The sequence below is a fragment of the Bartonella schoenbuchensis R1 genome (assembly GCF_002022685.1).
Lineage (GTDB): Bacteria > Pseudomonadota > Alphaproteobacteria > Rhizobiales > Rhizobiaceae > Bartonella > Bartonella schoenbuchensis.
In genome coordinates this window covers 807,402-922,744 of the sequence record NZ_CP019789.1, presented here as the reverse complement: position 1 = coordinate 922,744, position 115,343 = coordinate 807,402, and the positions used below count along the sequence as shown (strand labels likewise).

The 115,343-nt window shown below is 36.1% G+C and carries 83 protein-coding genes, 5 tRNA genes and 14 pseudogenes (1 of these 102 only partly in view); 39 read left to right on the top strand and 63 right to left on the bottom strand.

Translation table 11 applies throughout. The annotated features are described in order from the left end of the window. Together argS and BscR1v2_RS03940 are read right to left on the bottom strand one after the other, a co-directional pair. On the bottom strand, positions 1-1,281 hold the 5' portion of the coding sequence (argS, locus tag BscR1v2_RS03945; RefSeq protein WP_078689811.1) for an arginine--tRNA ligase. Its footprint begins 477 nt before the window's first position; only the first 1,281 of its 1,758 coding nucleotides appear in the window; its start codon is at positions 1,279-1,281; its stop codon lies beyond the left edge, outside the window. Between the two features lie 30 nt (positions 1,282-1,311). Further along, positions 1,312-2,511, bottom strand: coding sequence for a deoxyguanosinetriphosphate triphosphohydrolase (locus BscR1v2_RS03940; protein WP_078689810.1), 1,200 nt, complete (start codon positions 2,509-2,511; stop codon positions 1,312-1,314). Between the two features lie 107 nt (positions 2,512-2,618). On the opposite strand from BscR1v2_RS03940, the gene BscR1v2_RS03935 reads away from it, so the two are divergent. The 5 genes and pseudogenes from BscR1v2_RS03935 to glmS all read left to right on the top strand — a co-directional run bounded on the left by BscR1v2_RS03935 (position 2,619) and on the right by glmS (position 8,164). Next, positions 2,619-2,942, top strand: a complete 324-nt coding sequence (locus BscR1v2_RS03935; RefSeq protein ID WP_078689809.1) for a HesB/IscA family protein — start codon at positions 2,619-2,621, stop codon at positions 2,940-2,942. A gap of 18 nt (positions 2,943-2,960) precedes the next feature. Continuing rightward, positions 2,961-3,965, top strand: coding sequence for a hypothetical protein (locus BscR1v2_RS03930; protein WP_078689808.1), 1,005 nt, complete (start codon positions 2,961-2,963; stop codon positions 3,963-3,965). A 46-nt stretch (positions 3,966-4,011) separates the two neighbouring features. Then, entirely contained in the window at positions 4,012-4,800 is a 789-nt protein-coding gene (locus BscR1v2_RS03925) for a cytochrome c biogenesis CcdA family protein (RefSeq protein WP_010703834.1), read from the top strand. 14 nt (positions 4,801-4,814) lie between these two features. After that, positions 4,815-6,163: pseudogene (glmU, locus tag BscR1v2_RS03920) on the top strand (bifunctional UDP-N-acetylglucosamine diphosphorylase/glucosamine-1-phosphate N-acetyltransferase GlmU). A gap of 177 nt (positions 6,164-6,340) precedes the next feature. Next, positions 6,341-8,164 (top strand): glutamine--fructose-6-phosphate transaminase (isomerizing), encoded by a 1,824-nt coding sequence (gene glmS / locus BscR1v2_RS03915; RefSeq protein ID WP_078689807.1) that lies wholly within the window; start codon positions 6,341-6,343, stop codon positions 8,162-8,164. 374 nt (positions 8,165-8,538) lie between these two features. Here glmS and recG read toward each other — a convergent pair whose 3' ends face one another. Beyond that, entirely contained in the window at positions 8,539-10,647 is a 2,109-nt protein-coding gene (recG, locus tag BscR1v2_RS03910; RefSeq protein ID WP_078689806.1) for an ATP-dependent DNA helicase RecG, read from the bottom strand. A 338-nt stretch (positions 10,648-10,985) separates the two neighbouring features. Between recG and dnaE the strand changes: the two genes are divergently transcribed. Continuing rightward, positions 10,986-14,474: a DNA polymerase III subunit alpha gene (dnaE, locus tag BscR1v2_RS03905; protein ID WP_078689805.1), complete on the top strand. Its 3,489-nt coding sequence runs from the start codon at positions 10,986-10,988 to the stop codon at positions 14,472-14,474. A gap of 62 nt (positions 14,475-14,536) precedes the next feature. On the opposite strand, the gene BscR1v2_RS03900 is transcribed toward dnaE, so the two are convergent. Then, a complete protein-coding gene (locus tag BscR1v2_RS03900) occupies positions 14,537-15,775 on the bottom strand; it encodes an FAD-binding protein (RefSeq protein ID WP_078690315.1) in 1,239 nt (412 codons plus the stop codon). Positions 15,776-15,802: 27 nt separating this feature from the next. Next, a complete protein-coding gene (locus BscR1v2_RS03895) occupies positions 15,803-16,051 on the bottom strand; it encodes a zinc-finger domain-containing protein (RefSeq protein WP_078689804.1) in 249 nt (82 codons plus the stop codon). A gap of 186 nt (positions 16,052-16,237) precedes the next feature. Here BscR1v2_RS03895 and BscR1v2_RS03890 point away from each other — a divergent pair, with 186 nt between their 5' ends. Further along, on the top strand, positions 16,238-18,418 hold the full coding sequence (locus tag BscR1v2_RS03890) for an RNA degradosome polyphosphate kinase (protein WP_078689803.1): 2,181 nt from the start codon (positions 16,238-16,240) through the stop codon (positions 18,416-18,418). Positions 18,419-18,425: 7 nt separating this feature from the next. Continuing rightward, a pseudogene (gene ppx / locus BscR1v2_RS03885) lies at positions 18,426-19,936 on the top strand (exopolyphosphatase). Between the two features lie 105 nt (positions 19,937-20,041). Here the strand turns inward: ppx and rnd are convergent. Further along, positions 20,042-21,196, bottom strand: a complete 1,155-nt coding sequence (gene rnd, locus BscR1v2_RS03880) for a ribonuclease D (RefSeq protein WP_078689802.1) — start codon at positions 21,194-21,196, stop codon at positions 20,042-20,044. Positions 21,197-21,334: 138 nt separating this feature from the next. Here rnd and aspS point away from each other — a divergent pair, with 138 nt between their 5' ends. Next, on the top strand, positions 21,335-23,125 hold the full coding sequence (gene aspS / locus BscR1v2_RS03875; protein ID WP_078689801.1) for an aspartate--tRNA ligase: 1,791 nt from the start codon (positions 21,335-21,337) through the stop codon (positions 23,123-23,125). A 288-nt stretch (positions 23,126-23,413) separates the two neighbouring features. Next, on the top strand, positions 23,414-25,663 hold the full coding sequence (parC, locus tag BscR1v2_RS03870) for a DNA topoisomerase IV subunit A (RefSeq protein WP_078689800.1): 2,250 nt from the start codon (positions 23,414-23,416) through the stop codon (positions 25,661-25,663). A gap of 117 nt (positions 25,664-25,780) precedes the next feature. Here the strand turns inward: parC and BscR1v2_RS03865 are convergent, their stop codons facing one another. The 10 genes and pseudogenes from BscR1v2_RS03865 to rpe form a co-directional block, all read right to left on the bottom strand. Next, entirely contained in the window at positions 25,781-27,025 is a 1,245-nt protein-coding gene (locus BscR1v2_RS03865; protein WP_078689799.1) for a multidrug effflux MFS transporter, read from the bottom strand. Between the two features lie 76 nt (positions 27,026-27,101). Then, complete coding sequence (grxD, locus tag BscR1v2_RS03860) at positions 27,102-27,434, bottom strand: Grx4 family monothiol glutaredoxin (RefSeq protein WP_078689798.1); 333 nt, start codon at positions 27,432-27,434, stop codon at positions 27,102-27,104. A 100-nt stretch (positions 27,435-27,534) separates the two neighbouring features. Continuing rightward, positions 27,535-27,771 carry a BolA/IbaG family iron-sulfur metabolism protein gene (locus BscR1v2_RS03855; RefSeq protein ID WP_010703820.1) on the bottom strand — a complete coding sequence of 79 codons (237 nt, stop codon included), beginning with the start codon at positions 27,769-27,771 and terminating at the stop codon, positions 27,535-27,537. A gap of 55 nt (positions 27,772-27,826) precedes the next feature. Next, on the bottom strand, positions 27,827-30,037 hold the full coding sequence (purL, locus tag BscR1v2_RS03850; protein ID WP_078689797.1) for a phosphoribosylformylglycinamidine synthase subunit PurL: 2,211 nt from the start codon (positions 30,035-30,037) through the stop codon (positions 27,827-27,829). A gap of 349 nt (positions 30,038-30,386) precedes the next feature. Beyond that, entirely contained in the window at positions 30,387-31,055 is a 669-nt protein-coding gene (gene purQ, locus BscR1v2_RS03840) for a phosphoribosylformylglycinamidine synthase subunit PurQ (RefSeq protein WP_078689795.1), read from the bottom strand. Positions 31,056-31,067: 12 nt separating this feature from the next. Beyond that, positions 31,068-31,307, bottom strand: coding sequence for a phosphoribosylformylglycinamidine synthase subunit PurS (gene purS / locus BscR1v2_RS03835; protein ID WP_078689794.1), 240 nt, complete (start codon positions 31,305-31,307; stop codon positions 31,068-31,070). A gap of 82 nt (positions 31,308-31,389) precedes the next feature. Further along, a pseudogene (gene purC, locus BscR1v2_RS03830) lies at positions 31,390-32,153 on the bottom strand (phosphoribosylaminoimidazolesuccinocarboxamide synthase). 306 nt (positions 32,154-32,459) lie between these two features. Further along, complete coding sequence (locus tag BscR1v2_RS03825; protein WP_078689793.1) at positions 32,460-33,008, bottom strand: RBBP9/YdeN family alpha/beta hydrolase; 549 nt, start codon at positions 33,006-33,008, stop codon at positions 32,460-32,462. Between the two features lie 75 nt (positions 33,009-33,083). Next, positions 33,084-34,385, bottom strand: coding sequence for an adenylosuccinate lyase (gene purB / locus BscR1v2_RS03820; RefSeq protein ID WP_078689792.1), 1,302 nt, complete (start codon positions 34,383-34,385; stop codon positions 33,084-33,086). A 10-nt stretch (positions 34,386-34,395) separates the two neighbouring features. Next, positions 34,396-35,070 (bottom strand): ribulose-phosphate 3-epimerase, encoded by a 675-nt coding sequence (gene rpe, locus BscR1v2_RS03815; protein WP_078689791.1) that lies wholly within the window; start codon positions 35,068-35,070, stop codon positions 34,396-34,398. Positions 35,071-35,225: 155 nt separating this feature from the next. Between rpe and BscR1v2_RS03810 the strand changes: the two genes are divergently transcribed. Both BscR1v2_RS03810 and dksA read left to right on the top strand, forming a co-directional pair. Beyond that, a complete protein-coding gene (locus BscR1v2_RS03810; RefSeq protein WP_078689790.1) occupies positions 35,226-35,759 on the top strand; it encodes a flavin reductase family protein in 534 nt (177 codons plus the stop codon). A gap of 1,177 nt (positions 35,760-36,936) precedes the next feature. Further along, complete coding sequence (dksA, locus tag BscR1v2_RS03805; RefSeq protein WP_010703810.1) at positions 36,937-37,353, top strand: RNA polymerase-binding protein DksA; 417 nt, start codon at positions 36,937-36,939, stop codon at positions 37,351-37,353. Between the two features lie 52 nt (positions 37,354-37,405). On the opposite strand, the gene BscR1v2_RS03800 is transcribed toward dksA, so the two are convergent. Next, entirely contained in the window at positions 37,406-37,945 is a 540-nt protein-coding gene (locus BscR1v2_RS03800; protein WP_078689789.1) for a flagellar biosynthetic protein FliO, read from the bottom strand. 372 nt (positions 37,946-38,317) lie between these two features. Here BscR1v2_RS03800 and BscR1v2_RS08230 point away from each other — a divergent pair, with 372 nt between their 5' ends. From BscR1v2_RS08230 to BscR1v2_RS08550, 3 genes and pseudogenes are all read left to right on the top strand, one after another. Further along, positions 38,318-39,052 (top strand): PAS domain-containing protein, encoded by a 735-nt coding sequence (locus BscR1v2_RS08230; RefSeq protein WP_236828971.1) that lies wholly within the window; start codon positions 38,318-38,320, stop codon positions 39,050-39,052. Positions 39,053-39,090: 38 nt separating this feature from the next. After that, positions 39,091-40,205: pseudogene (locus tag BscR1v2_RS08225) on the top strand (two-component system sensor histidine kinase NtrB); the annotation flags it as partial. 183 nt (positions 40,206-40,388) lie between these two features. Further along, positions 40,389-40,712 (top strand): response regulator, encoded by a 324-nt coding sequence (locus tag BscR1v2_RS08550; RefSeq protein WP_418214940.1) that lies wholly within the window; start codon positions 40,389-40,391, stop codon positions 40,710-40,712. 117 nt (positions 40,713-40,829) lie between these two features. Here BscR1v2_RS08550 and purN read toward each other — a convergent pair whose 3' ends face one another. Both purN and purM read right to left on the bottom strand, forming a co-directional pair. Then, positions 40,830-41,459, bottom strand: coding sequence for a phosphoribosylglycinamide formyltransferase (purN, locus tag BscR1v2_RS03790; RefSeq protein WP_257787973.1), 630 nt, complete (start codon positions 41,457-41,459; stop codon positions 40,830-40,832). Next, positions 41,443-42,524, bottom strand: a pseudogene (purM, locus tag BscR1v2_RS03785) (phosphoribosylformylglycinamidine cyclo-ligase). The gene purN and the pseudogene purM overlap by 17 nt, the downstream one beginning before the upstream one ends. Before the next feature lie 170 nt (positions 42,525-42,694). Here purM and BscR1v2_RS03780 point away from each other — a divergent pair. From BscR1v2_RS03780 to BscR1v2_RS03760, 5 genes and pseudogenes are all read left to right on the top strand, one after another. Then, positions 42,695-43,905, top strand: a pseudogene (locus BscR1v2_RS03780) (AI-2E family transporter). Further along, positions 43,902-44,597 carry a DnaA regulatory inactivator HdaA gene (gene hdaA / locus BscR1v2_RS03775; protein WP_078689788.1) on the top strand — a complete coding sequence of 232 codons (696 nt, stop codon included), beginning with the start codon at positions 43,902-43,904 and terminating at the stop codon, positions 44,595-44,597. The pseudogene BscR1v2_RS03780 and the gene hdaA overlap by 4 nt, the downstream one beginning before the upstream one ends. A 634-nt stretch (positions 44,598-45,231) precedes the next feature. Further along, positions 45,232-45,308 (top strand) — tRNA-Pro (locus BscR1v2_RS03770). Positions 45,309-45,394: 86 nt separating this feature from the next. After that, entirely contained in the window at positions 45,395-45,703 is a 309-nt protein-coding gene (locus tag BscR1v2_RS03765; protein WP_078689787.1) for an ETC complex I subunit, read from the top strand. A 33-nt stretch (positions 45,704-45,736) separates the two neighbouring features. Then, positions 45,737-45,813 (top strand) — tRNA-Arg (locus tag BscR1v2_RS03760). Positions 45,814-46,225: 412 nt separating this feature from the next. Here BscR1v2_RS03760 and pcsA read toward each other — a convergent pair. Then, positions 46,226-47,002: a phosphatidylcholine synthase gene (pcsA, locus tag BscR1v2_RS03755; RefSeq protein ID WP_078689786.1), complete on the bottom strand. Its 777-nt coding sequence runs from the start codon at positions 47,000-47,002 to the stop codon at positions 46,226-46,228. Positions 47,003-47,264: 262 nt separating this feature from the next. On the opposite strand from pcsA, the pseudogene BscR1v2_RS03750 reads away from it, so the two are divergent. The 5 genes and pseudogenes from BscR1v2_RS03750 (at position 47,265) to BscR1v2_RS03730 (ending at position 50,151) form a co-directional block, all read left to right on the top strand. Then, positions 47,265-48,394 (top strand): annotated as a pseudogene (locus BscR1v2_RS03750) (UbiH/UbiF family hydroxylase). A gap of 47 nt (positions 48,395-48,441) precedes the next feature. Beyond that, positions 48,442-48,899 (top strand): annotated as a pseudogene (locus tag BscR1v2_RS03745) (NUDIX hydrolase). Positions 48,900-49,217: 318 nt separating this feature from the next. Next, positions 49,218-49,562: a hypothetical protein gene (locus BscR1v2_RS03740; protein ID WP_078689785.1), complete on the top strand. Its 345-nt coding sequence runs from the start codon at positions 49,218-49,220 to the stop codon at positions 49,560-49,562. Beyond that, positions 49,540-49,860 carry a hypothetical protein gene (locus BscR1v2_RS03735; protein ID WP_078689784.1) on the top strand — a complete coding sequence of 107 codons (321 nt, stop codon included), beginning with the start codon at positions 49,540-49,542 and terminating at the stop codon, positions 49,858-49,860. Before BscR1v2_RS03740 ends, BscR1v2_RS03735 begins: the two co-directional genes overlap by 23 nt. A 201-nt stretch (positions 49,861-50,061) precedes the next feature. Continuing rightward, a tRNA-Ser gene (locus tag BscR1v2_RS03730) sits at positions 50,062-50,151 on the top strand. A 209-nt stretch (positions 50,152-50,360) separates the two neighbouring features. Here the strand turns inward: BscR1v2_RS03730 and BscR1v2_RS03725 are convergent. Then, positions 50,361-51,680, bottom strand: coding sequence for an outer membrane protein (locus tag BscR1v2_RS03725; protein WP_078689783.1), 1,320 nt, complete (start codon positions 51,678-51,680; stop codon positions 50,361-50,363). 435 nt (positions 51,681-52,115) lie between these two features. Between BscR1v2_RS03725 and BscR1v2_RS03720 the strand changes: the two genes are divergently transcribed. Then, a complete protein-coding gene (locus BscR1v2_RS03720; RefSeq protein WP_078689782.1) occupies positions 52,116-52,625 on the top strand; it encodes a superoxide dismutase family protein in 510 nt (169 codons plus the stop codon). A gap of 148 nt (positions 52,626-52,773) precedes the next feature. Here the strand turns inward: BscR1v2_RS03720 and BscR1v2_RS03715 are convergent, their stop codons facing one another. The 6 genes and pseudogenes from BscR1v2_RS03715 to BscR1v2_RS03690 all read right to left on the bottom strand — a co-directional run bounded on the left by BscR1v2_RS03715 (position 52,774) and on the right by BscR1v2_RS03690 (position 59,329). Continuing rightward, on the bottom strand, positions 52,774-53,175 hold the full coding sequence (locus BscR1v2_RS03715; protein ID WP_078689781.1) for an SUF system Fe-S cluster assembly protein: 402 nt from the start codon (positions 53,173-53,175) through the stop codon (positions 52,774-52,776). Further along, complete coding sequence (locus BscR1v2_RS03710) at positions 53,168-54,412, bottom strand: cysteine desulfurase (protein ID WP_078689780.1); 1,245 nt, start codon at positions 54,410-54,412, stop codon at positions 53,168-53,170. Before BscR1v2_RS03710 ends, BscR1v2_RS03715 begins: the two co-directional genes overlap by 8 nt. A 9-nt stretch (positions 54,413-54,421) precedes the next feature. Next, the gene (sufD, locus tag BscR1v2_RS03705; protein ID WP_078689779.1) at positions 54,422-55,690 is read right to left on the bottom strand and encodes a Fe-S cluster assembly protein SufD; all 1,269 of its coding nucleotides are present in this window, start codon (positions 55,688-55,690) and stop codon (positions 54,422-54,424) included. Between the two features lie 11 nt (positions 55,691-55,701). Then, positions 55,702-56,457 carry a Fe-S cluster assembly ATPase SufC gene (gene sufC, locus BscR1v2_RS03700; RefSeq protein ID WP_010703793.1) on the bottom strand — a complete coding sequence of 252 codons (756 nt, stop codon included), beginning with the start codon at positions 56,455-56,457 and terminating at the stop codon, positions 55,702-55,704. 62 nt (positions 56,458-56,519) lie between these two features. Continuing rightward, positions 56,520-58,030, bottom strand: a pseudogene (sufB, locus tag BscR1v2_RS03695) (Fe-S cluster assembly protein SufB). A gap of 153 nt (positions 58,031-58,183) precedes the next feature. Next, positions 58,184-59,329 carry a cysteine desulfurase family protein gene (locus BscR1v2_RS03690; RefSeq protein WP_078689778.1) on the bottom strand — a complete coding sequence of 382 codons (1,146 nt, stop codon included), beginning with the start codon at positions 59,327-59,329 and terminating at the stop codon, positions 58,184-58,186. A 177-nt stretch (positions 59,330-59,506) separates the two neighbouring features. On the opposite strand from BscR1v2_RS03690, the gene BscR1v2_RS03685 reads away from it, so the two are divergent. From BscR1v2_RS03685 to BscR1v2_RS03675, 3 genes are all read left to right on the top strand, one after another. Next, positions 59,507-60,187: an alpha/beta hydrolase gene (locus tag BscR1v2_RS03685; RefSeq protein ID WP_010703790.1), complete on the top strand. Its 681-nt coding sequence runs from the start codon at positions 59,507-59,509 to the stop codon at positions 60,185-60,187. A gap of 294 nt (positions 60,188-60,481) precedes the next feature. Beyond that, positions 60,482-61,735, top strand: a complete 1,254-nt coding sequence (tyrS, locus tag BscR1v2_RS03680) for a tyrosine--tRNA ligase (RefSeq protein ID WP_078689777.1) — start codon at positions 60,482-60,484, stop codon at positions 61,733-61,735. A 206-nt stretch (positions 61,736-61,941) separates the two neighbouring features. Beyond that, positions 61,942-62,415 (top strand): peroxiredoxin, encoded by a 474-nt coding sequence (locus tag BscR1v2_RS03675; RefSeq protein WP_078689776.1) that lies wholly within the window; start codon positions 61,942-61,944, stop codon positions 62,413-62,415. 154 nt (positions 62,416-62,569) lie between these two features. Here the strand turns inward: BscR1v2_RS03675 and prfB are convergent. The 3 genes and pseudogenes from prfB to BscR1v2_RS03660 all read right to left on the bottom strand — a co-directional run bounded on the left by prfB (position 62,570) and on the right by BscR1v2_RS03660 (position 67,718). After that, positions 62,570-63,701 (bottom strand): peptide chain release factor 2 gene (gene prfB / locus BscR1v2_RS03670; protein WP_141638321.1). Its coding sequence is split into 2 segments (ribosomal slippage): positions 62,570-63,631 and positions 63,633-63,701, totalling 1,131 coding nucleotides; the frame shifts between segments, so codons are not numbered across the junction. A 171-nt stretch (positions 63,702-63,872) separates the two neighbouring features. Next, a pseudogene (locus BscR1v2_RS03665) lies at positions 63,873-66,337 on the bottom strand (penicillin-binding protein 1A). Positions 66,338-66,488: 151 nt separating this feature from the next. Further along, positions 66,489-67,718 (bottom strand): N-acetylmuramoyl-L-alanine amidase family protein, encoded by a 1,230-nt coding sequence (locus BscR1v2_RS03660; RefSeq protein WP_078689774.1) that lies wholly within the window; start codon positions 67,716-67,718, stop codon positions 66,489-66,491. 630 nt (positions 67,719-68,348) lie between these two features. Here BscR1v2_RS03660 and BscR1v2_RS03655 point away from each other — a divergent pair. After that, complete coding sequence (locus tag BscR1v2_RS03655) at positions 68,349-70,715, top strand: Rne/Rng family ribonuclease (RefSeq protein ID WP_472255909.1); 2,367 nt, start codon at positions 68,349-68,351, stop codon at positions 70,713-70,715. Positions 70,716-70,787: 72 nt separating this feature from the next. Here BscR1v2_RS03655 and BscR1v2_RS08545 read toward each other — a convergent pair whose 3' ends face one another. Both BscR1v2_RS08545 and BscR1v2_RS03650 read right to left on the bottom strand, forming a co-directional pair. Further along, positions 70,788-70,922, bottom strand: a complete 135-nt coding sequence (locus BscR1v2_RS08545; protein WP_257787972.1) for a hypothetical protein — start codon at positions 70,920-70,922, stop codon at positions 70,788-70,790. A 111-nt stretch (positions 70,923-71,033) separates the two neighbouring features. Continuing rightward, the gene (locus tag BscR1v2_RS03650; protein WP_010703783.1) at positions 71,034-71,645 is read right to left on the bottom strand and encodes an invasion associated locus B family protein; all 612 of its coding nucleotides are present in this window, start codon (positions 71,643-71,645) and stop codon (positions 71,034-71,036) included. Between the two features lie 306 nt (positions 71,646-71,951). On the opposite strand from BscR1v2_RS03650, the gene BscR1v2_RS03645 reads away from it, so the two are divergent. After that, a complete protein-coding gene (locus BscR1v2_RS03645) occupies positions 71,952-73,769 on the top strand; it encodes an extracellular solute-binding protein (protein ID WP_078689773.1) in 1,818 nt (605 codons plus the stop codon). Positions 73,770-74,377: 608 nt separating this feature from the next. Here the strand turns inward: BscR1v2_RS03645 and mfd are convergent. From mfd to BscR1v2_RS03535, 22 genes and pseudogenes are all read right to left on the bottom strand, one after another. Next, on the bottom strand, positions 74,378-77,878 hold the full coding sequence (gene mfd / locus BscR1v2_RS03640) for a transcription-repair coupling factor (protein WP_078690313.1): 3,501 nt from the start codon (positions 77,876-77,878) through the stop codon (positions 74,378-74,380). A 5-nt stretch (positions 77,879-77,883) separates the two neighbouring features. Then, the gene (locus BscR1v2_RS03635) at positions 77,884-78,174 is read right to left on the bottom strand and encodes an FAD assembly factor SdhE (protein ID WP_010703780.1); all 291 of its coding nucleotides are present in this window, start codon (positions 78,172-78,174) and stop codon (positions 77,884-77,886) included. A 76-nt stretch (positions 78,175-78,250) separates the two neighbouring features. Next, on the bottom strand, positions 78,251-78,931 hold the full coding sequence (locus tag BscR1v2_RS03630) for an ABC transporter ATP-binding protein (RefSeq protein WP_078689772.1): 681 nt from the start codon (positions 78,929-78,931) through the stop codon (positions 78,251-78,253). Then, positions 78,931-80,199 carry a lipoprotein-releasing ABC transporter permease subunit gene (locus BscR1v2_RS03625; RefSeq protein ID WP_034990123.1) on the bottom strand — a complete coding sequence of 423 codons (1,269 nt, stop codon included), beginning with the start codon at positions 80,197-80,199 and terminating at the stop codon, positions 78,931-78,933. The genes BscR1v2_RS03630 and BscR1v2_RS03625 overlap by 1 nt, the downstream gene beginning before the upstream one ends. A 12-nt stretch (positions 80,200-80,211) precedes the next feature. After that, positions 80,212-81,537, bottom strand: a complete 1,326-nt coding sequence (gene proS, locus BscR1v2_RS03620) for a proline--tRNA ligase (protein ID WP_078690312.1) — start codon at positions 81,535-81,537, stop codon at positions 80,212-80,214. 244 nt (positions 81,538-81,781) lie between these two features. Further along, positions 81,782-83,457: pseudogene (locus BscR1v2_RS03615) on the bottom strand (ribonuclease J). Between the two features lie 52 nt (positions 83,458-83,509). Continuing rightward, a complete protein-coding gene (locus BscR1v2_RS03610) occupies positions 83,510-84,307 on the bottom strand; it encodes a biotin--[acetyl-CoA-carboxylase] ligase (RefSeq protein ID WP_078689771.1) in 798 nt (265 codons plus the stop codon). A 5-nt stretch (positions 84,308-84,312) separates the two neighbouring features. Then, positions 84,313-85,767: an NADH-quinone oxidoreductase subunit NuoN gene (gene nuoN / locus BscR1v2_RS03605; RefSeq protein WP_078689770.1), complete on the bottom strand. Its 1,455-nt coding sequence runs from the start codon at positions 85,765-85,767 to the stop codon at positions 84,313-84,315. Between the two features lie 17 nt (positions 85,768-85,784). After that, on the bottom strand, positions 85,785-87,254 hold the full coding sequence (locus tag BscR1v2_RS03600; protein WP_078689769.1) for an NADH-quinone oxidoreductase subunit M: 1,470 nt from the start codon (positions 87,252-87,254) through the stop codon (positions 85,785-85,787). After that, positions 87,254-89,218: an NADH-quinone oxidoreductase subunit L gene (nuoL, locus tag BscR1v2_RS03595; protein WP_078689768.1), complete on the bottom strand. Its 1,965-nt coding sequence runs from the start codon at positions 89,216-89,218 to the stop codon at positions 87,254-87,256. The genes BscR1v2_RS03600 and nuoL overlap by 1 nt, the downstream gene beginning before the upstream one ends. Positions 89,219-89,224: 6 nt before the next feature. Further along, positions 89,225-89,533 carry an NADH-quinone oxidoreductase subunit NuoK gene (gene nuoK / locus BscR1v2_RS03590; RefSeq protein ID WP_010703771.1) on the bottom strand — a complete coding sequence of 103 codons (309 nt, stop codon included), beginning with the start codon at positions 89,531-89,533 and terminating at the stop codon, positions 89,225-89,227. 13 nt (positions 89,534-89,546) lie between these two features. Beyond that, entirely contained in the window at positions 89,547-90,167 is a 621-nt protein-coding gene (locus tag BscR1v2_RS03585; RefSeq protein ID WP_078689767.1) for an NADH-quinone oxidoreductase subunit J, read from the bottom strand. Positions 90,168-90,264: 97 nt separating this feature from the next. Beyond that, complete coding sequence (nuoI, locus tag BscR1v2_RS03580) at positions 90,265-90,756, bottom strand: NADH-quinone oxidoreductase subunit NuoI (protein WP_010703769.1); 492 nt, start codon at positions 90,754-90,756, stop codon at positions 90,265-90,267. 17 nt (positions 90,757-90,773) lie between these two features. Next, the gene (nuoH, locus tag BscR1v2_RS03575) at positions 90,774-91,820 is read right to left on the bottom strand and encodes an NADH-quinone oxidoreductase subunit NuoH (protein WP_078689766.1); all 1,047 of its coding nucleotides are present in this window, start codon (positions 91,818-91,820) and stop codon (positions 90,774-90,776) included. Positions 91,821-91,843: 23 nt separating this feature from the next. Further along, the gene (gene nuoG / locus BscR1v2_RS03570; RefSeq protein ID WP_078690311.1) at positions 91,844-93,913 is read right to left on the bottom strand and encodes an NADH-quinone oxidoreductase subunit NuoG; all 2,070 of its coding nucleotides are present in this window, start codon (positions 93,911-93,913) and stop codon (positions 91,844-91,846) included. A gap of 64 nt (positions 93,914-93,977) precedes the next feature. Continuing rightward, entirely contained in the window at positions 93,978-95,285 is a 1,308-nt protein-coding gene (gene nuoF, locus BscR1v2_RS03565) for an NADH-quinone oxidoreductase subunit NuoF (RefSeq protein ID WP_078689765.1), read from the bottom strand. A 165-nt stretch (positions 95,286-95,450) separates the two neighbouring features. Next, the gene (nuoE, locus tag BscR1v2_RS03560; protein WP_078689764.1) at positions 95,451-96,104 is read right to left on the bottom strand and encodes an NADH-quinone oxidoreductase subunit NuoE; all 654 of its coding nucleotides are present in this window, start codon (positions 96,102-96,104) and stop codon (positions 95,451-95,453) included. After that, the gene (locus tag BscR1v2_RS03555) at positions 96,104-97,294 is read right to left on the bottom strand and encodes an NADH-quinone oxidoreductase subunit D (RefSeq protein ID WP_078689763.1); all 1,191 of its coding nucleotides are present in this window, start codon (positions 97,292-97,294) and stop codon (positions 96,104-96,106) included. The genes nuoE and BscR1v2_RS03555 overlap by 1 nt, the downstream gene beginning before the upstream one ends. A 181-nt stretch (positions 97,295-97,475) precedes the next feature. After that, a complete protein-coding gene (locus tag BscR1v2_RS03550; protein WP_078689762.1) occupies positions 97,476-98,084 on the bottom strand; it encodes an NADH-quinone oxidoreductase subunit C in 609 nt (202 codons plus the stop codon). Between the two features lie 13 nt (positions 98,085-98,097). Then, entirely contained in the window at positions 98,098-98,679 is a 582-nt protein-coding gene (locus tag BscR1v2_RS03545; protein WP_010703762.1) for a NuoB/complex I 20 kDa subunit family protein, read from the bottom strand. Then, positions 98,670-99,035: an NADH-quinone oxidoreductase subunit A gene (locus BscR1v2_RS03540; protein ID WP_078664058.1), complete on the bottom strand. Its 366-nt coding sequence runs from the start codon at positions 99,033-99,035 to the stop codon at positions 98,670-98,672. The genes BscR1v2_RS03545 and BscR1v2_RS03540 overlap by 10 nt, the downstream gene beginning before the upstream one ends. 310 nt (positions 99,036-99,345) lie before the next feature. Beyond that, positions 99,346-99,422, bottom strand: a tRNA-Asp gene (locus tag BscR1v2_RS03535). A 193-nt stretch (positions 99,423-99,615) separates the two neighbouring features. Between BscR1v2_RS03535 and BscR1v2_RS03530 the strand changes: the two genes are divergently transcribed. Next, a tRNA-Val gene (locus BscR1v2_RS03530) sits at positions 99,616-99,691 on the top strand. Between the two features lie 212 nt (positions 99,692-99,903). Here the strand turns inward: BscR1v2_RS03530 and BscR1v2_RS08215 are convergent. Next, positions 99,904-100,074 (bottom strand): outer membrane protein, encoded by a 171-nt coding sequence (locus tag BscR1v2_RS08215; protein WP_236829017.1) that lies wholly within the window; start codon positions 100,072-100,074, stop codon positions 99,904-99,906. After that, positions 100,074-101,222 carry a porin family protein gene (locus BscR1v2_RS08210; RefSeq protein ID WP_236829016.1) on the bottom strand — a complete coding sequence of 383 codons (1,149 nt, stop codon included), beginning with the start codon at positions 101,220-101,222 and terminating at the stop codon, positions 100,074-100,076. The genes BscR1v2_RS08215 and BscR1v2_RS08210 overlap by 1 nt, the downstream gene beginning before the upstream one ends. Before the next feature lie 653 nt (positions 101,223-101,875). On the opposite strand from BscR1v2_RS08210, the pseudogene BscR1v2_RS03520 reads away from it, so the two are divergent. The 5 genes and pseudogenes from BscR1v2_RS03520 to parE all read left to right on the top strand — a co-directional run. Beyond that, positions 101,876-102,310: pseudogene (locus tag BscR1v2_RS03520) on the top strand (LemA family protein); the annotation flags it as partial. 26 nt (positions 102,311-102,336) lie between these two features. Beyond that, positions 102,337-102,489 (top strand): TPM domain-containing protein, encoded by a 153-nt coding sequence (locus BscR1v2_RS08395; RefSeq protein ID WP_257787982.1) that lies wholly within the window; start codon positions 102,337-102,339, stop codon positions 102,487-102,489. 86 nt (positions 102,490-102,575) lie between these two features. Then, entirely contained in the window at positions 102,576-102,725 is a 150-nt protein-coding gene (locus BscR1v2_RS08390; protein WP_250638028.1) for a TPM domain-containing protein, read from the top strand. Positions 102,726-103,250: 525 nt separating this feature from the next. Then, positions 103,251-103,988, top strand: coding sequence for a lipoyl(octanoyl) transferase LipB (gene lipB / locus BscR1v2_RS03510; protein WP_078689761.1), 738 nt, complete (start codon positions 103,251-103,253; stop codon positions 103,986-103,988). A gap of 95 nt (positions 103,989-104,083) precedes the next feature. Next, positions 104,084-106,161 (top strand): annotated as a pseudogene (gene parE, locus BscR1v2_RS03505) (DNA topoisomerase IV subunit B). 15 nt (positions 106,162-106,176) lie between these two features. Here the strand turns inward: parE and recJ are convergent. Then, positions 106,177-107,958, bottom strand: a complete 1,782-nt coding sequence (gene recJ, locus BscR1v2_RS03500) for a single-stranded-DNA-specific exonuclease RecJ (RefSeq protein WP_078689760.1) — start codon at positions 107,956-107,958, stop codon at positions 106,177-106,179. A gap of 298 nt (positions 107,959-108,256) precedes the next feature. Between recJ and rplM the strand changes: the two genes are divergently transcribed. Together rplM and rpsI are read left to right on the top strand one after the other, a co-directional pair. Beyond that, positions 108,257-108,721 (top strand): 50S ribosomal protein L13, encoded by a 465-nt coding sequence (gene rplM, locus BscR1v2_RS03495; RefSeq protein WP_010703755.1) that lies wholly within the window; start codon positions 108,257-108,259, stop codon positions 108,719-108,721. A gap of 3 nt (positions 108,722-108,724) precedes the next feature. Next, the gene (gene rpsI / locus BscR1v2_RS03490; protein ID WP_010703754.1) at positions 108,725-109,222 is read left to right on the top strand and encodes a 30S ribosomal protein S9; all 498 of its coding nucleotides are present in this window, start codon (positions 108,725-108,727) and stop codon (positions 109,220-109,222) included. Positions 109,223-109,356: 134 nt separating this feature from the next. Here rpsI and BscR1v2_RS03485 read toward each other — a convergent pair whose 3' ends face one another. From BscR1v2_RS03485 to tmk, 6 genes and pseudogenes are all read right to left on the bottom strand, one after another. Next, complete coding sequence (locus tag BscR1v2_RS03485) at positions 109,357-109,722, bottom strand: response regulator (RefSeq protein ID WP_010703753.1); 366 nt, start codon at positions 109,720-109,722, stop codon at positions 109,357-109,359. A 327-nt stretch (positions 109,723-110,049) separates the two neighbouring features. After that, entirely contained in the window at positions 110,050-110,862 is an 813-nt protein-coding gene (locus BscR1v2_RS03480; protein ID WP_078689759.1) for an MBL fold metallo-hydrolase, read from the bottom strand. 4 nt (positions 110,863-110,866) lie between these two features. Further along, positions 110,867-111,640, bottom strand: a complete 774-nt coding sequence (locus tag BscR1v2_RS03475) for a TatD family hydrolase (RefSeq protein ID WP_078690310.1) — start codon at positions 111,638-111,640, stop codon at positions 110,867-110,869. Then, a pseudogene (gene metG, locus BscR1v2_RS03470) lies at positions 111,630-113,188 on the bottom strand (methionine--tRNA ligase). The gene BscR1v2_RS03475 and the pseudogene metG overlap by 11 nt, the downstream one beginning before the upstream one ends. Positions 113,189-113,248: 60 nt before the next feature. After that, positions 113,249-114,304: a DNA polymerase III subunit delta' gene (locus tag BscR1v2_RS03465; protein WP_078689758.1), complete on the bottom strand. Its 1,056-nt coding sequence runs from the start codon at positions 114,302-114,304 to the stop codon at positions 113,249-113,251. Beyond that, positions 114,301-114,945 carry a dTMP kinase gene (tmk, locus tag BscR1v2_RS03460; protein ID WP_078689757.1) on the bottom strand — a complete coding sequence of 215 codons (645 nt, stop codon included), beginning with the start codon at positions 114,943-114,945 and terminating at the stop codon, positions 114,301-114,303. Before tmk ends, BscR1v2_RS03465 begins: the two co-directional genes overlap by 4 nt. Positions 114,946-115,343 lie beyond the last annotated feature (398 nt).

Here is a 115,343-nt window from a genome sequence, read left to right as displayed (position 1 = left end):
AAGCATCATAAAACGCACTGGATCACAACCAACTTCTTCTACAACGTCGCGCAGGGTAACAAACGACCCCTCTCTTTTAGACATACGTACAGGTTGACCATTACGAAAGAGTTTTACTAATTGGCATAAGAAAACAGCCAGTTTGGCTTTATCTCCAGAAATTGCTTTTGCTACTGCTTCTAATCGTTTTACGTATCCAGCGTGATCTGCACCTAGAATATAAATCATCTCGTCAAAATGGCGATTAAATTTATCACGAAAATAAGCAATGTCAGCGGCAAAATAAGTATAAGAACCATTAGATTTAATTAAAACACGGTCTTGATCATCGCCAACATCAGTTGAACGGAACAAGGTTTGCTCATGTGGTTCCCAATCTTCTAAGATTTTCCCCTTTGGTGGAGAGAGTATACCTTTATAGATATAACCATTTAAAGTGAGGTCATTAATTGCATTGCGAATAGCTTGCGCATTATCAGCATAAAGCATTCGTTCGGAAAAAAAAACGTCATGCTGAATGTTCAAAGCAGATAAATCATCGCGAATCATAGCCATCATTGCGTCAATTGCACGTTCTTTTACTATAGATAAAGCTTCAGATTTATCTATAGTAAGTAATTGGTCACCAAATTCTTGAACAAGTGATTGCCCTAATGGTATCAGATACTCACCAGGATACAGCCCTTCTGGAATTTCATTGATTGTTTGCCCAAGTGCTTGGCGGTAGCGCAACAAAACAGAATGCGCTAGTACTTCAACTTGCCCACCAGCATCATTAATGTAATATTCTTTAGTGACATTGTAGCCAACAAATTGAAGCAAATTAGAAAGAACATCTCCAATAACGGCACCTCTGCAATGTCCAACGTGCATTGGACCTGTTGGATTTGCAGAGACATACTCAACATTGACTCGTTTACCCTGTCCTATTTGGCTGCGACCATAGGCTATACCTGCTTCAATCATTGATTTTAATACGTCTTGCCAAAATGATCTTGTTAGTTTGATATTAATAAATCCAGGACCAGCAACATTAATGCATTCAATAGACTGATCATTTTTTAGAAGTTCTATGATTTTTTCTGCGAGTATGCGTGGGTTAAGTCCAACAGATTTTGCAAGCACCATAGCTGCATTGGTTGATAGATGACCGTGCGAAGGATCTCGTGGGGGGTCAACAGTAACTTTTGATAAATCTAAAGTTTCTCTATTTTTTTCTTTTATATCAGATAATTCGATTAATTTTTTAATTTTTTTTTCGAAACTTTTAAAGATATTCATATTCTAATTCCATATTGTATTCGAAATTAATTAAACGAAATCATCTGTATGGTCAAATAGTCGGCGGTATTCACGCAATGCATAGTGGTCTGTCATACCTGATAAAAAATCAGCAATGAGACGTGCCAATTCCTGATTTGTTAAATGAGTTATTTTATTGCACCAGTTTTCAGGCATGAGTTCTGGATTTTTATAATAACAATCAAATAATTTTTGTATAATCTGTTTTGCTGCATTTCGACGTGTGAGGACTTGGTCATGATAGTAAAGATTTTGAAATAAGAAATCTTTTAACTGTTTTTCTTGAATGGCCATTGTGGGAGAAAAGGTAACAATAGTTTGTCCTGCCTGATGAATGTCGTTTACACTTTCAGGTTTTATGAGTGTTAAGTTTTTTTGTGATTGTTCGATAACATCCTCAACCATGACTGTTATTTGTCTGCGTACCAGTTCATAGCCACGCCGAGTTTGGTCAAGCTGTGGGTATTCTTGTTCAATATTGTGTAATAATGAAGCGGTTAACGAAATATTTTCGAATTGATTAATTGTTAAAAAATGTGCGCGTAAACCATCATCAATATCATGAGCATTGTAAGCAATGTCATCGGCAATAGCAGCACATTGCGCTTCTAATCCAGCAAAACAGTCAAGTTCAAGATCTTGTTGTGCATTATATTGCAAAATATCAATAGGGACATTTTTATTGGAAGAATGAGGGCCTAAAAGAGGTCCATTATGTTTCACAAGTCCTTCAAGTGTTTCCCAGGTGAGATTTAATCCATCAAAGTTTGCGTAACGATGTTCAAGCTTTGTAACAATACGTAATGCTTGTGCGTTATGATCAAAACCACCATAAGGTGCCATTGCTTCATTAAGAGCATCTTCCCCTGCATGCCCAAAAGGCGTATGCCCAAAGTCGTGCACAAGAGCGATGGCTTCGGCAAGATCTTCATCAAGATATAATGCACGAGCTAATGTACGCGCGATTTGGGAAACTTCGATCGAATGGGTAAGGCGAGTGCGATAATGATCACTTTCGTCGGCAATAAACACTTGGGTTTTATGTTTAAGACGTCGAAATGCGTTAGAGTGAATAATACGGTCCCTATCTCGTTGAAAAGGTGTACGTATGGTACTTATAGCTTCATTAAATAATCTACTACGGCTTCTTTGTGGATTTGTGCTATATATTGCCCGAGATTGGTAATTGAAATTGGTATTATTATCCATTGCAAGTTATCCATTCTCACCTTAAATTTAAAATCAATTTGTTATTAACAAGCTTTTATCTGTTTAGGATACGCTTTCTCAACGGTTTAATGCAAGGGTGTGTAAAAATGAGTATAAAAATATCAGATTTTGCTGCTAAGCGGATTGCACAGATACTTTCGAGTAAACCCGATAAAATAGCGTTACGAATTTCTGTTGAAGGTGGTGGGTGTTCGGGTTTTTCATATAAATATGATTTAGTTTCTGAAAGTAGAGAAGATGATCTCGTTATAAAAAAAGATGGAGCGGTTATATTAATTGATTCACTCTCTCTTCCTTTCATGAAAGGGGCAGAAGTTGATTTTGTTGACAATCTCATGGAGCAATCTTTTCAAATACATAATCCCAATGCTGCCTCATCATGTGGTTGTGGTGTTAGTTTTTCAATTTAGAATAATGATTCTCTGACATTGCTTCTTGAAAAGATTGTTGCTTTGGTCAACAATGTAGAGATGAGCATATTTACAAAAATATTACGTCAGACTTTATGGTTAGCTATAATACCTGTTTTGTTGGTTTGGAATGATAGTGCATTTTCTGAAGAAAAAGAGCTTCAAAACTATCAACAAGAGCAATCAATAACTTCCATTACACATTCTGAAAATCATGAACAGGAGCATTCTCAGGCTAAACTGACACTCAATGCTCGATTAACTCGTAACAGCGAGAATATTACAAAAGGATTAGTATGGCGTGTTTATACACCTATCTTGGGAATTGATAATAAATTACCATTGATCGCAACTTTTGAGGGTGGCACTGCACATTTTAATTTAGAAGAGGGCAGTTATCTTGTACATGTTTCATTTGGCCATGCAAGTATGGTAGATCAGATAAATTTAAAAAATGGACAAGAGTTCGTCAAAAATTTTAATCTTAATGCTGGTGGTATTGTTTTTAACAGCACACTCCTTAATGGCACGGTTAACGAAAAGGAATTATATTTTACTATCTATAAAGATGCAGAGGAAAATGATGATACGGGCGTGATTTTGTCGAATGTGAAACCTCAATCGATTGTACGCTTAAAAACAGGTCATTATCATGTTGTTTCTCATTATGGTTCGGTTAATGCCATAACACGTTCGGATATCCAAGTGGATGCGGGCAAAATTATTGAGGTAACCTTTCAACATCAAGCAGCTCAGATTGTATTAAAGTTGGTCCGTCAAGAAGGAGGAGAGGCGTTGGCAGATACAAGTTGGTCGATTACTAATGAGTCTGGTGATATTGTTTATGAAGCGGTTGGGGCTTATGTTTCGCTTGTATTGGCTGAAGGTGATTATATTGCGATTGCTAAAAATAAAGATCAAATTTATCAAAAAGTTTTTTCAGTAGTTTCTGGTCGAGATGAAGATGTAAATGTTATAGCAGATACACAAAATATACAGAAATTTGATGAAATGGTGAATTGATTATCATTTGTGAATATAAACTATAATTGAGAATAGGTATAAAATTTTGGTTTTAGAATTTTCAATATTGAGTGTGTTTTTTGCCGGTGCGTTATCTTTTTTATCACCGTGTGTTTTGCCGTTAGTTCCTCCTTATTTGTGCTATATGGCTGGTATTAGTGTTGACGATTTTCGTTCAGAAAAGGAGAATGGAAACACATCTGTACGCTTGGCACTTTTATCTTCTGTTTTTGCTTTTGTGCTTGGGTTTACAACTGTTTTTGTTGCTTTGGGGGCAAGTGCAAGTACAATTGGCAAATTTATTGGTTATTATCGTGATTGGTTTGCTATTGCTGCTGGAATTATTATCATCATTTTTGGTTTAAATTTTTTGCATGTTTTTAAAATTAACTTGTTATCTCGGGAGGCACGTTTTCAGACCCGTAAAATTCCTACTGGGCCTTTGGGAGCTTATGTTATAGGTTTAGCTTTCGCATTTGGTTGGACACCATGTATTGGCCCAATCTTAGGGCCTATTATAACGCTTGCAGGAACAAAAGAAACTGTAGGTGAGGGGGCTATCCTTTTAGGATTTTATTCGTTAGGTCTCGCAGTGCCTTTCGTATTGGCAGCTTTGTTTTCAAGCAGTTTTATGAAGTTTTTGGGAGCTTTTCGTGTTCATTTAGGAAAAGTTGAAAAAATTATTGGTATTTTTCTGGTTATTACAGGTATTTTATTTTTGACGGGTTATATTCAGAACTTTTCATTTTGGCTTTTGGAAAATTATCCTTTACTGAGCAATGTCGAAGCTATCAGTTGGCATGATATTTCTCGTTGGTTTAGCTTTTTTCGTTAATTTTTGTGTGTTTTATGGTTAGAAGTTGTCTTTCTATTGTTCTTGCGGCAGGGGAGGGAACGCGTATGAAGTCGTTTCTCCCCAAGGTGCTTCATAAGGTGGCAGGGTTACCGCTTATATGCCATGTGGTGAAACAAGTAGAATTGGCAGGTTTTTCACAATTAGCAGTTGTCGTGGGCGCTGGTGGAAAAGATGTTACTAAAGTTGTTCAATCATGTGTAAAAGATGTCATGATTTTTGAACAAAAGGAGCGTTTAGGAACTGCTCATGCTGTTTTATCTGCTCGACTAGCTTTACAAAAAGGAATAGATGATGTTCTAATTATCTTTGGTGATACTCCTTTGATCGAACATACTTCATTGACACGGATTCGCGCTCCTCTTGCTATGGGAGCAGATGTTGTTGTGGCTGGTTTTTATGCTCCTGATCCAACGGGATATGGCCGCCTTATCGAAAAAATGGTAAATTTATAGCTATTGTAGAAGAAAAAGATGCAAGTGATGAAGAGAAAAAGAATTCTTTTTGTAATGGCGGAATAATGGCTATTAATGGAAAGCATGCGCTTTCTCTCTTGGATAAAATTAATAATAATAATGCGCAGCAAGAATATTATTTAACAGATATTGTTTCTATTGCATCATGTGAAGGGCTAGATGTTCGAGTCATTGAAGTACCTTTTAATAATGTTATAGGAGTTAATAACTGTTTTGAACTTTCTGAAGTTGATACTTTATGGCAGAAACGTAAAGCATGTGATTTCATGTTATCTGGTGTGACAATATTGAAGCCAGAAAGTGTTTATTTTTCTTATGATACAGAAATTGAACCAGGTGTTCTGATTGAGCCAAATGTTTATTTTGGACCAGGGGTTAAAGTACAATCTGGTGCAGTTATTCGCGCATTTAGTTATTTAGAGGGGGCTTTTGTTGGTGCAGATACACAAATTGGTCCTTATGCACGTTTACGCCCTGGGACAGAGTTAGCACGATCAGTTAAGGTAGGAAATTTTTGTGAGATTAAACAAGCAAAGGTAGGGGAAGCTGCTAAAATTAACCATTTGAGTTATATTGGTGATGCAGAAATTGGCTCACATACTAATATCGGAGCTGGTACGATTACGTGTAATTATGATGGCTTTCATAAATATAAAACTATGATTGATGACAATGTTTTTATTGGATCTAATTCAGCACTTGTTGCTCCATTGATTATAGGAAAAGATTCCTATATCGCTTCAGGAAGTGTTATCACTGAAGATGTTCCTATAAACAGTTTGGCTTTAGGGCGTGCACGGCAGGTAATAAAAGAAAATCGTGCAACAAAATTGCGTACACGTTTATCAATAAACAAACGAAAAAAGTAAATATTTCAATTTCTTTTTTTTGTTTTATGGTGGCTTAAGCAATTATAATAAAAATTTATCCTTTTTTATGATCATAGCATATTCTATTTCATATGGTCGCTTAAAATTTTGAATGGGGTTAGTCTAATTGTTTATGGGACTGTTATAAACTTAAGGGATGTAGATTGGAGCTTTCTAATGTGCGGAATTATCGGAATTGTTGGAAATAAACCTGTTGCATCCTATCTGGTTGATGGTTTGAGACGTCTTGAATACAGGGGTTATGATTCATCTGGTTTAGCAACAGTATTTAATGGGCACCTTCATCGTATTCGAGCCGAAGGTAAGCTGGCTCATTTAGAAGAAAAACTAAAAAACACACCTTTAAAAGGTAATTTGGGAATTGGCCATACACGTTGGGCTACACACGGCGTCCCCGTAGAACGCAATGCTCATCCCCATATGACTGATCGGCTTGCAATTGTGCACAATGGTATTATTGAAAATTTTGTAGAATTGCGAAAAGAACTCGTCGAAGATGGTTATATCTTTGAAACGGAAACTGATACAGAAGTTATTGCTCATTTAATTACTCGTGCGTTAAAAGGTGGTCTTTCTCCGAAGGAAGCAACATACACAAGTTGGAAAAAATTAAAGGGTGCTTTTGCGATTGCTCTTATTTTTGAAGGTGAAGATAATCTGATAATTGCTGTTTGTTCTGGCCCCCCTTTAGCGATTGGCTATGGTAAGGATGAATTTTTTGTAGGGTCAGATGCAATTGCTTTAGCTTCATTTACAAATCGTATAAGCTATATGGAAGATGGGGATTTGGCTGTTCTTACACGTAAAGGGGTAACAATTTATAATGCAGACGATCAGCAGACAGAGCGCCCCATTACAACGTTGTGTGACGGCACTTTGTTTGTCTCCAAAGGTAGTCATCGTCATTTCATGCGCAAAGAAATATTTGAACAACCTGATGTTATTTCTCATAATTTAGCGCGTTATCTTGATCTTGGAAATTATAAAGTTCGCCCACTTAAAAATTCAATTGATTGGAAAAATGTTAACCGATTATTATTTGCAAGTTGTGGAACTGCTTATTATTCAACCTTAGTTGCACGTTATTGGTTTGAAAGTCTTGCTGCTTTAAGTGTTGATAATGATGTGGCTTCTGAATTTCGTTATCGGGAACCACCTATGACAACTGATGCATTGTCGGTATTTGTTTCTCAATCCGGTGAAACAGCAGATACATTAGCATCTTTACGTTACTGTAGGGATTGCGGTGTAAAAACAGCGACAGTTGTAAATGTTGAGCAATCAACAATGGCAAGGGAAGCTGATTTTGTTTTACCAACATTAGCTGGTCCAGAAATTGGTGTTGCTTCAACAAAAGCTTTTATCTGTCAATTATCAACACTTGCTTCAATGGCTTTGTGTGCAGCTAAGCAACGTGGACGCCTTTTAGAAACGGTAGAACAGCGGTTGGTTCAACAGTTAGCAGAGATACCACGAATTTTAAATGAGGTTTTAAAACTTGATAACACAATTGAGCACATTTGTCGTGATTTAGTGAATGCAAAAGGTGTTCTCTATCTTGGGCGTGGTACTTCTTATCCGATTGCTTTGGAGGGAGCACTCAAACTAAAAGAGCTTTCTTATATTCACGCTGAAGGTTATGCAGCGGGTGAATTGAAGCATGGACCGATTGCATTGGTTGATAAAACAATACCAGTTATTGTTATTGCACCTTATGATAAATGGTTTGAAAAAACTTTTTCTAATATGCAAGAAGTGGCAGCCCGCAATGGCCGTATTATTTTGATAACGGATAAAAGAGGAATGGAGGCTACACGTTTTAGTTCTTCATCGACTATTATTTTACCAGAGATTCCAGAATTTATTGCACCTATTATTTATACTTTACCTATTCAGTTAATCGCTTATCACACAGCTGTTTTATTGGGAACAGACGTTGATCAACCTCGTAATTTGGCAAAATCGGTAACAGTCGAATAAAAAATAGTTTTATATCTTTGGGAGGTGTAGAAAATAATTAAAGCTAGAAATTAATATGTAATAAATTAAGGATTGGCATTTATTATTAAAGAAAGCATTTTCTTGTCTAATTGAAGTCTTTTTTACTGTAAAAACAATATTTATCAATTTACTGTTTGAGTTAATAAGGAAGAATAGGATAGTTTTTTTTAAGAGATGTGAGGAAAATAATATATTTGTTTTCTAATAACTTATATAAAATAGAAGTTTTTAAACTCAGATATTCATTTGGTTCATATACAGTTTTTTTGCAAAGCATTCTTGTTAGGGTGATTAAAACTTTTTTTAGCAATAGAATTTTGGATAATTTTGTTCGTAAATACGCTTTTAAAAAATTAGCCTGAACGTAAAAGCTGAATGGCATCATCATGTCTAAAAAGGTAGAGAAGTAAGCGTAAAGCTTGTCCCCGTTCTGAGGAAAGATCAGAATCGTGTTGCAAGAATAAACATGCATCCTTTCTTGCCATTAACAAAAGTTTATGGTGCGCTGTAAGGTTTGCTATGTGGAACTCAGGCATACCAGATTGTCGTGTTCCTAAAAGCTCACCTTCTCCTCGCAAACGCAAGTCTTCTTCAGCAATTTTAAAACCATCTTCTGTGTTACGTATGATATTAAGACGCATTGCAGCTGTTTTTGTAAGGGGAGCTTTATATAGTAAAATACAAGAAGATTTTTTTTCTCCTCGTCCAACGCGTCCACGCAATTGGTGTAATTGTGAAAGACCAAAATGCTCTGCATGTTCGATTATAATAATTGAGGCATCAGGAATATCTACTCCCACTTCAATAACTGTAGTTGCAACTAAAATACATGTTTCTCCAGATTTAAAAGACGCTATTGCTGCATTTTTTTTAGTGGTAGACATTTTTCCATGTATCATACCAACACATGCACCAAATCGTTTATGGAGAATGGCAAAACGGTTTTCAATCGAAGTAAGTTGAAAGTTTTCTGATTCTTCTACCAAGGGACAGATCCAATAAAGTTTTTCTCCTTTTTCTAACGCAACTGCAATTCGCTCTATAAGTTCATCAATCCGCTCTAAAGGGAGAGTTGCTGTAGTGATTGGTTTTCGTCCAATTGGTTTTTCTGTAATTTTTGATACATCCATGTCACCAAAGGCTGTTAACACCAGTGTGCGTGGAATAGGGGTGGCTGTCATCACTAATATGTCAGGTTTATGACCTTTTGCTGTAAGGGCAAGACGTTGATTTACACCAAAACGGTGCTGCTCATCAATAATGGTTAAAGCAAGGTTATTATAAGTAACATTCTTTTGTATCAAGGCGTGGGTGCCGATGATAATAGAGATTTTCCCTGACAATATATCGTTAAGAATATTTACGCGTGATTTCCCTTTTTCTCGTCCAGTTAAAAGAACTGTTTTTAAACCAATTTTTTCAGCAAGAGGAGCAATCATAGTAAAATGTTGTCGTGCAAGCACTTCTGTGGGTGCCATTAGAGCTGACTGACCTGAATTTTCAGCAATTTGTGCCATTGCCATTAGTGCAACTACGGTTTTTCCTGTTCCTACATCACCTTGGAGGAGTCTTAACATAGGTTCAGGTGAAGCTAAATCACTTGCAATATCTTGTATTGCTTGTTTTTGTGCATTTGTCAGTTGAAAAGGTAAAGATTCAAGCAGTTTTTCTGTATAGACACCTGTTGGTGGGCGAGAAGCACCTGAAAGAGATTTTGTTTTTAAACGTACAAGACCAAGAGCTAATTGACCAGCAAGGAGTTCATCATAGGCAAGGCGTTGACGTGCTGCACTTTTTAAAGCCAAATCATTAGGGTCTATCGGTGCATGAATACAATGCAAAGCATCAGAAAAAGAAGGAAATTGTTGCTGTTTTTTAAGATTTTTCTCTATCCATTCTGGCAAAAGAGGAATACGCTCAAGAGCACCTTGCATTGCGCGTTTTAGTGCTCTTGCTGATAGCCCAGCGGTAGAAGGATAGATAGGTTCAATTAGTGGCATCTGGTTTAATTGTTCACTAGGGGCTATATGATCAGGGTGAACTATTGAAAGCTGCCCGTTAAATCGTTCCACTTTACCTGATACAATTACTTTTTTTCCTTCAGGGAGCTGTCTTTCTAGCCAAGAACGTTGAGCGTGAAAAAACACTAAATTTATGCTTCCTGTTTTATCATAACCAATGACACGATAAGGTGATCGGTTGTTACTATTTAGTGGTGGTCGGTGTTGATCAATGATGATTTCAAGAGTAACGATTTTTCCTTCTGGTGCAAAAGCTATATCGGGCCGCATTCTTCGGTCTATAACGGAATGAGGCATCAGTTGAAGCAGGTCAATTATAGTCGGTTCATGTTGTGAGAGATTGGTGTTTAAAACTTTAGCCAGTAAGGGATATACTTTTTGGTTCACTCCTGGAAGAGTGCGGATAGAGGTTGAAAACAGATTAAAGAGGTTTGAATACATAAGGAAATTTAGCCTGCTCTTTTCATTTTTTCTAGTACTTTAGAGGAGCTTTTTGGGGATAAATTACTCAGTTTATGAGAATAAATTGCATTATTTTAAATTTTAAGCCTTGGATAACAAGAATAAAAAATTAAATTAACAAATGTGGTAAGAACAGTGCAAGAAGGGTAGCTAATATCAGTAATATTATATATGATATGAAGAGAATTGGAGTACTTTCCATATATACGATAATGCTAAAATTATAGATTGAATATAGGGGGAACTAGAGTACTTTTTATTATGAAACAAATAATAGTTGCAATTTGGCATTTATGTTGTGATGGGAAATTGTGAAAATGCCAGCAAAAAAAAGCAAAATACTAAACAGTAAAAATTCTCTTCCTCGCTTTATTCATTTGAGGGTTCATTCAGCTTATTCCCTTCTTGAAGGGGCTTTGAAAATCAGGCAAATTATTCAGCATGCAATTTCTGATCATGCACCAGCAATAGCTATTACAGATACGAATAATTTGTTTGGTGCTTTAGAGTTTTCTCAGTATTGTTTTACAGATGGTGTGCAACCTATTATTGGTTGTCAGCTTGCGATTGATTTTGAACATGAAAATTGTGATCCACGTTTAATCAAACCACGCAACCCTTCTGATTTTGCTTCTATTGTTCTGTTTGCTGCTAGCGAAGCAGGCTATGCTCATTTGATTAGCCTTGTTAGTCGCGCTTATCTTGATAAACGTGATACGGATCCTCCTCATATTAAGGCTGATTGGCTGTTATCACAAAATGAAGGAATTATTGCTTTAACTGGGGGGTGGAATGGCCCCATTAATTTGGCTTTAGTAGAAAATAAAAAAGAGCGAGCTGTTGAGCATTTAACTTATTTGAAGCAAATTTTTGGTGATCGTCTTTATGTTGAATTACAACGACATAGTTCTTACGATCGGAAAGTTGAAGCCGCACTTGTTGAATTAGCTTATGAGCATGAAATTCCTCTTGTTGCAACCAATGAAGCTTTTTTTCTGAATAAAGAAGGGTACGAGGCTCATGATGCATTGATGGCCGTGGCAGAGGGGCAGATTGTTTCTAATCCAAATCGCAGGCGTGTGACGCCAGATCATTATTTAAAATCACAAGATGAAATGGTTTCATTATTTTCTGATCTTCCAGAAGCTTTAGAAAATAGCGTTGAAATTGCGTTACGTTGTCATACTTTTGTACCAACTCGAAAACCTATTTTACCCCGTTTTACAGAACGCTCTGTAGATCCAGATTCTGCTTTAGAAGATGAAGCTAAGGAATTATTAAATCAGGCTAAAGTTGGTTTAAAAATGCGCCTTGAAACAATTGGTTTGGCCGAAGGTTATACAGTTGAAGATTATGAACAACGACTGGATTATGAAATTTCAGTTATCACACGTATGCAATTTCCTGGCTATTTTCTTATTGTTTCGGATTTTATAAAATGGGCAAAAGGCCATGGTATTCCTGTCGGCCCAGGGCGTGGTTCTGGCGCTGGTTCACTTGTTGCTTATGCTTTGACTATCACTGATGTTGATCCTTTGCGCTTTTCTCTCTTGTTTGAGCGTTTTCTCAATCCAGATCGTATTTCTATGCCAGATTTTGATATCGATTTTTGTCAAGATCGGCGGGAAGAAGTTATTCAATATGTTCAAGAAAAATATGGTCGTGATCAAGTAGCTCAAATTATTACATTTGGTAAATTACAGGCACGTGCGGTGTTACGTGATGTCGGACGTGTTTTGGAAGTACCTTATCGTCAGGTTGATTATCTTACCAAATTAGTTCCTTCTATGCCTGGCAGTAATATTGAGTTGGCAGTGGCTATTCGAGATGAACCTAAATTTAAGGAAGAAAAGAAAAAGAATCCTGTTATTGGGCGCATGTTGGATATAGCACTTCAGCTTGAGGGGCTTTACCGCCACGCATCAACCCACGCTGCAGGAATTGTTATCGGCGATCGGCCATTGTCAGAGCTTGTACCAATGTATCGCGATCCACGTTCTGATATGCCAGTTACCCAATTTAACATGAAATGCGTTGAGCAAGCTGGTTTGGTAAAATTTGATTTTCTTGGTTTGAAAACGCTGACTGTTTTAAAAATGGCCACGGATTTTGTTGCACGAAAAGGTGTAAAGGTAGATTTGTCGCATATTTCTCTTAATGATGAAACGACTTATACTATGTTAGCGCGTGGTGAAACAGTTGGTGTATTTCAAGTTGAAAGTTCTGGTATGCGTAAGGCGCTTATTGGGATGAAGCCGGACCGCATTGAGGATATTATTGCACTTGTGGCACTTTATCGTCCTGGTCCAATGGAAAATATTCCAACATATAATGCACGCAAACATGGGAAAGAGGAAATTACTTCTATTCATCCTAAAATAGATCATCTGGTTAAAGAGACACAAGGTGTTATTGTTTATCAAGAACAGGTTATGCAAATTGCACAGGTACTTTCTGGTTATTCTCTTGGAGAAGCAGATTTATTACGCCGCGCTATGGGTAAAAAGATCCATAAGGAAATGCAAAAACAGCGTACACGTTTTGTAAGGGGTGCTGTTGATGGTGGTATTGATAAAGATCAAGCTGATATTATTTTCGACCTTTTAGCAAAATTTGCAGATTATGGTTTTAATAAATCGCATGCTGCTGCTTATGCAATTGTTTCATATCAAACAGCTTATATGAAAGCACACCACCCAGTTGAATTTTTAGCTGCCTCCATGACATGTGACATGACAAATACGGATAAGTTGAATGATTTTCGACGTGAGGCATTAAGGCTGGGAATTGAAGTTATTGCACCTTGTGTGCAAACATCGTGTCGTGTTTTTGAAATAGGAGAAAAGTGTATTTATTATTCCCTTGCTGCGATTAAAGGTATTGGGGATTTAGTAGTTGACCATATTGTCGCTTGCCGGGGAGATAAGCCTTTTAAAGATCTGGAAGATTTTTGTGAGCGTATTGATCCTCGTATTGTTAATAAACGTGCGATGGAAAGTTTGATTTATGCAGGTGCTCTTGATTGTTTTCAAGTTGCACGTGAGGTTTTACTGGCAAGTCTTGGAACTCTTAATGCACGCGCTATTCGTATTATTGATAATAATTCTAGTGGGCAGACTGATATATTTGGAATGATGGGTGGGCCGAAAGAGCCTTTGATTTTATCGCAAGCATCTCCGTGGTCTTTGGCTGAAAAACTTCATCACGAATTTCAGGTAATAGGTTTTTATTTTTCTGCTCATCCTTTGGATGAATACCAAACTATTCTTACAAAAAAACGCGTTCAAATTTGGAGTGATTTTTCTGATGCAGTAAAAAAAGGGGCGACTGCTGCTCGGCTTGCTGGAACCATTGTGGCAAAGCAAATTCGCAAAACAAAATCTGGTAAAAAAATGGGGGTTATTCAGTTTTCTGATACAAGTGGGCACTATGAGGCAGTTATATTTTCTGAAGGGCTTTCTATTTACGAGGATATGTTAGAACCGGGAAAATCTTTTATTGTTACAGTAATTGCAGAAGATCGCTCTGAAGGAATTGGTTTACGTATTGAAACTATTCAGTCCTTAGAAAAAGAATCAATACGGGATTGTAAAACAATGCGCCTTTTTATAAAAACAGCAGACATTCTTCCACAAATTGAGCAGTATTTAAAGCCCGGTGGCAATGGAGAGGTGGCATTTATTCTGATTCAAGAAAATGGGGTACGGGAAGTTGAAGTTATGCTTTCAAAGCGATACAAGGTAAATTTACAGGTAGCAAATGCTATAAAAGCAATTCATGGTGTGATTGATGTAGAGTTGAGTTAAATCAACAGTGAAGTGACCTGTTATTTAGAGTGTAGATTTTGTAGTTTTTTACTATACCGTTTTTAAATATTATTTTTTGCCAGATTCATGGCGTCATAACTGTAAAGCCAATCTAGGCTAGATATAATGTTTTCTGATGAACGAATTTTCATTATAAAGTTACGTGCAACTGCTAAAGGACCGGTTGCATGGTAAACTAGTTTATTAAAATCTCCACGTTTTTTTATGGCTGTAACGCGAGGTTTGCGTATTTTTTCATAAAGTGAAATAGCCTCAATGAGTGAAAGGTCACTAATTGAAAGCACTTCTGCTAATGTGGCTGCATCTTCTATCGCCATAGCAGCACCTTGTGCTGCAAAAGGCAAGGCTGCATGCGCACAGTCACCAACAAATACTTGCTGTTTTAAACCTACAAAACGATCATGATTCATTTGAAATAGTGGCCAATAATTCCAAGTGTCAATATGATCAAAGAGTTCGAGGATTTTGGGATTCCAATTACTAAAGAGAGCTTTGAGTTTTTCTTTATCTCCCTTTTGATTCCATTCTTTTTGTGCATTGTCTCCATGAGTGATAGCTACAAAGTTAAAAATTTTTGCAGATTGAATGGGATAGACAACAAGATGATTCTTAGGTCCCATCCAGGCAGTAATTGTCTTTATATTTTGCAATAAAGAACGAAAATTTGGGGGAAGATTTTCAAATGTCGCTGTTGCACGCCAAGCAATTAAGCCACTAAAATCTGCTTTTTCATGGAAAGGGGCAAGTTGGCGTAACTTAGACCAAACACCATCGCACCCGATAAGAAGTGATGTAGAATAAAATTGATGTTGTTGTATTTTAGTTGATTCTTCTGTTTTTATAGTTTCTATATTAATGCTGTGGGTTGTAGTGTGAGTAGATGATACGATATTTTCACCTAGTTTACATGTGATAAGAGGGTTTTTAAGAACAGCATTATATAAAACTTTCTGCAAATCAGCTCGATGAATCGTGATATAAGGGGCTTTCCAACGTTTTTCAGATAAATTGATAAGATCAACATGGAAATGCGTTTTTAACGATATACCGTCTTTTAGCTCAAGAAAATGTGGTTCAAGGCCTAATTCAATTAATTTTTTTAAAACCCCCCAGTGGGCAAGAATGCGCGTTGCATTTGGAGTAAGCTGAATGCCAGCACCTACACTATCGAGTTGTTTACATTTTTCAATAAGAGTACTTGCAATTCCCTTTTGGGCAAGTGCTAAAGCAGAGCTTAAACCAGCAATTCCCGCCCCGATAATGATTGGCGGTTGATCAATGATAGCCATTGTATATTATATTAGAAGTTATAGCGGGTTATCTATATGATATATGCACCCTGTTGGATTTGTTTGATTGAATGACAATGAATGATTATAGCGATAAAGCGTTGAGCAATAGGGGCAAATTTTTTCATCATCTGCTCCCATATCGATAAAAATATGAGGATGGTCGAATGGTTCTGTAGCACCTACACACATGAATTCTTTTACACCAATTTCAATTATTTTATATCCACGGTCATTTTGGAAATGGAGAATATTGTGGTCAGACATTGTGTAAAAGCCTCCAGCTAAATTGTCTGATAAGACATGATTGAGATCAAATATTTTAAATCACACGTTAACTTTATTAGTTTGTAATTGAATACACTATAATGCAAAATGCTTTTTAAGACAATTTGCAAATAAAAATTCTTCCAATTATTTTTAATTAATGTAAAGACAGATTATCTGAGGGATATGAAACAGACAATAACGGATCAGATTGCTACTCAAAATATAACGATGCAAGATCCAGCACGATTTATTAATCGAGAATTTTCGTGGCTAGAATTTAATAATCGTGTGGTAATGGAGGCTGCTAATCCGAAGCATCCTTTATTAGAGCGCCTACGTTTTCTTGCAATTTCAGCAACTAATCTTGATGAGTTTTTTATGGTCCGTGTTGCTGGCCTTGTTGGTCAAATTTGTGCAGGGATTGTAGAATGCAGTGCAGATGGACGAACCCCACAGGAGCAACTTGATTTTATATTAACTGAGATTTCGTATCTGCAAACTAATCAGCAACAGAAATTTTGTGTTTTACGTCATGAATTAAAACAGAATAATATTGAAATTATTCACTCTGATAGCCTTTCAAAAATTGAAAAATTATGGCTTGAAAAGCATTTTTTAAACACGATTCTTCCTATTTTAACGCCTTCATTTATTGATTCTGCTCGCTCTTTTCCATTTATTCCTAATTTAGGGCTCTCTATTGTATTCCAATTGTTGCACCATGTTGATCAACACCCTGTGACGGCATTATTGTGTATGCCAGCTGATTTGAAACGTTTTATTTTACTTCCTCAAGAGAAGAATAGTTTTCGTTTTATCGCGTTTGAAGATGTTATTAGCCTTTTTGTTAGCCATTTATTTCCTGATTATGAAGTTAAAGGAAAAGGTATATTTAGAATTATCCGTGATAGTGATATAGAGGTGGAAGAAGAGGCTGAAGATCTTGTCCACCTTTTTGAAACTGCACTTAAAAGGCGTCGTCGTGGGCAAATCATTCGAATTGAATTTGATGTTAAAATACCTGAAGATTTACGTCAATTTATAACAAGTGAACTTTCAGTTTCTGATAATTGTATCAGTACTTTAAATGGATTGTTGGCACTTGATATGATATCAGAAATTGCTTCTATCCCACGTGATGATTTGAAATTTGTTCCTTATAATCCTCACTTTCCTGAACGTGTTCGCAAACATAATGGTGATTGTTTTACAGCTATTCGTGAAAGTGATATTATTATTCACCATCCTTATGAATCATTTAGTTTTGTTGTGCATTTTTTACGTCAAGCTGCTCAAGACCCTGATGTTGTTGAGATCAAGCAAACTCTTTATCGCACGTCGAAGGATAGCCCGATTATTGGTGCTTTGATTGATGCTGCCAAACAAGGTAAATCAGTAACCGCTTTGGTAGAACTTAAAGCGCGTTTTGATGAAGAGGCGAATATTCGCTGGGCACGTGATCTTGAACATGCGGGTGTTAAAGTTGTTTTTGGTTTTATTGAACTCAAAACACATGCTAAAATGTCTTTAATAATGAGGCGCGAAGAGAATCGTCTTCGCTTTTATGTGCATCTTGGCACAGGCAATTATCATCCAATTACTGCTAAAATTTATACTGATCTTTCTTTTTTTACCACTGATGATGGCATTGGTCATGATATTGCATTACTTTTTGATTATATTACTCAATATAAACAACCAAAAGAAGCAAGGAAAATTGCTTTTTCTCCATTAACATTGCGCAATCGTATTCTTGAACATATCGAAGAGGAAACTGTCAATGCGCAACAGGGGCAACCTGCTACTATTTGGATGAAAGTAAATTCATTGGTTGATCCTAAAATTATTGATGCTTTATATCGCGCTAGTCAAGCTGGTGTACAGATTGATTTGATTGTTCGTAGTATATGTTGTTTAAGACCTGGTATTCCAGGCATTTCGAATAATATTCGTGTAAAATCAATAATAGGGCGGTTTCTTGAACATAGCCGTATTTTTTGTTTCGGTAATGGTGAAGATTTGCCGAGTGAAAATACCATAGTTTATTTTGGTTCAGCCGATATGATGACACGTAATCTTGATCATCGTATTGAAGTGTTGGTTCCGGTTTTTAACAAGGCAGTTCGTCGACAAATTCTTTCACAAATTATGTTGGCTAATATTATTGATAACCAACAAAGCTTTGATATATTGAGCGATGGAACATCAAAACGTATAACACCGTTAAAAGGTGAAAAACTATTTAATGCGCAGGAGTATTTTATGACCAATGCAAGTCTTTCTGAGGGGGGCAAATCTTTTAAATCTTCTGCTTTACGTTTAATGGCGTTGCGTCGGCAGAAAAAAAAGACAGATAAAGACTGAAATATCAATGACATATACAAATGCTCAAGGTCGACTAAAAGGGTGTAAACCCATTGCTGTGGTCGATATTGGTTCAAATTCTGTTCGACTTGTTGTCTATGAAGGTCTTGTACGCTCGCCGACGGTTTTATTTAATGAAAAAATTCTTTGTGGTCTTGGTCAAGGTGTTGCAAAAACTGGCTTTTTAGAAAAAAAATCAACAGAAATGGTATTGCACACATTGAAACGATTTCGTGCACTTTGCCAACAGATTGGTGTAGATGAAATTCATGCTTTAGCAACAGCAGCAGTGCGGGAAGCAAAAAATGGGGTAGCTTTTATTCAGGATGCTGAAAAAATCTTACACAACAGGATATGCGTTCTTTCAGGAAATGAAGAGGCAGTTTATTCAGCTTATGGAGTTATTTCCACCTTTTATCGGCCAAATGGTGTTTCTGGTGATCTTGGTGGTGGAAGTCTTGAGCTTATTAATATCTATGATTCTAACTTAGGTGAAGGGATAACGCTACCATTGGGTAGTTTGCGGTTGCAATATATGTCTAATAACAATATTGCAGCAGCAGCAAAGATTGCTCATGAGAAACTTTATGAAGCTTCTTTTATGCATAAAAGTACACCACATTATTTTTATGCAGTAGGAGGTACGTGGCGTAATCTGGCAAAACTTCATATGGCCGCTAAACATTACTTGTTACCTGTTGTACACGGTTATGAAGTTGATGCACTTGAGATGAAGGATTTTCTGCACCTTGTAGCTAGTGATAATATTGATAATTTGAAAGGTATTTCAGCTATTTCAAAGAATCGTCGTCAACTTTTAGCTTATGGAGCAGTCGTCCTTATTGAACTTATTCAATATATGGGTTTTAAAAAAATAGTTTTTTCTGGGGCTGGGGTTCGTGAAGGTTTTCTCTATTCACAATTATTGCAAGAAGTTCGCATTTCTGATCCTTTAATTGCAGCCTGTCAAGAGATGGCTATTTTACGAGCACGCTCACCAAAGCAGGCAGATGAACTCATTGATTTTACGACAAATGCATTTGAAGCTTTTGGAATTTTAGAAACTGAAGATGAATATCGTTATCGTAAAGCTTCTTGCCTTCTTTCTGATATTGGTTGGCGTATACATCCAGATTATCGAGGTAATGAGGCAGCTAATCAAATAGCGTTAGGATCCTACCCAGGGATTTCTCATGAGGGGCGCATTTATGCTGCATTAGCTATTTTTTTTCGTAATGCGGGGTTATTTGCCGATAAAGAAATTCCAGATGTTCTTAAATTAGCAACTCGTGATATGGTTGAAAAGGCACGTATCCTTGGGGGGTTATGCGTATTGCAAATCTTTTTAGTGCTTTTACTACAGGGATTTTACCTGATCTATCATGGCAGAAAAAACAAGATCACGTTGTATTACATATTCCAATGTGTCATGCTGATTTAATAGGTGAACGGCCTTTGGGACGATTGAAACAATTATCAAAGATAACAAAATTACCTCTGACGTTTGAAATTTCATGATTCTTTTATAGATGAATTAAAAGTCTATTATTTTCTGAAATAACAACACATTCAGATTTATTGTATATTTAATGTGTATCTCTCTATAGAAATATCTTTTGTAAGTTAAAGCTGCTTAATTGTTATTTCTCCATTGTGAAAATAAAATGCTAGCTGGCCTTTTAGCATTTGTTCTGCTTTTTGACCAAATATTTCATAACGCCAACCATTCATAGCAGGGATATCTTCCATTATACCACCATGAGCGATTTTTTCTAAATCATTGGAAGTTGCGATAATCTTAGGAGCAATGTCATTTTCATTTGCAACAAGTTTTAATAATACTTTAAGCAGATCAATTGCAGCAGCTGTTTTATCATGAATAGGATTATGCTTGGGAAGGTCAGGTAAAGAAGCAATATCGACTTCAAAACTTTCGTGGATAGCTTTGATTAATGCTTGTGTTATTGATGGATGATACCCGCTTTTTTTTAGGCTGCGTAAACGTTTTAGTTCAAGTTCATCTTTTGGTTGTTGAATTGCAAGTTCAATAAGGCATTCGTCTTTCATGATATGACGACGTGGAACATTATGCTTGCGTGCTTCACGTTCACGCCAAGCAGCGACTTTTTGTAACACAGCCAGTTCACGAGGGGCTTTAACTTTCCCTTTTACTTTTTTCCATGCGTCTTCTTCTGGTATATCGTAAGTTGTTGGTGTTAAAAGAATCTCAAGTTCATCATCCATCCAATGGGTTCGTTTGTTTTTTTCTAATTTCTTTTTCAATGAAAGATAAACGTCTCTTAAATAAGTTACGTCAGCAAGTGCATAGAGCAATTGTTTTTCAGAGAGGGGGCGGTGGCTCCAGTCTGTAAAGCGAGATGATTTATCAAGATGATGTCCAGTGCAGCGTTGTACAATTTGATCATAGGAGATAGAATCACCAAATCCACAAATTGATCCTGCTATTTGTGTATCAAATAGAGGGTAGGGGATGATTCCCCCGAGATGATAAATAGTTTCTATATCTTGGCGTGCAGCGTGAAAAACTTTAACAATTTTTTCATCTACCATCAGGTCAAAAAATGATTGTAGATCAATATCCGGTACCATTGGGTCAATAAGCATTGTAACATTTGGAGATGCAAGCTGAATCAGGCACAGTTGAGGCCAAAAGGTTGTTTCGCGGATAAATTCAGTATCTACGGTTACAAAATCAGAATTACTCAAAGCGGCAATTGCAATTTCAAGTTCTGTTGTCTGTGTAATAACTTTCATCACCCTATTATAGCATAAGTAGGTTAAAATTGTCTTTTATTGTGTTTTTTTCTAGGTTTTTTTGGGGGTGTCTTGACAAGTAGCTGCCAAAAATCGTTTGTAACGCGTATGAAACAATTTAAAATTTAAAGGCAGAAAACTATGCACCGTTATCGCAGTCATAATTGCGCCGCGCTTCGTAAATGCGATGTAGGAATACAAGTCCGTCTTTCAGGGTGGGTTTATCGTGTTCGTGACCATGGCGGAATTCTTTTTATTGATTTACGAGATCATTTTGGAATCACACAGATTGTTGTTGATCCTCATTCACCTGCTTTTAAAACTGTTGAGAAGGTGCGTGCTGAATCAGTTATTCGTGTGGATGGGGAAGTGCGTGCACGTGCTGATGAGGTTATTAATGCCACTTTGCCAACGGGTGAGGTTGAAGTTTTTGCAAGTGAGGTGGAAATTCTTTCAAAATCTGATGAACTTCCTCTACCGGTTTTTGGCGAACCTGATTACCCAGAAGATATTCGATTGAAATATCGTTTTCTTGATTTGCGTCGAACAACTATGCACAAGAATATAATGCGTCGCACTGAAATTATTGCTTCCATAAGAAAGCACATGCAAAATTGTGCCTTTACAGAATTTACGACGCCACTTTTAACGGCATCGTCCCCAGAAGGGGCACGCGATTTTTTGGTTCCAAGTCGTATACATCAAGGAAAATTTTATGCACTGCCTCAAGCGCCTCAGCAGTATAAACAGTTATTAATGGTTTCTGGTTTTGATCGTTATTTTCAAATAGCTCCATGTTTTAGAGATGAAGATCCACGTGCAGATCGTTTGCCAGGTGAGTTTTATCAATTAGATGTTGAAATGAGTTTTGTTGAGCAAGAAGATGTTCTTGCAACGATGGAGCCTATTATACGTTCTGTTTTTGAAGAGTTTGCCGATGGAAAGTGTGTTACACAAAGTTTCCCTCGTATTTCATACGATGAAGCGATCCAGAAATATGGTTCAGATAAACCTGATTTACGCAATCCAATTATTATGGAAAGTGTTTCTCAACATTTTTATGATTCTGGTTTTAAGGTTTTTGCTCAGATTTTAGCGAATGATAAACATGCGCAGGTATGGGCTATTCCAGCTAAAACAGGGGGAAGCCGTTCTTTTTGTGATCGTATGAATGCATGGGCACAAGGTGAGGGGCAGCCCGGTCTTGGCTATATTTTTTGGCGTCAAGAAAACGGAGTCTTTGAGGGAGCTGGTCCTATCGCTAAAAATATTGGTGAGCAGAGGACTGAAGCTATTCGTGCGCAACTTGGGCTTGAAAGTGGTGATGCTTGCTTTTTTGTTGCAGGAAATCCGAAAAAATTTGCGTCTTTCGCTGGTGCTGCGCGTACACGAGTAGGAGAGGAGTTAGATCTTATCGATCATAAATGTTTTTCTTTAGCATGGATTGTTGATTTCCCATTTTTTGAATGGAATGAGGATGAGAAAAAGCTTGATTTTGCACATAATCCTTTTTCAATGCCTCAAGGTGGAAAAGAGGCTATTGATTGTCAAGATCCTCTCACTATCAAAGCTTTTCAGTATGATCTTGTTTGCAATGGTTATGAGATTGCATCAGGTGGAATTCGTAATCATTCACCAGAAATGATGTTGAAGATTTTTAAGCTTGCAGGTCTTTCTGAAGAGGTAGTCGAAGAACGTTTTGGTGGTCTTTATCGTGCATTTCATTATGGCGCTCCACCTCATGGTGGTATGGCTGCTGGTATTGATCGTATCGTAATGCTTTTGCAAGGTGTGAAAAATTTACGTGAAATTTCTTTATTTCCTATGAATCAACAAGCGCTTGACCTTTTGATGAGTGCTCCATCTGAAGTTTCTGCCCTACAGTTGTCTGATTTAGGAATTCGAATTGTTCGTACTGCCAAAAATGATTGATAAAATTAGTTGTTATTTTGATGCTAAATTTATTAAAGGTTGTATTTTAAAATGCTAAAAATGAGCTTTATGGGGTAATATTTCCACTTTCTCCTATCGGCTGATAAAATAAATAGTAAATATTCTTTTCTAAATTTTCAGTATTAATCTATTTCCTCATTATTTTTTACTCACAATGGTTATTTACATAATATAGTTTTTGTAAAATGTTCAGGTACTAAAAATTTTGCACTTAATAGGCCTTATGGCATACTTATTTTTTATTTTGGAAATTTCTATTCACGTATTATGTCAGTTAAAATGAGTCAGCCTTTTGATAAAGAATGTATTGAGCCAGTAGAATTGTGTTCTGCTTTGCAGGAACGCTATTTGGCCTATGCGCTTTCTACCATTACACACCGTGCATTACCTGATGTACGAGATGGATTAAAACCAGTACATCGGCGTATTATCCATGCGATGCGTTTGTTAAAGCTTAATCCTGGACAGTCTTATGCTAAATGTGCGCGGATTGTGGGTGATGTGATGGGTAAATTTCATCCTCATGGTGATGCGTCTATTTATGATGCATTAGTACGCTTAGCTCAGGATTTTGCTGTTCGTTACCCATTAGTTGATGGGCAGGGCAATTTTGGTAATATTGACGGTGATAATGCCGCAGCCATGCGTTATACAGAAGCACGTATGACTGAAGTTGCAGCATTGTTACTTGAAGGGATTAATGAAGACTCCATTGATTTTCGTTTGACTTATAATGAGGAAGATGAAGAGCCTGTTGTTTTACCAGGTGCTTTTCCTAATCTTTTAGCCAATGGTTCATCAGGTATTGCTGTTGGTATGGCGACATCTATTCCACCACATAATGTTGCTGAATTATGTGATGCGGCATTGCATTTAATTGCTCACCCCAATGCAAACAATGAGGATTTAAATAAGTTTGTACTTGGACCTGATTTTCCAACAGGTGGTATTTTAGTTGAGCCTAAAAAGAGTATTGAAGAATCATATCGTACAGGGCGTGGATTATTTCGGTTGCGTTCACGTTGGCATCAAGAACAAAGTAGCCGTGGTTCTTATGTCATTGTTGTTACTGAAATTCCATATCAAGTACAAAAATCACGTCTTATTGAAAAAACGGCAGAATTATTACTTGCACGGCGCTTGCCAATGCTTGAAGACATTCATGACGAATCTGCAGAAGATATCCGTATTGTCCTTGTTCCCAAAAATCGTACAGTTGATGCTGAGCTCTTAATGGAGTCACTTTTCAAATTGACTGATTTTGAGGTGAGATTTCCTCTTAATCTCAATGTTTTGACTTTAGGTAAAGTACCTAATGTTCTTTCTTTACGTGAAAGTTTACAGCAATGGCTTGAACACCGTAAAGAGGTACTTGTTCGTCGCTCAAGTTATCGACTTAATGAGATTAATCGTCGATTGGAAATTCTTAATGGATATCTTATTGCGTATTTGAATCTTGATAAGGTGATCCAAATTCTTCGTGAAGAAGACGAACCCAAAAAAGAATTAATCGAACATTTTAAATTAACAGATAATCAGGCTGAAGCTATTCTTAATATGCGGTTGCGTTCTTTACGGAAACTTGAAGAGTTTGAAATTCGTAAAGAATTTGAGTCTCTTAAGACTGAAGAAGCACAATTGCAAGCCCTATTAGCCTCCAATATAAAACAGTGGAAAATGATTTCAGATGAAATCACAAAAGTTCGGAAAATTTTTGGGCCTGAAACTATTTTAGGCAAAAGACGTACAACGTTTGAGGATGCCCCAAAGCACGATGTTAATGATATTCAACAAGCAATGATTGAAAGAGAACCGGTAACTATTATTATTTCTGAAAAAGGTTGGATGCGAGCTTTAAAGGGCCATTTGAATGATTACAAAATGCTTTCTTTTAAAGAGGGGGATTGCTTAAAATTAGCATTACCAGCATTTACTACAGATAAAATTGTTGTGGTAAGTACTGGTGGGAAATTTTTTACTATTGGTGCAAATGTTTTGCCTGGAGGAAGAGGGCACGGTGAACCAATTCGTATTTTAGTGGATATGGATGGTGAACACGATATTTTAACAGCCTTTGTACATAATGCGCAAGAAAAGCGGCTTTTGGTTTCAGCTTATGGAAATGGTTTTATTGTTTCTGAAAATGAAGTGATTGCCAATACGCGAAAAGGAAAGCAAATTATGCATGTGAAGTCTCCTGATAAAGTAAAACTTTGCGTTCCGGTAAATGGTGATTATGTCGCAGTGGTTGGAGAAAACCGCAAATTGCTTATCTTTGCCATAGAGCAAATACCAGAAATGAGCCGTGGTAAAGGTGTTCGTTTGCAACGTTACAAAGATGGTGGTGTTGTTGATGCCAAAACCTTTAATTTGTCAGAAGGTTTAAGTTGGCAAGATACAGCTGAACGCAGTTTTAATCGCCAGTCTGATGAGCTTATTGAGTGGATGGGAACACGTGCTGGAGTGGGACGCTTGGTTCCAAAAGGATTCCCAAAATCGGGAAAATTTTCTAATTAATATGATGATAGCATATAAATTTGGCTTAAAGTGCACTAGCAATAGGCTTTAGGCTCTTTTAAATTTATTGGCAATAGTAATTCAAAGGGATTATTACAATCCCTTTGAGAGTTACATCTATTTAGAGTGATGTTTAAAAAGACTTCCACGCTCAGCACATATTACAAGAAAAATAGCGATAAGACTGAGAAAGAAAAATCCTGCCGAATTGGGGATCATTGTTTCATCGAAGCGTTGTGCAATGAAGAAACCAAGACCTGTAGCAATGGATGTTTGAAGAAAACCAGATACAGAAGCTGCTGTTCCAGCAATTTTTCCTAAAGGTTCGAGAGCAAGTGTATTAAAATTAGCCATAATACCACCGCACGTAAACATTAGTATAGAATACAATATCATGTAAAAAGAAAAAGAAATAATACCACCTGTTAAAATTGATGCGATAAACCAGACGCATGAAATGGTACAAAATAGTAGAAGCATACTATGACCGATGCATCGCATTCCAAGACGATGAACAAGTCGAGAATTTAAGAAAGCTGATACTGCTTGAAATGCAGCACTGGCTGCAAAAGCTACAGGGAATAAAATCCCTAAATTATAGATTCCTTCATATATTTGTTGCGATGTGTTAACAGCAATAAAGATACAACCTAACATAATAGAAGTAGCAAGCGTGTAACAAAGTGCAGTCCGGTTGGTAATGACAAGGCATAAACCGTCTTTAATAGAAGAAAAAGAAAGAGAACGTTGTGTATGGAGAGTTTCAGGTAAGCGCAAGTAAATCCAAATCATCAACCCAAAACCAACAAATGCCATGAATATAAAAATAAGTTGCCAGTGTTCAAGAAATAAAATCGTCTGTCCTATTATTGGTCCAAGCATGGTTGCAATGAGGAAAACCATCATGACTATGGACATAACTTCTGCCATTTCTCGACCACTGTAGAGATCTCGTACCATGGAGATTGTAAGCACACGCATTGCAGCACCCCCAATGCCTTGCAAAATACGTAGAATAAGTAACAAGGGAAAACTTGTTACATATGCACAACCAAGTGCTGTTAATGAATAAAGGGTAAGGCCTATGAGAACAAGGTTACGCCGCCCGAAACGGTCACTTATTGGGCCAAAAAATATTTGTGTGACACCAAAGCTGATAAGATAACAAGAAATGATATAATGCTGATCATTTTCGTTAATAATATTAAAGCTATTTAAAATATTAGGCATAGCTGGCAGCATAATATCAATGGCTATAGAATTAATTGCCATCAGTGCTGCAATGATAATGACAAATTCTTTATATCCAATTCTTTTCTTGATTGCATCTATATGCTTTTGTTCGTCAACCGAATACGACATATACACCCTTTAAAATAAAAAAACTCTGACTTAAATAGCAGTTCACTTAAGAGGCTGAATAAAATTAAAGTTAATTCTATGATATATTAAAGATAATGTCTTTTTCTTTGAGTAGTTTTTGTAACTCATCACTTTGAAACATTTCTTTAATAATGTCACAACCACCAATAAATTCACCTTTGATATAAAGTTGTGGAATTGTTGGCCAATTTGAATAATCTTTTATTCCCTGACGCAATTCATCAGAAGTTAAAACATTAATTCCTTTATAGTGTAATCCTAAATAGTCAAGAATTTGAACAACTTGCCCAGAAAATCCGCATTGCGGAGCATTAGGTGTTCCTTTCATGAATAAAACGACATCGTTTGTTTTAATTTCATTATTAATAAAATCATAAGCAGTAGTCATTTTTATTCCTTATATTGGCTAACATTTTAGGAAAATTACAGTTGTATTGGTCTTATTTTAAATCGTATTAACAAAATGAATGCAAGAAGAAATTTTTAGATTATTTATTAGGTACACTTGTTTGAAGCGCTAAAGCGTGAAGAGCACTTCCCATATTACCTTTAAGAGCATCATAAACCATTTTGTGCTGCTGAACACGGCTTTTACCCCGAAAACTTTCTGAAATAACTTCCGCAGCGTAATGTTCACCGTCTCCTGCAAGATCATGGATTGTTACTTTTGCATCGGGGATGCCTTCACGAATAAGAGTTTCAATTGCATGAGCATTCATTGCCATGAGTTATTCTCCTCTATTTATTTGTTATTTTTATATAGCCAATGGAAATAAATCATTATTTATCACCCATAAACTCTGGAAACCAGCTTTCATAAGCTTGCGTCAGTTCAGATACTGGAAGTGTTAATACATCTTGTATGTCAAGTGCATTGCCTTCAACTGTACCAAGCTCCATTAAAGAAACTTCGCTTGTTTGAGCAAGTGTTTTAAGCTCATTAAATTTATTAGGATTAACTGCCAACAGGTAACGCCCTTGGTCTTCACCGAAAAGTTCAGCATGATGTGGTAATTTGTTGCTTAATTTTGCTTTAATTCCTTTATTTGCTTTAATTACCATTTCTGCAAGAGCAATGGCCAATCCTCCATCGGAAATATCATGAGCAGCATGAACAAAACCACAATTAATAACCTCGCGAACAAACTGACCATTCTTTTTTTCAAGCTGTAAATCCACATAAGGTGGTGCGCCAGCCTCAATATTTAAAATATCACGTGCGTAGATTGATTGTCCTAAATGTGAGCCACAAGGCCCAATTAAGACTATAATATCTCCGTTTTGCATATTATTTATTGTAGCCATTTTTGACCAATCATTAAGAATACCAACACCAGCGATTGTAGGTGTAGGAAGAATTTCTTCTCCATTGGTTTCGTTATAAAGGGAAACATTTCCTGAAACGATTGGAAAATCGAGTACTCTACAAGCTTCACCTATACCTTTAATGGCAAAAACTAGCTGCCCCATAACTTCAGGTTTTTCAGGATTGCCAAAATTGAGATTATCAGTAGCAGCTAGTGGTGTTGCACCTGTGGTACTAATATTGCGCCAACATTCTGCAACAGCTTGTTTTCCCCCTTCATAAGGGTCGGCTTCACAATAGCGAGGCGTTACATCAGAGGAAAAAGCAAGAGCACGTTTGTCGTTATTGTCTATGCGGATAACACCTGCATCACCCCCTGGGCGAGTGAGGCTGTTACTCTGAATAATTGTATCATACTGTTCATAAACCCATCGCCGTGAACTTTGATTGGCGGAGTTTAGTAAGGTAAGCAGTGCATCACCGAGGTTTTCAACTTTTTTAACTTCTTCTACTCTAAGAATTGGCTTTTTAGGGGGCTCTATCCAAGGGCGATCATAAGCTGGGGCTTCATCTCCAAGTTCTTTAATTGGTAGATTAGCCACTTCTTGCCCTTCGTGTAATACGCGGAAACGTAAATCATCCGTTGTTTTTCCAATGACAGCGAAATGAAGCCCCCATTTATTAAAAATTTCAGATGCTTGCTTTTCAAGTCCTGGTTTAAGAACCATAAGCATACGTTCTTGACTTTCAGAAAGCATCATTTCATAGGCTGTCATATTTTCTTCACGAACAGGTACGTTATCAAGATTTAGCTCTATTCCTAAATCTCCTTTTGCACCCATTTCAACTGCAGAGCATGTTAACCCTGCTGCACCCATATCTTGAATACCAATAACGGCTCCTAATGCCATCAATTCTAAACAAGCTTCAAGCAGGCATTTTTCAGTGAAAGGATCACCCACTTGAACAGTCGGGCGTTTTTCATTGATTGTATCGTCAAATTCAGCAGAAGCCATTGTAGCTCCACCAACACCGTCACGTCCTGTCTTGGCACCAAGATAAACAATAGGAAGTCCTACACCTTGCGCTTTGGAATAAAAAATAGAATCTGTTTTTGCTATACCAGCCGCGAAAGCGTTAACGAGAATATTGCCATTATAACGCTTGTCAAAATTGACTTCTCCACCAACAGTAGGGACACCAAAAGCGTTGCCATAACCACCAATTCCAGAAACAACACCTGAAACCAGATAACGCGTTCGGGGATGATCAGGAGATCCAAATCGTAATGCATTCATACTTGCGACAGGGCGAGCACCCATTGTAAAAACATCACGTAAAATACCGCCAACACCTGTTGCTGCACCTTGATAAGGTTCAATGTAAGAGGGATGGTTATGACTTTCCATTTTGAAAACCACACATTGATTGTTGCCTATATCAACAACACCAGCATTTTCACCAGGACCTTGAATGACACACTTTCCTTTTGTTGGTAAAGTTTTGAGCCATTTTTTAGAAGATTTATATGAACAATGCTCGTTCCACATTGCAGAAAAAATTCCAAGCTCAGTTAGTGTTGGTTCTCTCCCGATTAACTCTAAAATACGTTGGTATTCATCGGGTTTTAAGCCATGTTGTGCGATTAATTCTGGTGTAATGGCAATGTTATTGCGAAAGTTCATTAGTATTTCCGTTATATTGATCAGATTTAATATGTATTATCATTTTTAATCCAGGTTGTTTGGTGTATTGGTAATTTCATTATTTGATAATGAAGCTATTAAGGACTATAAGTTAAGGCTTTAATTAGTTCTGCTTTAACAAACTCAGGGGTCAAATTTTTTAAAAAATTATAAAGCACGATTGAAACACGAAAGTCATTTGAGCTTGAATAATAAGCATAAAATTTAAAAGAAGGACCAAATTTATAGTGAAACTTTGAGCTTTCAAACCACACCTGATGTGTATTTGGAATAATATATTTCATTATTGCGAGTTTAGAAATTTGCTTAGTAAGGTTTACTTCATACATTAATTTTTCGATTCTAAAACACTTTGAAACAATAAGCGGCCATCACCACCACCATGCGCAGTTTCAATGAAATTTTCAGGATGAGGCATTATACCAAGAACGTTGCCAGTTTTATTGACGATACCGGCAATATCATTAATTGAACCATTGGGATTTGTATTTTCTGCATAACGGAAAACAATTTGCTTATTGTCTTCCATTTGCTTCAATGTATCATTATCAACGAAGTAATTTCCATCGTGATGGGCAACAGGGCAGCGAATAATTTGTCCTTTAGAATAGCATCGAGAAAATTTTGTATCAGCATTAGCGACTTCAAGTTTTATTTCACGACAAACAAATTTCAATGAAGCATTGCGCATTAAAGCGCCTGGTAGCAATCCGGATTCTAGCAAAATTTGAAAACCATTACATACCCCCATAATCATGACGCCTTTTTGTGCTTTTTCATGCACAGCTTGCATAACTGGCATTCGCGCACCAATAGCGCCACATCTTAAATAGTCACCATAGGAAAAACCACCAGGGATAACAATCATATCGACTTCTGGAATTGTTGTTTCCGTTTGCCAAATCTTGAGAGGTTGAATGCCTGTTATGTGATATAATGCTGCAATCATATCTTGATCGCGATTTAATCCAGGTAATTGAATAATAGCAGTTTTCATCGAGTGACCCGATCAAAGAAGTTCTATAGTGTAGTTTTCAATGACAGTATTTACAAGCAATTGTTCACACATTTGTTCAAGTTTTTGTTTTGCTATTTCAGCGGGTATATTATCGAGAATGATATCAAACACTTTTCCTTGGCGAATAGATTGAATATCGGTAAAAGCTAAACTATTTAAAGCACTAGTGATCGCTTCTCCTTGAGGGTCAAGAACGCTGCTTTTTAAGGTAACTATAACGCGTGCTTTCATTTTTATTTCCTGTTATTTAAAGCATTTTTAAAAAGAATAGCTCTTTTTTATAAAGCAAGGCTATATTGCATTACTTTGTTTCTCATTTAACTAAAACTGGACCGCTTGGCCGTTGAGGGTCATTTTCATTCATAATACCAAGACGCTTTGCAACATCTTGATAAGCATTAATAAGCCCACCCATATCACGGCGAAAACGATCTTTATCCATTTTTTCTCGTGTTTGCATATCCCATAAACGAGCAGAATCAGGTGAAATTTCATCAGCAAGGACGATACGCATCGTTTCGCCTTCCCATAAACGACCAAATTCTATTTTGAAATCAATCAATTGAATACCAACGCCTGCAAAAAGCCCAGAGAGAAAATCGTTAATGCGAATTGAAAGTTGCATAATTTCTTCTATTTCTTGCGGAGCAGACCACCCAAAAGCAGTAATATGTTCTTCCGTTACCATTGGGTCATCAAGAGAATCGTTTTTATAGTAAAATTCGATAATAGATTGTGGAAGAACTGTTCCTTCTTCTAGCCCTAAGCGCTTAGAAAGGGAACCTGCAGCGACATTACGTACAACAACTTCTAGCGGAATAATTTCGACTGCTTTGATAAGCTGTTCACGCATATTGATCCGTTTGATAAAGTGTGTTGGGATACCTAAACGACCAAGTTGAGTAAAAATATACTCTGAAATACGGTTATTTAAGACTCCTTTACCATCAATGATTTCATGTTTTTTTGCATTAAATGCAGTTGCGTCATCTTTAAAAATTGAATATAGGTACCCGGTTCAGGCCCTTCATATAGGATTTTAGCCTTACCTTCATAAATGCGGTGACGACGATTCATCATAATTCTCTATTCGTTGAAAAATCTTAATATTGTTGATAAAAATAGTATCTTAATTAGCAACAATTCTCAATGAATTGCTATAATGTTTACTACAATTTTTATTATTTAAGGCATATTAAATGAGATTTAAACTTTTATAGTCTGGCAAAAACATTAATGCAATCAGGCAAAGTGAATATTTTTATGTTTTTCAGCATAAATCAGTGCAGGCAAAAATATTTAAGCTTCTTATAGGGTATGTGTTAAGTAATATTGGGTAAAGTAATATAAAATGTATTATTCTGAGAATAATTCATATTATCTTTAAAGCTTTGCGAGAAAATGGGAGAAAATTATAAGTCCTTCAGGCCAAGGACCATGGCCAGATTCCACGTTAATATGTCCAGACTGTCCAGCATCAACAAAAAGCGCATTCCAGTCTTTTGCAAGATTTTCTGCTACTGAGAATTGGCAAAATTTATCATTGCGACTGGCAATAACCACTGAAGGGAAGGGGAGTTTCTTGCGATGATATGGACCAAATGTCATTAGATGTTTGGGGCGTATTTCTTCATTTTCTACATCTGGTGGGGCAACAAAGAAAGCACCACAAACTTTTTGTGCATTTTGAGCAATTGCGTGAATAACTGTTGGCACTCCCAATGAGTGAGCAATAATAACAACAGGTTTATTGGCTTGTGTGATGGCATTTTTTACTTCATTAATCCATTCTTCACACACAGGTTTTGACCAATGGGCTTGTTGAACACGCCGAGCAGTAGATAATTTTTGTTCCCAACGTGTTTGCCAATGATCCGGACCAGATCCTTTATAGCCGGGAACAATAAGAATATCGAGTTGATTTGCTTTCATGAATGTCTTTCTTTATGAAAACGTACTTTGAACTAGCAAAAACAAAAGATTTTTATTTTTTTACAGTTGTTACTATTATCCAAACACACGTCTAAAAATTGTATCAACATGTTTAGTATGGTAGGCAAGGTCAAATTTTTCGCGAAGATCTGCTTCATTTAAAGCTTTTGTGACATCTTCATCTTTTAACAATTCTTCTAAAAAATCTTTTCCTTGTTCCCAAACTTTCATCGCATTTCGTTGAACAATGTGATAAGCATTTTCACGACTTATACCAGCTTGTGTGAGCGCTAGAAGCACACGTTGTGAATGAATAAGACCACGGAATTTATTGAGATTTTTTTGCATATTTTCTGGATAAACGATTAAATTTTCAATCACAGATGTTAATCGAGAAAGAGCAAAATCAAGTGTAATAGTAGCATCAGGGCCAATATAACGTTCAACAGATGAATGTGAAATGTCACGTTCATGCCAAAGCGCAACATTTTCCATAGCAGGTACTGCAAATGCGCGCACCATACGTGCCAGTCCAGTTAAATTTTCTGTTAAAACTGGATTACGTTTATGAGGCATAGCAGATGAACCTTTTTGCCCAGGTGAGAAATATTCTTCTACTTCAAGAACTTCTGTTCTATGCAGATGACGTATTTCTATGGCTAACCTTTCGATAGATGAAGCAATGACTCCAAGTGTTGCAAAGAACATAGCATGACGATCACGTGGTATTACTTGGGTAGAAACAGGCTCAACACGCATGCCTAATGCTTGTGCTACATGTTCTTCAACGCAGGGGTCAATATTTGCAAAAGTGCCAACAGCTCCTGAAATAGCACAAGTGGCAATTTCTTCCCTTGCAGCAAGCAAACGTTTGTGACAACGGAGAAATTCAGCATATGCAAGGGCAAGTTTAGCTCCAAATGTTGTAGGCTCGGCGTGAATGCCATGACTACGTCCAATAGTAATTGTCTCTTTATGTTCAAAGGCACGTTTTTTTAGCACTTCAAGAAGTTGATTTATATCTCTCAACAAAATATCGCTGGCACGCATTAATTGAACATTGAATGCTGTATCTAAAACATCTGATGATGTCATACCTTGATGAATAAAACGAGATTCTGGCCCAATAAATTCAGCTAAGTGGGTTAAAAATGCTATAACATCATGCTTTGTAGTCGCTTCAATTTCATTAATACGATTAATATCAAATTCAGCTGCTGCACCTTTTTCCCAAATGATTTTAGCTGATTTTTCTGGAATAACACCAAGTTGAGCTAACGCGTCACAAGCATGTGCTTCAATTTCAAACCAAATACGGTATTTAGTTTCTGGTGACCAAATTGCTACCATTTCAGGGCGAGAATAACGCTCGATCATGATTTTTTCCTTATTGTGAGAGTTTTGCTGCTTGGCGCAGTGCGTTAATGCGTGTTTTATAAAGATCTTTGTTACCATTTTTATAAATTGCAGATCCTGCAACAAATGCATTTGCACCAGCTTTTGCAGCTATTCCAATTGTACCAACTGTAATGCCACCATCAACTTCAAGATCAATAGGTCGATTGGCAATCATATTTTTTACTCGTTCGATTTTATTTTTCATTTCTGGGATGAAGCTTTGTCCACCAAAACCTGGATTGACAGTCATAATAAGAATGAGATCTAATTGATCAAGCAAATACTCCAGCACATGTTCTGGCGTGCTTGGGTTGATTGAAACTCCAGCCTTTTTTCCCATCGCTTTAATTGTTTGCAGTGAACGATGAATATGAGGACCTGCTTCAGCGTGAATGGTTATAATATCTGCGCCAGCTTGCGCAAAGGCTTCAAGATAAGGATCTACAGGTGCTATCATGAGGTGAACATCAAATATTGCTTTAGTTAGTGGGCGTAATGCTTTGACGACATCAGGGCCAAAGGTGATATTAGGAACAAAGTGGCCATCCATAATATCAAGGTGAAGCCAGTCTGCACCAGCATCAACAACATCTGATATTTCCTGACCGAGTTTAGAAAAATCAGCAGCCAAGAGTGAGGGTGAAATGAAATGGGGACGGGGCATTAAGATCTCCTGAGTGAGCCCTTTTTAGCGTATAATATTGTGTGATAAAATATACATTTTTGTTGCTCATATATGATATAAAAGAATAAGAATATGTAATAAATCAATTTATTGAAATATCCATTGAAATTTTGAAAGCTATCTAAGTGAAAAATATGCAAAATCATACAAAAGATTTAATGCCTAAATTTCAACAAATTGCTACGGTTTCTTCACAAGAATATCGGGATACTATGAGTTGTCTGGCAGGGGCAGTACATATTGTAACGACAAATGGTGCTAAAGGAAAGCGTGGGGTAACAGTTTCAGCTTGTTGTTCTTTATCAGATGATCCTCCGATGCTTCTTGTTTGCTTAATGCGGCATAATCCTGAAAATAAGCTGTTTATGGAAAATGGAAATTTTTGTGTCAATAGCTTAGCAGGAAAACATCGTTCATTATCAGAAGTTTTTTCTGGACGCTGTGGTTTTACACAAACTGAACGCTTTAATACAGCTCAATGGAATGTTTTACAGACTGGTGCACCTAGCTTATCAGGTGCCTTGGCTTCATTTGACTGCCGTTTGATTTGTTGGCACCAACATGCGACTCATTATATTTTGATTGGTGAAGTTGTTGCGATAAACCGTAATCAAGAAAAAGACGCTTTAATGTATTTTAATCGTGACTATCATGTTTTGTCTTTATAATTTCTGCTTTGTTATTGGGTAAGTTTTGGTTATGCATGTTTTTCATGCCTAAATTTTTAATAATTAGCCTTAGGTTTTTTATCAATTGTAAAGAAAAATAATTATATTTATCAATTTATTATTTAAAAATGTTGATATAAAACTTAAGGAGTTTTATTTTTTTAATCACGATAGCGATATAGTTTTGGTTAATTTAAATTAGAAATACTGCTATTACTGATTTTTACGCTATGATTTATATGTATTTGTGCGACTTGATTCTTCTTTAAAAATATTTTGTTTTTGTGAGTTGAAAAATATTAATATAACAATTATCGTTTAATCAGGTATTAGGTTTTTTGGGGTATTTTAAAAAAATAAGCAAAGCACTTTTATATTTCAGGTGCGCTTTTGTCGGATCTTATCAGATACTGGGGACCGAATGAAGAATTTTATTTCATAATTTTTATCAAAACTAGTAAATAAAAATATGAATTATACATAGGATAGATGCTAATTTCGTGTTGCTATCATTTTATGTCAAATAATATAGGGTGTTCAATATCTTCTACACTAGCTCCTTGTTATAGAAGTTTCATATAAAAACAATTAATGCTTTATATAGTGTTCAAGTTTTTGTATTATATTAGTGTTTGATTTTTGTATGAATAAATAAAGTGTATCAAATTTTGTAAGGTCATTTAGCCTTAATCTTGCTAAAGGAAAGGCGGGTCAATATACCCATTACTAGCAATTCACGTTCTTATGTGCGTTGTGTGTGAAAATTTTTTTATTTGCTTTTGAAAAGGGAATGAGACTTAACTGCCAGAGCAGAGATTACAAAATTTTGTGCTCAATCTTTAATGATTTAAAAATGGTTGAAGTTTCATTTTGAAGATAATGAAAAACCAAAAAACTATCCTTTTATTTCTGCAGATTTTTTTACATTCAATTAAGAAAATTATTTTCTAGAATTAATATGGCAGATTTTATAGTTTATGCTGATATAAAAGAATTTACAAAGCTTCTTTAAATAAAAATATTATGAAATTTCAACATATTACACAAAAAATGAACTGAAAAATTTAAATAATGAATTCAAGATATTCTTATTTTTATAGAAATATGTTTTACACTTGTGTTGATTTTGGGTATACAATATATAGACCACACATACCATATGTGGAGGTTTTATGGCATGAATAAAGTTGTTAGCGGTCAGTATCGTCCTAGTGAAGATGAGCCTTTTATGAATGAGCGGCAAAAGGCATATTTTCGTGCTAAATTAATTTCTTGGAAATGCGATATATTAAAGGAAACTCGTGAAACTTTAGAGAGTTTGCAAAAAGAAAATGCTAATCAGTCTGATTTAACTGATCGGGCATCTTATGAAACTGATCGTGCAATTGAACTACGTGCTCGTGCTCGCCAGAGAAAACTCATTGCAAAAATAGATGCAGCTTTGGAGCGTATTGATAATGGTACTTATGGGTTTTGTGAAGAAACTGGAGAACCTATTAGTATAAAACGTCTTGAAGCACGACCAATTGCAGTTTTATCATTAGAAGCGCAAGAACGCCACGAACGACGAGAAAAGGTCTATCGTGATGATTAAAATCAATTTACAATCAAAAAACAAAATACTCAATATTAGAAAATAAAGTACTTTATTTGGGAGTAGGAATAAAGAAAGATGGTTCTTGCCGTTCTTCAATTTCAGCTGTGAGTGCCGAATCTTTTAACTGTTTATTTTCAGAGGAGGGGGAGGGAACATTATCTTGTGTAGGTTTTATTGTACTGCTGGATAAAGAGGTTTGTTCAGTAAAGGTAGCATTGAAATTAGTTTTTGCCATTTTTGATGTTGGCTGTGTATCTCTTTGTGCTCTGTTATAATTTTCGTATGCAGTTTGTGTTTTGACAATATTAGATTCTATAACAGTATCTGTCGTTCCACCGATGAGAATTAAATGCTCTACATCATCGCGACGTATTAAAACAAGGCGGCGTGTACGATCAATAGCGATTGTGTCAGATATGATTAATCGTAATGGATGCTTTTTTTTGTTGAAATTAAATCCTCCTTTATTCAAATAGCGCAAAAGCATTATAACTACAACAATTGCTGCAATTATTATTATAAGAAACACAAGGCTTGTAATTATATTTGCTGCAGATGTTCCTATATAGTTTGATAACCAAATATTCATACTACTTTTTCCTCATTTCATAATGAAATCATTATTTTTTATTATGTAAGTTTATAAATCATTTTAAGAAGTTCAATAAAATGTGAAGTGTTGAGTGATTTCCATTGAGCAAATATACTTATATTATGTATAATAGACAGATTAAGCATATCCTTCATAATAGTGATTGTTGAAGATATTTTTAAGCTTCATGAAGCATCTACAATCGAGACAGATAGAGATGAACAAAGGTTTTAATGGCATGGACAAATTATTACCTCCTTCCATGCGGTGGGGAGCTATGGTCTGGGGGCTTTTTTTTATTGTAATTTTTTGCTCGGTGTGGGTTTTTTTGGCGTTTTTTATCCGCAAAGCTATTTTCATCAGGCTTCTTTGATATCTTTTTTAGTTTTAGCGATTATAGGCATTGCTGCGCTTTTTCTGATAGGAATGGGTGTTTTGAGATATGATATTGGGTCATTGCATAAGAGCTTAGATTTTAGTGTCTTTGATGAGATAGATGATGCAATTGTAATATCTGATTTATCAGGTTTTGTTTATTACTCTAATCAGAATTATCAGAAAATTTTTACTTATAAACCTGAGGCTTCTTGTTATGCAGTTATTGCTGATCTTCCAGGTGCTAGTGCACTTTTATATCGCTTGAAAGTTGCAGCATTTAACAATCTTTCAGCTCAAGAAACATTAAAGATAGATCGATCAATTTTTATTCATTCTATTCAGAAAAACATTGTATGGTATAATATTTCTGTTCAACCAATACTACAATGGAAAAAAAAGTTTTTATTTTGGCGTATCGCTGATATTTCACATTTAGAAGAATGTCGTGAAACTTTTTGTTTGAATCTTCAAGAAGCTATCAATCATTTAGATCAAGCTCCTGTTGGATTTTTATCTGTTAATGCACAAGGAGTTATTATTTATGCAAATGCAGTTTTTGCCGAATGGTTTTCGATCGATTTGGCAAATTTTACTGTTGGTCAATATAGTTTTGATCAGTTTTTAATGCTTCTGGAGTTAATAGTGTATGGAGTGATATTTGTTTACAAAGTCACGAACATTACAATTCAAATTGTGCTACACCTTACACGTTTTCTTTGTTTTTAACTTCACAAACTGGTGATAAGAAAATATTGAATTGTTTTATGTGTATCTCTTCTCTCCTAGAAGATGATGCTGTCTATCGCATTGTTATGACGCCGCAATCAATGCAAAAGAGAGAAAGCGATTATCAATTAAAATTGCCGAATACATTGATAGAGTATTTTGATGCAAGTCCTTTTGCAATAGCTGTAGTTGACCAGAAAGGGCAGTTTATTCATATCAATAACTCTTTTTTATTATTGATGGAATGTTCTGGCAAAACTATCAATTTTTATGATATTATACCTCACCAAGGTCGTGTTCAGCTAGAGCACGCATTTGAGAAGATTGCAAAGAATAAGAATGATCCAATTTCAATAGACATAGTATTAGAAAATAAAAAAGAGCGTCATTTTCATCTTCATCTTATGCCTATGATGCAATATCATAATGATGCATTAGAAGATTTGGTGATTGTGTCTGTCATAGAAACGACAGAACAAAAAACACTTGAAGATAAAATGGTACAAAATCAAAAGATGCAAGCCGTTGGGCAGTTAGCTGGTGGTATTGCTCATGATTTTAATAATGTTTTAACAGCAATTTTAATGTCATGCGATCTTCTTTTAAACACGCACCGCAGTTCTGATCCAGCCCATGCTGATCTTATCAATATCAAAAATAATGCTAATCGTGCCGCTGCACTTGTGCAGCAATTATTAGCTTTTTCTAGAAAGCAAACACTTAAACCTGAGAAAGTTGATTTTACAGAACTTTTATCCGATATTCGCAATCTTATTTTGTCTCTTTTAGGAAGTAATATCCAGTTGAAAATTATTCATGGAAGAGATCTGTGGAACGTTAAAGTTGATCAAGCTTCTTTTCAGCGTGTTATTATGAATTTAGTAATTAATGCGCGTGATGCTATTGCTATGCCGGGTGGAGGCCTGATAACAATTAAAACAAACAATATTACGAAACAACAAAGTGCTGAATTTAATTATGTTGGCTTTGTGAGTGGTGAATATGTACAATTGACCATTTCAGATACAGGGGAAGGTATATCTGCTTTTGTACAAGAAAAATGTTTGAGCCGTTTTTTACAACAAAAGAAGTTGGTAAAGGAACAGGGCTTGGGTTATCAATGGTTTATGGTATTGTCAAGCAAACAGGTGGTTATATTTACTGTGATAGCCAAGAAGGAAAAGGAACGACATTTCATATTTTTCTACCTCGTTATATTTCTGATGTCAGCAATGAGATTTCTCCACAAATTGAAAAAGTAGAAGAGCAGGAAAAAAATACAGACTTAACAGGCTTTGCGACTGTTTTATTGGTTGAAGATGAAGATGCTGTTAGAATGGGAGAAGTAAAAGCTCTTCAAATGAGGGGATATACTGTTTTAGAAGCTGCAAGTGGGGTGGAAGCGCTTGCTGTACTTGAAGAAAATAAAGGTGCTGTTGATATTATTGTTTCCGATGTAGTTATGCCAGAAATGGATGGACCGACTTTGCTCAAGGAAGTGCGTAAAAAATATCCTGAGATCAAATTTATTTTTGTTTCAGGGTATACAAAAGATGCTTTTACTAAAAATCTTTCAAAAGATGCTGTTTTCGGATTTTTATCTAAGCCGTTTACACTCAAACAGCTAGCTTTAGCTGTTAAAGAAACGTTAGCACAGTAAAAATATTAGCAAAAATATATTAATGAAGATAATAAGTTTTTATATCAAAATTTGTACTCATTAATCTAGAAAATGGATAAGTGAATTTAAAAGAGATATTTAACATAAGAGATTGTTTTAAAATGATAAAAGCTGCTGTTGATAATCTATTATTTTATCGTTATCATTACCTTTAATAAATTCTTTTAAAGCTTGCGGGTAGAGTTTATGCTCAACTTGAAGAACTCTTTGCGCTAACATTTCAGGAGTGTCATTAGGGCACACTGGAACGGCAGCTTGAGCAAGAATCCTTCCTTCATCCATTGCTTCTGTAACAAGGTGAACTGTACAACCAGTAATTTTAACACCTGCTTGCAAAACTCTTTCATGGGTATTTAAACCTTTAAATGAAGGTAAAAGGGAAGGGTGAATGTTAAGGATCCGTCCTTCATAGGGTTTTATAAAATGCGGTGAAATAAGCCGCATATAGCCAGCTAAGCAAATAATATCTGGTTGATATTGAGCTAAAATAGTAAGAATAGATTCTTCATGGGCTTCTTTAGTTGAATAATTTTTACGATCTACAATATGAGTAGGCAAGCCATTGGCACGTGCCTTTTCAATACCAGCAGCATGGGGTTTGTCGCAAATAACTGCAATGATTTCAGCAGGATAATTAGCTTGTTTGCTTGCTTTAGCAAGGGAAACCATATTAGAACCATTGCCGGAAATAAAAATAATTACTTTTTTTTCATAAGTGAAGAGCACCTTTATAAGCAATTCTTTTATTTTGGTATTTTGTTAAAATACCAAGTGAAGTAACTGTTTCTCCTCGTGATTTGAGTTCTTGTGTAATAGCTTCAACTGAGTTTTGTGCTACAATAATAACCATACCAATACCACAATTGAATGTTCGTAGCATTTCTGTTTCTTGTATTTCACCTTTTTTGGCAATCCATGAAAATACTGGCGGCACATTAATAGCAGAAAGATTAATTTCAGCACAAAGAGAAGGGGGAGGATGCGTGGAATGTTTTCTGGAAAGCCACCACCTGTTATATGGGCAAGAGCTTTAATCCCTTTATAATTTTGTATAATTGGCAATAGTGATTTGACGTAAATGCGAGTTGGCGTGAGAAGTGCTTCCCCAAGGTTTATTTTAGGGTTAAAGGGGGCAGGGTCATTCCATTTTAAACCACTTTGTTTAACGATCTGCCTGACGAGAGAAAAACCATTAGAATGAACACCAGATGAACTAAGGCCTAAAATAACATCACCTTCTGTAAGATCTTTTGAAGGCAACAATGAATTGCGTTCAACAGCTCCTACAGCAAAACCTGCTAAGTCGTAATCTCCGTTTGCGTACATTCCAGGCATTTCTGCAGTTTCTCCTCCAATAAGAGCAGCGTTTGCTTGCTGACATCCTATTGCAATGCCTGAAACGATTTCAGCACCTTGTGTAGCATCAAGCTTTCCAGTTGCAAAATAATCTAAGAAAAAAAGAGGTTCAGCACCTTGGACAATTAAATCATTAACGCACATGGCTACAAGATCAATACCAACAGTATTATGAATACCTATTTCAATAGCAATTTTTAATTTTGTACCCACGCCATCATTCGCTGCCACAAGAATGGGGTCTGTAAAGCCTGCTGCTTTTAAGTCAAATAAGCCACCAAAACCGCCGATTTCTGCATCTGCACCTACTCGTTTTGTTGAGCGTATATAGGGTTTGATGTTTTCTATCATGGTGTTACCCATATCAATATCAACACCAGCAGCTGCATAAGTAAGGTTATTGGGTTTATTATTTGTTGGGTTTTTGTTGCTCATTGGAGCCTTCTTTATGAAAAATCAATTTTAATGTTGTTTACGCAATGCCATGATAGCACTATCTCTGCAAGAAATTTAATATTTAACATCCAGAAATAAATGATTGTTTACCTTGAACCTAAATGAAAGAAGTTGCATAATCTTTTATAAAGGATTTTTTGAGGATATCGATGAATAAAATATCAGATAGTCATAATAACCCTAATTTACAGTCAATGAAAGAGAAAATCAAAGAAAGCAGCCTTCAAGGCCGTTATACTTCTTATGTTCCAGCTTATGCCCAAGTGCCTTTACCAAACAGTATGAAAAAACAAGTTTTTTTCTGGCTTGGGACATTGATTTTTTTTGTAATCTTTATGTTTGTTTTTGGATCAGTTTTACTTCCTTTTGTAGCAGGGATTGTGTTGGCTTATTTTCTTAATCCGATTGTACAATTGCTTGAAAAAGTTGGTATTCGTCGTGTTTTTGGTACAATTTTAATTACCTTATTTATTGTTGTTATTTTTGTTGCTGCTTTAACAATTTTAATTCCTATTGTCAGTTGGCAAATACAACAATTTGTGAGTAGTGGTTTACCAATTTATGTTAGTCGCATTCAAAATTTTTTGACAGAATCTAATTTTGATTGGGTAGGGCGTTATTTTGGTAGTGATCCAAATGAATTACAAACCGATATTAAAGTTCTTTTGGGGCAAAGCTCTGATTTTATTACGTCTCTTTTAAATTCACTTTTAAGATCAGGCAAATCCATTGTTAATATTTTCAGTCTGCTTGTGGTAGCACCTGTTGTGGCATTTTATATGTTACTAGATTGGCAGCGTATGGTTGAAGCCGTTGATTCTTGGATACCGCGAGATCATCTTGAAACTGTCCGCAGTATTTTTTACGAAATGGATAGAGCCATTGCAGGCTTTGTTCGTGGGCAAGGAACGGTTTGTTTAATATTGGGGGGTATTATGCTATTGGCCTAACTATTACGGGGCTTAATTTTGGTCTTTTAATTGGTATGTTTGTTGGCCTCATCAGTTTTATCCCTTATATTGGTACAATGAGTGGGTTTATTTTATCTGGTGGTGTTGCATGGGTCCAGTTTTATCCCGATAATTGGAGCCGGATTGTTATTGTTATGGTTGTTTTTTTTATTGGTCAATTTATTGAAGGCTATATTCTTCAACCAAAGCTTGTTGGCTCATCAGTGGGACTTCATCCGGTATGGTTGATGTTTGCGCTTTTTGCTTTTGGTTCGTTATTTGGTTTTACGGGCATGTTGGTTGCTGTTCCTGCTTCTGCTGCCATTGGTGTTTTGGTTCGTTTTGCTCTTCATACTTATCTTAATTCTCAAATGTATTCACAAAGTGGGAATTCGGGGTCAGTAGAATGAATGAACATGAAACACAATTACCTTTAGACTTTTCCTATGAGTCGGTTTTTCGGCGAGATGATTTGGTGGTTACAGATAGTAATCGTATGGCTTTTCAGTTGGTTGATCATTGGCCAAATTGGGTATTACCTATTGCCGTTTTGGTTGGAAAAGAAGGATCTGGAAAAACGCATTTTTCTAGCGTGTGGGTACAAAAAGCTAATGCTTTAATTGTTCATCGTGATGAAATTGACCAAGTAATTACTGCAGCTTCTTCAGGTAGATCACTTTTAATTGAGGATATTGATACGGGGAAAATCAATGAAACTGGGCTTTTTCATTTGATTAATAGTATTAAACAGGCAAATCTCAATGTGCGTCAAGGTCAAGCTACTTTATTGATGACTGCTCGCACACTACCATCTACATGGGATTTAAAGCTAAATGATCTAAAAAGTCGTCTTAATTCAGTTATGTTAGTTGAGATTGATCAACCTGATGATGCACTATTAACGGCTATTGCATTTAAACTTTTTTCAGATCGCCAAATTACTGTTCATTCAGATATTATCCACTATCTTGTAAGTCGTTGTGAACGTTCTTTATTTGCATTAAGATGTGTTATTGATTCTGTTGATAAATTAGCATTGCAAAGAAAAAGAAAAATAACACGTGCTGTCATTTGTGAAGTCATTAATACGCAAATGCAATAAATATATTTTAAGTGTTGTCTTTAGTTGTTTAATAAAAATATATGGTTTTTATTGGTCTTGAAGTACGTAAACAGGAGGGAAATCGCTAAATTTTCTGCTTTTATTTAACTGATAATGTTTGTATAGGCAGTAATGCATCATGCGTCATTGGTTAATTTTGAAAAGTCAAGAATCTAACTATTTCATATAAAAAGGGGATGAGGAGGCGATTTGTTTTCCTTTTGTAAGGAAATTTTTGTAGTTTGAATACTGCAAAACATTTATTTAATTGTATATTGGTCTGTTATCAGTAAGCTGTAAACTTTATTGAGTGGGATTGTTTATAAATGGAAAGTAGGGGGGTAGTTTTTATTGTGCTCAAATTATTTGTGTTTTAAATTATATCAATCGTCATTTTATAGATAAAATAATAAGATTCGTTAAAGAAAATTACGTATGGAATTTTTTAACGTGTGCAGTTTAAGCTTTTTTTTAAAAATATCATTTTTTCTGCTTATAATATGTCATTGGCGATAAGAAATGTTTGAAAAAAGCTATTATCCATAAAAAAAGAGAACAAAATTTTAAAAAAATGTGTTTTACACTTGCACTTCTGTTGTGAAAATTTTAGGGAAGGGACATCAAATATAAAACGCGGAGCGTAGCGCAGTCTGGTAGCGCACCTGATTTGGGATCAGGGGGTCGTAGGTTCGAATCCTATCGCTCCGACCATATGTTTTATTTTGATGTAAAAATGGATTTATTGAATAGCATACAGTGTTGTTATTTAAGCGTTGTGTCGTCTAAAGGGAAAGAATATGGTTGCACGTATTTATAGTCCGGCGAAAACATCAATGCAGTCGGGCAAGGCTAATAGTGGTTTTTGGGTTCTGCAGTATGAGCCGGAGCAAGCAAAAATGCTTGAACCTCTTATGGGATATACAGCAACATCAGATATGAATAGTCAGATAAAAATCCGGTTTAAAATAAAAGAAGAAGCCATTGCTTTTGCTCTCAAAAATTCTATTCCTTATCGTGTAGAAAATTCATGTAAGCCTTCTTTTCGGCGTGCTGTCTCTTATTCTGATAATTTTCGTAGTGATCGGCAACAATCTTGGACGCACTAACAAAAAAATGTTTTTAAAAGGTAATCATCAATTGGTCCCGTAGCTCAGCTGGATAGAGCAACGGCCTTCTAAGCCGTGGGTCACAGGTTCGAATCCTGTCGGGATCACCAAATATCAATAAAATCAATAGGTTATATAGAAGTTAGGGATTTTTAATTTCATTGATTTTATTAAGTTTTTTTTAGTTTCACTATCCCGCACCTTTTTTAATTGCTTCTATGGGCAAGCCACTTTCTATCAGCTGTTTTTGTGTAGAGTGCTGCTTATTTAGCTCTGTTGGGAAAGATCTTACCTTTGCCAGGTTACCGGGGAAAATGATGAAGCCGTCAAGATGATTACACGTGTTGAGGTCAATGAATAACGTGAGCAAGCATGTGAAGACTTTGACTTTTATTAATTTCTTGTTGTTGCTGTTAATCTAAAAAGTTCCATAATATATATTATGCGATTTTAAGATATTCTGGTTGCATCCCTTTCTCAAACTTTTTCTTATTCATTAAATAAAATTTTAATCACAATTTATTATTTTGGATCACTCTTTTGTGCACCTAATGTAGGAAATAATTGCATGATGGCACCAATACAATAAATATAAATACCGGTGATCGAGATTCCTATTTTAATCCAATGTGGAGCGTTAAGTTGATAAAAAAATGCAGCAATACCAAATGAACACCACGCAAGAAAAACTGAAAGATTAAGCATACGTAAGCGAATAACTCTTATTGGGTGGATAAAATAAATTGGTAAAAAAGATAAAATTGCTGATAAGAAAATAATAACGAAGGCAACCCATTCTTCAGGTCGCACTACAAAAAGTGTGAAAATCATCATGTTCCAAACAACAGGAAATCCTTTAAAGAAATTTTCTTTAGTTTTCATTCCAGTATCTGCATAATAAATAGCTGATGAAATGACGATAATAGCGCTTAATAAGAATGATAACCCTGCCCCCATAAAGCCGCTTTGATAAAGCGCAAAGGCTGGAATTAAAACATAAGTCACATAGTCAATAATGTTATCTAGCAGTTCACCAGACCATGTTGGAAGTATAGATTTTACATTAAGTTTACGTGCTATTGGCCCATCAATACCATCAACGAGAAGTGCAAGTCCAAGCCAATAAAACATAGCGATCCATTCTTTTTTAGATGCAGCTATTAAAGAAAGGAATGCTAAAAACGAACCTGAAGCTGTTAGCAAATGAACAGAAAAAGCCCTTGCTTGTGGCATTGTTACTGTTTTGGAACGCAATCGATCAGTGTTAGTTTTGATTTTTCTTGTTAATTTACGTCTCAATGTTTTTCTATCCTCACTTTTTAAGCTTTGTTCGTTTTATCTTTGTATCATTTTTCTCTTTATATTGTATGACTAATCTGTAAAAAGAGTACAAGATTACCACTTTTTTATATCGCAAAATTTATTACATTATGTAATAAGAAAAGAATTTCTTTATTTAAAATCATTAAAGTAATTAGTAAATTAGAAAGATTTAAGTTGTTGTGATATTTGAAAAAATGAACATAGAGATGTAGCTGTTGTTGGTGCAGGTCCTGTTGGTATGTTAGCAGCACTTAGTCTTGCGCATAAAAGTTACACTGTTTTTCTCATTGGCCCCCTACTCGTGTAGATGAATTACGAACAACTGCTCTTATGATGCCGGCGATTCATGCTCTTCAAAGATTAAATATTTGGGAAACTGTCAAATCTCATGCTGCAGCTTTATCTTTAATGAGAATCGTTGATGCAACGTCTAGGGTTGTACGTGCTCCTACTGTAAATTTTTGTTCTTCTGAAATTGGTAAAAAGGCTTTTGGTTATAATATTCCCAATTTAAAACTGAACAATGCTTTAATGGATGCCATTGAGCGTACATCAGGCATTATAAGATTTTTTTCTTTAGCAAAATCCTTTCATCATGAACAAGATCATGTAAATATTACTCTTTCGGATGGCAGAGTTATTCAAGCATCGTTTGTTGTTGCAGCTGACGGTTGTCATTCTCCAACACGAGCTGCAGCTGGAATTGGAGTTAAACAATGGAATTATCCGCAGACAGCACTTATTTTAAATTTTGCACATAAGTTACCTCATCAAAATATATCAACTGAATTTCACACAGAGGATGGTCCTTTTACACAGGTTCCGTTACCAGGAAATACATCTAGTCTTGTGTGGGTTACTAATCCCTCACGCGCCAAAGAGTTATTGGATATGCAACCAAAGGCAATAGCAAAAGTGATTGAAGGTCAGATGCAATCAATGCTTGGTGAAGTAACAGTAAAAACGGCAATTCAAACGTGCCCTCTTTGGGGTCTTATCCCTCATTGTTTTGCTGCAAACAGAACAATTTTAGTGGGTGAAGCAGCTCATGTGTTTCCCCCTATTGGAGCACAGGGATTTAATTTAGGGTTTCGTGATGTTCAAACTTTGGTTGATATTTTACCTAACCAGATATCCAATTCTAATTTTAAAACAATTATTGCACAATATAACCGGCGCCGTAAACCTGATGTATTTATTCGCAGCGGATTTGTTCATACACTTAATCATACTTTACTTTCCAATATGTTTCCTGTTCATATTGTACGAAGTGTTGGGCTCGAATTATTACGTAATTTCTCACCGTTACGTAATTTATTGATGCGAGAAGGAATGCATCCTGGTGATGGATTAAAAGCAATAATATAAATTTTTACAATTAATTCTCAAATAACTACATGGTATAATAAGAAGAAATGAACGGTGCTGATATAGCTCATAGTAAATATATTTTAGTAGATGATGCACGTTTTTTACAAATTGGTGCATTAGTTTATCGCATAAAGAATGAAAATCTTGAATTTCTCCTTATTACCAGCCGAGGATCTGGTCGGTGGATTATACCAAAAGGATGGCCAATTCCAAAGAAGTCTTTTTCACAGGCTGTATTGCAAGAAGCTTTTGAAGAAGCTGGAGTGCGAGGTGTTGTTGAAACATTTCCTATAGGCACATATGAATATGAAAAATTAAATTTACCAGTAGAAAAAAACAGTAAGTTCTGTGTCTATGTTTTTGCTGTACTTTATTCTTATCAAGAAAAAAATGGCCAGAACAAAGTCAGCGTATGTATGAGTGGGTTACAGTATCAGAAGCGGTAAAACGTGTTAATGAGCCACAACTAAAAGAAATCTTACTACGTTATAAACCATGTTAAAAATAGTGCATGGTAACTTGTTTTATACACTATCTTTTCTTTTAGCGATCACTTGCTAATATAAATTGCTATAAATTATCATTTGAAAAAATAGACAAAAATACAAATTATCTAAAATTAGCGCTCGTATAATTTTGCAACCAAGATAATAAAAAAAGAAAAGTAGTTTGGGTAGTAAAATAATTTAAACTTTAAAAATCCTATATTCCTTTATTAAGCATAAATATCAAATTCAACATGGATTGGAACTTGTCAGTAATACAAGGGTTAATTATGTGCGCAGAATAGAAAAGCATCGTTTAAATAAATGGTGACAGGATGAGATTAGGTAAAAATTTTAGATTAATTACTTTTTTTGCAATAATGATTTGTATTTCATCTGTAGTTATAGCTTCACCATGTAAGATTTTCTATGACCCTTATTATAAAACGTCAGAGTATGTTTTTATTCAAAAAGTCACTAAAGCAGGCCAAAATTCATTTACTGCTTCGCAAATTAGAAACCGCCTCATAAAAAATGGCTTTCAAAATATTAAACAATTATATTTAGATGACAAAGGTATTTGGCGCGCTTTAGTAGAATTTAAAAATTGTAATTTTCTCATATCGATCGATTATTCTGGGGTGGTTAGCGTCCAAAGTGAAAGAAAAAAATATGATTGATTTTAAAGTTTATGACGAAATTAACCCAAATAACCATGGGAGAATTTCTTTAAAGCAGATTTATCATTTTATTAAAAAATCTGCACTCATTGGAAGTTTAAATGGTAGTATTTCAGGGGCAATTGCAACAATTCTTGCAGTTTACGGTTATATTGCCCTACCAGGGTTTGGTCCAATCATTGTAATGGGTATAGGTGTAGCGCTTTCTGTTGGCATCCTAATTGGTGCAATGATAGGGTTAATAATAGGTGCTGTTATCGGTATAGTTTTTAGTTTTATGAATAATTGGCAATTTTAATTTTTCATTATAATATCAAACCATTAAATAAAAGCAGTGGAATTGTTAGTTTTAATTGAAATGCCTTATAGAAAAGTATATGGCTTAGAAGTTAAGATTAATTAAGCTTAAAGCATTAATTAAAATACTTAAAATCGTATTTAAGTGATTGACCTTTTCGAAGAAGCTTGTAAAAAGTAGCTTATAAAAAATGTGTTTTTTGGAGGGGTGGTCGAGCGGTTTAAGGCACCGGTCTTGAAAACCGGCGTGCAGGAGACTGTACCGTGGGTTCGAATCCCACCCCCTCCGCCACTAAGGTTTGCACAACCTATAATGTATTTATTTTTTAAAGGTTATGTGAGTAAGATAACTAAGGTTAGGAAGATAGGATTTTTTAGCTTTCTTTCGTTGTATAACTATAACTATTCCCCTCCCCTAATCCAGGAAACCATAAACAACGGGTAAAAATAAAAGCTCTACCGTAGATAGAGCTTTTAAAATGATTTAAAGTCCTAAATAAATTAGAATTTATAAGCAACACCAACCCGGAAATCATTGGTTTGGTAATCAAGTTCTAATTTATCCTTAGCAAATTTCTGTTTACCAAAATCTGAGTAGCGATATTCTGCACGTAAAATGACATTGTCAGCCATCGCAAAATCAACACCACCACCAAGAGTATAACCTACCATTATTTTTTTATCTGATAAGCTAGAAGAACTTATTTCGTGACCTTCCGTCTCAATTGATCGTGAAAAGATATTTTGAAGCTGTGCATAAGCAACACCGCCAGCGATATAAGGCACAATACGATCAACTGCAAAACCTATACGTACTCGCGTAGCGCCAGACCACTTTTGTTTTAAAGTGTTACTATAAACTTTAGTCACTTCCGCTATTTCGTCTACTTCCTCCGTTTCCCTTATATAGCGCCTTGCAGACAAAGCTGATCTATTACTATGTGGATATCCTGAAACTGAAGGTCTGGCTTCTGATCCTCGCTGTTGTGCCACTTGTTGTTGTGAAACCTGTTCCTGCGCTGCTGAAGAACTATCTGCCTGTGTTGCTCCAGAGCTTTGAGATCCAGCTTCAGATGTAGAACGTTGTTGAACCTGCGTTAATTGAAATGATTGGCTAAATGATGAACTCTCATTATTTGCCCGTTTTGTTCTCCTAATAGTACTCCTCTCCACCCGTCCTGAAGATGAGTATCCATGCTCTGCACTGCTTGCACTAGATGCGTGATATCCTTGAGATGGTGAATGATTCATGCTTTCCAACCTCGACGCAGATGCATATTCATATAATTGACGCCTTTCACTTTCTGTGTCTGGTCCTTCTTCTATTTCCTCTACCTCTTCTATTTCTTCTAACTCTAATTCTTCAAATTTTCTTTTAGCAACAATTTTTGTATCCTGTTTATTGGACCAAACGATATCTGTATCAACGCCTAGAATGAAACTATTCCCTAAATCAACATTGGCTCCTGCATAAAGACCTCCCATGAAACCGGAAAGTTGAGGCACTGTATCTTTCTCAACCGGTGTCCATTCTCTCGTACTGGGACCTTTTTTAGCATATAAACTGATCCCTGTTTTACCTGAAAAGCCACCAATCTGCCCTCCAAGATAAAAACCATTCCAAGAAAAAGTAGGTGCAGAAATAACTGGTGGAATATCAGAATTAGGACTCATTTCAACAGGTGGTGAAATTTGCTTTGATGCTTGAGGAGGTGAGACAACGGGCCTCGACTCTCGAGGTACCATAATATCTGCTGCTTGTGCTACAGAAGCTGTAAATAGAGTGATAATGGATGTGCTGATTAAACATTTTGTGTTCATGAGTTACTCCGAAGATAATGTTGAGAACCACATAATGATACATTATCCCCATTACATAATCTTTTCAAAAAGAGCTATAATAAAAATGACACAATCATCAAAAATAAATTCTACAGAACTTTAAATAGTGAACTTGCTTATAACTCAGGAACTTAAGATTGACTATTAGCTTTTAGCAGATTTCGATTATTGATACAGATCAGCTTAGAAGTGTATGAAAATATTTTGTAGTATGTTCAGAAGGTACTTAGAATTAAAGGCTAAGAAAGATACATAGTAACGTATTGATTTTACATCAGAAAAATTTTTGTCACAAAATTTACAAAATTATAAAAATATTGTAAACAGGTAGAATATGAGCGGGGAAATTACTACGTTAGATTATTAAAAAGAAAACTTTTTTGTTTAATTTAAATTAGATATGAAAGGTGCTCTATGAATAAAGTCTTTCCCTTATTAACATTACTCATGCTTTTATATTCTAGCATTTTTGCTTTAGCAGAATCAACTCAAGTAACAATTTATAGGCTGGAAGAAAGCGATCTAAAGAAGTCTATTGGTAAGGTTACAATTCAAGAAAATGAATATGGTTTGATTTTTATACCAGATTTGTCTTCATTGCCAGGAGGTTTTCATGGTTTTCACGTACATATGTATCCTTCATGTGATCCGAAAGATGGTGTAATTGGTGGTGCTGCAGGAGGGCACTATGATCCGCAAAATACCAACAAACATCTTGGACCTTACAATATGAATGGCCATCTTGGTGATTTGCCCATGCTTTATGTTGACGAGCAAGGTCGAGCAACCATGAGTGTTCTTGCTCCACGTATTAAAAAACTTACTGAAATTAGAAACCGTTCGTTGATGATACACATAGGAGAAGACACTTTTTCATCAGTAGGTGCTGGTGGTGCGCGTTTAGCGTGTGGTGTTATAAAATAATCACAATGTTCTCATTTTAGCTTTCTGTCATATTTCTTTTAAAAGAAATATGGGTGAAATTATAAAGATGGCATTTATTCATTTCTTTTAAAGGTAAATTAAGGGAAAAAATGCCATCTTTTTTTATACTTTAAAGAAGGTGACATTTTTAGTACCATCCAGTAGCGACTTGTGCTTCTTCTGACATACAATCGGGTGTCCATGGTGGATCAAATGTCATAATCACTTCAACATATGAAACACCTTCAACTGCATTTACAGCATTTTCTACCCACCCTGGCATTTCACCTGCTACAGGGCAACCAGGTGCGGTGAGTGTCATTTCGATTTTTACTGAACGATCGTCTTCAATATCAACGCGATAAATTAGCCCTAGGTCATAGATATTAGCAGGTATTTCTGGATCGTAAATCGTTTTAAGAGCAGAGATGATATCATCTGTCATACGCTCAATTTCAGCTTTTGGAATTGTTGACATACAAGTTTTTTCTTCTTCATTTTTTATGTCAACAGATTCACTAGAGTGACATGCTTCAATTGGTTTAACCATTAAAAAATTTCCTTGCTTTTTCCAATGCTTCAACTAATTGATCAATATCCTCATGATTATTATACATAGCTAATGACGCACGACAAGTAGATGTTAAACCAAAATGCTGCAATAAAGGTTGCGCGCAATGTGTTCCTGCACGTATGGCAACCCCCTGCCGATCAATAAACATCGCGATATCATGTGCGTGAATACCTTCAATTTGAAAAGATATAATAGCACCTTTATTTGGAGAACGGCCATAAATGTGTAATGATTTAACGGTTTCAAGCCCTTCATGTGCATAGGCTGAAAGCGCCATTTCATGCGCGTAAATCGCGTTTCTATCCTTCTCTTGTATATAATCAATGGCAGCTGCTAACCCAATAGCTTCCACTATAGGAGGAGTGCCGGCTTCGAAGCGATATGGAGGACTATTATAAGAAACTTTATCAATTGTCACTTCGTTAATCATTTCCCCTCCTCCCTGAAAAGGGTGCATTTCTTCTAGCCGACATTTTTTGCCATAAAGAACACCAATACCCGTAGGGCCATAGATCTTATGACCAGTAAAAACATACCAATCACAATCAAGATCTTGCATATCAACCGTTAAATGTACAGCTCCTTGAGAACCATCAATAAGTACAGGAATAGCATTTTGGTGTGCTAGCTTAATCATTTCTTTGATGGGAGGAACAGTCCCTAATATGTTGGACATATGGGTAATTGCAACAAGCCGTGTTTTATCACTTAAAGCTTTTTGGAACTCTTCAATGTGTAAAATACCATTTTCATCAACTGGCACAAAAATAAGTTTAACACCTTTCTGTTCACGGATAAGATGCCAAGGAATAATATTTGAATGATGCTCCATAATTGTGAGAACAATTTCATCACCTTCACTCAGTTTAGGCATACCCCAACCGTAGGCTACAGTATTAATAGCCTCTGTCGCACTTTTCGTAAAAACAATTTCTTGAGCTGATTGAGCATTTAAAAAAGCGCGAACTGTTTCACGAGCATTTTCATAAGATTGTGTTGCCGTATTTGATAAAAAATGCATTCCTCGATGCACATTAGCGTAATGGCACTGATAGAGATTATTCATTGCATTAAGAACTGATTGAGGCTTTTGAGCAGATGCTCCACTATCCAAATAAGCCAATCGTTTACCGTAAACATCACATTGTAAAATAGGAAAATCACATCGAATTGCTTCTACATTATAATTCAATGTTTGTCCGTAATTTTCCATTTTTATGCCTTAAATATTCTTTTTTAACCACTCACCAATGATACCACCCAAAATAGCTTGAATGTTATCTTGCTCGATGTCATCAATTAATTCAGAAATAAATCCTTTAACTAAAAGCTCACGAGCAATTTTAAGAGGGATACCACGTGCCATCAGATAAAAAAGATATTCATGATTGATTTTAGCAACTGTCGCACCATGACCACATGCAACATTATCAGCAAAAATTTCTAGTTCAGGCTTTGCATTAAATTGTGCATCATCAGAAAGAATGAGGCTATTACAAGCCATGCGTGCATCTGTATTCTGGGCTTTTTGTGCAACATGTATCATCCCTTGGAAAGCACCATACGCCTTATCTGTAACAACATTACGTATAATTTCCGTAGAAGTTGATTTTTCTTCAATATGACGAACAGTCATTGTAAGATCGCTGTGTGTTTGCCCAGATAATAAATTTATTGCACGTAGCTGAAAATTAGATTCTTGCCCTTGCAATTCAATATCAATTTCTTGGCGGTTAAGTTGGCTACCTATATTAACCACGTAAAGCGATAATTGAGCATTTTTATCAAGCACTGCGTGAAATCGACTAAATTGTGTAGAATCGAAGCCCCTATCTCGGATAAGAATCCACGTAACATTACTATATTCTGCAGCATGTAATGAAAATATCGAGCTGGCAAAAGTATCTTTATTGCCACCAATTTGGCGTTCAATGATCGTAGCTTGACTGTTTTTGCCAATTTTAATTTCTGAAAAAATATGTGATTGCCCACCCATTTGAATATTTTGCAATTCAATTGGATTATCTAATTTTGTATTTTCAGGAATCTGAAAAAGCCAACCATCTGTAACAAAAGCTGTATTTAATTGTGCAATAAAATCTTTATCTGTCGTGACTTGATTTATTTTTGCATGATTTTCTTTCAATGCATCTGCAAGACTTTCTACTATGACACCTGCTATTTGTGATGATGTACGTATTTTGCCGTTTTCGATAGAAAAGACAATATTTTCTGCAAGTAATGCATCGATCAGTTGCTCATTATTTATTTCTGAAAAGTCACTAATAGATTTTAATAAAGTACGTAGATTAGTATAATGCCAGTTTTCAATTTTACGGGAAGGAAGCCCCGTTTTTTGAAATAATTCAATGGCCTGCTTACGTATTGTTTGCACTACCCTATTGCCAGGCAAATGATCCATACGTTGGATAAATTTATTAATAATATCCTTTTCAATAGCTATCAATTCTTGTTGTGAGTTTATACTCATATTCAATGGCCTCAGGCTGTTTTACTGATAATGTCAGCATATCCATTTTGTTCTAGATAAAGCGCTAGTGTTTTATCTCCACTTTTAATAATACGACCTTGATAAAGGACATGTACTGTATCTGGAACAATATAATCGAGCAAACGCTGATAGTGAGTAATAACCAAAAATGAGCGCTCTAAATTGCGAAGTTTATTAACGCCATTGGCAACAATTTTTAGTGCATCAATGTCTAAACCAGAATCCGTTTCATCTAGAATACAAAGAGTGGGTTCAAGGAGAGCCATTTGAAGAATTTCAGCTCGTTTTTTTTCTCCACCAGAAAAGCCAACATTCAATGGGCGTTTAAGCATGGCCATATCTATTTCAAGCTTAGAAGCAATTTCTTTTATACGTTTAATAAATTCAGGAATTTTAAGCTCTTCATTACCACGAGCTTTACGCTGAGAGTTTATTGCAACTTTTAAAAATTCCATTGTTGCAACACCAGGTATTTCCATTGGATATTGAAATGCTAAAAAAATACCATACACTGCACGCTCTGCTGGATCCATTTCTAAAATAGATTGTCCATTATAAAGAATATCGCCTTCTGTCACTTCATAATCATTATGACCAGCAAGTACATATGATAAAGTAGATTTTCCTGCTCCATTTTGCCCCATAATGGCTGCAACTTCACCGTTTTGAACAGTTAAGTTTAAACCGCGAATAATTTCTGTATTGGCTCCAACAATACGAGCATGCAAATTTTTTATTTCTAACATAATTTAATCCTGGTCTTGCTGTTTTATAATCTAACTTTCATCAAATTTACCAAATACACGAATTAGCCTACACTACCTTCAAGGCTGATAGCGATGAGCTTTTGCGCTTCAACAGCAAATTCCATAGGAAGTTTCTGAATGACTTCTTTTACAAAACCATTAACAATTAATGCGATAGCTTCTTCTTCAGGAATTCCCCTCTGCATCACATAAAAAAGCTGATCATCAGAGATTTTTGATGTTGTTGCTTCATGTTCAAAGTGAGCCGTTGCATTTTTCGCTTCAATATAAGGAACTGTATGAGCACCGCAATTGTTCCCAATTAACAAACTATCGCATTGAGTGAAATTACGTGCATTTTGCGCTTTTTTATGTGCCGTGACTTGCCCTCGGTAAGTATTGTTTGAAAAACCGGCAGAAATACCTTTAGAAATAATACGACTTGATGTATTTTGACCCAAATGGATCATTTTAGTACCAGAATCGATTTGTTGATAACCATTTGCAACAGCAATAGAATAAAATTCTCCACGTGAATTGTCACCACGTAACAAACAAGACGGATACTTCCAAGTAATTGCGGAACCCGTTTCAACCTGTGTCCATGAAATTTTGGAATTATCTCCCCGACAATCTCCACGTTTAGTTACAAAATTATAAATACCCCCTTCCCTTCTTTATCACCAGGGTACCAATTTTGTACTGTAGAATATTTAATTTCTGCATTTTTAAGTGCAACAAGTTCAACAACAGCGGCGTGAAGCTGATTTTCATCACGTTGAGGTGCTGTACATCCTTCAAGATAGGAAACATAAGAATCTTCATCTGCAATAATCAATGTTCGTTCAAATTGACCTGTATTGCGTTCATTAATCCTAAAATAGGTTGAAAGCTCCATAGGGCAACGAACCCCTTTAGGAATGTAAACAAATGAACCATCTGTGAAGACAGCAGAATTTAAAGCAGCATAATAATTATCACCAGCTGGTACAACTGTTCCTAGATATTCTTTAATAAAGGCAGGATGTTCAATAATTGCTTCTGAAATAGAACAAAAAATGACACCGGCACGTGCTAATTCTTTTTTAAATGTCGTCACAATAGAAACAGAGTCAAAGACTGCATCAACGGCTACTTGTCCTGATCCATAAATATTATCATTAAGAGGAGAGCGATCAGCTTGTTTTCTTACTCCTGCCAAGATTTCCTGCTCTTTAAGAGGAATACCAAGTTTTTCATATGTTGCTAATAACTCAGGATCAACTTCATCTAAAGATTTTGGTCCCGTATGATTTTTAGGAGCAGCATAATAATAAAATTCTTGAAAATTAATTTTAGGATATTCAACACGCGCCCACTGAGGTTCTTCCATTGTAGTCCAACGATGAAAAGCTTGTAAACGCCAAGCTAGCATCCATTCGGGTTCATTTTTTTTTGCAGAAATGAATCGGATGATATCTTCATTTAAGCCTTTTGGTGCTTTATCCGTTTTAATATTGGTTTTAAAGCCGTATTTATATTGATCAACGTCTATCTCACGTACCTGGCGTATCGTCTCTTGTACTGCCGGCATCAGTTTTCTCCATTCTTGCCGGTGTTAAGGACCGGTGATTAAAGATCTTATTTTTACAAGACCAAAGCGAGTACTTCAGTCTTTAAATTATATGCAAAAGAGGAAAATTTCAATCAAGCTTTAAAATTAGCTTTAATTTTTTAATGACAAATTTTATTTTTTACTATTACTTATTATTTGAGAAAAGACCAATAAAAAATCATCGATATCTTCAGAAGTTGTGCAACGCCCTGTTGAAACACGGATTGCACCGTTTGGAATGTGGTACCCCATTGCTTCTAAGATTTTACTTTGTTTTACTTTTCCTGAAGAACAAGCAGAACCTGCCGATACAGCAAATCCTGCCAAATCAAAACTAATTTGCATTGTTTCAGCTTTTATATTTTGTACAGCAAAATAAGTGGTATTGGGCAAACGCTGAACGTTTTTACCAAAAATTTCAACATCATTACTAATTTGTTGAAGGCCATTTTCTAATTTATCGCGTAAGTAAAGTAATTTTTCTACTTCTTCTTGTGTAAAAGGATCGCTCATCGCGGCTCCAAAAGAAGCAATAAGCGGTAACGCTTCTGTTCCACCACGCAGTCCTTTTTCTTGTCCACCAGCAATAATAAGGGGTTGCGGCATGAGAAGATTCCCGCATGAAACAAAAGCCCCAATCCCTTTAGGTCCGCCAATTTTATGGGCTGATAATATAAAAAAATCACCACCGAATTGATTGATTTCAATAGGATTTTTATCTACATATTGTACCAAATCAACAATAAGAATACCTCCAGCATCTCGGACAATAGCAGCTATCTCTTTCATTTTTTGAACAACACCAGTTTCACCATTAGCTGCTTGAATAGCAACAAGGGGTAAGCCTTTTGTATTATCATGAGAAGCCAGTAAGAGTTTTAGATTATCCTGTTGGATTAAGCCATTGTGATTAACTGCAATTGTACTGATCAATTCTTTAGAAAAACGCCCCCCTTGTGCAATAGATGGATGCTCACTTGCACCAATATAAAGGTGGGAAAATTGAACTTTAGAATACCCCATGTTATAAAAAGGGGTCAATAATGTCATTGCTGCTTCACTTGCGCCAGATGTGAATACAATGTGATTTGGGTTTGCATTAAGTCTGTCGGCAATTTGCCGGCGTGCTTTTTGCAATAAAGCTTTAGCAGCACGACCTTCTGCATGAACGGATGATGGGTTACCAAATGTTTCTAAAGATTCGAATAATGCTATTTTTGCTTTTTTTGTAAGCGGTGTTGTTGCATTATGATCAAAATATCGGCGTTTTACAGCCATTTTAAATCCCAACCAGTAATTTTATCAATTGATTTTAAGAAAAATAGTGCAATTTTCTTGAAAAATGCATCTAAAACAGAATATCTAACGATTAATAAAGTAAAATCATATAAATAAATTTTATATGAAAGTTAATCAAGGTCAATGAGAGCCTCTTTATAACTTAAGGAGCAGTGAATGCCAGAAATCATTTTTAACGGTCCTGCAGGCCGTCTTGAAGGGCGTTATCAGCCTTCACAACAAAAAAATGCACCAATTGCAATTATTCTGCATCCTCATCCTCAGTTTGGTGGAACAATGAATAATAAAATCGTTTATGATTTATTTTATATGTTTCAACAGCGTGGATTTATTACTTTACGTTTTAATTTTCGTGGTATTGGTCGCAGTCAAGGCGAATTTGATTATGGAACGGGGGAGCTTTCAGATGCTGCTGCTGCACTTGATTGGGTGCAAACACAGCATCCTGATTCTAAAAATTGTTGGGTAGCGGGATATTCGTTTGGTGCGTGGATTGGTATGCAACTTTTAATGCGTCGACCAGAAATTGAGAGCTTTATATCTGTTGCTCCTCAACCTAATATTTACGATTTTTCATTTCTTGCCCCTTGCCCTTCTTCAGGCCTTATAATTCATGGAGATATCGATAAGGTTGCTCCCCCAAAAGATGTTCAAGCTCTTGTAGATAAATTAAAGACGCAAAAAAGCATTACTATTACACAAGAAACACTGGAAGGTGCTAACCACTTTTTTAGTGGATGTCATAAGGAACTTATTGAACGATGTTCACAATATTTAGACAATCATCTTGCGGGTGAGTTGTCAGGTTGTCCACGTGAAATATTGGCACTTTCTTGAAAGTATTAAAAGAAAAAGATCATACTAGTGGCTAAACGGCGTTTCGTAAGAAGTATTTTGAATTTGTAGTGTACTTTTTTATAAATACAAAACTATGTTGTGCAATTAATGATATGAACAGAAAATAGTTTAAGCAAAATATATCAATGTCATTTTCTTGAAGTTTCTTTCATGTGTCCTTTATTGGCTTAACATTTTTAGTTTCTTTGTGAATTATGTACGTACCATTTGTAAAAAATAGTGATGAGCTTTCAGCTATAAAAACGGATAGTAATATTTATTAGGAAAAAATCCATGTTTGCCTTTAAATCTGAGTTTTTACATATTATGAGCGAACGTGGTTTTATCCACCAAATTTCAGATGAAAAAGGCCTAGATGATCTTTTTTCAAAAGAGATTGTAACTGCTTATATTGGATTTGATCCCACTGCTTTAAGCCTTCATGCTGGAAGTCTTCTTCAAATTATGATGCTTCATTGGCTACAAAAGACAGGTCATCGCCCCATTGTTTTAATGGGGGGTGGAACAGGTGTAATCGGTGATCCCTCTTTTAAAGATGAAGCGCGGCGTCTTTTAACACATGATGATATTGCTAAAAACATCGTTGGCATTGAAAAAGTTTTTGCTAATTATTTAACATTTGGTGACGGAAAAACTGATGCACGCATTGTCAATAATGCTGAATGGTTGTGCGATTTAAAATATCTAGAATTTTTGCGTGATATAGGAAAACATTTTTCAGTCAACCGTATGTTATCATTTGATTCTGTTAAACTCAGGCTTGAACGTGAGAATTTTTTATCATTCCTTGAATTTAACTATATGATTTTGCAGGCTTATGATTTTGTTGAACTTAATAAGCGCTATGGATTACGTGTGCAAATGGGTGGTTCAGATCAATGGGGTAATATTATCAACGGCATTGAATTGGGACATCGCTTGGGAGCGCCGCAGTTATATGCATTAACCTCACCACTGCTTACAACTTCCTCTGGTGCAAAGATGGGCAAGTCATTGAATGGTGCAATATGGCTTAATTCAGATATGCTTTCACCTTATCAGTTTTGGCAATATTGGCGCAACACGGAAGATGCTGATGTTATACGGTTTTTAAAACTGTATACGACGTTACCAATGAATGAAATTGCCAGACTTTCCACTTTACAAGGCACTGAAATTAATGAAGCAAAAAAGATTCTTGCAACAGAAATTACAGCCATGTTACACGGAAAAGCTCTTGCTGATGCAGCTGCAGAAACTGCACGTAAGACTTTTGAAGAAAAAACACTTGCAGATAATCTCCCAACTATTGAAATCAACGCTACAGAATTAAAAATAGGCACTGGATTGCTTTCTCTTTTAGTACAAGCAGGATTAGCCAAGTCCAATAGTGAAGCACGCCGACATGTTCAAGGTGGTGGTGTACGTGTGAATGATAAAATTGTTGAAGATGAAACACGCCTTATTGTGGAAGATGATGTCAGTGAAATAGGAGTAATTAAGCTTTCCTTTGGTAAGAAGAAGCATGTCTTGATTAAGCCGTTATAAGCTATCTCTATTCTTGATCTCTTTTTATAATTTCTTATATTTTGTTAAATCATAAAAGTTTTAACTTCTTATAATAATCAGGTTCTCATAATTCATTTTTATCATTTCAATTATGACATAATAATAATACTATCGTATATAATAAAGCGCTACTGCGTTATGTAATCTAAAAATTTGATACTTGTATAAAAAAGAAAGAAAGTGCAATGACAAGACCAACGAAAGGTGATATCGCCCCTGATTTTGATTTGCCACGTGATGGTGGAGGGCAATTACGTCTTTCTGATCTTCGAGGAAAGCAAGTTGTTTTATATTTTTATCCAAAAGATGATACGAGCGGATGCACAAGTGAAGCAATTGATTTTACACGATTAAAAATAGAGTTTGATAAAATAGGAGTTATCATTATTGGTATATCTCCAGATAATGTTAGCAAACATGATAAATTTAAAGCAAAACATGAACTTGATATCATCCTTGTTTCAGATGAGGAAAAAGTTACACTTGAAGCTTACGGTGTTTGGGTTGAAAAAAGCATGTATGGGCGTAAGTATATGGGGGTTGAGCGGAGCACTTTTCTCATTGATGCAACAGGAAAAATAGCAGAAGAATGGCGCAAAGTTAATGTATCTGGACATGCCGAAAATGTTTTAACCGCTGCGCGTGCATTATCTCATTAATGGTTGCGAATTCAGTTAATATTCTTGATAAGAGTCCAATGTTTAATCCTGGATTTAATTCAATTTTACCAATTAATGATTTGATATATAGATTAAAAATTAATAGATCGAGTAATAATACCAGTGAAGATTTTAATATGATAGATTGGTATCATCACTCAGTCTTTTCTTCAATTACGGGGTCTTGTTTGTAAACACGTTGAGCGAGCGCTGCTTCTATAAACGCATCTAAATTACCATTAAGGACAGTTTGTGGATCAGTATTTTCAACACCTGTGCGCAAATCTTTAACAAGTTGATAGGGTTGAAGAACATAAGATCTAATTTGATGCCCCCACCCAATTTCCGTTTTAGAAGCCTCAATAGCATTGGTTTCTGCTTCACGCTTTTTAAGCTCTTCTTCATAAAGGCGTGCGCGCAACATGGACCAAGCTGTTGCTCTGTTTTTATGCTGAGAACGCTCTACTTGGCACTGAACAACAATACCCGTTTTTATATGGGTAATACGAACCGCAGAATCTGTTGTGTTGACATGTTGTCCTCCAGCTCCTGATGCACGGTAGGTATCAATACGGATATCTGATTCTGAAATATCAATTTCAATATTATCATCAACAACGGAGTAAACCCAAACACTTGCAAAAGAAGTATGACGTCTTGCGTTCGAATCAAAAGGTGAAATGCGTACTAAGCGGTGAACACCTGATTCTGTTTTTAGCATACCATAAGCATTATGCCCTTTTACGAGAATTGTAGCTGATTTTATACCAGCTTCTTCTCCGTCATGAATTTCTAATACCTCAACTTTCATTTTATGCTGTTCAGCCCAGCGGATGTACATGCGTAAAAGCATAGAAGCCCAATCTTGGCTTTCTGTCCCCCCTGCCCCAGCGTGAATCTCTAAATAAGTATCGTTTGAATCTGCTTCTCCTGAAAGAAGCAAATCAATTTGCCGTTTATCTATCTCACTTTTAAGTTTACGTATTGTATTTTCTGCATCAGTGATAATTTCTTCATCACTTTCTTCTTCACCCATTGCAATTAATTCAATACATTCTTCAAGTGTTTGCGTAAATAATCGAATACCATTTATTGAATCTTCAAGACATTGACGCTCACGCATCATATCTTGCGCTTGTTGTGTATCATTCCAAAGTGACGGATCTTCAGCTTTTTGGTTGAGATATTCAAGACGTTTTAATGACTGATCCCAGTCAAAGATGCCTCCTTAGCAATTTAATAGCCTGCTGTATTTCATCAACCAATGTTTCTATTTCTGCGCGCACAATTTAACCCCTTAGTTTTAATTTTTTTGTTACAAATTCTTTTATTTTATATCAATTATAGCAATAAGAATGGATATTATGCTCTCATAAACTTATCTGATTATAGCTACAGCATAGAAATAATTGAACATTGTTCATAGTTATCTACCATATCAAAAAATTACTTTTTAATTAATATAATCCACCAGAACCATTCTGAAGGGCTTTATTAACCTGTGGAGAAGTGGTTACTGTTGGAATACCTTCTTGGAAGGAATTAGTTTCACCAATGACCTGATATACATCAGCAGGACCAGTTCCCGGTTTGAATGCTTCCAAAATAACATCATTATCGTCAGCTGTAGCAAGCATACCGGTTTTACGGTTAATTTTCATTAAAATCATACCCTTTGGTATCTTAAATGGTACATTTGGTTTGTCTTTCAGAGCGGCTTGCATAAATTCTCCAAAAATAGGCGCTCCCAATGAACTTCCCGTTTCAGTGCGTCCTAATGAAGTCGGTTGATCATAGCCAATGAAAACACCAACCACAAGATCAGGTGTAAATCCTATAAACCAAACATCTTTCGAGTCGTTTGTCGTACCTGTTTTGCCAGCAATATGCCGGTTAAGATAACGCAAACGTGCAGCGGTTCCACGCTGAATAACTCCTTCCATCATTGATGTAATCTGATAAGCTGTCATAGGATCAAGAACTTGCTCTCGTTCATCAATTAATGTTGGTTCGTTTTGATTATTCCATGATTGAACATTACAATTTTCACAAAGACGATCATCATGATAGTAAATAGTCCTTCCATAACGATCTTGAATTCGATCTATAAAAGAAGGTTTAATCGAATGCCCTCCATTTGCAATAACTGAATAAGCTGTTACCATCCGTAAAACTGTTGTTTCACCAGATCCTAAAGCCATGGAAAGATAAGGCGGCAATTTATCGGCAACTCCAAAACGCTCTGCATATTCAGCAACCAATGGCATTCCCATATGATGTGCAAGCCGTACGGTCATAAGGTTACGAGAATGTTCAATACCGTAACGCAATGTTGAAGGTCCCGCAAAAGTACCACCATAGTTTTTTGGTTGCCAAATTTGACCATTACCTTGAAGAATTTCAACAGGACCATCCAAGACTACTGATGCTGGCGTATATCCATTATCCAGTGCTGCTGCATAAACAAAAGGCTTAAATGCAGAACCAGATTGGCGATAAGCTTGTGTTGCACGATTAAATTCGGATTCAGAGAAAGAAAAACCACCAACCATTGCAAGAATTCGTCCTGTATGAGGCTCCATCGCGACAATGGCCCCTCAATCTTTGGTATTTGTTGCAAACGATAGACATTGTCTGTATTTGATATTGTTTCAACAAAAATGACATCACCAACATGTAGAACATCTGATAAATTTTGAGCAGTTGTTCGACGGTTATTTTCGCCAATAACATTCAATGCCCATTTTGATTGCTCTATAGATAATGCAGCAATTGCCCGTTCTTTTGATAATAAACCTGAATTTTCACGCTTTGGCTGCAAACCTATCTCTATTTTATCAGTGCTAGAAGACAGAACAACTGCTAAATTCCATTCAGGCACATCACTTAGTCCAGTGATATCTGCAAGTGCTATGCCCCAATCATCTGTAATATCGATATGTTTATAAGCTCCACGCCACCCTCGTGAATGGTCAAATTTAATTAAACCATCTTGCAAAGCACGCCGCGCAATAAGCTGTAAATGCGGATCAAGTGTTGTACGAACTGAAAGACCACCTTCATAAAGTATTGTAGCACCATAGTGATGCATTAAATGACGACGTACTTCTTCAGTAAAATACTCAGCAGCAAAAACATAACTATCGCTACCACGTATTTTTACTCCTAAGGGTTTTTCTTTAGCTTCTTTACCTTGCTCTGGTGTTACATATCTATTTGCCACCATCCGGTCTATAACCCAATTACGTCGCTCAATAGCGCGTTGTGTATTTTTAAATGGATCATAATTTCCTGGTCCCTTAGGAAGAGCTGCCAGATAAGCGCATTCTTCTAAAGTAAGTTCGTGGACAGATTTATTAAAGTAAGTCAATGAAGCTGCTGCGACACCATAAGTACCACGACCCAGATAAATTTCATTAAGATAAAGTTCAAGAATATGATCTTTAGAGTAAGTCTTCTCAATACGTATAGCAAGAATAGCTTCTTTTAACTTACGTTCAAACGTTGCTTCTGAATTTAAAAGGAAATTTTTAGCAACTTGTTGCGTAATGGTTGATGCTCCTTCTGGACGTCGACCAGAACCGATATTAATGATATTGTTAATTAAAGCTCTAGAAAGACCTTCGGGATCTAAACCAAAATGGTTATAAAAATTTTTATCTTCAGCTGAAATAAAAGCTTCTTTAAGAAGATTTGGAATTGATTCGATTGGTAAATAGAGGCGATGTTTCGTTGCAAATTCTGCCATAAGACGACCATCGGCTGCATGAATACGCGTCATCACAGGTGGTTCATACAATGAGAGCACCTCATAATCAGGAAGTTCATCAGCTTGGCTACTCGTCATTGCTGTCCATACTACAACTCCACAAAATCCAAGAGCTGTAAGAGAACTAAGCAGATATCTAAAAAAAGTCATCATTGAAACGAATATCGCTTTCTTTAAAATTGATCAAAAGAAACATATTTTAATTTTATCATTACTAGGTGTTATTAAATTGAAATAAATGCAAGCTTAATCTCTATTATTTTGTTATTAAAATTTAATATCAATACTCTACTTTTTCAAATATTTAAGGAAACTGCATAATTTCCTTCCGATACTGGGCAAATTGACGAATAGAATGTGCAAGAGAAACAACTATTTGATTCCGCCATTGAGAATTATTCAATAATTTCTCATCTTCTTTATTAGATAAATAGCCTATTTCTATCAATACAGAAGGTACATCTGGAGCTTTTAAAACTTGAAAATCAGCGTATCTATGAGGATTTTTGATCAGATTAATATTATTATTTGACAAATTTAAAATAATAAGATCAGCAAAATTAAGCGAAAGTATATGAGTTTCGCGTCTAGCCAGATCAATCAAAATATCTGTGACTTCATGCGATTCTTCTGCAGGCAGTCCATCAAGAAGATCTGCATTATTTTCAATTTCAGCTAAAGTTTTTGCAATTGCATCAGATGCTTTATCAGACAAGGTGTAGACCGTAGCGCCACGAAGAGAAGGAATGTTAATACTATCTGCGTGGATAGATATAAAAAGATCGGCATTAAAATTTTGTGCTTTTTTAACTCTTTCACTTAACCTTAGAAACACATCACAATCACGTGTTAAAGTTACATTAATATCAGAGTCTTTTTCTAATTCATCTTGCAATGCACGTGCAAAAGCTAATGTTATATTTTTTTCTAAGATTCCAGTAATGCCTTGTGCACCACTGTCAATTCCACCATGACCAGGATCAAGCACAACATGAAAATGATGCTTTGGATTGGATTGTTTTTTTATATTTTGGTCGACTTTTTGTTGTTTTGTCGAAATTTCATTCAATTTTTTCTGTGTATTTTGGGTGATATCAATCAACAGCTGCCATAAACCATTCTCTAATTTTTGCACTGTACTATTTTCAATAATAAAAGAGGTTTTGCTTGTCAGAGTGATATATGAGGTTTGTGTATCGGAAGAACTATAATGTACATCAGATAGCATACTTGATAGTATATTTTGTTTATTTGAAGATATATTTTGTGTTGAAAAATCAACTAGAGGTAGCTTGATAACCAAACGTGAGGAGTTGTCAGAAATTTGTAAATGGAAATTTGGTTCAGCATTAAAAACTGCAATAATACGTGTAGATGTATTATCACCAATTGTCCGCAGGTTAATAAGTTTTAACGCATCCGCACCTTGAATATATGTTTGAAATATCAAAAAAAAGGATAAACAGCATATAAAATACCAAATAACATTCCAATAGACTGCTTTCAGCATTCTGACGGAGAATTGTTTAATCATTTAAGCAAAACACTTTTTCTGTATTAATAAGTTGGTTTTATTGTGTAAAATTACACTGTAAATATAGGTTATATTATTTCAATAATCGATCTTGGCCTTCTTTCATAAATGTTGAATCTTTTAACCACAACTATCAAAAAAAATCAAACTAAGAGGATGGATGCATTATAATGGTGCGTATTTATACTTGTTACTTGCCAAAAGCATGATATCAACATAAAAGAATATTTACGCTCTTTAAGCGATATAACCATCTATTGTTGACTTAAATTATCAATAATTTTGTTAAGTTATCTTTGAAGGTTTATCGTATATTATGCGTTTAGGCTTTTTATAGGTGATAAGTCTTCATACCTTAAAAAGCAGGATTATGTTATTTTAAATTCGCTGGTTCGGATATCCGAACTATTTTCAAAATTGTTTTGCCGGAGACTTGTAAAAACGTGAGTCATACAAAACAGATGGAACTGATAATTGTAAATATCGTAAACGCTGTAACGTGTTTGCGAACGAAAATCCATTATGTTATGTCGGCACCCCCCTTTTACGGCAGACAGCCTTTTATATTTGCAAGTAATGATAATGCTTGTTTAGATAAAGTTGTGCGTGTCGCCTTTAGGATTTTAACTTATGTCAAACAAAATGCTTATCGATGCCTCCCATCCGGAGGAAACGCGTGTTGTTGTTGTTCACGGCAACAAAATTGAAGAACTTGACTTTGAGTCAGAACATAAAAAACAGCTTAAGGGGAATATTTATCTCGCACGTATCACGCGTGTTGAGCCGTCACTTCAAGCAGCTTTTGTAGAATATGGTGGCAATCGCCATGGTTTTTTAACATTTTCAGAAATTCATCCTGATTATTATCAAATTCCTATTGCTGATCGTCTTGCTCTTCTTGAAGAGGAAGAGAAAGCTGCTATTGATGAAAATCAAGCAGATGATCTTGTTGAGGAAATAAAACAGAATAAAAAAGGTTCAAGAAAAACAAAAAAAAGTAAGAACCATAGTACTCTTTCTGTAGATAATGAAAACAATATCATATCCGAGTCAATAGCAAGTGATGATGGAGAAGAAGCACTTGATGGAAATGTTTGTGATGATGATATTGAAATGGTTGGTGCGGAAGATGCTCTTGAAGAACTCCCTACTTATCAGCGTAAACCGGTGCGCCAATATAAAATTCAAGAAGTTATTAAACGGCGTCAAATTTTATTAGTACAAGTGATCAAAGAAGAGCGTGGCAATAAAGGTGCAGCACTCACAACTTATTTATCATTGGCAGGCCGTTATTCAGTTTTAATGCCAAACACGGCACGGGGTGGTGGTATTTCTCGGAAAATTACCAATATACAAGATCGCAAACGGCTCAAAGAAATTGTAAAAGAGTTAGCAGTTCCAAAAGGTATGGGTGTTATTTTACGAACTGCTGGAGCTAATAGAACAAAAGTCGAAATTAAACGTGATTATGAATATCTCATGCGGTTATGGGAAACTGTTCGTACTTTAACACTTAAATCAACCGCACCATATTTAGTTTATGAAGAAGGCAATCTAATAAAACGCTCTATTCGTGATCTTTATAATAAAGACATTAATGAAATTCTCGTATCTGGTGATAAAGGATATCGTGAAGCTAAAGATTTTATGCGTATGTTGATGCCAAGTCATGCAAAAGTTGTCCAGCCTTATCGTGATCATATACCAATCTTTACACGTAACAATATTGAAGCTCAGCTAGATAAAATGTTGCAATCAAAAGTTGCTTTAAAATCTGGTGGTTATCTTGTTATCAATCAGACAGAAGCACTTGTCGCTATTGATGTAAACTCTGGCCGTTCTACCAAAGAGCATTCTGTTGAAAAAACAGCGCTACAAACCAATCTTGAAGCTGCTGAAGAAATAGCTCGTCAATTGCGTTTACGTGATCTAGCAGGCCTAATAGTGATTGATTTCATTGATATGCTTGAAAATCGTAACATTAAGCTTGTTGAAAAAAAGCTGAAAGATTGTTTAAAAAATGATCGTGCTCGTATTCAAGTTGGTCGTATCTCACATTTTGGCCTTATGGAAATGAGCCGTCAACGCATTCGTGTATCTGTTCTAGAAAGTACAATGCAGCCTTGTCCTCATTGTGCTGGAACTGGAAATGTACGCTCAGAATCATCAATTGCCTTGCATGTTATGCGCTCAATTGAAAAATATCTTCTTAGTAATTCGCAATATAATATCATTGTGCGGACATCTGCGGTGATAGCACTTTATGTACTCAACCATAAACGCAATATTCTTGTTGATTTAGAAACACGCTTTAAGCTTAATATTAGTATTGAAGCAGATGATAGTGTTGGAGCGCAGCATTTAGTTATTTCCAAAGGGACAATGGCAGAAAAAGATCATTTGTCTCCATTAGCTATTGAAGATGATGATAAAGAGGAAGACGAAGATGCAATCTTGATGGAAAGCGAATTGACTCATGACGAGTTTCCTGTTGAAAATAATCAACGGCGTCGGCGTAAAAATCGCCAAAGTGAATTACATGACAACTTTTCTACATCCTCTCATAAAGATGATATTCAAAATAATGAGGATACCCGCCGCCGTGGACGTCGTCGTGGGCATCGTAGGGGTCGGCGTAATCAAAATAACGGTTTTTATCAGTCTCGTGTTCCTTATGCTGAACCAGTCGGAGAATTTGCCAAACAGGCTTTAGAAGAAATTAAAGCAGCGCATCGCCGATATTCTATTCCAGCTGCTGAACCTGTAGGATTTGATGAACAAAACGCTGATGCAAAACATCATGTCAATGTGCAACAAAATGCTTCTTTTAAAGCTAAGAAGAATCGTAATGCACGTCCCCGAAAAGCATCTCAAGGCAAAAAAATGCCCGAAAATGATAAAAGCGTGACAACATCAACACCTGTTGAAGAAAAAATACTACCAACTCTATTCATAAATCTAAAACAAAAAAAGAAAATAAACCAACTCGTGAAATAACTGAAGAAGTCTCAACAGATACAAAAAATCAACACGTCAAACGCGAAAAAAGACTATTACGAAAAAAACAGCTCAAATAACTGAAGTATCAGAAAAGGAACCTATAACAAAGCAAGCTGTTGAACAAGTTTCTACCAAACCTGTTGTTACATCTTCAGTGCCTGAGGGGGGAAATAAAACTGGACGCATTGGATGGTGGAAGCGCAAAGTTTTCTCTAAGAGCTAAACAATTAAAAAACGCTATAGAATTATTCTATAGCGTTTTTAGATATAAACAAAATACAAAAAAGCCTTTAAAGCCTTTTATATTACTTGTTATTATTTTTTCTGAGCTTTTTCTTGCTCAGCCCGCATACGATCTTCAATTTCTTTTTGCTTTGCTTGGATAGTTTGCTGTAACTTCATTTGTTTTTGTTCAAAAGTTTTTTCATCTATACCAGGACCTGTGTATGCAGCTTTAAATCCACTAAGAGAAAATTCGATAGGATTAGCACCACCCCGAATATTAGTTGTAGTTATAACCATTTTCGAACCAGTTTTCATGGCAGAAACTAACTCGTCACTTAAAACATCATTGGCAATACAACTTGCCCCATTACAAACAACGTAAGGAATTTTCATAGAGAAGTCATTTCCAATTTGGATATGAACACCTTCTGGTAGAAGACGATTCGTAGGTACTTGAATACCTATACGCTTTTCTTCCTTTTGTCCTTTCACTTCAACTAAGTTAACAGCAGTCAAAGGTTGACCGGTCTCTGATATAACATTGTTCATTGTGTTACAAATATTAATGTCATTCTGCTTACTGCAAACTTTGTACCAACCTTGAGATAAATTCTCTGCACCTGCTGGAGTATAAGCCATGAGAAAAAAAGTAGCGGCTCCAGCTAATACTGAAATAGCAGTATAGGTATTTTTATGCGACATAATTAAGTTAATCCTTTCAATGTGCTTGTATGATGATCCCAATAGAAGGATATTAAGTTGATTTTTAATCAACTGTATTAAAATTATCAAAAAATAACACTTCTTTGTGTTTTTCATTATATACAAAGAGAAAAGCAAAATCTAGAGAAAGAAAACAATTAAATAATTGATTGAATTTTTGTACAATTTATATGGTTTATTTTCTTCTCAATTGCTTTATTTTTGATAAAATTTATTCATAAAATGCTTTGCATAATGAATAAAACTAAATTTTGTATAAACGAATTACTATTGCGCTATTATTAAATGTTATTCTACAGTTCGTATCGTTTAAAATTTTCTCTTGCTTTTATAATTTTTCTTCTGTGCCATGATGTGATTGCAAATGGTATTGCAATGCGTGGAGTACCAAAATTACCAGATAAGTTTGAATATTTTCCTTATGCTTCTCCCAATGCAAACAATAAAGGCAAAATCACCTATGGTGTTGTTGGAACATTTGATGGCTTAAATCCCTTTGTTATTCGTAGTTTTCGAACGACTGCACGAGGGCTTTTTGCTGATGAGCAACTCTCTGGCCTTGTTTACGAAACAATGATGGTACGTTCTCGTGATGAATCTTTTACACTTTATCCTCTTCTAGCAGAAAAAGTTGAATTAAATGACGAACGCACAGAGATTACTTTTTTTATCAATCCAAAAGCACATTTTTCAGATGGGAAGCTCATAACAGTTGAAGATGTTTTATTTACGGTTAATCTTCTTAAAGACAAAGGAAGACCTCCGTTTGATCGGTACATGAAGCGTATAGAATCTATTGAGGTAATTAATAATCATTGTATAAGGATGCGCTTTCCACAATCACAGGATCGTGAGTTTCCACTTATTTTAGCAAGTGTAATGCCAGTATTACCCAAACATGCTATTAATGTTGATGATTTTGAAAAAAACGGTTTAAGTAAAATTCCAGGAAGTGGTCCTTATGTTATTGAACATGCTGATCCTGGTGAACGCATTATCTATAAACGTGATCCCAATTATTGGGGGAAAGATCTTCCTGTTAATAAAGGGTTGCATAACTTTGAGATTATTCAAATCGAATATTTTCGAAATGAGACAGCGCACTTTGAAGCTTTTAAAAAAGGTATTGTTGATATCTTTATTGAAGGATCTTCTAATCCAAATCGTTGGCAGCTTGCTTATAATTTTCCGGCTGTTCGCGAGGGACGCGTTATTAAAGAATCTTTTTCAAAAGGAACACCTGCTGATACTATTGGTTTTGTTTTTAATACCCGTCGCACTATTTTTAAAGATAAAAAGGTACGACAAGCATTATCAATGCTTTTCGATTTTGAATGGGTCAATCGCCATCTTTTTAGTAATATCTATACCAGAACAGAAGGTTATTGGGCAGGATCTATACTTTCATCTGTAGGAAAGCCAGCAAGCGAAGAAGAAAAAAAGCTCTTAACCCCTTATTTTAATACAGTTCTTCCCGAAGTGATGGATGGAAGCTGGCGTCTTCTTCAAACAGATGGTTCAGGTATGGATCGACTTATCATGCAAACAGCTTGGAAACTTTTGCAAGAATCTGGTTTTACAAGAAAAAATAACAAGGTTATTGCTCCAAATGGTTTGCCCTTTCAATTTGAGATCATGACTCAAACACTTGATGAAGAAAAAATTGCCCTTGCATTTCAAAGTACACTATCACGTTTTGGTATTAATATTGAGATAAGAACCGTCGATGATACCCAATATCAAAATCGTTTAAGTATATTTGATTATGATATGATTATTGCAAAATTAAAAAATTCTCTATCACCAGGCAATGAACAAATAAACCGCTGGGGTTCTGCTTCTAGAAATTTGAAAGGAAGTTTTAATTTTGCGGGAACAGCTGATCCTGCTATAGATGCGATGATAACCGCAATGCTTAATGCACGCTCAGATACTAATTTCATTGCAGCAGTGCGTGCTTTAGATAGAGTTCTTATTTCTGGTAACTATTATATACCGTTATACCATTTGCCTGAACAACGAGTGGCACGTTGGTCATATATTAAACATCCTATTTATACATCCTTATATGGGTATTATCTTCCAACTTGGTGGCGTGAATAAAAAAACAAATGAAAACAATTTTATAATCGTTTTTTAAATTTCGTTTAAATTACAAGGCTTATAAAAAAGATTTTATTGTTCAGAGTATTTTGGGCTGTCTGCTGTTTTAATTACAATTTCAATATAATAATATACCTTATCGGGTACATAGTAAGACAAGTTATAGAAAATAAAAATCTTTGTATAAATCCTAATGCATATAATCGCTTTAAAAGGAGAATATCAGATTTAGTTGCTAGTTTATAAAATAGTGCCTCACACAATTGGTATTTGCTTGTAGTGTCTAGGAACGGCCATATAAAGAGAAGTATACGCAATAAATATAACAACATTATTTCATGTTATTTCGAGGAAAAATGAAATATTCTAGATATAAAATATTTTTACAGCAGTTTTTCAAACTATAAAATGCAGTGTGAATACGATTTTATAAACTTAAAGATAATATTATTACGCAAACATACTATAAGATATTGGAAAGGACTTTGTGCCTTTATCGTGAATCAAAAATGTTTGTATGAAAGAGTAAAAAGCGAATTTTTATAGAATTTGCGCCACAAATTAATCATGGTCATGTTTTTTAAAAAAGCTAGCAAATGGCAAAATTACTAAGCAGGACGTTGTTCTGTCATTGTTGCAAGTTGTGTCATAATCGTTTCTGCACCTGAAAGTCTTTCATCAGCTGTGGGCCAATCACGAATAAAAATAACACTTTGATCTGGTCGGATTTTTGCTAGAGAGCCTTGTTCTCCAATCCATTTAATAAGGCCAGCACTGTTTTCAAAATAATTATTACGAAACTGCACAACAATACCCTTTGGGCCAGCATCCAGTTTTTCTACATGCGCTTTTTTACATAATGCTTTAATATAAACAATCTTAAGAAGATGTTGAACTTCAGTTGGAAGAGAACCAAAACGATCCACCAATTCAGCGCCTAATTGATTGATTTGTTGCAAATCATCAAGTTCTACTAAACGGCGGTAAAGACTCATACGTAGTGATAAATCAGGCACAAAACTTTCTGGTATTATTGCTGTTATACCAAGTGAAATTTGGGGTGACCATTGACTATCTTCATTGTGTTTGCCATCCTTTAATTCAGCAACTGCTTCTTCAAGCATTTTTTGATAGAGCTCGAATCCAACTTCTTTAACGTGCCCTGATTGCTCTTCTCCTAAAAAATTACCTGAACCACGAATGTCCATATCATAACTAGCTAATTGGAAACCTGCACCCAATGTGTCGAGAGATTGCAAGACTTTAAAACGGCGATCAGCAGTAGGTGTTAAAACTTTGCCAGCAGGGAAAGTAAAAAGTGCATAAGCGCGTTGTTTTGAACGCCCTACTCTGCCACGCAACTGGTAAAGCGAAGAAAGACCGAACATGTCAGCACGGTGCACAATTAATGTATTTGCTGTTGGAATATCGAGACCTGATTCAATGATGGTTGTTGAAAGCAGTACGTCATATTGCCTATCATAAAATGCATTCATAATATCATCAAATTGTGTAACTGGCATTTGACCATGAGCCACGGCAAATTTAAGTTCAGGTACGTGTGTTTTGAGATATTCTTCTACATAGGGAAGATCAGAAATACGAGGGCAAACATAAAAACTCTGTCCGCCCCGATAATATTCACGAAGCAATACCTCGCGTATAACAACTGCATCAAAAGGTGAAATAAAAGTCCGAACCGGTATTCTACCAATGGGTGGAGTTGCTATTAATGAAAGTTCACGTAATCCTGATAAAGCAAGTCCTAAAGTTCGTGGTATGGGAGTGGCTGAAAGTGTGAGAACATGAATATCACTTTTAATTTCTTTTAAGCGTTCTTTGTGCTTAACACCAAAATGTTGCTCTTCATCAATGATAAGAAGCCCCAACCGTGAAAAATTAATTGATTCACTAAGTAAGGCATGCGTCCCAATGGCAATATCAATTCTACCATTTGAAATATCTTTTTTGACTTGCGCTAATTCTTTAGCTTTTACAAGCCTTGAAACATGACCAATTTTAACAGGTAACCCTTGAAAACGTGAGATAAAGGTCTTGTAATGTTGCCGTGAAAGCAAAGTTGTAGGCACAACAACAGCAACTTGATAACCATTTAATGCAGCAACAAAAGCACTTCGAATAGCAACTTCTGTTTTTCCAAAACCAACATCACCACATATTAGGCGATCCATAGGTTTTCCTGCTGCTAAATCACCTAAAACTGCATCAATTGCATCTATCTGATCTTCTGTTTCTTCATAAGGAAAGCATGCAACAAATTCGTCAAACAATCCAATTGGTGGACTTAACGCAGGTGCAGAGCGTGTGGCGCGTTCTGCAGCTATACGGATCAATTGGCCAGCAATTTTCAATAAATGTTTTTTTAGTCGCGCTTTACGTGTTTGCCAAGCAACACCACCTAACTTGTCTAATGTTACATCTGTATCTTCTGATCCATAACGTGATAAAAGTTCGATATTTTCAACAGGTAAAAATAATCGATCACCTTCAGCATAATTGATTTCAAGACAATCGCGTAAAATTCCAGCTGTCATGATGGTTTTAAGACCGATAAACTGTCCAATACCATGATCAACATGCACAACAATATCACCAGAATTTAGTGTAGCAATTTCAGAGATAAAATGCGTATTATGTTTGCGCCGTTTTGATGACCTTATTAATCGATCACCAAGGATATCCTGTTCGGCTATAATAACAAAATCGTCAATTTCAAAACCATGCTCGATTGCTATGATAGCTGCCGATACCTGATCATGTGATGTTGCTTTTACAGCTTGTAATGACTTTGCAATTTCTATTTTTTTTAATCCGTATTCATCAAGAATCTGCAACAAGCGATTCATAGATCCTTCACTCCAGCAGGCTAAGAGTACCTTCTTGCCAGATGATTGTAGTGAAAGAATATAATCAACCACATTTGCAAAAACATTTTTTTCCTGCGCATTACGTTCTTTTACAAAATCATATCCCGGTGCAACATTTGTATGAATAACTGTCTGTCCAGAGGTTTGTGGAACATTGAAGGGTATAAAATCAATACGTTGCCCCGATTGTTGTGCACGTGTTAAAACTTGTTCTGGTGTCAGATAAAGTAGGTTAGGCTCTATTGGATGATAGGAAGCATTACTTTCTTCATTGTTTTCTTGCTCTTTACGAACATTATAAAAATCTTCAATAAGACGATAGCGCTCAGTTAGCACTTCTTCTATAAGGTGCTCAAAAACAATAGGTACGTCACCACAATAATCAAAGAAATTATCGAGATTCTCATAAAAAAGCGGCAACCAATGTTCCATACCAGCAAAACGCCGCCCTTGAGAAATGGCTTCATAAAGCATATCATTTCTTTGTGATACACTAAGTGTACGAATATAATTATTTTTAAATAGATTGATCCGCTCAGGCGTGAGGATAACCTCACTCATTGGTTGTAAAAAAAATTCAGTTTTATTGCCTGTTGTACGTTGCGTAATTGGATCAAATACGCGAATAGTCTCTAGAGTATCACCAAAAAAATCAAGACGCAAAGGCTCACTATCATTAGGAGAAAAAATATCAATAATTCCTCCTCTGACAGCAAATTCACCAACATCGTGCACAATCGCAACGCGTTCAAAACCACTACGCTCTAAATAATGGATTAGATTATCCATATTAACACATTGACCAATCTTCGTATGAATAATCTGATCATCAATTATGGCACGAGGCGGTAATTTTTGAATAATTGCATTTGCTGTTGTCAATATAATCGCGGAACGTGGATTTTTATGCAAATGTGATATATGTGCCAAAGTTGAAAGACGTCGCGCAGTAATGGCTATTCCAGGCGACACACGATCATAAGGCAAACAATCCCATGCAGGAAATTGAAGAACAGGTAAATTGGGCTCAATAAAATTTAAAACTTGTTGTACATGGGAAATCTTTGTTCCATCACGAACAATGTAAACAAGAGGCTTATCTTGAGCAATTTCTGAGCTTAATTGAGCAAGTGCGAAAGATTCAAACCCATCAATAATGCCATCAAGAATCATTAAATCTTGCACATCTTTGGGAAGAATAATTTTTTGAAATATGGACATTTTGATCAATTAAAATTTGCGCAAATACGATAATTTGCAATGTCACGAAAAAGCGGGCTATCTACCTCAGATGGTGTAGGAATTTCCCCGGTAATCCACATAAGTAAATCGCGATCTTCAAAAGACATAATATATTCAAGTTCAGAGATTGTTTCATCACTCATCTCAATGATATGCGAATCAACATATTGCCCTAAAATTAAATCCATTTCACGAATGCCTCTATGCCACGCCCGAAAAATCAATCGCCGACGCCGTGCATTTAATTGGTTTTTATCAATTACAAAATTTGTCATAAAAACTCTTCAATAGGTGAAATATAGACATACAGCTATAGTATTAATTTTCTATAATAAACGGTGTACTGTATTTTTAAGGAAGTTCAATAATTTTTCTCTCTTTTATTGTAATTCGACGATGCATCAACTTAGCCAAACTGTAATTATGTGTTGCAATAAGAGCAGCAAGCCCAGATTGACGAACAAGGGCTGATAAAGCCTGAAATACATAAACTGAAGTTACAGGATCAAGATTTCCTGTAGGTTCATCAGCTAACAGTACACAAGGAGCATTTGCTATAGCACGGGCAATAGCGACACGCTGTTGTTCCCCGCCTGATAATTCTGATGGACGATGTTTGGCACGATGAGAAACCCGAAGGTATGTTAATAATTTAAGTGCGCGATTTTCTGCAGTCGATTTTTTTAATCCTGCTATCATTTGGGGTATCATTACATTTTCTAAAGCTGTGAACTCTGGTAACAAATGATGAAATTGATAAACAAAACCGATATTTTTTCGTCTCATAGCTGTTCGTTCACTATCAGAGCATTTTGCACAAGAAACACCATGCAACAAAACATCACCAGCTGTTGGTTTTTCCAGTAACCCAGCAATATGAAGAAGTGTTGATTTTCCAGCACCAGATGGCGCAACAAGTGCTACAAGCTCTCCGCGATTAAGAATAAAATTAGCTTTGTCTAAAATAATTAAAGGTTTGTCGTTATCAAAAAAACGTCGCTCAATTTCGACAAGTTCTAAAACAACAGACATTACTCATACCTCAAAGCTTGTACAGGATCTAACTTAGAAGCTTGCCACGCTGGAATGAGTGTTGCAAAAAACGATAAAAGCAAAGCCATCACAGCTACTATAGCAGTTTGTCCCCATTCAATGCGTGCTGGCAATTTTGTTAAAAAATAAAGTTGAGGATTAAAAACATCAACATTGAAAAGCCAAGATACAAAATCCTGAATATAATTGATATTTGTAGCAGCTATGACACCTAAAATTAACCCCAATATTGTTCCAATACACCCAATCATCATGCCAGTAGAGATGAATATACGCATGATTGCACTCTGGTGTGCTCCCATAGTACGTAAAATTGCAATATCGTGGTTTTTATCTTTCACAAGCATAATTAGCCCAGAAATAATATTTAAAGCAGCAACAAGAATAATAAGAGAAAGAATAAAAAACATGACGTTGCGCTCAATCTGTAAAGCTGAAAAGAAAGCCTGATTGCGCATACGCCAATCAATTAAGTAAACTTGTTGATCTATCTCTTTTTCTATTACCTGCTTTATTTGATCAACAGTATCGGGATCATTAAGAAATAACTCTATTGATTGAATTTTCTGCCCTAGATTGAAAAATGCTTGCGCTTCAAAAAGAGGCATAAAAACAAATATTGAGTCATATTCAGACATACCCACTTCAAAAATAGCAATTATTTTATAAGCTTTAATACGTGGCATAACGCCAAAAGGTGTTACATCACCATCTGGTGTAATAATACGCAGATCACTTCCAATTGTTAACCCTAATTTTTCTGCCAGACCACTTCCGATTGCAATGCCCTCTTCTTCTTCAAAATGAGCAAGTGTACCTGATTTAATATTTTGAGATACTATTTTAAGCTTCTCCAAATCTTCTTGGCGCATACCACGAATCAAAGCACCAGTCCCCCCACCAATATCACCCTGAACAAGTGCTTGCCCTTCAACAACAGGCAAAGCAGAATTTACACCGTCTATGGATTCCAAATAAGAAATAAAGGTATTATAATCGGAAAAACCAGAATCAGTCGTTTGAACGATAAGATGTCCATTCATGCCGAGAATGCGATTAAGAAGTTCTGTGCGAAAACCATTCATTACTGCCATAACAACAACTAAGGCAAAAACCCCTAGCATAATCCCAATTAAAGAAATGATTGAAACAACAGATGTAAACATATGTTTTTTATTAGGAATCATGTAACGAAATGAAATCATCCATTCATAAGATGAAAACCATTTTCTTCTCAAACCATTCATAACATTGCCCATCTAAGTTGTAGAAAGTCGGTTAAGTACTGATTCAATTGTTAGAGATTCTTTAGCACCTGTTTTTCTGTCTTTAATTTCAACCTCATTTTGCGCAGCACTTTTGGGCCCAACAATTATTTGTGTTGGTAAGCCGATCAAATCCATTATTGCAAATTTCACACCAGGGCGTTCATTTCTGTCATCTAACAATGGGTCAAAGCCAGCACGTATAAGTCCTTGATAAAGAGTTTCGCACATATGGTTACATTTTTTATCATCTGGTTTCATGTTGATAATACCAAAATCAAATGGTGCTATTGGTTTTGGCCAAATGATACCATTTTCATCATGAGAAGCTTCAATTGCTGCTGCAACAAGACGTGAGGGACCAATCCCATAGGATCCCATAAAAACCGGGTGTTCTTTTCCGTCTTTCCCCATCACTTTTGCTTCCATTGGTACAGAATATTTAGTGCCAAAGTAAAAAATATGCCCTACTTCAATGCCACGTGCTGAAAGCTGATTGGATTTAGGAATTTTACTCCACTCTTCCTCATTATGCATTTCCTCCGTTGCAGCATAAAAGGTTGTCCACTGTTTAACGATATCAGTTAAAACAGTTTTATCAGTAAAATCAATTGAAAAAAGTGGAGCATTAATATCAAGAAATTGTTTATCGCAGAATATAGCACTTTCACCTGTTTCAGCCAGAATAGTAAATTCATGGCTACGTTCGCCACCAATCGGGCCTGTATCAGCGCGCGTCGGGATTACTTTCAACCCCATGCGAGAAAAAGTACGTAAATAAGCAACAAACATACGATTATAGGATATTTTTGCACTTTCATAATCAAGATCGAAAGAATATGCGTCTTTCATTAAAAATTCTCGTGAACGCATCACACCAAAACGCGGACGGATCTCATCACGAAATTTCCATTGAATTTGATAAAGATTGAGAGGAAGATCCTTATAAGAACGAACATATGAACGAAAAATATCTGTTACTATTTCTTCATTAGTTGGGCCATAAAGCAAATCACGTTCTTGGCGATCTTTAATACGTAACATTTCAAAACCGTAATCGTCATAGCGACCACTTTCATGCCAAAGATCAACAGATTGAATCGTAGGCATTAATATTTCTAAAGCGCCAGCTTGTTTTTGTTCTTCACGAATAATCGTACAAACTTTATCAAGTACTTTTTTACCTAATGGCAACCAAGAATAAATCCCTGCTGTTTGTTGACGAATCATGCCTGCACGCAACATAAGTCGATGTGAAACAATTTCTGCTTCTTTAGGATTTTCTTTTAAAATAGGGATGAAATATTTAGAAAGACGCATTGAAATCATTAACTCCTAATTAAGCTCATCAAATTGGAGCAAGTTCAAATAATGTTATGCATTAATCATAGCTGTATTCTGAAAGCTTACAAATATAACAAACCAGTATGTTATAAAAGTTTTATTTGATATATTTTTTAGTTTACTTACCCTCAGTAAAGTGCAGATACATATTAGTAATAAAGCTAACCTAGTAATTCTTTTTTCTTAATTTAACTAAAAGAAATAATTATAAGAGCACTTTTTATTTTGAGCGATGTAGGAAAATTGTACAGACAGGTTTTTTCCCCAAATTTCATTAACAGTTGCTCTGACAGCCCGACGTGTTGCTTCTTGAATAAGTTCATTATCTTTTCTTTTAATCTGTGGAATATTATTAATAGTATTTTCTACAACAGTTAGAAGAATATCCTTTAATGATTTCCCTTTTCCATCGTTTTTAGGCAATCCAAATGCCGTAAAACCAATATCATCAAGTAAATCATGCTTACTATTCATGTGGAGAGAAATTGCAACATAACCAACATAACTTAATTTGCGACGTTCATTAATCCCTACTTCATCTTCACTACCAATCAAGTAACCATCTTTATAGATTTGACCAACAGGTACTTTCTCAACGATCTCTATTGGTTTGGGAGCAAGACGCAGCATATCGCCATTTCTAATTTCAGCAATAGTTTTGATATTAGCCTCACGCGCTAAAGCTGCTTGAGCCACAAGGTGTGCAGCCTCACCATGCACAGGAACAAGTATTTGCGGTTTTACCCAATCATACATTTGTAGAAGCTCTAAACGGCGGGGATGGCCTGAAACATGAACAAGAGCATCATTGTTTGTAATTACTTTAATTCCCTGATCAATGAAACGATTTTGTATCTCAAAAATAGCTTTTTCATTTCCCGGAATACTACGTGATGAATAAATAATTGTATCACCAGGAGAGAGTGCAATATTTCTCATTTCATTTCGTGAAAGCTTTGCTAAAGCAGAACACGGCTCACCTTGGCTTCCTGTTACTACCAAAACCATATTTTTTCGTGGAGTGTGACTATAATCATCTTCCGTTATAAACGGTGCTAAATTATTCAAATAACCAAGTTCTTGTGCCACACTAACACTACGTTTTATAGAACGCCCCACCAAAAGAACTTGGCGCCCAGCAGATTCTGCTGCAAGAGCAATTGAACGTATTCTACCAATATTCGATGAAAAAGTTGCAATAACAACGCGGCCTTCAGCTTTTAAAATGATTTCAGAAAGACTATCCCGAACTTGTTGTTCCGATGGCGATATACCATCTTGAAGGGCATTAGTGGAATCACATACTAATGCTAAAATACCTTTGTTTCCTAAAATCCGTAATCTTTTTTCATCTGTCACGGGTCCAAGTGAAGGTGTATGATCAATTTTCCAATCTCCAGTATGGATCACATTTCCTAAAGATGTTGTAATTGCCAAAGAAACAGCTTCTGGAATTGAATGATTGACAGCAATAGCTTCAATTGTAAATGGACCAATTTGAAAGCAATCACCAGCTTGAAAAATATTTAATGGAATTTTATGAAATTTAAAATTTGATCTCTTTTTACTTTCCAATAACCCCGCTGTAAAAGGACTGCAATAAAGCGGAACCTGAAGTTTTGGCCATAAATCAAGGACAGCACCATAGTGGTCTTCGTGAGCATGTGTCAAAACAAGACCACGCACATTATGTTTTTCATTTTCCAGAAAACGAATATCTGGTAAAATAAGATTTGCTCCTGGTAATTCAGGACCGGCAAAACTAACCCCCATATCGACAAGCAGCCATTCCCGGCAATCCTTTGGACCAAATCCATAAGCAGCCAAATTCATTCCTATTTCCCCTACCCCTCCCAAAGGCAGAAAAACCAATTCATTTTCATTGGTAGAAACCATAAATATCTCCTAAACTATTAAGATAATCTCATGGTGAAATAAAATTTATACGTTAATAATGATTTGTATTAACAGAAGCAGCTAAACCAAAATAAACATCTCCAGCGGTTATAATTGCTTTCTGACCGTCTTTTTGTTTGACAATGCAGTTGAAATCATGGTCAAGACCATCAAAAATACCTTCAGTAAGTTTTTCACCATTGATTATTTTGATAGGTTGTCCAAGATGAGCTGAATATAAAAGCCATTTCTTATGGATTATACTGCTCCCCTCCGACTGCTTCCAAAGAAGATAATTTTCAGCAAAACATTTTGTTAAAACCATAAATAATTCTTCTTTATCAATATCTAATCCAATATTCTTTATACTTGACGTTAAATATGGTGCATCTTTAAAATGATGTTTTACATTCACACCGATACCAATAACCAATGCATATTTTTGTGGGGTTAATGTAAACAGCTCAAGTAAGATTCCAGAGCTTTTAATCCCTTTAAGTAGAATATCATTTGGCCATTTTAAATTAACAATGCTATCTTTTTTATCTTTTATAAAGTGCCTTATAGCTTCTACTATACTTACTCCAGCAACAAAACTAAGTTGAGAAGCAGTTTGGCAAACAATATCGTCAATCAATAAAAGGCTAGAGTACAAATTCCCTTTCGGACTATACCATGTCCTACCTCTTCTAGCTCTTCCTTGCGTTTGTTTTTCCGCAACAATCCAAAGATAACCACGATGACCAGCATTTGCTTTTTGTTGTGCAATAAGATTTGTCGAATCTACACTTTCATACGATTCAAGAACATACCCTTGTTTTAAAGCAAAATCTGATAATGCATAAACCATGCTTATTAAAATAATGATATTGCTGCTTTTTCTGCAAATTCAGCAAACCAAATTCCAAAAAATACATAAAATAAAATAAATAATGTAGAAAGCCCAAGACAAAGCTTAAGTTCGCTTGATAAAACAATAAAACTATCTTTTGCAGCGTCAAACCACATAATTTTAATAATCCGTAAATAGTAAAAAGCACCAACAACAGAAGCAACCATGCCGATGACAGCAAGTGGAGTAAGACCTGCATGAACAGCTGCAGAAAATGTATACCATTTACCAAAAAAACCAGCCATAGGAGGTATACTTGCTAAAGAAAAAAGCTGTATCGTCATCGTAATAGCCATAAATGGATTAGTTTTTACCAATCCTGCAAGGTCATAAATATTTTTAACATTTCCGTCACTAGATCGCATTCCAAGAATAAATGCAAATGAACCAAGAGTCATGCCAAGATAAATGGTCATGTAAAGAATAACACCTTTTACCCCAAGCATACTTCCAGCAGCTAAACCAACAAGTGCATATCCCATATGACTGATGGATGAGTAAGCCATTAAACGCTTAATGTTACTTTGGCCAATTGCAGCAAATGCACCCAGTATCATTGACGCAATTGCCATAAAAATTAATATCTGCTGCCATGCAGGCATAGAACCATCAGAACCGCCTAATGGAATAAAGGTAACAACAATGATACGGATAATTAATGCCATTGCTGCAATTTTAGGAGCACAAGCAAAAAATGCTGTAATAGGTGTTGGTGCTCCTTCATAAACATCAGGTGTCCACATATGAAATGGAACTGCAGAAATTTTGAAAGCTAAACCAGCTAGAATAAAAACAATGCCTAAAATAACACCTAGCTGTAAAACTTCATTATTTAAAGCAAAAGCAATTTCGCGAAAACCAATTTGAGCAGTAAAACCATAAAGCAATGAAATACCATAAAGTAGAAACCCTGAAGACAATGCACCTAAAACAAAATATTTTATACCCGCTTCAGAAGATTTTACATTGTCGCGATTGATTGCAGCAAGAACATATAGAGCTAAAGATTGCAATTCTAATCCCATGTAAAGAGACAGCGTATTCCCAGCTGAAATCATTATCATCATACCCAAAGTCGCAAAAAGGACTAATACGGGAAACTCAAATATATCAAATTTCTGAGCACAAGCAAAACCAACAGACATAATGAGAGCAAAGAGTGCACCGACAAGAGTCAAAACTTTCATATAACGGCTAAAGGAATCAATAATGAGCGTGTTTGTATAGAAAACGCCATTTTGCGGAAAGACGACCATAATAATAATAGTTGCAACAAGTAGAGCAATTGCTAAACCAGTGATAGTTAAATATGAACGTGCACCGGAATAAACACCGATTAAAAGGAGCACCATGCCTCCCAGTGCCATCAAAATTTCTGGAAAAATTAATATTAATTGAGCTATTATATCAGTTTGCATGAGTATTTATTTCTTATTTAGTGCAGCTGGTTAATAAGGGTTTCTACTGTAAACGCCGTCGTTTTAAGAATCGGCATTGGATAGACACCAAAAAATATTGTAAGAACAACCATTGGATAAAGGATAATCTTTTCTCTTAGAGAGAGATCATGGAGCACTTTCAGACCCTCCTTATCTAAGGGGCCAAAAATCATACGTCGATAAAGATAAAGTGCATAAGCGGCAGATAATATAACACCAGTTGTAGCAAAAACTGCAACTAATTTATTAATTTGAAAGACACCTATTAAAGTTAAAAATTCACCCAAAAACCCTGAGCTTCCAGGTAAACCGACATTCGCCATAGTAAAGATTAAGAATACAACCGCATATTTGGGCATGTTATTTACTAAACCACCAAAAGCCGAAATTTCACGCGTGTGCAAGCGATCATATATAACTCCAACACAAAGAAACAAAGCGGCAGAAACAATCCCATGTGATAACATCTGATAAATAGCACCTTGAATACCTTGCTCGTTAATAGCAAAAATACCCATTGTTACGTAACCCATATGAGCTATTGACGAATAGGCAATAAGCTTTTTTATATCATTTTGAACAAGCGCAACTAGCGATGTATAAATAATTGCTACAAGCGATAACACAAAGACTAAAGGAGCAAAATCAGCTGAAGCGATGGGAAACATTGGTAAAGAAAAACGAAGAAAACCATAACCACCCAACTTGAGTAGCACTCCAGCCAAAATAACAGAGCCTGCTGTTGGCGCTTCTACGTGTGCATCAGGTAACCATGTGTGGACTGGCCACATTGGCATTTTAACTGCAAAAGAGGCAAAAAACGCAAGCCATAACCACATTTGCATATGTGTAGAAAATTGATAGGTCAATAAAGTCGGTATATCAAGTGTTCCCGCTTCCCAATACATAGCCATAATAGCAACTAACATGAGTACTGAACCAAGCAAAGTATATAGGAAAAACTTCATACTTGCATAAACACGGCGCGCCCCACCCCAAACACCAATAATAATAAACATTGGAATGAGACTACCTTCAAAAAAAACATAAAACAGCATTGCGTCAAGGGCACAGAAAACTCCAATGATTGCAACTTCAAGGAGAAGAAAAGCAATCATATAAGCTTTTAATCTGTCTTTAATATTCTCCCAACTTGCCAAAATGCAGAATGGCAATAAAAAAGCTGAAAGGACGACAAAAAGGATAGAAATGCCATCAACACCCATATGATAGCTAATGCCACCACCTAACCAATCGAATTTCTCGACCATTTGGAAATCAGAATTTGTGTTATCAAACTTTACCCAAATAATTAAAGAAATAACAAACACAAAGACAGATGTAAAAAATGCTACATTGCGTATATTATGCTTTTCAGCTTCGGTGTTATCTTTGATCAATAAAATCAAAAACACACCAACAAGCGGTAAAAATGTAACTGTAGAAAGAATAGGCCAGTCGGTCATCAATTTAAACTCCCGATCATTATCCACGTGATTAGCGCTGTGACACCAATAAGCATCGCGAACGCATAGTGATAAAGATAACCTGTCTGCAGTCGAATGATTTTGTTTGTAATATCAACAATACGTGCAGCAATACCATTCGGTCCCAAGCCATCAATAATTTTACCATCACCTATTTTCCAAAGAAAGCAACCAATTCTTAAAGCAGGACGGACAAACAAAAGGTCATAAAGTTCATCAAAATACCACTTATTGTAAAGAAAACGGTAGAATGCAGGCATAAATTCGGAAAGCTTTTTAGGAAGTGACGGAACAAAAATATAGAACAGGCAAGCCAAAGCAAACCCAAAAACCATTGCTGTAAATGGTGACCATTTTACCCAATTTAGCACATTGTGTGCTTCATGAAGAATATGGTTGTGGTTGCTTGTAAACAATGCACCTTTCCAAAAAGTATCATACAAATCACCAAAAAAATAAGGCTGAAAAACCATACCTGCAAACAATGCCCCAACAGACAAAATAAACAGAGGAATCAACATAACCGGAGGCGATTCATGAACATGATGCATAACATCAACAGTTGCACGTGGCTTACCATGAAATGTCATAAATATAAGCCGCCATGAATAAAAACTCGTTAGTAAAGCAGACAAAACAAGAAGCCAAAAAGCGTATTCCGAGACAACACTATGTGACGCAAAAGCAGATTCTATAATTGCATCCTTTGAGAAAAAACCAGCTGTACCAAAAAGTGTACCAGGTATTCCAACACCTGTTAATGAAATAGTTCCTATAATCATCATCCAATAAGTTGCTTTTATATGTTTACGCAGCCCCCCCATCTTTCGCATATCTTGCTCATCAGATACTGCGTGAATTACAGAGCCTGCACCGAGAAACAGTAAAGCTTTAAAAAAAGCATGTGTAAAGAGATGGAAAACAGCTGCTCCGTAAGCCCCAACACCTAAAGCAACAAACATATAACCAAGCTGTGAACATGTTGAATAAGCAATAACGCGCTTGATATCATTTTGTACAAGCCCCACAGTTGCCGCAAAAAATGCAGTCATCGTTCCAACAATAATAATCACAGTGGAAGCTGTTGAAGAAAGTTCAAAAATTGGTGACATACGTGCAACCATAAAAACGCCAGCGGTCACCATTGTTGCTGCGTGAATGAGAGCAGATACAGGCGTTGGCCCTTCCATTGCATCAGGAAGCCATGTATGTAGTAGAAATTGTGCTGATTTCCCCATGGCACCGATAAATAAAAGAAGACATGTTACAGTAATTGCTGTTTGTCCATCAAGTTGCCAACCTAAAAATGTTATATTTTCTACAAAACTACTGTCTGCAGTCTTTGCAAAAATATATGCAAAATTAACTGACTGAAACAAAACAAAAATACTAAAAATACCTAGAAGAAAACCAAAATCACCAACACGGTTAACTACAAAAGCTTTCATCGCTGCTTTATTAGCAGAAGCTCGCTGAAACCAAAAGCCAATGAGTAAATAAGATGCAAGCCCAACACCTTCCCAGCCAAAAAACATTTGGATTAAATTATCAGCTGTCACCAGCATAAGCATCATAAATGTGAATAAAGAAAGATAGGCAAAAAACCGAGACCTTGAAAGATCGTGATGCATATAACCAATTGAATAAATATGCACTAATGCTGAAACACTGTTAACTACAACAAGCATGACGGCTGTCAATGTATCAATATACAAGGCCCAATCAAAAACTAAATTACCAACAGTTACCCAGTGCAAAACCGGAACACTAACCGCTGAAGCATGACCAATAGCAATATTAAAAAAAGCCATCCATGATAATGCAGCAACAATTATCATGAAACTAGACGTCACAATTTCACTTGCACGAGCCCCTATAGTTTTTCCGCCAACAGCAGCAATTAAAAAACCCAAAAGCGGCAGAAAGACAATTGCATAATACATTACTTATCAGCCTTTCATCACATTAACATCTTCAACTGCGATAGAACCGCGGTTACGGAAAAAAACAACAAGAATTGCTAGACCAATTGCTGCTTCAGCGGCTGCGACTGTCAAGATAAATAAAGCAAATATTTGACCAACTAGATCATGAAGAAATGCTGAAAACGCAATAAAATTAAGGTTGACTGAAAGTAATATAAGCTCAATTGACATAAGAATAATAATCACATTCTTCCTATTTAGAAAAATACCAAAAATGCCAATTGTAAACATTATCGCAGAAACAGTGAGATAATGAGAAATGTCAATATGCATAGTCGTTTCCCCGCTAAATACCCTTACCTGATTCAACTTGTTTGATTTCAATTGCACTTTTTGCTGTTCTAGCAACCTGCACTGCAATTGATTGTCGTTTGACACCAGACTTATGACGGAGCGTTAAAACAATAGCACCAATCATTGCAACTAATAAAATCATTCCAGCAATTTGGAAATAGAAAATATAATCTGTATAAAGAATATCCCCTAATGCTTGCGTATTGGTTCGCTGCGCTAAATCTGGCATCGGTTGCGTAACATAAGATCTTAAAACAGGAGAAAAGTGGCTGCTAATAAAAACAGAAATCAATTCTACAACAATAACAACACCAATAAAGGCACCAACAGGAATATATCGAAGCACTCCACTTTTCAATTCAGCAAAGTCCACATCAAGCATCATAACCACAAATAAAAATAAAACTGCTACAGCACCAACATAAACGACAAGTAAAATAAGCCCTAAAAATTCAGCTCCTAAAAGCACAAACAAAGCCGCTGCATTAAAAAATGCCAAGATTAAAAACAACACCGAATGCACTGGATTACGTGCAGCAACAACAGTAACTGCACTCACGAGCATGATAAAAGAAAATATATAGAAAAATACCGCTGCTGAACCTGTTAGCATAGGATTTCCTTCGATTAATAACTACTAATTAGCATAAAATTCATACCCAGCTATAATTTGCCAGATAGAATCATCCGACTACTTATTGACGATACACCTAACGATAAGGTGCATCCATCAATATATTACGAGCAATTTCTCTCTCCCAACGATCTCCATTACTTAAAAGCTTTTCTTTATCATAATAAAGTTCTTCACGCATTTCTGTTGCAAACTCAAAATTTGGCCCCTCCACAATAGCATCAACTGGACAAGCTTCCTGACAAAAACCACAGTAAATACACTTAACCATATCAATATCGTAACGAATAGTTCTACGTGTACCATCATTGCATCGTGGTCCTGCTTCAATTGTAATAGCTTGCGCAGGACAAATTGCCTCACATAATTTACATGCAATACACCGTTCTTCACCATTTGGATAACGACGCAAAGCATGCTCACCACGAAAACGTGGAGAAACAAAACCCTTTTCATAAGGGTAATTGATTGTAGGTTTTGGCGAAAAAAACTGACGCATCGCTAGAAAAAAAGCACTTATAAATTCTAATAAAAGCAGTGATTTTGCCGCTTGAATAAGACCTGACATACGAAACACCCCCCTCTTTAAGCAAAACTAATACATTTTAAGACAGCAGCAGTTATCACAACCATTGCCAATGAAATAGGAAGAAATACCTTCCAACCAAGCCGCATTAACTGGTCATAACGATAACGCGGTACAAATGCTTTAACCATAGCAAAACCAAAAAATACAAAACAAACCTTTAAAACAAACCAAATGACGCCTGGAACCCAATTAAGCCACCAAACATCCAAAGGGGGCAACCAACCACCTAAAAACAAGATGGTTGTTAATGCGCACATTAAAACAATAGCAACATATTCACCAAGAAAAAAAAGCATATAAGGAGTTGAAGAATACTCAACCATGTGACCAGCAACAAGCTCAGATTCTGCTTCAACTAAATCAAAAGGAGGACGATTTGTTTCAGCAAGTGCAGAAATAAAAAATATAATAAACATTGGAAAAAGCACTAACCAATTCCAATCTAGAAAACTGTTAAAAGGTAGACCAAGATTCATTCCAAGCCCCCTACTTTGTTCACGAACGATTGTTGCAAGATCTAATGAACCACTTACCAAGATAACAGTTACAAGAACAAATCCAATTGAAACCTCATAAGAAACCATTTGCGCTGCTGAACGAAGAGCTCCCAAGAAAGGATATTTTGAATTTGATGCCCACCCCCCCATGATAACACCATAAACCTCAAGAGATGAAATAGCTAAGATATAAAGCAAACCAACATTAATACTAGCAATTTCCCAATTCTCATTAACAGGCACAACAGCCCAAGTTGATAACGCAAGCATAGCAGAAACAAAAGGAGCCAAAAGAAAAACACCTTTATTGGCACCAGCAGGGATAATAGGTTCTTTAACCGCAAATTTAATTAAATCTGCAAAAGATTGAAATAACCCCCATGGACCAACAACATTCGGTCCCCGCCGCAATTGCACAGCGGCCCAAATTTTTCTATCTGCATAAAGAAGATAAGCAATTAAAACTAAAAGAACAACCAAAAGGAGAAGTATCTTACCCACTATAATCAGTAGTGGTAATAGCCCGGTCATAAAGAAATCATACATAATATTCCTTTTCCCTTCTGTTCTTACTCTACAGATCCAGCAGCGTGATTCTTTGCAAGAGCTGAACATTCAGCCATAACTGCAGAAGCACGTGCTATTGGATTTGTTAAATAGAAGTCCTTAATTATAGAAGCGAATGTTTGCTTACTTAGAACAATTAATTGTGAACCGAGTGCTTTGAGATCATTTATACATGCAGGCGCTATATCATCAATTGCGCAAAGATGTGGAAAATCACTGAATAAATTCTGCCTTAATTGAGATAAAGAATCAAAAGGAAGCTTTTTTCCTAAAACATCAGATAAAGCGCGCAAAATTGCCCAATCTTCCTTTGCTTCACCCGGAGCAAAACCGGCTCGATTCGTCATTTGAACACGACCTTCTGTATTAACGTAAAGCCCTGATTTTTCAGTATAAGCTGATGCTGGCAAAATTACATCAGCAGCATGCGCACCATTATCACCATGACTACCAATATAAATTGTAAAAGCCTTTTTATGGGTTAATTCTACTTCATCTGCACCAAGTAAAAATAAAACTTCACAGGTCTTAACAATATTTTCAGTTCCAATCTTAGAAACAAAACCAATATCTAATCCCCCAACAGTCGAAGCAGCATTATGAAGCACACCAAATCCATTCCACTCTTTATTAAGAGCACCAACAACATCAGATAATTTTGCGAGATTTTTTAAAACAGACAACCCCTCTTTACCTGAAACAGCAGCTTCACCAATAAGAATAAGTGGACGTTTAGCTTTTTTCAGAACATCAAAAAACGCATTCTTTCCACTAATGAGTGCATTCAACACTTCAGTACCGGCCCCAAGATAAGAATATGGATAACGCAAATCAACTTGTTCTCCAATTAATGCAATTGGAAATTGCCCCATCCGTTGACGTTTTAAAATACGCGCATTTAAAACAGCAGCTTCAGTACGTGGATTAGACCCCACAATGAGCAATGCATCAGCTTGCTCAATACCTACAATAGTTGGATTAAAAATATAACTTGAGCGCCCTAACTCAGGTGACAAAGCCATACCTCTTTGACGACAATCAAATACCTTTGACCCTAGTGAAGTGAGCAATACTTTAAGCGCATACATTTCTTCAACAGATGCTAGATCTCCTGCAATTGCACCAATTTTTTCTGCTGATGTCTTAGATACTGCCGCCTTAATACTCGCAAAAGCTTCTGACCAACTTGCAGGCTGAAGTTTTCCATTTTTGCGAACATATGGTTTATCAAGTCGCTGAGTGCGCAGCCCATCCCAAATAAAACGCGTCTTATCAGAAATCCACTCCTCATTTACGTTCTGATTCGTACGTGGTATTATTCGCATAACCTCACGCCCCCGACTGTCAATACGAATGGCACTACCAAGTGCATCCATCACATCAATTGATTCCGTCTTAGTTAATTCCCATGGACGCGCATGAAATGCATAAGGTTTTGAGGTTAAAGCACCTACCGGACAAAGATCAATAACATTCCCCTGTAATTCAGATGTCATTGCTTTTTCAAGATAGGTTGTAATTTCAGCATCTTCACCACGACCAATTAAACCAAGCTCTGAAACACCTGCAACTTCTGTCGTAAAACGAACACAACGGGTACAATGAATACACCGTGTCATAACAGTTTTCACAAGTGGACCGATATATTTATCTTCTACAGCACGCTTGTTTTCCGTATAACGAGAACAATCACGACCATAAAACATTGCTTGATCTTGAAGATCACATTCACCACCTTGATCACATACAGGACAATCTAGCGGATGATTAATAAGGAGAAACTCCATAACACCTTCACGTGCTTTTTTAACCATCTCTGTATTGGTAAATATCTCAGGTATTTCACCATTGGGGCCCAACCGTAAATCGCGAACCCCCATCGCACAAGAAGCTTGAGGTTTTGGAGGAGCACCTTTGACCTCAACCAAGCACATGCGACAATTTCCAGCAATTGACAAACTTTCATGAAAACAAAAACGTGGCACTTCAGCACCAGCAGCTTCAGCGGCTTGAAGCAATGTATAGTAGTCAGGAACTTCAATCTCTTTACCATCAACTTTGATACTTATCATCATTAATCCAGTCCGCAGATAATTTACCTAAACTCACATTTTATTATTCATCAGAATAAAATTTTTACTCTACTACTTCCAAAGCAACATTTCTGCTTTGAACCACGTTTCGCGTATAATCATCAATTCTTTGCTCAATCTCTGAGCGAAAATTGCGTATTAATCCTTGCACAGGCCACGCTGCAGCATCACCAAGCGCACAAATAGTGTGCCCTTCAACCTGTTTAGAAACTTCAAACAAAAGGTCAATCTCACGTTTTTGAGCTCTTCCTTCAACCATGCGCTCTAAAAGACGCATCATCCAACCAGTACCCTCACGACACGGTGTACACTGCCCACAACTTTCATGCTTGAAAAAAGCCGCTATACGCCAAATTGCCTTGATAATATCCGTTGATTTATCCATAACAATCACACCACCTGTACCAAAAGAAGACCCCACATCACGCATTCCATCAAAATCCATGACTGCGTCTATCATATCTTCACCCCGAACGACTGGACAAGAAGCTCCACCTGGAATAACCGCTAAAAGATTATTCCACCCACCACGAATACCCCCTGTGTGTTTTTCAATTAATTCACGAAAAGAAACACCTAGAGCTTCTTCAAATGTACAAGGGGCATTGACATGACCAGAAATCATAAACAATTTTGTTCCAACATTGTTTGAACGACCGATTGATGAAAACCATGAAGCACCCCGACGCAAAATTGTTGGAATAACTGCAATGGATTCCACATTATTAACTATTGTCGGACAACCATAAACCCCCATATTAGCAGGAAACGGCGGTTTAAGCCGAGGCTGCCCTTTTTTTCCTTCAAGACTTTCTAAAAGAGCTGTTTCCTCACCACAAATGTACGCTCCAGCACCATGATGAATAATAATATCGCAAACATGCCCACATTTGGTCTTCTTACCAAGCAAACCAGCATCATAACATTCATCAATCGCAGCTTGAAGCGCTTCACGCTCACGAATATATTCACCACGGATATAAATAAAAGCAACATTTGCACCTATTGCAAAAGTAGCAATAACACATCCTTCAATTAAAGTATGAGGATCATGGCGCAAAATGTCACGATCTTTACACGTTCCAGGTTCCGATTCATCTGCATTCACGACTAAATAATGTGGTCGACCATCACTTTGCTTTGGCATAAAAGACCACTTCATACCAGTAGGAAAACCAGCACCACCACGACCACGCAAACCTGACTTTTTTACCTCATCAACAATCCAGTCACGGCCTTTTTCGACAATCGCCTTGGTACCATCCCAATGCCCACGCAGCATAGCGCCTTTTAATGATTTATCCTTTAAACCATAAATATTAGTGAAAATGCGATCTTTATCAGTTAGCATACCCCACCTTTTTCCCTAACATCGAATATGTTCTCAACATTTTCCTAAATCCAATAATTTTTCAGTATTTTTAAAAGATTTGTTACTTCTACTAAAATATTTCCAAATAAACAAACAATAAACACTCTATTAATGAAGTGTTATTTACTCTGTTTTTATTTTTTATTATTTTTTTCTTGAAAGTTTTGATGATTTTTTCTTCCCCTCATTTTCATCAATTAAAGAAGTTAAACCATTTATAGGTTCCGATGATTTACGACCATTTTGAGGCCCTACAGCTATATCAGAATTTTTTCCCGCCTCAAATGCATCTATAATTTCTTCAAGACGTTCTGCTGTAAGATCTTCATAAGTATCTTTAAAAATCATAACCATTGGAGCATTAACACAAGCACCAAGACACTCTACCTCTTCCCATGACAAAGTTCCATCTTTGTTAGTAATAAAAGGTTCAGAATGAATTTTCTTTTGGCAAACTTTAATTAACTCACCAGAACCACGTAACATACAAGGAGTAGTACCACAAACTTGAATATGCGCTTTTGTTCCAACCGGCTTAAGTTGAAACTGAGTATAGAAAGTAGCAATTTCTAAAACGCGGATATAAGCCATTGAAAGCATTTGAGCAACATACTCGATTGCAGCACGTGTCACCCAACCTTCTTGCTCTTGAGCACGCATTAAGAGGGGAATTACAGCTGACTGCTCACGCCCTACAGGGTATTTTGCTATAGTATTTTGCGCCCACACTTGATTTTCTTTTGTAAAAGAAAATTCTAATGGTTGGTGAGCATCATCTGCAAGACGACGTACAGACATTAGCGATCAACCTCCCCAAAAACAATATCAATTGAACCTAAAATAGCTGTTGCATCTGCAAGCATATGACCTCGAGTCAAAAAATCCATAGCTTGAAGATGAGCAAAACCAGGAGCACGCAATTTAACCCGATAAGGCTTATTTGTTCCATCAGAAACAAGATAAACACCAAATTCACCCTTTGGAGCTTCTACAGCAACATAAACTTCGCCAGGAGGAGTATGAAACCCTTCTGTGTAAAGTTTAAAATGGTGAATAAGCGCCTCCATTGAATTTTTCATTTCATTACGTTTTGGAGGAACGATTTTATGATCTAAATTTGAAACCGGTCCATTTCTTTCAGTACTAAGCAAGCGATTCACACATTGACGCATAATTTTTGCTGATTGACGCATTTCTTCCATACGAATGAGATAACGGTCATAACAGTCACTATTTTTGCCGACTGGAATATCAAATTCCATTTCATCATAACATTCATAAGGTTGGCTTTTACGCAAATCCCACGGTACACCGGCACCGCGAATCATTACCCCAGAAAAACCACGCGCCCAAGCCTCATCACTACTTACCACTCCAATATCTACATTTCGCTGTTTAAAAATTCGATTTGGCGTTATAAGCGCATCAAGCTTACCAAGAGCAACAAGAAATGGATCAATAAAATTACCAATATCTTCAATTAAAGATTCCGGCAAATCTCTATGTACACCACCAGGACGAAAATAATTAGCATGAAGCCGCGCACCGCATGCACGTTCATAAAAAATCATCAAACGTTCACGCTGCTCAAACCCCCAAAGTGGTGGTGTTAAAGCACCAACATCCATTGCTTGCGTTGTCACATTAAGTAAATGATTAAGAATACGTCCGATTTCAGAAAATAGAACACGGATCAACTGTCCTCGTTTAGGAACCTCAATACCCAACAATTTTTCAACAGCAAGCACAAAAGCATGCTCTTGATTCATAGGAGCAACATAATCCAAACGATCCAAATAAGGGCACGCCTGAAGGTACGTTTTTGTCTCCATCAACTTTTCAGTACCACGGTGCAATAACCCAATATGCGGATCTACACGTTCAACAACTTCACCGTCTAATTCAAGGACCATACGCAAAACACCATGCGCCGCAGGATGTTGAGGACCAAAATTAATATTAAAGTTTCGGACATTGACCTCAGCCACAATCAACCCCTTGCTTTTTCACAACACGCTCCCAATTGAACGCCAATAAAATTTTGCTTACCATATCGTAAAACACAAGATAACGACTTACTACATGCAAACATTTACACCCTCCCTACTAAAAAGTATTCAATCATCTAAAAATCTGCCTGTTTCAGTGTTATTCTTGTCAGTCCTAATATCATTTTTCGTCGTTTATCTCTTCATCACCCGGCAAAATATATTCAGCACCTTCCCAGGGTGAAAGAAAATCAAAATTACGCATTTCCTGCCGCAAAACAACAGGTTCATAGATTACTCGCTTAACTTCATTATCATAACGGCATTCCACGAACCCCGTCACCGGAAAATCTTTACGTAAAGGATGCCCTTCAAACCCGTAATCAGTCAGAATACGCCTCAAATCTGGATGACCAGAAAATAAAATACCATACATATCGTACGTTTCACGTTCATACCACTCTGCCCCAGGATAAACTGAGCACGCAGAAGGAATCGGCACATTTTCATCAGTCCGCACCTTAACACGTAAGCGTAAATTATGACGAGGAGACAATAATTGATAAGAGACATCAAAGCGTTTGTCTCGAGAAGGATAATCAACACCGCTAATATCCGTGATATTAACAAACTGACAGCGAGAATCATCACGCACAAACATTAAGACATCAGTAATTGCATCAAGACGTGACACAATCGTCAATTCGCCAAACGCAAGAACACTTTCTTCCAATTTATCCCCTAATTGATTCTTCAAATAGGCAGAAAGCTCATTTAATGATTCAAACATCACCCTAAAGCCTTTATCGCTCTATAGATCCAGTACGACGGATTTTCTTCTGCAACAACAATATACCGTAAAGCAATGCTTCTGCTGTAGGAGGACACCCTGGAACATAAATATCTACCGGTACTATACGATCACACCCACGCACAACTGAATAAGAATAGTGATAATAGCCACCACCATTTGCACACGACCCCATAGAGATCACATAACGCGGCTCAGGCATTTGATCATAAACTTTACGTAAAGCAGGCGCCATTTTATTGGTTAAAGTACCAGCAACCACCATCACATCTGATTGACGAGGTGAAGCGCGCGGTGCATATCCAAAACGCTCATTATCATAATGAGGCATTGAGCACTGCATCATTTCAACAGCACAACAAGCCAAACCAAAACTCATCCACATCAATGAGCCAGTACGCGCCCAAGTTATCAAAGCATCTGCTGAGGTTACTAAAAAACCCTTATCAGACAATTCAGCATTTATATCATGAAAAAATTTATCATGAGAACTTACCAATTCACCAGCACTCAGCCCCGCCACTTCTTTCGACTTTGGAGTTATAACTGTTGGATTATTTAATATTAATCCCATTCAAGAGCCCCCTTTTTCCACTCATATATAAATCCAATCGTCAAAATTGCTAAAAACATCATCATTGACCAAAAACCCAACATACCTATTGAGCCAAACGAAACAGCCCAAGGAAAAAGAAAAGCAATTTCAAGATCAAAAATAATAAACAAAATTGAAACCAAATAAAACCGAATATCAAATTTCATGCGAGCGTCATCAAAAGAGTTAAACCCGCACTCATAAGCTGATAATTTTTCCGGATCGGGGGCACGATAAGCCACAATATAAGGTGTAATTAAAAGAGCTCCCGCAATAACTGCTGAAACAATAATAAAAATCAACACTGGTAAATAAGAACTCAACAAATGAGTCATCATCTTCTTCCGCTTTAATAAAGTGCCTGAAGTAACGTAATTATTTGATATTGTCTAGATAAGCACATAAATTATCATAATTGTCCCGCTACTCCCGCTCGTACAGCTTCAAAAGGCATGCCGTGCAATTTTTTCTTATTGATATAGGTACAGCAGTGCGAAAAAAGACGCAAGCCCTATTCTGAGAAACTATACAAATAAAGGAAAAAAATTGAGATATTAAAAAGAATTTTATAGCCAACACTAAATTTAGCACTTTGCAAATGAAATGTGTACACTACAAAAGCAAATTAGGAAAGACACTATAAAATGGCGCGAGTGACGGGGCTCGAACCCGCGACCTCCGGCGTGACAGGCCAGCACTCTAACCAACTGAGCTACACCCGCGCACTTCTTTCGAACCAATTGTTTAGCTGGTGTAAGAGGTTCATTCGTTTCTGTCAAGCATTCTTAATGCGTTTTTTTCAAAAAAAGTAAAAATTTAACATCCTTAAAAAATATCAAATAAAAATATCTTTTATTCTTGCGTTTAAATAAAATTTTCCTTAAAAAGCTCTCATTCAATGACAAATCATTGATTGGGCGATTAGCTCAGCTGGTAGAGCGCCTCGTTTACACCGAGGATGTCGGGAGTTCGAGTCTCTCATTGCCCACCATATATTTTATTAGCATATATCCTATTGATTCCATTATCATTTTTAAGGTTAAGAATGAAATAATAAGGTTAGGAGATAGGATTTTTTAGCTTTCTTTCGTTGTATAACTATAACTATTCCCCTCCCCTAATCCAGGAAACCATAAACAACGGGTAAAAATAAAAGCTCTACCGTAGATAGAGCTTTTAAAATGATTTAAAGTCCTAAATAAATTAGAATTTATAAGCAACACCAACCCGGAAATCATTGGTTTGGTAATCAAGTTCTAATTTATCCTTAGCAAATTTCTGTTTACCAAAATCTGAGTAGCGATATTCTGCACGTAAAATGACATTGTCAGCCATCGCAAAATCAACACCACCACCAAGAGTATAACCTACCATTATTTTTTATCTGATAAGCTAGAAGAACTTATTTCGTGACCTTCCGTCTCAATTGATCGTGAAAAGATATTTTGAAGCTGTGCATAAGCAACACCGCCAGCGATATAAGGCACAATACGATCAACTGCAAAACCTATACGTACTCGCGTAGCGCCAGACCACTTTTGTTTTAAAGTGTTACTATAAACTTTAGTCACTTCCGCTATTTCGTCTACTTCCTCCGTTTCCCTTATATAGCGCCTTGCAGACAAAGCTGATCTATTACTATGTGGATATCCTGAAACTGAAGGTCTGGCTTCTGATCCTCGCTGTTGTGCCACTTGTTGTTGTGAAACCTGTTCCTGCGCTGCTGAAGAACTATCTGCCTGTGTTGCTCCAGAGCTTTGAGATCCAGCTTCAGATGTAGAACGTTGTTGAACCTGCGTTAATTGAAATGATTGGCTAAATGATGAACTCTCATTATTTGCCCGTTTTGTTCTCCTAATAGTACTCCTCTCCACCCGTCCTGAAGATGAGTATCCATGCTCTGCACTGCTTGCACTAGATGCGTGATATCCTTGAGATGGTGAATGATTCATGCTTTCCAACCTCGACGCAGATGCATATTCATATAATTGACGCCTTTCACTTTCTGTGTCTGGTCCTTCTTCTATTTCCTCTACCTCTTCTATTTCTTCTAACTCTAATTCTTCAAATTTTCTTTTAGCAACAATTTTTGTATCCTGTTTATTGGACCAAACGATATCTGTATCAACGCCTAGAATGAAACTATTCCCTAAATCAACATTGGCTCCTGCATAAAGACCTCCCATGAAACCGGAAAGTTGAGGCACTGTATCTTTCTCAACCGGTGTCCATTCTCTCGTACTGGGACCTTTTTTAGCATATAAACTGATCCCTGTTTTACCTGAAAAGCCACCAATCTGCCCTCCAAGATAAAAACCATTCCAAGAAAAAGTAGGTGCAGAAATAACTGGTGGAATATCAGAATTAGGACTCATTTCAACAGGTGGTGAAATTTGCTTTGATGCTTGAGGAGGTGAGACAACGGGCCTCGACTCTCGAGGTACCATAATATCTGCTGCTTGTGCTACAGAAGCTGTAAATAGAGTGATAATGGATGTGCTGATTAAACATTTTGTGTTCATGAGTTACTCCGAAGATAATGTTGAGAACCACATAATGATACATTATCCCCATTACATAATCTTTTCAAAAAGAGCTATAATAAAAATGACACAATCATCAAAAATAAATTCTACAGAACTTTAAATAGTGAACTTGCTTATAACTCAGGAAATTGTGGGTGAGGAAAAATTTTATCACAGTTTTCAAAAATGCTAACAACAAAACGATTTTTATACCAAAAACTAAACTATAATTTTTGCTATAATTAGCTTTTGTATTGGCTTTCTTATACAAATTTATATCAATAATTTCATACTATATAACAACAATTCATCATAATAATAATACAATGTGTTTTATATGATTTTAGTAATAAAATGCATTGCGAATAGAATTCGTTATCTTATTTTTCAAACTGGATTATGAAATTATTCATTTTAAAAATTGCAACTGTACTAATATGGCCAGAATAAATGCTACCATATAAATCTATGAAATAACGAGTGTAAAAATTATGTTATGTATTGGTGATTCATTCAACCGATTGCAATGCGTAATGAGACCCAAATAAACTATTTCATAAATATAAATCAGCTGCAAAATTTTAAATACTTTTCTTAAATGAAATATACTTTATATAACATAGTTTGCAAAATAGTTTTGGGGATATTTTATGCCAGATATACTAAATTCACCTGCTTATTCTGTGACAAAAATGTTAAGATGTTTTTCAAGTACCATTGTATTAACATTTTTAAGTGATTGTGGATTTAATACAATATCAACAAATCAAGGAAAAGCATATGCGGCATGGAGTAATGTTCTCAATCAATATCAGTGCCGTGCGGATCTCATCCCTAATTTTGTAGAAACTGTCAAAACTTATACATCCCATAAGCAAACTGTTCTTACTGGCGTTATTCAAGTGTGTGCAACCATTAACACTGATACCCACAAATTATGCTAACAATATCTCAATAACCAAGCTAATTTGTTGAATACACTTTCACGTCTTATGGCTGTTGTTGAAAACTGTCCTGATCTCAAAGCGAATCAAAATTTTCTTGCTCTTCAATCGCAATTAGAAGAAACTGAAAATCCAATTTCTTCTCTTAATAAGTTAATGTTAATAATATAGCTCATTTGCTTGACACTACAACAATAAAAAGTCTTACAGAAAAGCTATCTGCACTAGAAAAAAACAGGAGATTAATTATCATTGTGACTGTCCCTACCCTTTCGGGAATCGATATCGAAACTTATAGCAATTCTCTGTTTTGCACATGAAGCTTGGGATAAAAAGAGATCAATAATGGTGTATTACTTGTTGTTGCATCAAACGAGCGCAAAGTATGTATTGAGGTGGCTATAGTTTGGAAAAAGAGCTAACAGATGCGATTTCTGCAGTCATTATTGACAATTTTATTCTTCCTAATTTTCATGAAGGAAATTATCAAAAAGGGATCATTAAAGCAGTTGACGCAATTACTGAAGTTATTACAGAAAGTAATTCCGATGTCTAGAATCAGAGCAAAGACTAAAATTGTTGAAATGCAAATAAACGAACTAAAAAAAGAAATGATAGCAAATACTATTTTCTTTTTAATTTTTTTCTAGCGGTTTGTTTGCTAATTTCTGCAATGATTTTTTCTGTAAAAAGTAGATCCACAAAAATATCATTGGATGGATATAGTTTTTACGCTTTGGCTTACTGATGTAAATACTAGGCAAAAACACTTTAATGGAAAATTGGGAAGATATTCAGCTGGTAATTTCGCTAGTTTAATATCAAATTTTAATTTATTGTGCCCACACTTTAAAAATTGCAAGTTTTAAACTCAACATAATAACATAATAATGTATTACTTATATTTAACTAACGGCTTTCTACTAAACTAAAACGGTAGAAATAACTACATGCTTTCACTAATATATAAAAAATATTGATATTGCTCATTTTCTATTTTGATTTTAATGAACAAACCCATATCTTGCTACGCAATGTTACTAATAGCAAAAAAATATAACCCTTAATATAAATATTTCTGATGACATCTAAATTGAAACGCACTGATCGTGATCATTTATCGTATGATTTTAAAACAGATTCTCCCACCTCACCAATTGAATGGAAAATAAGTGATGGTTTAGTCGAATATCCTGAAGCGCTCTGTTATATGCAAAAGCGCGTAGAAAATATTTCTGCAAAAACCGCACATGAACAAATTTGGCTTCTTGAACATCCCCCCCTTTATACAGCTGGTACAAGTGCCAACAAAAAGGATCTTCTAGCACCTAATTTATTTCCTGTTTATGAAGCTGGCCGTGGTGGTGAATTTACATATCATGGCCCAGGACAACGTATTGCTTATGTTATGCTTGATCTAAAACGCCGAAAACAAGATATACGCGCTTTTATTGGTGCATTAGAACAATGGATTATCCAAACGCTTGCACAATTTAATATTAAAGGTGAACGCCGTGAAGATAGGATTGGTGTTTGGGTTACACGACCAGATCGTCCACAAACAATAAAAGGCACTTCTTGTGAAGATAAAATCGCTGCTATTGGTATCCGTGTACGTAAGTGGGTAAGTTTTCATGGAATTGCTATCAATGTTGATCCTAACTTAGATCACTACTCAGGAATTGTTCCATGTGGAATTGCAGATTATGGTGTAACAAGCTTAATTGATTTAGGTTTACCTATAACAATACATGATGTTGATATTGCTCTAAAACAGGCATTTGAACAAATTTTTGGCCCAACAATTGATGTTTCTTAAGTACGTTGATTTTTAAATGAAAAACGGGCATAAAACTTATTTCGATTAAACGTTTATTTTAAATAACTTAAAATTTAGATAGATAATTGAATGCTATGAGCGATAATAATAAAGATCTTTTTAGTATTTTAAACAAAGCTCAGCTTCGTATGGAAACGAAAGCAAATAGTCAGCAAACTTCAGTAAATTCAAAAGCAACACCTGCAAAGGTGCCTGTATCTGCCTCTAAAGATAATGCAGAAACGAATGACTACAATGCATCATCTATTCGAGTACTTGAAGGTTTGGAGCCTGTGCGTTTGCGACCTGGAATGTATATCGGTGGAACAGATAGCAAAGCCCTTCATCATTTATTTTCTGAAATCATTGATAATGCAATGGATGAAGCTGTTGCTGGTTACGCTGATTTAATTGATGTATCACTGGATAAAGATGGTTATCTAACGGTTACAGATAATGGACGTGGAATTCCCATTGAAAATCATCCTCAAATGCCAGACAAATCTACTCTTGAAGTCATTATGACACAGCTTCACTCAGGGGGAAAATTTGATGGGAAAGCTTATCAAACCTCTGGTGGTTTACATGGAGTTGGTATTTCCGTTGTTAACGCTCTTTCTGATGATATGGAAGTCGAAGTAGCACGAGAACGAAAACTTTACCGTCAGCGTTTCTCACGCGGTATTCCTCAATCTGGATTAGAAGACTTAGGTGATGTCTACAACCGTCGTGGTACACGAGTTCGTTTTCATCCTGATAGTAAAATTTTTGGTGAAAAAACAGCTTTTGAACCAGAAAAAATTTATAAAATGGCGCGTTCTAAAGCCTATCTTTTTAGTGGAGTTAAAATTCGCTGGAGTTGTGACCCCATAGTACTTGAAGGTATCAATAATGTTCCTGAAAAAGCTACTTTTCATTTTCCAGATGGGCTTAAAGATTATTTATCGTCATCATTGAATAGTAAATATTGTATAACAACTGAAATTTTTTCTGGTAAAACGAAACAACGTGCCAATCATGGCTCAGTTGAGTGGGCAGTAGCTTGGCATAGTGGTGATGCTGGTGTACAATCCTACTGCAATACTATTCCTACACGAGAAGGTGGAAGCCATGAAATAGGGCTACGGCAAGCTCTTTTACGTGGGCTGAAAGCTTATGCTGAATTAATAGGAAACAAGCGCGCTGCTATTATTACTTCTGATGATGTTATGGCATCAGCCGTTGCAGTGCTTTCAGTCTTTATTAGAGAGCCTGAATTTGTTGGGCAAACTAAAGATCGATTAGCTACAATTGAAGCACAACGTATCGTTGAAAATGCAATACGTGATCCTTTTGACCATTGGCTTGCTAATTCTCCACAAGAAGCGACAAAGCTTCTTGATTGGGTTATTGAACGAGCAGAAGAACGTGTAAAACGACGCCAAGATAGAGAAATAAATCGAAAAACAGCTGTACGTAAATTACGCCTCCCCGGTAAATTAGCAGATTGTAGCCAAAATTCTGCTGCAGGTGCTGAATTATTCATTGTTGAAGGAGATTCGGCTGGTGGTTCTGCTAAACAAGCACGCAATAGAGCAAACCAAGCAATTTTACCTCTTCGGGGGAAAATTTTAAACGTAGCCAGTGCTGCACGCGAGAAGATGATTACAAGCCAAACAATTAGTGATCTTATCCTCGTGCTTGGATGTGGAACACGTTCTAAATATCGTGAAGATGATCTTAGATATGAGCGTGTTATTATTATGACTGACGCTGATGTTGACGGTGCACACATTGCTTCACTTTTAATAACCTTTTTCTTTCAAGAAATGCCCGATCTCATCCGTGGGGGCATTTATATCTTGCCGTACCTCCTCTCTACAGAATATCACAAGGGGGAAAAATTGCCTACGCGCGCAATGACGCCCATAAGGATGAGTTGCTAAAAACTGAATTTACTGGAAAAGCTAAAATCGAAATTGGACGTTTCAAGGGCCTTGGAGAAATGCGCGCTGAACAGCTTAAAGAAACAACTATGCATCCCCAAAAACGCACACTTTTGCGCATTTCTATCAACGCACTTGAAATGCAAAAAACTAAAGATATAGTGGAAAGTTTAATGGGGTCAAAACCAGAAGCACGGTTTCGATTCATACAAGAAAACTCAACTTTTGCTCATAATCTCGATATCTAATCGAAAAAATATCTATCAAGCCACTGTCGCCGCATCAATAACACGCAATTGTGGTTTGATCGTTCCATTCCAGTAATTTAAACTAAGATTACCTGCCACATGAATTGTTTCACCAACATTTTCAGAAAGAAAATTACCAAGGGATGTTCCCACTGCATGAAAAGCTATTCCTTGGAGTTTTTTGCCTTCAAGATCAGAAACAAAAAGGCGTAAATGCCCTTTCCCAACCTCACATACACTGACCAATCGATGAGAAGGAAGAACAAAAACAGGTGTAGCATTTTCCGAACCAAAAGGACCTGCTTTTTCAATCATATCAAAAAGATCTTTATTAGCACCAGAAGCAGAAAGAAAGCCATCTATACTAAGAGACTTTTTAGCACGCAATTGCGAAACTACTAAAGAAACCTTTTCTTCTAACCATTCTCGAAAAGCTTCAACTTTCGTAGATTGGATTGTAATTCCAGCTGCCATACTATGCCCTCCCCCTTTTTCTAATAAGTTTAATGTGACAGCTTCATGAACAAGTGCACCCAAATCCACACCACTAATTGAACGCCCTGACCCTGTACCGCTACCATCTGCTTTTAAAGCAATTACAAAAACAGGACAAAAAAAACGTTCTTTTAAACGAGATGCAAGAATACCAACAATTCCTGGGTGCCATTCTTGGCAAGCAACAACAAGTGATGACATTTCTTTATCGTGATGCACAGAATCAATATAAGCTTCTGCTTGAGCTAATTGAATAGCTTCCATCTCTTGACGTTCCTGATTAAGCTTATTTAATTGCTCTGCCATTTTATCAGCTTCATCTCTATTATCACAACTGAGCAAGCGCGCTCCCAAAGCTTGGTCCCCAATGCGCCCTCCCGCATTAATTCTAGGCCCTAATAAAAAACCTAAATGAAAACTGTTAATTGGCTCACCTATACGTGCAACCTTTGCTAACGCAGCTATCCCAGCATTATGCATAGAACGCGCTACTTGAAGCCCTTTTACTACAAAAGCACGATTAACACCTCTCAATGGAACCACATCGCATACGGTGGCTAATGCAACAAGATCAAGCATACTCAAAAGATCAGGAACAGTTTCTGTCCATTTTTGCTTTCGCAATAAATGATTTACCCATACTAATGTAACAAATACGATGCCAGCAGCACATAAATGCCCTTGTTCAGAAAAATCATCAGGGCGATTAGGGTTAACAAGAGCAACAGCCTCCTGATGAACGTCTGACATTTGGTGATGATCTAAAACTACAACATCAGCACCTGCAAACCTAGCTGCCTTTATTGCATCTGGACTGTTTGCACCACAATCAACGGTAATAATTAAACTCGCCCCTTCTTGGGCTAGCATCTTCATTGCTTGTTCATTTGGACCATAGCCCTCAACGATACGATCAGGAATATAGATTTTAACTGTTATACCAAAATAACGTAAAAAACGTGCCAAAAGCGCTGATGAACAAGCTCCATCAACATCATAATCACCAAAAACAGCTATTTTCTCTCGGTTCATAATAGCTTTAACCAAGCGCTCTGCTGCACATTGCATATCCGTAAAGCTTTCTGGATTAGGCAATAGATTGCGTAGCGTGGGATTAATAAAAGAAACAGCTTCAGATTCATCAACGTTTCTTGCAGCAAGAACCCGAGCTAATTGATCTGGAAAACCAAATTTTTGAGAAATAGCACGAGCATTGTTGATCCCTTGAATATCAAGAGGATCCACCCAAGCTTGATCACAAGCAGAAGATTTAACATTGAGACAATAATAGGGTAACTGCATTATCCTTTATGTACAACGAAAGTAGCAAAAATACAATTAGCACTTAAAAGATGAAATATTTTATATAGCATCATATTTTATCTCATGATATGAATAGACTGTTACACTTAAGAGCGTTATAATACTCTTATTTGTAATTGCGTTGTTTTATTAGTTTTTATTTTTTCTTGACGCAAATCGTAAGACATTATATCAGACAGATAATATATACTGAGATGTATTTTGTTGTGGTAATCATTCACAACGTAAAATAATAAAAATGTTTTCATATTAAAGGGCTTTAATAAAGGATACTTCTATGGCAACTTTTTCACAAAAGCCAACTGAAGTGGTAAAGAAATGGGTTATTATTAACGCAGAAAACCTTGTTTTAGGTCGTCTTGCCACGCTCGTTGCCAATCGCTTACGTGGCAAACATAAAACTACTTTTACCCCCCATGTCGATGATGGTGACAATGTCATTGTTATCAATGCAGAAAAAGTGGCTCTTACTGGCAAAAAATATACTGATAAAAAATATTATTGGCACACTGGCTATATCGGTGGCATCAAAGAGCGTACAGCTCGTCAAATTCTTGAAGGTCGTTTTCCTGAGCGAATTGTTGAAAAAGCAGTAGAGCGCATGATTCCTCGTGGTCCACTCGGTCGCCGTCAAATGAAAAATTTACGTGTTTATGCCGGTAGTCAACATCCGCATGCAGCGCAACAGCCCGAAGCTCTTGATGTCGGTGCTCTAAACCGCAAAAATAAAAGGATTGCTTAAATTATGGCTGAAATTAATTCTCTTTCTGAACTTGGTGCAACAATATCGACTGTAGAAGTTAATAATAAAAGTGAAAGTGTTGCTGCTCCTATTCACGTGCAAAAACTTGATTCACAAAAGCGTGCTTATGCAACAGGAAAACGTAAAGATGCTGTTGCTCGCGTATGGGTCAAGCCAGGCTCTGGAAAAATTACTATTAATAATAAAGAGTTTGATAAATATTTTGCCCGTCCTGTTCTTAGAATGATTCTTCGTCAGCCGATTGTTATAACCAACAGAGATACCCAATTTGACATTGTTGCAACTGTTGCTGGTGGTGGTCTTTCTGGCCAAGCAGGTGCAGTACGTCATGGAATTTCTAAAGCTTTAACTTACTATGAACCAGAACTTCGTCCTATCTTAAAAAAAGGTGGGTTTCTTACACGAGATAGTCGTGTTGTTGAACGTAAAAAATATGGTAAAGCGAAAGCGCGTCGTTCTTTCCAATTCTCAAAGCGTTAATTTTCAGTTCTTGTATGATACGTAAAACCCCACTTTTAGTGGGGTTTTTTAATAGTATATTAAAAAACTATTTTTGAAAATTACACTCTCAGTTTACTTCCTATTACCATTAAAAAGAAAACTGAATAACAACTTCAGTCTAAAAAAGACTTCAGCATTGTAATAAAATGCGGAACAGAAATAGGTTTTGACATATATTCCTCACATCCACTTGCACGAATGCGCTCTTCATCCCCCTTCATGGCAAAAGCTGTTACAGCAACAATAGGAATAGATTTAAGTTCTTCATCCTCTTTTAGTTGTTTAATAACATCAATCCCTGAAACTTCAGGTAACTGAATATCCATAATAATAAGAGAGGGCTTTGTCGAGCGAGCTAAATCTAATGCAATAAGACCATTACGTGTTTCAACGGTTTCATAGCCACTCACCTCTACAAGATCACGGAATAACTTCATATTCAGTTCGTTATCTTCTACGATCATGACTTTCTTTAACATTAATATAAATTTACCCTTCTATAAAAATAGGAAATATAAACAAAAATGCATATTTTCTTTTTCTAATTTTTCTACACAAACCTTTTTTTGTAGCGCTATAGTACCTAGAAAATTGTATTGGATCCACTTCTCAAAAGAAATATATTGACACTTAATTTTGCAAAAAAGAGAGAATAATTATTGTAAAGAATATGTAATATACACTGTAATTGTTAGATAAAGCCTATATACTTTGTTTAATTTAGTTTTCTTTCAATTGACATTAAAACTCAAATTATTCTCTATTTCATGACTTTATTGTACGCAAATTCAATAATTTTATATATTCTAGAGTACATTTGTTTCAAAGGTAAGACCTTGATAAGCAGGTTCAACGTTTGGTGGGACGTAATTTAAAACATCATTATAATCAAGCGAATTATCCATATGAGTTAATATAGCTCGTTTAGGCTTTAAATACTTTATCCAATGCAATGCTTGATCAACCGAAAAATGACTTGGATGGGGTTTAAACTGAAGAGAGTCAATAATTAAAACATCTAAATCCATAAGGTTTTGTAATGCTTCTACAGGAAATTGATTTACATCTGTACAGTAAGCAACATTGCCAATACGAAAACCCAAAGAGTTAATAGCACCATGAAATTGTAAATGTGTGTTAAAAGTAATTGCTCCGCCCTGCCCTTGAATTGTAAATTTACTGTTTTCATTTATAAGATGTGCCTTTAAAATGGGGGAATAATTGGAACCCTTTGGTGTTTGAAAACAATAACCAAAAGACTCATTAAGATACTTTAACGTAAATGCATTTGCATAAATATCTATTAAACATTTTTGGGCAAGCGCATAACTACGTAAATCATCAATACCATGAACATGATCTGCATGAGGATGTGTATAGACAGCAGCATCAAGATAATTAACATGCGATTTTATCATTTGTGATCGAAAATCTGGACCTGTATCAATAACAACTGTTGTTTTCTTTCCCGATTTATCAATTCGTTCAACTAAAAGAGAAGTTCTATAACGTTTATTTTTCGGATTGTTCGCATCACAAGCTCCCCAATAACCATTGGGACGCGGTACACCTGGAGATGAACCACAACCCAATATCGTAAATCGGTAACAATCAAACATTCTTTTATTTCATTTTGCTAAATAAACGAAAAGCATTTTGTGTTGTTATCTGAGCGATTTCTTCAATACTTAAGCCGAGAGTTTCAGCCAAGATAATCGCTGTATGACGCACAAAAGACGGCTCATTTGTTTGCCCACGGTAAGGAACAGGTGCTAAAAATGGTGAATCTGTTTCAATTAACAAACGTTCATGAGGCACAATTTTTGCTATTTCACGAATTTCGAGTGCATTTTTAAAAGTGAGAATACCTGAAAAAGATATATAGCCACCAAGCTCAATGCCAGCACGAGCAAGTTGCATACCAGACGAATAACAATGAAAAATAAATGGAAATTCCCCTTCTTTCATTTGTTCACGTAATATCTGCTCCATATCAGCATCTGCATTACGTGAATGAATTACAAGAGGCAGCTGTGTTTCCCGAGAAGCAATGATATGTTCCCGAAAGCTCTTCTTTTGTTCTTGTGGTGAACTATAATTATAATAATAATCAAGCCCAGACTCACCAAATGCAACAATTTTGGGATGTTTTGATAAACAAATAAGATTTTCAGCTTTAATATTTTGTTCTTCACACACATGATTGGGGTGAGTACCAACAGAACAAAAAACCTGTTCATAAGCTTTTGTGATTGCTAAAAGTTTATCCAACTTATGAACATGTGTTGAAATTGTTATCATGCGCCCAACATCAACAGCTAAAGCCCGTTGAATAACACCATCTAAATCCTGAGCAAAATCTTCAAAATCAAGATGACAGTGCGTATCAATCAACATCATTCACATCAGCTTTCTTAAAGACATAACGGGGAAAAATCGGCACCGGTAATGGAAGATTTTCACCTTCTTTAATTTTTGAATCGCTTATATGATGTAATAAGCGATCTTCTTTAGCAATTGCAAGACTATCAAGAAGTTTAGCAGCTGATTGAGGAATAAAAGGCAAGAGCATAATACCTATCCGTCGTAAAACTTCCAAAGTTACATAAAGAACTGTAAAAAATCTTTCTGGATTACTTTTACATAAACTCCAAGGCTCTTCACTGGCAAAATAGCGGTTAGCATCTGCTACAACTGAAAAAATAGCTGAAAGTGCTAAATGTGGTGCCTGGCGTGACATAGCTTGGCGTGCAACCTCAATTACTTGAAGAGATTGTTCTAAAAGTTGTTCATCCTGAGCTAAAAAATCAGTTGGTGCAGGAATTTTTGCGTCACAATTTTTTTGTATCATGGATAAAGAGCGTTGCGCTAAATTGCCAAGATCATTAACAAGATCTGCAGTAATACGATTTACAAAACTTTCGTGATTATAACTACCATCTTGCCCGAATGGTACTTCACGAAGAAAAAAATAACGGACTTGATCAAGGCCATAACGGTCAATTATTTCAAAAGGATCAACTACATTTCCAACGGATTTTGACATTTTTGCACCGCGATTTAACAAAAAACCGTGCGCAAAAATACGTTTAGGCAATTCAATCCCAGCTGACATTAAAAACGCCGGCCAATAGATTGCGTGGAAACGAATAATATCCTTGCCAATAATATGAGTACTTGCAGACCAAAAATGACGTTTTTTTGATATTTCATTAAAAAAATCAATTGCTGTAAGATAATTTGTAAGTGCATCAACCCAAACGTACATTACATGCTTTGAGTTATTGGGGACACCAACTCCCCAATTAAAATTCGTCCGAGAAATGGAAATATCTTTCAACCCTGATTTGATAAAACTTATAATCTCATTACGCCGTTCATTGGGAGCAATGAAATCAGGATATTTTTCATAATGCTCAAGAAGAGCTTTTTCATAACGAGAAAGCTTAAAAAAATAACTTTCTTCTTCATTCCACTCAACTGGAGATCCTAGCTCTTTTTCACGACGGATTCCATCTTCCCCAATTTGGGTATCCTTTTCTTCATAATAAGATTCTTGACGAACCGAATACCAACCGGCATAACGATCAAGGTAAATATCTCCATTAGCTTCCATTTTTTCCAAATCGCTTGACAGGTTCGGTGATGTCTTTCTTCTGTTGTGCGAATGAAATCATCGTTAGAACAGTTTAACTTTGTAAGCATCTTTTGAAAGATAGCACTGTTACGGTCTGCAAGTTGCTGAGGTGTTATGTTCAATGCCTCTGCCGCCTGTTGCATTTTGAGACCATGCTCATCCGTGCCAGATAGAAAAAATACGTCTTTACCGTCTAATCGTTGAAAACGGGCTAAAGAATCACTCGCAATTGCATTATAAGCATGCCCAATATGCGGAGCACCATTAGGATAAAAAATTGGAGTTGTTATATAATATGTGTCACGCATGTTATACCCAGTTGAAACATAAAAAAGGATACAATGACATAACGCCTATTAATTACATTGTCACGGAAAAAGCTTAGATTCGTGAATGATCTTATGAACTTTAAAAAGTAGATTGATAATAAATTGCTTTTTATCAAGATTAAATGATTGCAGTTGTGCTATTTCCTGATAAATCTCTTGCCATGTTTGTGCATATTTTTTTGAAAGAGTAAGAATCCCCTTTTCAGCCAAAACAATAGCTTTTTTTTGAATCTTATCAAGAATTTCATCACAAAATTGTTGAAATTTGACATCCGAATCTGATGACGAAAGTGTCTGAGCAAGATTGTGGACAAGAGCTAGATTACAAACTGATTGTTCTAAAAAACTATCAATAGTTTGAACAATTTCAAGCCCACTATAACACGTAAGTAAGAGCGCTTTTCGAGGATTTCCTTGGGATTTTTGAATAACCATTTCCATAGTTTCTTTATCAGCTCCCCCCTGATCAGAAAGAATATGTGAAATAACTTGTTTCATCTCATCATCACACAATGGTCGCAAAGAGATTTGTTGACAACGTGAGCGAATTGTCGGAAGTAATTTTCCTGAACAATGTGTAATAATAATAAATAAAGCCTTTACTGGAGGCTCTTCAAGCATTTTGAGAATTGCATTAGCAGCACTTCTACTCATATCATCTGCAGAGTCGATAATAATAATACGCCATCCACCATCTTGCGATGTTTGGTTCAAAAAATGTGTGACATCACGGATATCATCAATTGATATACTTGTTTTGAACTTTTGTGTTTTTAAATCAAAATGGCGAGAAACGTGTATAAGACCAGGGTGACTACCCTGCATTATCTGGTGCCATACAACTGAATCATATTCTGGCTGCAAAAAATCACTTTCTTGATTACTTAAAATATTCCAAGCAAAGTGAAATGCTAATGTTGCTTTACCAATCCCTCGCTCTCCTTCAAATAATAATGCATGATGTACACGCCCTTCTTTACGTATTTGCGCCAAAAAGTGACGAACTTCTTTATGACCGATGATGATGTTATTTTGTGATGGTGATAAAACTCCTTCGATATCGTCATATTGGCGCAAAAAATTGATATCACTCATAGCACATGACCCAATATTAACTGATGACAGATATCTTTTATTTGTGATGCTATCGTTTCTACTGCACAGGTTGCATCAATTACACGAAATCTAAAGGGTTCATTTCTGGCCAATTGGAGAAAAGCTTGTCGTCTTTGTTCTTGAATATTTAATTGATCTTTTTCGAAATAATCGATCTTTCCAATTTCTTTCCTTCGTAAATCTGTGCGCTCCATACCAAACGTTGCTGGTATATCTAACAAAAATGTCAAATTGGGCATAACTGTACCCAGACCGATACGTCCTAAAACAGAAAGAAGGTGAGAATTCACCTTATTATTAAGCCCCTGATAAACCCGCATAGAATCAATAAAACGATCGCATAAAATAATTTTTCCTGCCTGCAAAGAAGGTAAAATAACTTCACTAACATGGTCAACACGTGCCGCTGTAAACAAGACTGCTTCAATGAATGCACCATATTGTTCCGTATTACCTGATAATAAAACATAGCGCATTGCTTCAGCACCCGCTGTTCCTCCAGGCTCTCGGGTTATAACAACATCATAGTTTTTGCTACGAAGATACTGCGCAAGCAAAGAAATTTGAGTCGTTTTACCCGCTCCTTCCCCTCCTTCAAATGTAATAAAATAACCTGACACGTATAAACCTTAATTCCTTACTTTGGCTTATATTATAAGTATTTTTTTAAGCATCCAATTGTTATTTTATAAAGCGCATTTTAAAAATAAATAAAATATTACTTCAATTGTCATTAATTTTGCTAATGAAAATAGGAAAAAGATAATATTATTCTGTTTTTTAATATTATCATGCACCATCAATAATAGCGATCATGGTGTAGAGATTTTGCGCTTTTATCTATTAAACATTAATTCCACATTAATTCCAAAATAAGAAAAAAACTTTAATGTTATTGCTATTATGCAGTTGTTTCCTCTTTGCTTAGAAAATCAATATAAAAAGCAGATTGTACAAAAAAGAGGTTATTTATTCTTCACAAAGAATATATTTATAAATTATACATTTTTTGTTATAT

What these genes read in the sequence shown, in the direction of transcription:
- BscR1v2_RS03940 (WP_078689810.1), bottom strand. Translation starts at nt 2,511, where the DNA reads ATGGATAATAATACCAATTTCAATTACCAATCTCGGGCAATATATAGC.
- BscR1v2_RS03935 (WP_078689809.1), top strand. Translation starts at nt 2,619, where the DNA reads ATGAGTATAAAAATATCAGATTTTGCTGCTAAGCGGATTGCACAGATA.
- glmS (WP_078689807.1), top strand. Translation starts at nt 6,341, where the DNA reads ATGTGCGGAATTATCGGAATTGTTGGAAATAAACCTGTTGCATCCTAT.
- recG (WP_078689806.1), bottom strand. Translation starts at nt 10,647, where the DNA reads ATGTATTCAAACCTCTTTAATCTGTTTTCAACCTCTATCCGCACTCTT.
- dnaE (WP_078689805.1), top strand. Translation starts at nt 10,986, where the DNA reads ATGCCAGCAAAAAAAAGCAAAATACTAAACAGTAAAAATTCTCTTCCT.
- BscR1v2_RS03895 (WP_078689804.1), bottom strand. Translation starts at nt 16,051, where the DNA reads ATGTCTGACCACAATATTCTCCATTTCCAAAATGACCGTGGATATAAA.
- BscR1v2_RS03890 (WP_078689803.1), top strand. Translation starts at nt 16,238, where the DNA reads ATGAAACAGACAATAACGGATCAGATTGCTACTCAAAATATAACGATG.
- aspS (WP_078689801.1), top strand. Translation starts at nt 21,335, where the DNA reads ATGCACCGTTATCGCAGTCATAATTGCGCCGCGCTTCGTAAATGCGAT.
- parC (WP_078689800.1), top strand. Translation starts at nt 23,414, where the DNA reads ATGTCAGTTAAAATGAGTCAGCCTTTTGATAAAGAATGTATTGAGCCA.
- BscR1v2_RS03865 (WP_078689799.1), bottom strand. Translation starts at nt 27,025, where the DNA reads ATGTCGTATTCGGTTGACGAACAAAAGCATATAGATGCAATCAAGAAA.
- grxD (WP_078689798.1), bottom strand. Translation starts at nt 27,434, where the DNA reads ATGACTACTGCTTATGATTTTATTAATAATGAAATTAAAACAAACGAT.
- BscR1v2_RS03855 (WP_010703820.1), bottom strand. Translation starts at nt 27,771, where the DNA reads ATGGCAATGAATGCTCATGCAATTGAAACTCTTATTCGTGAAGGCATC.
- purL (WP_078689797.1), bottom strand. Translation starts at nt 30,037, where the DNA reads ATGAACTTTCGCAATAACATTGCCATTACACCAGAATTAATCGCACAA.
- purQ (WP_078689795.1), bottom strand. Translation starts at nt 31,055, where the DNA reads ATGAAAACTGCTATTATTCAATTACCTGGATTAAATCGCGATCAAGAT.
- purS (WP_078689794.1), bottom strand. Translation starts at nt 31,307, where the DNA reads ATGAAAGCACGCGTTATAGTTACCTTAAAAAGCAGCGTTCTTGACCCT.
- BscR1v2_RS03825 (WP_078689793.1), bottom strand. Translation starts at nt 33,008, where the DNA reads ATGAAAGCAAATCAACTCGATATTCTTATTGTTCCCGGCTATAAAGGA.
- purB (WP_078689792.1), bottom strand. Translation starts at nt 34,385, where the DNA reads ATGATCGAGCGTTATTCTCGCCCTGAAATGGTAGCAATTTGGTCACCA.
- rpe (WP_078689791.1), bottom strand. Translation starts at nt 35,070, where the DNA reads ATGCCCCGTCCCCATTTCATTTCACCCTCACTCTTGGCTGCTGATTTT.
- BscR1v2_RS03810 (WP_078689790.1), top strand. Translation starts at nt 35,226, where the DNA reads ATGCAAAATCATACAAAAGATTTAATGCCTAAATTTCAACAAATTGCT.
- dksA (WP_010703810.1), top strand. Translation starts at nt 36,937, where the DNA reads ATGAATAAAGTTGTTAGCGGTCAGTATCGTCCTAGTGAAGATGAGCCT.
- BscR1v2_RS03800 (WP_078689789.1), bottom strand. Translation starts at nt 37,945, where the DNA reads ATGAATATTTGGTTATCAAACTATATAGGAACATCTGCAGCAAATATA.
- BscR1v2_RS08550 (WP_418214940.1), top strand. Translation starts at nt 40,389, where the DNA reads ATGGGAGAAGTAAAAGCTCTTCAAATGAGGGGATATACTGTTTTAGAA.
- hdaA (WP_078689788.1), top strand. Translation starts at nt 43,902, where the DNA reads ATGAATGAACATGAAACACAATTACCTTTAGACTTTTCCTATGAGTCG.
- BscR1v2_RS03765 (WP_078689787.1), top strand. Translation starts at nt 45,395, where the DNA reads ATGGTTGCACGTATTTATAGTCCGGCGAAAACATCAATGCAGTCGGGC.
- BscR1v2_RS03740 (WP_078689785.1), top strand. Translation starts at nt 49,218, where the DNA reads ATGAGATTAGGTAAAAATTTTAGATTAATTACTTTTTTTGCAATAATG.
- BscR1v2_RS03725 (WP_078689783.1), bottom strand. Translation starts at nt 51,680, where the DNA reads ATGAACACAAAATGTTTAATCAGCACATCCATTATCACTCTATTTACA.
- BscR1v2_RS03720 (WP_078689782.1), top strand. Translation starts at nt 52,116, where the DNA reads ATGAATAAAGTCTTTCCCTTATTAACATTACTCATGCTTTTATATTCT.
- BscR1v2_RS03715 (WP_078689781.1), bottom strand. Translation starts at nt 53,175, where the DNA reads ATGGTTAAACCAATTGAAGCATGTCACTCTAGTGAATCTGTTGACATA.
- BscR1v2_RS03710 (WP_078689780.1), bottom strand. Translation starts at nt 54,412, where the DNA reads ATGGAAAATTACGGACAAACATTGAATTATAATGTAGAAGCAATTCGA.
- sufD (WP_078689779.1), bottom strand. Translation starts at nt 55,690, where the DNA reads ATGAGTATAAACTCACAACAAGAATTGATAGCTATTGAAAAGGATATT.
- sufC (WP_010703793.1), bottom strand. Translation starts at nt 56,457, where the DNA reads ATGTTAGAAATAAAAAATTTGCATGCTCGTATTGTTGGAGCCAATACA.
- BscR1v2_RS03690 (WP_078689778.1), bottom strand. Translation starts at nt 59,329, where the DNA reads ATGGCTGTAAAACGCCGATATTTTGATCATAATGCAACAACACCGCTT.
- BscR1v2_RS03685 (WP_010703790.1), top strand. Translation starts at nt 59,507, where the DNA reads ATGCCAGAAATCATTTTTAACGGTCCTGCAGGCCGTCTTGAAGGGCGT.
- tyrS (WP_078689777.1), top strand. Translation starts at nt 60,482, where the DNA reads ATGTTTGCCTTTAAATCTGAGTTTTTACATATTATGAGCGAACGTGGT.
- BscR1v2_RS03675 (WP_078689776.1), top strand. Translation starts at nt 61,942, where the DNA reads ATGACAAGACCAACGAAAGGTGATATCGCCCCTGATTTTGATTTGCCA.
- BscR1v2_RS03660 (WP_078689774.1), bottom strand. Translation starts at nt 67,718, where the DNA reads ATGATTAAACAATTCTCCGTCAGAATGCTGAAAGCAGTCTATTGGAAT.
- BscR1v2_RS03655 (WP_472255909.1), top strand. Translation starts at nt 68,349, where the DNA reads ATGTCAAACAAAATGCTTATCGATGCCTCCCATCCGGAGGAAACGCGT.
- BscR1v2_RS03650 (WP_010703783.1), bottom strand. Translation starts at nt 71,645, where the DNA reads ATGTCGCATAAAAATACCTATACTGCTATTTCAGTATTAGCTGGAGCC.
- BscR1v2_RS03645 (WP_078689773.1), top strand. Translation starts at nt 71,952, where the DNA reads ATGTTATTCTACAGTTCGTATCGTTTAAAATTTTCTCTTGCTTTTATA.
- mfd (WP_078690313.1), bottom strand. Translation starts at nt 77,878, where the DNA reads ATGTCCATATTTCAAAAAATTATTCTTCCCAAAGATGTGCAAGATTTA.
- BscR1v2_RS03635 (WP_010703780.1), bottom strand. Translation starts at nt 78,174, where the DNA reads ATGACAAATTTTGTAATTGATAAAAACCAATTAAATGCACGGCGTCGG.
- BscR1v2_RS03630 (WP_078689772.1), bottom strand. Translation starts at nt 78,931, where the DNA reads ATGTCTGTTGTTTTAGAACTTGTCGAAATTGAGCGACGTTTTTTTGAT.
- BscR1v2_RS03625 (WP_034990123.1), bottom strand. Translation starts at nt 80,199, where the DNA reads ATGAATGGTTTGAGAAGAAAATGGTTTTCATCTTATGAATGGATGATT.
- proS (WP_078690312.1), bottom strand. Translation starts at nt 81,537, where the DNA reads ATGCGTCTTTCTAAATATTTCATCCCTATTTTAAAAGAAAATCCTAAA.
- BscR1v2_RS03610 (WP_078689771.1), bottom strand. Translation starts at nt 84,307, where the DNA reads ATGGTTTATGCATTATCAGATTTTGCTTTAAAACAAGGGTATGTTCTT.
- nuoN (WP_078689770.1), bottom strand. Translation starts at nt 85,767, where the DNA reads ATGCAAACTGATATAATAGCTCAATTAATATTAATTTTTCCAGAAATT.
- BscR1v2_RS03600 (WP_078689769.1), bottom strand. Translation starts at nt 87,254, where the DNA reads ATGACCGACTGGCCTATTCTTTCTACAGTTACATTTTTACCGCTTGTT.
- nuoL (WP_078689768.1), bottom strand. Translation starts at nt 89,218, where the DNA reads ATGTATTATGCAATTGTCTTTCTGCCGCTTTTGGGTTTTTTAATTGCT.
- nuoK (WP_010703771.1), bottom strand. Translation starts at nt 89,533, where the DNA reads ATGCATATTGACATTTCTCATTATCTCACTGTTTCTGCGATAATGTTT.
- BscR1v2_RS03585 (WP_078689767.1), bottom strand. Translation starts at nt 90,167, where the DNA reads ATGCTAACAGGTTCAGCAGCGGTATTTTTCTATATATTTTCTTTTATC.
- nuoI (WP_010703769.1), bottom strand. Translation starts at nt 90,756, where the DNA reads ATGTCAGGTCTTATTCAAGCGGCAAAATCACTGCTTTTATTAGAATTT.
- nuoH (WP_078689766.1), bottom strand. Translation starts at nt 91,820, where the DNA reads ATGTATGATTTCTTTATGACCGGGCTATTACCACTACTGATTATAGTG.
- nuoG (WP_078690311.1), bottom strand. Translation starts at nt 93,913, where the DNA reads ATGATAAGTATCAAAGTTGATGGTAAAGAGATTGAAGTTCCTGACTAC.
- nuoF (WP_078689765.1), bottom strand. Translation starts at nt 95,285, where the DNA reads ATGCTAACTGATAAAGATCGCATTTTCACTAATATTTATGGTTTAAAG.
- nuoE (WP_078689764.1), bottom strand. Translation starts at nt 96,104, where the DNA reads ATGTCTGTACGTCGTCTTGCAGATGATGCTCACCAACCATTAGAATTT.
- BscR1v2_RS03550 (WP_078689762.1), bottom strand. Translation starts at nt 98,084, where the DNA reads ATGTTTGAATCATTAAATGAGCTTTCTGCCTATTTGAAGAATCAATTA.
- BscR1v2_RS03545 (WP_010703762.1), bottom strand. Translation starts at nt 98,679, where the DNA reads ATGGGATTAATATTAAATAATCCAACAGTTATAACTCCAAAGTCGAAA.
- BscR1v2_RS03540 (WP_078664058.1), bottom strand. Translation starts at nt 99,035, where the DNA reads ATGACTCATTTGTTGAGTTCTTATTTACCAGTGTTGATTTTTATTATT.
- BscR1v2_RS08215 (WP_236829017.1), bottom strand. Translation starts at nt 100,074, where the DNA reads ATGGTAGGTTATACTCTTGGTGGTGGTGTTGATTTTGCGATGGCTGAC.
- BscR1v2_RS08210 (WP_236829016.1), bottom strand. Translation starts at nt 101,222, where the DNA reads ATGAACACAAAATGTTTAATCAGCACATCCATTATCACTCTATTTACA.
- lipB (WP_078689761.1), top strand. Translation starts at nt 103,251, where the DNA reads ATGACATCTAAATTGAAACGCACTGATCGTGATCATTTATCGTATGAT.
- recJ (WP_078689760.1), bottom strand. Translation starts at nt 107,958, where the DNA reads ATGCAGTTACCCTATTATTGTCTCAATGTTAAATCTTCTGCTTGTGAT.
- rplM (WP_010703755.1), top strand. Translation starts at nt 108,257, where the DNA reads ATGGCAACTTTTTCACAAAAGCCAACTGAAGTGGTAAAGAAATGGGTT.
- rpsI (WP_010703754.1), top strand. Translation starts at nt 108,725, where the DNA reads ATGGCTGAAATTAATTCTCTTTCTGAACTTGGTGCAACAATATCGACT.
- BscR1v2_RS03485 (WP_010703753.1), bottom strand. Translation starts at nt 109,722, where the DNA reads ATGTTAAAGAAAGTCATGATCGTAGAAGATAACGAACTGAATATGAAG.
- BscR1v2_RS03480 (WP_078689759.1), bottom strand. Translation starts at nt 110,862, where the DNA reads ATGTTTGATTGTTACCGATTTACGATATTGGGTTGTGGTTCATCTCCA.
- BscR1v2_RS03475 (WP_078690310.1), bottom strand. Translation starts at nt 111,640, where the DNA reads ATGTTGATTGATACGCACTGTCATCTTGATTTTGAAGATTTTGCTCAG.
- BscR1v2_RS03465 (WP_078689758.1), bottom strand. Translation starts at nt 114,304, where the DNA reads ATGAGTGATATCAATTTTTTGCGCCAATATGACGATATCGAAGGAGTT.